General features: G+C 46.8%; 104 protein-coding genes, 2 tRNA genes and 2 riboswitches (2 of these 108 running past the window's edge). Of the genes, 63 read left to right on the top strand and 43 right to left on the bottom strand.

Features of this window, described 5'->3' with window-relative positions:
* The 15 genes from ACT6NU_RS02990 to ACT6NU_RS02920 form a co-directional block, all read right to left on the bottom strand.
* A protein-coding gene (locus ACT6NU_RS02990; protein ID WP_445382976.1) for a DUF6090 family protein crosses the window boundary here: on the bottom strand, window positions 1–276 show its start. Its footprint begins 462 nt before the window's first position; the window shows 276 of its 738 coding nt (coding positions 1–276); it begins with the start codon at window positions 274–276; the stop codon falls past the left edge of the window.
* Between the two features lie 234 nt (window positions 277–510).
* Entirely contained in the window at window positions 511–1,062 is a 552-nt protein-coding gene (locus tag ACT6NU_RS02985) for a hypothetical protein (protein ID WP_445382975.1), read from the bottom strand.
* Window positions 1,063–1,214: 152 nt separating this feature from the next.
* Window positions 1,215–2,411, bottom strand: coding sequence for a serine hydrolase domain-containing protein (locus ACT6NU_RS02980; RefSeq protein ID WP_445382974.1), 1,197 nt, complete (start codon window positions 2,409–2,411; stop codon window positions 1,215–1,217).
* A 154-nt stretch (window positions 2,412–2,565) separates the two neighbouring features.
* Window positions 2,566–2,988, bottom strand: a complete 423-nt coding sequence (locus ACT6NU_RS02975) for an SRPBCC family protein (protein ID WP_445382973.1) — start codon at window positions 2,986–2,988, stop codon at window positions 2,566–2,568.
* 154 nt (window positions 2,989–3,142) lie between these two features.
* Window positions 3,143–3,859 carry a DUF6090 family protein gene (locus tag ACT6NU_RS02970; protein WP_445382972.1) on the bottom strand — a complete coding sequence of 239 codons (717 nt, stop codon included), beginning with the start codon at window positions 3,857–3,859 and terminating at the stop codon, window positions 3,143–3,145.
* Window positions 3,860–4,027: 168 nt separating this feature from the next.
* Entirely contained in the window at window positions 4,028–4,384 is a 357-nt protein-coding gene (locus ACT6NU_RS02965) for a DUF7670 domain-containing protein (RefSeq protein ID WP_445382971.1), read from the bottom strand.
* A 65-nt stretch (window positions 4,385–4,449) separates the two neighbouring features.
* Window positions 4,450–5,031 (bottom strand): Crp/Fnr family transcriptional regulator, encoded by a 582-nt coding sequence (locus tag ACT6NU_RS02960; RefSeq protein ID WP_445382970.1) that lies wholly within the window; start codon window positions 5,029–5,031, stop codon window positions 4,450–4,452.
* Window positions 5,032–5,254: 223 nt separating this feature from the next.
* Complete coding sequence (locus tag ACT6NU_RS02955) at window positions 5,255–6,331, bottom strand: serine hydrolase domain-containing protein (RefSeq protein ID WP_445382969.1); 1,077 nt, start codon at window positions 6,329–6,331, stop codon at window positions 5,255–5,257.
* A 271-nt stretch (window positions 6,332–6,602) separates the two neighbouring features.
* Complete coding sequence (locus tag ACT6NU_RS02950; RefSeq protein ID WP_445382968.1) at window positions 6,603–7,784, bottom strand: serine hydrolase domain-containing protein; 1,182 nt, start codon at window positions 7,782–7,784, stop codon at window positions 6,603–6,605.
* A 164-nt stretch (window positions 7,785–7,948) separates the two neighbouring features.
* Window positions 7,949–8,395, bottom strand: a complete 447-nt coding sequence (locus ACT6NU_RS02945; RefSeq protein WP_445382967.1) for a YybH family protein — start codon at window positions 8,393–8,395, stop codon at window positions 7,949–7,951.
* Between the two features lie 2,442 nt (window positions 8,396–10,837).
* Window positions 10,838–11,602: a DUF6090 family protein gene (locus ACT6NU_RS02940; protein ID WP_445382966.1), complete on the bottom strand. Its 765-nt coding sequence runs from the start codon at window positions 11,600–11,602 to the stop codon at window positions 10,838–10,840.
* A 138-nt stretch (window positions 11,603–11,740) separates the two neighbouring features.
* The gene (locus ACT6NU_RS02935) at window positions 11,741–12,121 is read right to left on the bottom strand and encodes a helix-turn-helix domain-containing protein (RefSeq protein WP_445382965.1); all 381 of its coding nucleotides are present in this window, start codon (window positions 12,119–12,121) and stop codon (window positions 11,741–11,743) included.
* A gap of 12 nt (window positions 12,122–12,133) precedes the next feature.
* Window positions 12,134–12,319 (bottom strand): type II toxin-antitoxin system HicA family toxin, encoded by a 186-nt coding sequence (locus ACT6NU_RS02930; RefSeq protein WP_445382964.1) that lies wholly within the window; start codon window positions 12,317–12,319, stop codon window positions 12,134–12,136.
* Window positions 12,319–12,573 (bottom strand): hypothetical protein, encoded by a 255-nt coding sequence (locus ACT6NU_RS02925; RefSeq protein ID WP_445382963.1) that lies wholly within the window; start codon window positions 12,571–12,573, stop codon window positions 12,319–12,321. Before ACT6NU_RS02925 ends, ACT6NU_RS02930 begins: the two co-directional genes overlap by 1 nt.
* Window positions 12,504–12,704 carry a hypothetical protein gene (locus ACT6NU_RS02920; protein WP_445382962.1) on the bottom strand — a complete coding sequence of 67 codons (201 nt, stop codon included), beginning with the start codon at window positions 12,702–12,704 and terminating at the stop codon, window positions 12,504–12,506. Before ACT6NU_RS02920 ends, ACT6NU_RS02925 begins: the two co-directional genes overlap by 70 nt.
* A 223-nt stretch (window positions 12,705–12,927) precedes the next feature.
* On the opposite strand from ACT6NU_RS02920, the gene ACT6NU_RS02915 reads away from it, so the two are divergent.
* The 5 genes from ACT6NU_RS02915 to ACT6NU_RS02895 all read left to right on the top strand — a co-directional run bounded on the left by ACT6NU_RS02915 (window position 12,928) and on the right by ACT6NU_RS02895 (window position 23,137).
* On the top strand, window positions 12,928–15,813 hold the full coding sequence (locus ACT6NU_RS02915) for a TonB-dependent receptor (RefSeq protein ID WP_445382961.1): 2,886 nt from the start codon (window positions 12,928–12,930) through the stop codon (window positions 15,811–15,813).
* A 397-nt stretch (window positions 15,814–16,210) separates the two neighbouring features.
* Entirely contained in the window at window positions 16,211–19,063 is a 2,853-nt protein-coding gene (locus tag ACT6NU_RS02910; protein WP_445382960.1) for a ligand-binding sensor domain-containing protein, read from the top strand.
* The gene (locus tag ACT6NU_RS02905) at window positions 19,050–20,141 is read left to right on the top strand and encodes an ion channel (protein ID WP_445382959.1); all 1,092 of its coding nucleotides are present in this window, start codon (window positions 19,050–19,052) and stop codon (window positions 20,139–20,141) included. The genes ACT6NU_RS02910 and ACT6NU_RS02905 overlap by 14 nt, the downstream gene beginning before the upstream one ends.
* Window positions 20,142–20,476: 335 nt before the next feature.
* Entirely contained in the window at window positions 20,477–22,387 is a 1,911-nt protein-coding gene (locus ACT6NU_RS02900; RefSeq protein WP_445382958.1) for a fumarate reductase/succinate dehydrogenase flavoprotein subunit, read from the top strand.
* Window positions 22,388–22,393: 6 nt separating this feature from the next.
* The gene (locus ACT6NU_RS02895; RefSeq protein WP_445382957.1) at window positions 22,394–23,137 is read left to right on the top strand and encodes a succinate dehydrogenase/fumarate reductase iron-sulfur subunit; all 744 of its coding nucleotides are present in this window, start codon (window positions 22,394–22,396) and stop codon (window positions 23,135–23,137) included.
* 99 nt (window positions 23,138–23,236) lie between these two features.
* Here ACT6NU_RS02895 and ACT6NU_RS02890 read toward each other — a convergent pair whose 3' ends face one another.
* From ACT6NU_RS02890 to mutS, 6 genes are all read right to left on the bottom strand, one after another.
* The gene (locus ACT6NU_RS02890; protein ID WP_445382956.1) at window positions 23,237–25,036 is read right to left on the bottom strand and encodes an adenylate/guanylate cyclase domain-containing protein; all 1,800 of its coding nucleotides are present in this window, start codon (window positions 25,034–25,036) and stop codon (window positions 23,237–23,239) included.
* Window positions 25,037–25,067: 31 nt separating this feature from the next.
* Window positions 25,068–25,541, bottom strand: a complete 474-nt coding sequence (locus ACT6NU_RS02885) for a hypothetical protein (protein WP_445382955.1) — start codon at window positions 25,539–25,541, stop codon at window positions 25,068–25,070.
* Window positions 25,542–25,933: 392 nt separating this feature from the next.
* Window positions 25,934–26,446 carry a YfcE family phosphodiesterase gene (locus ACT6NU_RS02880; RefSeq protein WP_445382954.1) on the bottom strand — a complete coding sequence of 171 codons (513 nt, stop codon included), beginning with the start codon at window positions 26,444–26,446 and terminating at the stop codon, window positions 25,934–25,936.
* A 588-nt stretch (window positions 26,447–27,034) separates the two neighbouring features.
* Window positions 27,035–27,119 (bottom strand) — tRNA-Leu (locus tag ACT6NU_RS02875).
* A gap of 43 nt (window positions 27,120–27,162) precedes the next feature.
* Window positions 27,163–27,235: transfer RNA gene (locus ACT6NU_RS02870), tRNA-Gly, on the bottom strand.
* Window positions 27,236–27,344: 109 nt separating this feature from the next.
* Window positions 27,345–29,960, bottom strand: a complete 2,616-nt coding sequence (gene mutS, locus ACT6NU_RS02865) for a DNA mismatch repair protein MutS (protein ID WP_445382953.1) — start codon at window positions 29,958–29,960, stop codon at window positions 27,345–27,347.
* 157 nt (window positions 29,961–30,117) lie between these two features.
* On the opposite strand from mutS, the gene ACT6NU_RS02860 reads away from it, so the two are divergent.
* Window positions 30,118–30,657, top strand: coding sequence for an RNA methyltransferase (locus ACT6NU_RS02860; protein WP_445382952.1), 540 nt, complete (start codon window positions 30,118–30,120; stop codon window positions 30,655–30,657).
* 112 nt (window positions 30,658–30,769) lie between these two features.
* Here the strand turns inward: ACT6NU_RS02860 and folK are convergent, their stop codons facing one another.
* Entirely contained in the window at window positions 30,770–31,909 is a 1,140-nt protein-coding gene (gene folK, locus ACT6NU_RS02855) for a 2-amino-4-hydroxy-6-hydroxymethyldihydropteridine diphosphokinase (RefSeq protein ID WP_445383825.1), read from the bottom strand.
* A 119-nt stretch (window positions 31,910–32,028) separates the two neighbouring features.
* Here folK and sppA point away from each other — a divergent pair, with 119 nt between their 5' ends.
* From sppA to ACT6NU_RS02840, 3 genes are all read left to right on the top strand, one after another.
* The gene (gene sppA / locus ACT6NU_RS02850) at window positions 32,029–33,780 is read left to right on the top strand and encodes a signal peptide peptidase SppA (protein WP_445382951.1); all 1,752 of its coding nucleotides are present in this window, start codon (window positions 32,029–32,031) and stop codon (window positions 33,778–33,780) included.
* 3 nt (window positions 33,781–33,783) lie between these two features.
* Complete coding sequence (locus tag ACT6NU_RS02845; protein ID WP_445382950.1) at window positions 33,784–34,494, top strand: queuosine precursor transporter; 711 nt, start codon at window positions 33,784–33,786, stop codon at window positions 34,492–34,494.
* Window positions 34,495–34,565: 71 nt separating this feature from the next.
* Window positions 34,566–37,277: an AsmA family protein gene (locus ACT6NU_RS02840; protein WP_445382949.1), complete on the top strand. Its 2,712-nt coding sequence runs from the start codon at window positions 34,566–34,568 to the stop codon at window positions 37,275–37,277.
* 20 nt (window positions 37,278–37,297) lie between these two features.
* Here the strand turns inward: ACT6NU_RS02840 and ACT6NU_RS02835 are convergent, their stop codons facing one another.
* Window positions 37,298–38,092, bottom strand: coding sequence for a DUF2797 domain-containing protein (locus ACT6NU_RS02835; RefSeq protein ID WP_445382948.1), 795 nt, complete (start codon window positions 38,090–38,092; stop codon window positions 37,298–37,300).
* Between the two features lie 72 nt (window positions 38,093–38,164).
* Here ACT6NU_RS02835 and ACT6NU_RS02830 point away from each other — a divergent pair, with 72 nt between their 5' ends.
* The 4 genes from ACT6NU_RS02830 (at window position 38,165) to ACT6NU_RS02815 (ending at window position 42,202) form a co-directional block, all read left to right on the top strand.
* Entirely contained in the window at window positions 38,165–39,694 is a 1,530-nt protein-coding gene (locus tag ACT6NU_RS02830) for a GH3 auxin-responsive promoter family protein (RefSeq protein WP_445382947.1), read from the top strand.
* Window positions 39,695–39,711: 17 nt separating this feature from the next.
* Complete coding sequence (locus ACT6NU_RS02825) at window positions 39,712–40,860, top strand: helix-turn-helix domain-containing protein (RefSeq protein ID WP_445382946.1); 1,149 nt, start codon at window positions 39,712–39,714, stop codon at window positions 40,858–40,860.
* Window positions 40,861–40,945: 85 nt separating this feature from the next.
* Entirely contained in the window at window positions 40,946–41,461 is a 516-nt protein-coding gene (locus tag ACT6NU_RS02820; protein ID WP_445382945.1) for a hypothetical protein, read from the top strand.
* A gap of 153 nt (window positions 41,462–41,614) precedes the next feature.
* The gene (locus ACT6NU_RS02815; protein WP_445382944.1) at window positions 41,615–42,202 is read left to right on the top strand and encodes a hypothetical protein; all 588 of its coding nucleotides are present in this window, start codon (window positions 41,615–41,617) and stop codon (window positions 42,200–42,202) included.
* Here ACT6NU_RS02815 and clpX read toward each other — a convergent pair whose 3' ends face one another.
* The 7 genes from clpX to ACT6NU_RS02780 all read right to left on the bottom strand — a co-directional run bounded on the left by clpX (window position 42,203) and on the right by ACT6NU_RS02780 (window position 49,361).
* Window positions 42,203–43,438 (bottom strand): ATP-dependent Clp protease ATP-binding subunit ClpX, encoded by a 1,236-nt coding sequence (clpX, locus tag ACT6NU_RS02810; RefSeq protein ID WP_445382943.1) that lies wholly within the window; start codon window positions 43,436–43,438, stop codon window positions 42,203–42,205.
* Between the two features lie 96 nt (window positions 43,439–43,534).
* On the bottom strand, window positions 43,535–44,215 hold the full coding sequence (gene clpP, locus ACT6NU_RS02805) for an ATP-dependent Clp endopeptidase proteolytic subunit ClpP (protein ID WP_445382942.1): 681 nt from the start codon (window positions 44,213–44,215) through the stop codon (window positions 43,535–43,537).
* A 121-nt stretch (window positions 44,216–44,336) separates the two neighbouring features.
* Window positions 44,337–45,659, bottom strand: coding sequence for a trigger factor (tig, locus tag ACT6NU_RS02800; protein WP_445382941.1), 1,323 nt, complete (start codon window positions 45,657–45,659; stop codon window positions 44,337–44,339).
* 98 nt (window positions 45,660–45,757) lie between these two features.
* On the bottom strand, window positions 45,758–46,105 hold the full coding sequence (locus ACT6NU_RS02795) for a phage holin family protein (protein WP_445382940.1): 348 nt from the start codon (window positions 46,103–46,105) through the stop codon (window positions 45,758–45,760).
* A 66-nt stretch (window positions 46,106–46,171) separates the two neighbouring features.
* Window positions 46,172–47,752, bottom strand: a complete 1,581-nt coding sequence (locus ACT6NU_RS02790; protein WP_445382939.1) for a G-D-S-L family lipolytic protein — start codon at window positions 47,750–47,752, stop codon at window positions 46,172–46,174.
* Between the two features lie 128 nt (window positions 47,753–47,880).
* Window positions 47,881–48,648: an alpha/beta fold hydrolase gene (locus ACT6NU_RS02785; RefSeq protein WP_445382938.1), complete on the bottom strand. Its 768-nt coding sequence runs from the start codon at window positions 48,646–48,648 to the stop codon at window positions 47,881–47,883.
* Window positions 48,648–49,361, bottom strand: a complete 714-nt coding sequence (locus ACT6NU_RS02780; RefSeq protein WP_445382937.1) for a pyridoxine 5'-phosphate synthase — start codon at window positions 49,359–49,361, stop codon at window positions 48,648–48,650. The genes ACT6NU_RS02785 and ACT6NU_RS02780 overlap by 1 nt, the downstream gene beginning before the upstream one ends.
* A 102-nt stretch (window positions 49,362–49,463) precedes the next feature.
* Here ACT6NU_RS02780 and ACT6NU_RS02775 point away from each other — a divergent pair, with 102 nt between their 5' ends.
* From ACT6NU_RS02775 to murI, 8 genes are all read left to right on the top strand, one after another.
* Complete coding sequence (locus ACT6NU_RS02775) at window positions 49,464–50,114, top strand: CBS domain-containing protein (protein WP_445382936.1); 651 nt, start codon at window positions 49,464–49,466, stop codon at window positions 50,112–50,114.
* A 5-nt stretch (window positions 50,115–50,119) separates the two neighbouring features.
* Window positions 50,120–50,995, top strand: a complete 876-nt coding sequence (locus tag ACT6NU_RS02770; RefSeq protein ID WP_445382935.1) for an NAD kinase — start codon at window positions 50,120–50,122, stop codon at window positions 50,993–50,995.
* Window positions 50,996–51,113: 118 nt separating this feature from the next.
* Window positions 51,114–51,806, top strand: coding sequence for a type IX secretion system protein PorG (porG, locus tag ACT6NU_RS02765; RefSeq protein ID WP_445382934.1), 693 nt, complete (start codon window positions 51,114–51,116; stop codon window positions 51,804–51,806).
* A gap of 5 nt (window positions 51,807–51,811) precedes the next feature.
* Window positions 51,812–52,552, top strand: coding sequence for an isoprenyl transferase (locus tag ACT6NU_RS02760; RefSeq protein WP_445382933.1), 741 nt, complete (start codon window positions 51,812–51,814; stop codon window positions 52,550–52,552).
* Window positions 52,524–55,178, top strand: a complete 2,655-nt coding sequence (locus ACT6NU_RS02755; RefSeq protein WP_445382932.1) for a BamA/OMP85 family outer membrane protein — start codon at window positions 52,524–52,526, stop codon at window positions 55,176–55,178. The genes ACT6NU_RS02760 and ACT6NU_RS02755 overlap by 29 nt, the downstream gene beginning before the upstream one ends.
* A 104-nt stretch (window positions 55,179–55,282) precedes the next feature.
* Window positions 55,283–56,107, top strand: a complete 825-nt coding sequence (locus ACT6NU_RS02750; RefSeq protein ID WP_445382931.1) for an OmpH family outer membrane protein — start codon at window positions 55,283–55,285, stop codon at window positions 56,105–56,107.
* A 44-nt stretch (window positions 56,108–56,151) separates the two neighbouring features.
* Window positions 56,152–56,661 carry an OmpH family outer membrane protein gene (locus ACT6NU_RS02745; protein WP_445382930.1) on the top strand — a complete coding sequence of 170 codons (510 nt, stop codon included), beginning with the start codon at window positions 56,152–56,154 and terminating at the stop codon, window positions 56,659–56,661.
* Between the two features lie 83 nt (window positions 56,662–56,744).
* Window positions 56,745–57,539: a glutamate racemase gene (murI, locus tag ACT6NU_RS02740; protein WP_445382929.1), complete on the top strand. Its 795-nt coding sequence runs from the start codon at window positions 56,745–56,747 to the stop codon at window positions 57,537–57,539.
* Here murI and ACT6NU_RS02735 read toward each other — a convergent pair.
* Both ACT6NU_RS02735 and ACT6NU_RS02730 read right to left on the bottom strand, forming a co-directional pair.
* Window positions 57,536–58,033: a dihydrofolate reductase gene (locus ACT6NU_RS02735; protein WP_445382928.1), complete on the bottom strand. Its 498-nt coding sequence runs from the start codon at window positions 58,031–58,033 to the stop codon at window positions 57,536–57,538. The two genes, murI and ACT6NU_RS02735, sit on opposite strands and share 4 nt — an antisense overlap.
* Entirely contained in the window at window positions 58,030–58,419 is a 390-nt protein-coding gene (locus ACT6NU_RS02730; RefSeq protein ID WP_445382927.1) for a 2TM domain-containing protein, read from the bottom strand. Before ACT6NU_RS02730 ends, ACT6NU_RS02735 begins: the two co-directional genes overlap by 4 nt.
* A 50-nt stretch (window positions 58,420–58,469) precedes the next feature.
* Here ACT6NU_RS02730 and ACT6NU_RS02725 point away from each other — a divergent pair, with 50 nt between their 5' ends.
* Both ACT6NU_RS02725 and ACT6NU_RS02720 read left to right on the top strand, forming a co-directional pair.
* On the top strand, window positions 58,470–59,558 hold the full coding sequence (locus ACT6NU_RS02725; protein WP_445382926.1) for an aminotransferase class V-fold PLP-dependent enzyme: 1,089 nt from the start codon (window positions 58,470–58,472) through the stop codon (window positions 59,556–59,558).
* Window positions 59,559–59,712: 154 nt separating this feature from the next.
* Window positions 59,713–60,009: an isoamylase early set domain-containing protein gene (locus ACT6NU_RS02720; protein WP_445382925.1), complete on the top strand. Its 297-nt coding sequence runs from the start codon at window positions 59,713–59,715 to the stop codon at window positions 60,007–60,009.
* Between the two features lie 61 nt (window positions 60,010–60,070).
* Here ACT6NU_RS02720 and ACT6NU_RS02715 read toward each other — a convergent pair whose 3' ends face one another.
* The 8 genes from ACT6NU_RS02715 to ACT6NU_RS02680 all read right to left on the bottom strand — a co-directional run bounded on the left by ACT6NU_RS02715 (window position 60,071) and on the right by ACT6NU_RS02680 (window position 67,604).
* Window positions 60,071–60,352: a DUF427 domain-containing protein gene (locus tag ACT6NU_RS02715; protein ID WP_445382924.1), complete on the bottom strand. Its 282-nt coding sequence runs from the start codon at window positions 60,350–60,352 to the stop codon at window positions 60,071–60,073.
* Entirely contained in the window at window positions 60,349–61,323 is a 975-nt protein-coding gene (gene egtD / locus ACT6NU_RS02710; RefSeq protein WP_445382923.1) for an L-histidine N(alpha)-methyltransferase, read from the bottom strand. The genes ACT6NU_RS02715 and egtD overlap by 4 nt, the downstream gene beginning before the upstream one ends.
* Before the next feature lie 18 nt (window positions 61,324–61,341).
* The gene (egtB, locus tag ACT6NU_RS02705) at window positions 61,342–62,505 is read right to left on the bottom strand and encodes an ergothioneine biosynthesis protein EgtB (RefSeq protein WP_445382922.1); all 1,164 of its coding nucleotides are present in this window, start codon (window positions 62,503–62,505) and stop codon (window positions 61,342–61,344) included.
* Window positions 62,506–62,691: 186 nt separating this feature from the next.
* Window positions 62,692–63,516 carry a thymidylate synthase gene (locus tag ACT6NU_RS02700; protein ID WP_445382921.1) on the bottom strand — a complete coding sequence of 275 codons (825 nt, stop codon included), beginning with the start codon at window positions 63,514–63,516 and terminating at the stop codon, window positions 62,692–62,694.
* Window positions 63,517–63,649: 133 nt separating this feature from the next.
* Window positions 63,650–65,089: a NupC/NupG family nucleoside CNT transporter gene (locus tag ACT6NU_RS02695; protein ID WP_445383824.1), complete on the bottom strand. Its 1,440-nt coding sequence runs from the start codon at window positions 65,087–65,089 to the stop codon at window positions 63,650–63,652.
* Between the two features lie 43 nt (window positions 65,090–65,132).
* Complete coding sequence (locus ACT6NU_RS02690) at window positions 65,133–65,765, bottom strand: bifunctional nuclease domain-containing protein (protein WP_445382920.1); 633 nt, start codon at window positions 65,763–65,765, stop codon at window positions 65,133–65,135.
* An 85-nt stretch (window positions 65,766–65,850) separates the two neighbouring features.
* Window positions 65,851–66,819: an electron transfer flavoprotein subunit alpha/FixB family protein gene (locus tag ACT6NU_RS02685; RefSeq protein WP_445382919.1), complete on the bottom strand. Its 969-nt coding sequence runs from the start codon at window positions 66,817–66,819 to the stop codon at window positions 65,851–65,853.
* Between the two features lie 38 nt (window positions 66,820–66,857).
* Window positions 66,858–67,604, bottom strand: coding sequence for an electron transfer flavoprotein subunit beta/FixA family protein (locus ACT6NU_RS02680; RefSeq protein ID WP_445382918.1), 747 nt, complete (start codon window positions 67,602–67,604; stop codon window positions 66,858–66,860).
* Window positions 67,605–67,726: 122 nt separating this feature from the next.
* On the opposite strand from ACT6NU_RS02680, the gene ACT6NU_RS02675 reads away from it, so the two are divergent.
* The 4 genes from ACT6NU_RS02675 to ACT6NU_RS02660 all read left to right on the top strand — a co-directional run bounded on the left by ACT6NU_RS02675 (window position 67,727) and on the right by ACT6NU_RS02660 (window position 75,024).
* The gene (locus ACT6NU_RS02675) at window positions 67,727–68,764 is read left to right on the top strand and encodes a pyruvate dehydrogenase complex E1 component subunit beta (protein WP_445383823.1); all 1,038 of its coding nucleotides are present in this window, start codon (window positions 67,727–67,729) and stop codon (window positions 68,762–68,764) included.
* A 162-nt stretch (window positions 68,765–68,926) separates the two neighbouring features.
* The gene (locus tag ACT6NU_RS02670) at window positions 68,927–71,419 is read left to right on the top strand and encodes a DUF5686 family protein (RefSeq protein WP_445382917.1); all 2,493 of its coding nucleotides are present in this window, start codon (window positions 68,927–68,929) and stop codon (window positions 71,417–71,419) included.
* 119 nt (window positions 71,420–71,538) lie between these two features.
* The gene (locus ACT6NU_RS02665; protein WP_445383822.1) at window positions 71,539–73,923 is read left to right on the top strand and encodes a sodium-translocating pyrophosphatase; all 2,385 of its coding nucleotides are present in this window, start codon (window positions 71,539–71,541) and stop codon (window positions 73,921–73,923) included.
* A gap of 99 nt (window positions 73,924–74,022) precedes the next feature.
* Window positions 74,023–75,024, top strand: coding sequence for an App1 family protein (locus tag ACT6NU_RS02660; protein ID WP_445382916.1), 1,002 nt, complete (start codon window positions 74,023–74,025; stop codon window positions 75,022–75,024).
* Here ACT6NU_RS02660 and ACT6NU_RS02655 read toward each other — a convergent pair.
* Window positions 75,021–75,635 (bottom strand): deoxynucleoside kinase, encoded by a 615-nt coding sequence (locus tag ACT6NU_RS02655; RefSeq protein ID WP_445382915.1) that lies wholly within the window; start codon window positions 75,633–75,635, stop codon window positions 75,021–75,023. The two genes, ACT6NU_RS02660 and ACT6NU_RS02655, sit on opposite strands and share 4 nt — an antisense overlap.
* 447 nt (window positions 75,636–76,082) lie before the next feature.
* Here ACT6NU_RS02655 and metK point away from each other — a divergent pair, with 447 nt between their 5' ends.
* The 29 genes from metK to ACT6NU_RS02510 all read left to right on the top strand — a co-directional run bounded on the left by metK (window position 76,083) and on the right by ACT6NU_RS02510 (window position 107,505).
* A complete protein-coding gene (gene metK, locus ACT6NU_RS02650) occupies window positions 76,083–77,339 on the top strand; it encodes a methionine adenosyltransferase (RefSeq protein ID WP_445382914.1) in 1,257 nt (418 codons plus the stop codon).
* A 73-nt stretch (window positions 77,340–77,412) separates the two neighbouring features.
* A riboswitch (SAM riboswitch) is annotated at window positions 77,413–77,548 on the top strand.
* Between the two features lie 99 nt (window positions 77,549–77,647).
* On the top strand, window positions 77,648–81,055 hold the full coding sequence (thrA, locus tag ACT6NU_RS02645) for a bifunctional aspartate kinase/homoserine dehydrogenase I (protein WP_445382913.1): 3,408 nt from the start codon (window positions 77,648–77,650) through the stop codon (window positions 81,053–81,055).
* Window positions 81,056–81,072: 17 nt separating this feature from the next.
* Window positions 81,073–82,248 (top strand): trans-sulfuration enzyme family protein, encoded by a 1,176-nt coding sequence (locus ACT6NU_RS02640; protein ID WP_445382912.1) that lies wholly within the window; start codon window positions 81,073–81,075, stop codon window positions 82,246–82,248.
* A gap of 31 nt (window positions 82,249–82,279) precedes the next feature.
* A complete protein-coding gene (locus ACT6NU_RS02635; protein WP_445382911.1) occupies window positions 82,280–82,687 on the top strand; it encodes an RrF2 family transcriptional regulator in 408 nt (135 codons plus the stop codon).
* 181 nt (window positions 82,688–82,868) lie between these two features.
* Complete coding sequence (locus ACT6NU_RS02630) at window positions 82,869–83,138, top strand: DUF2061 domain-containing protein (RefSeq protein WP_445382910.1); 270 nt, start codon at window positions 82,869–82,871, stop codon at window positions 83,136–83,138.
* Window positions 83,139–83,158: 20 nt separating this feature from the next.
* On the top strand, window positions 83,159–83,782 hold the full coding sequence (locus tag ACT6NU_RS02625; RefSeq protein WP_445382909.1) for a phosphoadenosine phosphosulfate reductase domain-containing protein: 624 nt from the start codon (window positions 83,159–83,161) through the stop codon (window positions 83,780–83,782).
* 77 nt (window positions 83,783–83,859) lie between these two features.
* On the top strand, window positions 83,860–84,777 hold the full coding sequence (cysD, locus tag ACT6NU_RS02620; protein ID WP_445383821.1) for a sulfate adenylyltransferase subunit CysD: 918 nt from the start codon (window positions 83,860–83,862) through the stop codon (window positions 84,775–84,777).
* Between the two features lie 9 nt (window positions 84,778–84,786).
* Window positions 84,787–86,040: a sulfate adenylyltransferase subunit 1 gene (locus tag ACT6NU_RS02615; RefSeq protein WP_445382908.1), complete on the top strand. Its 1,254-nt coding sequence runs from the start codon at window positions 84,787–84,789 to the stop codon at window positions 86,038–86,040.
* 63 nt (window positions 86,041–86,103) lie between these two features.
* The gene (locus tag ACT6NU_RS02610) at window positions 86,104–88,194 is read left to right on the top strand and encodes a HEPN domain-containing protein (protein WP_445382907.1); all 2,091 of its coding nucleotides are present in this window, start codon (window positions 86,104–86,106) and stop codon (window positions 88,192–88,194) included.
* Window positions 88,184–88,981: a uroporphyrinogen-III C-methyltransferase gene (gene cobA / locus ACT6NU_RS02605; RefSeq protein WP_445382906.1), complete on the top strand. Its 798-nt coding sequence runs from the start codon at window positions 88,184–88,186 to the stop codon at window positions 88,979–88,981. The genes ACT6NU_RS02610 and cobA overlap by 11 nt, the downstream gene beginning before the upstream one ends.
* An 8-nt stretch (window positions 88,982–88,989) precedes the next feature.
* A complete protein-coding gene (locus ACT6NU_RS02600) occupies window positions 88,990–89,571 on the top strand; it encodes a precorrin-2 dehydrogenase/sirohydrochlorin ferrochelatase family protein (RefSeq protein ID WP_445382905.1) in 582 nt (193 codons plus the stop codon).
* 6 nt (window positions 89,572–89,577) lie between these two features.
* A complete protein-coding gene (locus ACT6NU_RS02595; protein ID WP_445382904.1) occupies window positions 89,578–90,639 on the top strand; it encodes an NAD(P)/FAD-dependent oxidoreductase in 1,062 nt (353 codons plus the stop codon).
* Between the two features lie 144 nt (window positions 90,640–90,783).
* Window positions 90,784–90,920: riboswitch (SAM riboswitch) on the top strand.
* 85 nt (window positions 90,921–91,005) lie between these two features.
* Window positions 91,006–92,013 carry a homocysteine S-methyltransferase family protein gene (locus ACT6NU_RS02590; protein WP_445382903.1) on the top strand — a complete coding sequence of 336 codons (1,008 nt, stop codon included), beginning with the start codon at window positions 91,006–91,008 and terminating at the stop codon, window positions 92,011–92,013.
* Between the two features lie 55 nt (window positions 92,014–92,068).
* A complete protein-coding gene (gene metH / locus ACT6NU_RS02585) occupies window positions 92,069–94,756 on the top strand; it encodes a methionine synthase (RefSeq protein WP_445382902.1) in 2,688 nt (895 codons plus the stop codon).
* A gap of 43 nt (window positions 94,757–94,799) precedes the next feature.
* Window positions 94,800–95,750 carry a methylenetetrahydrofolate reductase [NAD(P)H] gene (gene metF / locus ACT6NU_RS02580; RefSeq protein WP_445382901.1) on the top strand — a complete coding sequence of 317 codons (951 nt, stop codon included), beginning with the start codon at window positions 94,800–94,802 and terminating at the stop codon, window positions 95,748–95,750.
* Between the two features lie 54 nt (window positions 95,751–95,804).
* Window positions 95,805–96,902, top strand: a complete 1,098-nt coding sequence (locus tag ACT6NU_RS02575) for an acyloxyacyl hydrolase (protein WP_445382900.1) — start codon at window positions 95,805–95,807, stop codon at window positions 96,900–96,902.
* Between the two features lie 23 nt (window positions 96,903–96,925).
* Window positions 96,926–97,687: a head GIN domain-containing protein gene (locus tag ACT6NU_RS02570; protein WP_445382899.1), complete on the top strand. Its 762-nt coding sequence runs from the start codon at window positions 96,926–96,928 to the stop codon at window positions 97,685–97,687.
* A gap of 2 nt (window positions 97,688–97,689) precedes the next feature.
* The gene (locus ACT6NU_RS02565) at window positions 97,690–98,766 is read left to right on the top strand and encodes a serine hydrolase domain-containing protein (protein ID WP_445382898.1); all 1,077 of its coding nucleotides are present in this window, start codon (window positions 97,690–97,692) and stop codon (window positions 98,764–98,766) included.
* Between the two features lie 69 nt (window positions 98,767–98,835).
* Complete coding sequence (locus ACT6NU_RS02560; RefSeq protein ID WP_445382897.1) at window positions 98,836–100,350, top strand: S10 family peptidase; 1,515 nt, start codon at window positions 98,836–98,838, stop codon at window positions 100,348–100,350.
* Window positions 100,351–100,358: 8 nt separating this feature from the next.
* Complete coding sequence (locus ACT6NU_RS02555) at window positions 100,359–100,523, top strand: hypothetical protein (protein ID WP_445382896.1); 165 nt, start codon at window positions 100,359–100,361, stop codon at window positions 100,521–100,523.
* Window positions 100,524–100,532: 9 nt separating this feature from the next.
* On the top strand, window positions 100,533–101,318 hold the full coding sequence (gene speB / locus ACT6NU_RS02550) for an agmatinase (protein WP_445382895.1): 786 nt from the start codon (window positions 100,533–100,535) through the stop codon (window positions 101,316–101,318).
* A gap of 82 nt (window positions 101,319–101,400) precedes the next feature.
* Window positions 101,401–101,772: a VOC family protein gene (locus ACT6NU_RS02545; protein ID WP_445382894.1), complete on the top strand. Its 372-nt coding sequence runs from the start codon at window positions 101,401–101,403 to the stop codon at window positions 101,770–101,772.
* A 107-nt stretch (window positions 101,773–101,879) separates the two neighbouring features.
* On the top strand, window positions 101,880–102,809 hold the full coding sequence (locus ACT6NU_RS02540; protein WP_445382893.1) for a mechanosensitive ion channel family protein: 930 nt from the start codon (window positions 101,880–101,882) through the stop codon (window positions 102,807–102,809).
* A 161-nt stretch (window positions 102,810–102,970) separates the two neighbouring features.
* On the top strand, window positions 102,971–103,552 hold the full coding sequence (locus tag ACT6NU_RS02535; RefSeq protein WP_445382892.1) for a DUF1643 domain-containing protein: 582 nt from the start codon (window positions 102,971–102,973) through the stop codon (window positions 103,550–103,552).
* A gap of 45 nt (window positions 103,553–103,597) precedes the next feature.
* The gene (locus ACT6NU_RS02530) at window positions 103,598–104,437 is read left to right on the top strand and encodes a M23 family metallopeptidase (RefSeq protein WP_445382891.1); all 840 of its coding nucleotides are present in this window, start codon (window positions 103,598–103,600) and stop codon (window positions 104,435–104,437) included.
* Window positions 104,438–104,679: 242 nt separating this feature from the next.
* Window positions 104,680–105,381 (top strand): SIMPL domain-containing protein, encoded by a 702-nt coding sequence (locus tag ACT6NU_RS02525; protein ID WP_445382890.1) that lies wholly within the window; start codon window positions 104,680–104,682, stop codon window positions 105,379–105,381.
* Window positions 105,382–105,424: 43 nt separating this feature from the next.
* The gene (locus ACT6NU_RS02520) at window positions 105,425–105,799 is read left to right on the top strand and encodes a DUF4174 domain-containing protein (RefSeq protein WP_445382889.1); all 375 of its coding nucleotides are present in this window, start codon (window positions 105,425–105,427) and stop codon (window positions 105,797–105,799) included.
* A gap of 131 nt (window positions 105,800–105,930) precedes the next feature.
* The gene (locus tag ACT6NU_RS02515) at window positions 105,931–106,695 is read left to right on the top strand and encodes an SOS response-associated peptidase (protein ID WP_445382888.1); all 765 of its coding nucleotides are present in this window, start codon (window positions 105,931–105,933) and stop codon (window positions 106,693–106,695) included.
* Between the two features lie 99 nt (window positions 106,696–106,794).
* A complete protein-coding gene (locus tag ACT6NU_RS02510) occupies window positions 106,795–107,505 on the top strand; it encodes an SIMPL domain-containing protein (protein WP_445382887.1) in 711 nt (236 codons plus the stop codon).
* Between the two features lie 16 nt (window positions 107,506–107,521).
* On the opposite strand, the gene gldA is transcribed toward ACT6NU_RS02510, so the two are convergent.
* Window positions 107,522–108,418, bottom strand: a complete 897-nt coding sequence (gene gldA / locus ACT6NU_RS02505) for a gliding motility-associated ABC transporter ATP-binding subunit GldA (protein ID WP_445382886.1) — start codon at window positions 108,416–108,418, stop codon at window positions 107,522–107,524.
* Between the two features lie 394 nt (window positions 108,419–108,812).
* On the opposite strand from gldA, the gene ACT6NU_RS02500 reads away from it, so the two are divergent.
* The 5 genes from ACT6NU_RS02500 to ACT6NU_RS02480 all read left to right on the top strand — a co-directional run bounded on the left by ACT6NU_RS02500 (window position 108,813) and on the right by ACT6NU_RS02480 (window position 113,543).
* The gene (locus ACT6NU_RS02500; RefSeq protein ID WP_445382885.1) at window positions 108,813–109,643 is read left to right on the top strand and encodes a prephenate dehydratase; all 831 of its coding nucleotides are present in this window, start codon (window positions 108,813–108,815) and stop codon (window positions 109,641–109,643) included.
* Window positions 109,640–110,827 carry a pyridoxal phosphate-dependent aminotransferase gene (locus tag ACT6NU_RS02495; protein ID WP_445382884.1) on the top strand — a complete coding sequence of 396 codons (1,188 nt, stop codon included), beginning with the start codon at window positions 109,640–109,642 and terminating at the stop codon, window positions 110,825–110,827. The genes ACT6NU_RS02500 and ACT6NU_RS02495 overlap by 4 nt, the downstream gene beginning before the upstream one ends.
* Window positions 110,824–111,690: a prephenate dehydrogenase gene (locus tag ACT6NU_RS02490; RefSeq protein ID WP_445382883.1), complete on the top strand. Its 867-nt coding sequence runs from the start codon at window positions 110,824–110,826 to the stop codon at window positions 111,688–111,690. The genes ACT6NU_RS02495 and ACT6NU_RS02490 overlap by 4 nt, the downstream gene beginning before the upstream one ends.
* Before the next feature lie 3 nt (window positions 111,691–111,693).
* Window positions 111,694–112,776, top strand: coding sequence for a chorismate mutase (locus ACT6NU_RS02485; protein WP_445382882.1), 1,083 nt, complete (start codon window positions 111,694–111,696; stop codon window positions 112,774–112,776).
* Between the two features lie 92 nt (window positions 112,777–112,868).
* Window positions 112,869–113,543: a head GIN domain-containing protein gene (locus ACT6NU_RS02480; RefSeq protein ID WP_445382881.1), complete on the top strand. Its 675-nt coding sequence runs from the start codon at window positions 112,869–112,871 to the stop codon at window positions 113,541–113,543.
* A gap of 70 nt (window positions 113,544–113,613) precedes the next feature.
* On the opposite strand, the gene ACT6NU_RS02475 is transcribed toward ACT6NU_RS02480, so the two are convergent.
* Window positions 113,614–114,054: a hypothetical protein gene (locus ACT6NU_RS02475; RefSeq protein WP_445382880.1), complete on the bottom strand. Its 441-nt coding sequence runs from the start codon at window positions 114,052–114,054 to the stop codon at window positions 113,614–113,616.
* A gap of 98 nt (window positions 114,055–114,152) precedes the next feature.
* Between ACT6NU_RS02475 and rsgA the strand changes: the two genes are divergently transcribed.
* A complete protein-coding gene (gene rsgA, locus ACT6NU_RS02470) occupies window positions 114,153–115,103 on the top strand; it encodes a ribosome small subunit-dependent GTPase A (RefSeq protein ID WP_445382879.1) in 951 nt (316 codons plus the stop codon).
* Window positions 115,100–115,343, top strand: partial view of a D-aminoacyl-tRNA deacylase gene (gene dtd / locus ACT6NU_RS02465; RefSeq protein ID WP_445382878.1) — the 5' portion only. 209 nt of this gene lie beyond the right edge of the window; only the first 244 of its 453 coding nucleotides appear in the window; it begins with the start codon at window positions 115,100–115,102; the stop codon falls past the right edge of the window. The genes rsgA and dtd overlap by 4 nt, the downstream gene beginning before the upstream one ends.

Genomic DNA, 115,343 nt, shown 5'->3' with positions numbered 1-115,343 from the left:
CTTTTCAGAATAAGGATTTGTTTTGGTTTCAATAATTGAAAAAATAGTTTTTATACATGATAAAGAAGATTTTCTAATTTTATTTAATTCATCTAATTCTTTAATTGAAGCCTCAAAATCTGAACGAAGATTTTTAAGTATTTTAACTTCTTCAATTCTATTGTTTTTTTCAATGTTCCAATTATTTATAGAAAGTGCAATCAAAATTCCAATGACCACTAGAACAATTTCTCCAATGGCATATTTTAAATACTTTCCTGTTTTATTTTTTTCCATAAGGTCGTAGCGTATTTTTCTAAAGAATTTTATCATTTGCTAATTGTTGGTCCCGATAACTATCGGGAATGAAGGCTAACGGTCTCGGCTATGAGTAGTGCGGGATTTCAAGACACTTTACTTTTCGTTTGCCGAACAGTATATTTATTATAATTCATTTTATATCAGCACTTTAACCCGCGTTCGGTATAACCATTGTTGTAGCCAGTACACTATTTAAAAATTATTAATCATCTACACTACTTTCGTTTCATCTAAGACTCTTTTCATCAATAATGGTCCAATAACAACATAAATTAAAGCGCTATAAAGCCCTGAAAAATATCCACCTACATAAATTGCAATTAGAATATGAGCTATGGAATTTAATACTACTCCCGCAAGAATGAAAAATAATGGGATTATCATAAACTCTTTAATTCTCTTAAACAAGATGATACCACCAATTATAAAAACAGAATAAGCCAACATATTGAATACTACCCAATAATCCATTGGATATCCTTCCAGACCCAATAATTTAGGAACTTCTATTGTAAAATCAGTTAAATATTCTTCAGTAAAGTGTATAAATTGAATTCCTAATGCCAACAAGTAAAGAGGCAGTATTCTTTCTGGGCTTGGTGTTTTCCTATAAAAAGTATTTAAGTAAAATATATACGATACAATTACTGCGGGAATAAATGCTATTACCGAGTTTAGAGTTAAAGAAACAATCCAGAATATTGCAATCGCAATAGTTGCTATCCCTAATGGAATTAATATGTCTTTATTCAGCTTAATCATTTACCTATTATTAGGTTTCAATAATCAATTGTGAATTTCTTTGAATCGGCTACAACGGTCTCGTATAGGGCTCGTTGCGCGTAAAAAGGCACGGACATTTCGATTAAGAACCTGATTAGCAATGAGCTATATACATTGTTGTAAACAGTTATTTACGGATTATTGTTGTACGGAATATAATTTTCCCACTCCCAAGGTGTATAAGTATCCCCAATGCCTATTTCTAAAAGCTCCATAAATATACTTTCTCCATTATCGCTATTTGAAAGAATTACCATACCCATTTGCTTTTCGGGAAAAACAATTGAATAATGTTGAAATCCTTCTGAATGACCTTCTTTGAAAGCACCAAATCCATAAGGCGTTTCTAATAAACCCCAGCCTAATCCATATCCTAAACCGATGTCCTCATTTTCACTCGTTTCAACTAATGCATTTGGTCCAAACTGTTGTTTGCTGTTAATACTAACTTGTTTGTTAAACATTTCATCGAATGAGTGTTTACTTATCAGTTTATATTTCAAAAGGGCTTCGATAAATTTAGAATAGTCAGCTAAAGTCGTACATAAGGTTCCTGCGGCACCAGCTTCATCTGCTTCATCAAAAGGAATCATCTTTTGGTTTTTATCGTTTCCATACACGTATTGATTCTTAAACTTTTCCTGTTGAACATAAATATAACTCGTCCTTTTCATTTCAAGGGGTTGGAATATCTTTTCTTGTGCGATTGCCTCAAGTCCTTTTCCTGTTATTTTTTCCACGACGAATTGAAGTAGCGAGATTCCTTCTCCAGAATAACTGTAACGTGTTCCAGGTTCGTGACGAAAATGAAGTTTTCCATTGATATCAAATCCACTTTTCGTTAAAAATCTCCAATTTGGTAAACCTGTTGTATGGGACAAACACATTCTTGCGGTGATACACTCATATCTTTTATCATCTTTCAAATCGTCGTAACCTCTCCAATCACGATTAAATTCATATTCTGAAAGCGGTTTGTCCAGGTAATTCTGAAGGGGTGTATCCAGATTTATTTTGCCTTCTTCTACTAACTGCATCACTAATACAGCAAACACCGCTTTGCTCAAGGAAGCTCCGTAAAAAATGGAATTATTGTTTAAAGTATCTTTAGTACTCCAATTACTATAACCATAAGTCTTCTGATATACTGATTCATTATTATTAAGAATTGATACTGCCAACCCGTTTACGTCTGCTGATTCCATCAGGGATTTTATTTTTTCAGTCAGTTGTTCTTTTTCAATTTCTGAACCATCTATTCTCTCAATTTTTGATTCATTAGAACATCCGATCAGTATAAGGATAGAAAGTATCGCTACTATTCTCACGGTTTTGTTTTAGTTGTTTACAACGGTCTCGTGTATGGCCTGCGATGTTAAGTGCACATTGCTTTGTTACACGAAATTTTATTAATCTGAAAGTTAATGAAATCTTGTGTTTAGTCCACAGCGTCGGCTATACACGTTGTTGTTGTGCGTTTTTTTAATTATCCGCAAAACCTTGATCCCAAGTCTTTTTTGGGTCATGATTTCTCAAATCACATTGAAAGTCAGCTACTGCCTTAAGGTTCATTAGGACTGATATCCATCCGGCGTTTACCTCAGAAAAGTCACTTTCAGTTACATTTTCATTAACTAATGTAAGGTTAGTTCCACCATTTTCAGCAGGCTCTAAATGAAATTTTACCAAACTATTGAAATAGTCTAAATGGAATTCTTTGTTGGGAATCGTTTTTATTATCTGGCTATCATATGTTTGGCCATTGGGAAACAAGAAGTGAATTACACTACCTTTTTTAAATGCTTTTTCGGCCCAGAAATTGTTTCTTCCCTCGGAAGTAGTGAGTAAATCAAAGACTGTATTTGGATCAGATTTTAGATGTAATTTCCAAGTAATCGTCTTCATTTATCTATTTTGACATCAAATGCACTGCAACGGTTCCGGCTATGACACGGCGCTTGTGTGCGCACGCACCATCAGACAAGATTTGTTTTAACTAAGATAGGAAATAGGCACAGACCTCGGGGAGCTATGTGTAACAGCCGTTGTTATGCTTTCGTTATTTGGAGGTAATATTCTCTACTATTAATTGTTTCACCGAATCTGTTTGAAACATTGCACGCTCAATTAAAAATTTGTGATAAAATCTGAACTCATACCGTCGGTTAATAATTGAGAAAAAATATTTATCCTCTAATATTTGGTTATAATCAAAAGGAATTAAATTGATTCCATTCCTGTAAAAATTAGCCATTAGATAATTTTCAATAATCACATCAAAACCCGCATCTGTAGTGCTCGTTTCAAGAATGGGATAATCAACTTCAAACAACTCAATAATTGCATTTTTTAATTCCTCATTAACAATAATATCAAATCCGGTATTCTTTAAGGATTCATAACCAGGCTTTGGAATAGTTAGAAGTGCTGTACCTCTATTTTTGGCCCTGTCAAAATGATAACTTAAACTATCGTAATATGGTAATCTATTTTTTAGCACATCTAAAACGATTACCGATGACTTTGAAAGCTTATCATTGTATTGCAGAGTCTGCTTAAACCCAGACTCGATTGTTTCCAAGTTTTTAACTAATTGTTTTAGAATTCTTTTTTCAGTGGCTCTGTCCTTTTTGTTCTCATTCCAGTTGTTAATACTTAATGCAATCAAAATACCAATAACCACAAGTATAACTTCTCCTAGAGCATATTTGAGATACTTTCCAGTTTTTCCTGCTGAAAGCAGGTTTTGTCTAATTTTTCCAAAGAATTTTATCATTGGTTATTGGTTAGTACCGATAACTATCGGGAATGAAGCGCAACGGTCTCGTGTAAGGTGCGTGCCGCCTTACGAGAGACGTTTAGTTACAAAAAAAATTAATAGGTTAGAAGTTAGTAATTTTTTGTGTGTGCGGAAGGTATGCACTTTACACGTTGTTGTGTGCAGTTATTTATTTTTTGTCATTACCCAATATGCAGTGTACAAAGCTCCGGGAATAATTGGTATTGCCATATAAAAATTGCCAAGCAAATCTGGTCTTGTTATAAAGAGTCCAATCATGCCGATAACGGTAATAATTCCTCCAAGACCTTCCCATTTTAAAGCAAGACCTAAACCCAAAACAGTACTAATGGGAAAAAAAACGAATGAAATGATCTCAGCGGTATTTCTAAAACCATCACTTGATTCTTCCTCTCCGAAAGCATACGCAAGCACAAAGAATAGAAGAAATGCTAAAATTAATGAACCTGAAATTCGGGCGATCCATCTGATCGATGTTGTAAGATTGTTTCGATTAGCCATAATTTAAATTGTTTCATTTTGAATAACAATTTATACAGGTAATAATTAAATTTGGTTAACATGGGTTAAGAAATATTTTTGGCAAATCGTCTTCTTATCCGACTTAAAGATTGCGGTTTTACACCGACATATGAGGCTATTAAATACTGAGGTATTCTTTGGCTCAAATCTGAATAATTGCTAATAAAACTTTGATATCGCTGTTCATGGTTTTGCATGTAAACAGCCAGGAGCTGATTTACCATAACATCAAATCGATGTTCCACTATTAGGCGTCCAATTAAGTTTCCGTTTTTGGTTGTATTGAAAATTGTTTGAACATTATCAAAGTTGATAATCAATATTTCACAGGGTTCAATAGCTTGAATATTCTGAACCGAGATGCATTTGTTGTTAAAACTCTGATAGTCAGCAATAAATTCACCCTCTTTGGTAAATTCGAAAGTCGATTCCTCTCCATCTTTATAAACGAAATATCGAACCAGGCCTTTGTTAATAAATCCTACATGTCTGTTTATTTTACCCGCTTCTAAAAAGTAATCCCCCTTATTAATATTTAAAGGTTTAAAGCTACTTTTAATAAGTTCAATTTCATTGTTACCTAAGGTGGTGATTTGATTTATCAGATGTATTAAATTTGAATACATGATCTTATCTGCTTTGGACAGGGAGATTATTGCACACCGTGTTCGTGTACGGTTAGTTGCGTGGTTAAGCAACTAAATTAAATAAACATACATGAGCCAAAAGAATTTCCGAAATAAATTCTGAGTAGATCTGTACTAAGCAATTAATTATACACGGTGTTGGCCTTTCGTTTTTATAAATTATTTAGATCTTAGCTACCAAATTATATTTTGATTATTTAATTTATTCTTTTCGATCTAAACCAAATCCTATAAGCGTATTTGCAATTTCCCATATCGGGTCTAAAACAGCTTGATTGCTCAACAAAGCAACGGTTACATTTTTCTCGCGATAAGAGATCAATAGTGCACTTGTGCCAGATTGCCCTCCAATTCGATGGCATACCCATCCATGCTTATTATGCTTCCATATATTCCATCCCAATCCAGCATTTTCATCAAGAATCTGACCGTTGAATTCAATTGCATCCACCATTTTCTGAACATTTTCAAAAGAAATTAACTCTCCATTTCTCCAAGCTTCAAAAAAAAGAAGAAGGTCGGTGGCTGTTGAAACTAGCCCACCAGCAGGATAGATGTTGCTTAAATCATTATCAACATCTGAAATGATCTCATTCTCTTTCTTTTTGTAGAGTTTTGCTTGGTTTAACTTTATTCTATTATGATCCTCAACATGTGTGTTATACATTCCGGCCTTCTCCAATATTAATTCCTTTAGGTTGACTGCATACGATTTACCAGTTGCGGCCTCAATAACTGCTCCTAGGAGAGTATATCCGTAAGAAGTGTATCTGTACTTTGTTCCTGGTTCAAATTTTAATTTTCTTGTTTCAAATAACCTACTTGCATCTCGCAAATTATCATAATGCATAAATGAACGGGTTTCTTTCCCTTTGTAATGATCGATTCCTGAAGTATGACTTAACAAATGAAATACTTTTATCTGTCCTTTCTTATCTATTGGATAATCGGGTAAATATTTTTGAATCGGATCCTGTAAATCGAGTTTGTCCAATTCCACTAACTTTAATACTAATGCTGCAGTTAACACTTTACTTATCGAACCTATGCGGTAAAGCGTCTCAGTACTGGCTTCAACTTGTAGCTCTCTATTTGAGAATCCAGCGGCACCTGACCAAATAATTTTCCCATCAGCCAAAATGCCTGCTGATATTGAAGGTATGTTATACTCATTGACTACATTTTCAAGATATGTGGTTATTTGATTTTCAGATGTCTGAGCCCAACCTATATTTGAAAGACCTATGGATATAATCAGAAAAAAGAATGTTGGTTTCATAAAATACTTCTTTAATAATCTAAATTGATTTCATTTCGATAGCATTCGCCTATATGACCTAAAAAGGATGGGGATGTTATAAAAATATTTTGTTTATTTCTAGGGTTGTCATTCAAAAAAAGCACCTGGCTTAGAAGTTTATACCTAATGAAAGCCAACGTCCACGGCTATGACCCGGCGCATCAATGCGCAGACCACCCCAGGATTGATTAATAAACTCCAATGGAGGAAAATTTCCCAAGCCCTGGCCGGCGATGGGTTATAGCCGTTGTTAGCGGTTGTTTATTGAAATATAGTTTTGAAACAGCTCCGTCCAATCGTCATCATCATAATTATCGGACTCAAGTCCATGACGAATTATAATGGTATTATTTTCAGGAGATAGATACAAAAACTGACCAAAACGACCATTCCCAAAAATGTCATATTTTGAAGAATCTTTTAAAACAGACCACCACATATAAGAATAGCCCCATTTTTGACCACTGTTAAAAGTAAGAGTATCATAGGGCTTAGTTGATTCTTCAAGCCAGCTTTGCGAAAGCAAGGCTTGTCCGTTCCATATTCCTTCATTTAGCACAAGCCTGCCTAGTTTGGCCATATCAATTGGGCGAGCATTGTAGCCACTTTCCATTTTTTCAAATCCGTTCTCATCTGTACTCCAACTTGCATTATAGGAAGTTCCTATTTTCTTCCATATTTTCTTTTGCATAAAATCACTTACTGATTCTCCGGTTGAACGCTCTATTATCAATCCTAATAAAATAGCATTATAGTTATTATATTTAAATCTTTTGCCAGCTGCCGATTCAATTCTTACATTATTTAAGGCCATTCTTTGAAGATCAGTAAAGTAATAGGTAAGTGGATCATCACAATTTAACAAGGGAAATTTCACCTCACTATCATATGCTATACCGGACTTCATTTTCAGTAAATGAGCAATTGATATATCTTTAAACCTTACATCTTGGTCAATTAATTCAGGAATGAATTCTGTAATAGGAACGCGAGTACTTTCAATTTTTCCATCTTGGATGGCCAATCCTATCAATATTGAGAGAATTGATTTTGATACTGAGAAAGAGGTTTGTAATTGTTCTTTACTTTGGTTATTAAAATATTCTTCAAACAACAAAGTATCATTCCGTATAACCAAAAAAGCATAGGTCTGATTCCTCTCGAGGAATTCTTCAAATGAATTGATTCCATCAATTTCTTCAAATTCAGAAATCACTTTGGCTTTTTGCTGCAGAGTTCCATTGATAAAATCATACGGCACGTCCGCTTTTTCGATGAGGTTGAACTTAAACTTTTTAAAATCGTCATAACTGGCATCCTGCCAGACTAAAACCCGATAAACATATTTTGGTGGATAAAAAATGAAAATGACAATAAAAAAGAGGATAATACCTGATATAGAGGAGAATAATATTTTTTTAAGTGTTTTCATCAAATTACCGCCAACGGTCTCGTGTATGGCCTGCGATGTTAAGTGCACATTGCTTTGGTACACGAAATTTTATTAATCTGAAAGTTAATGAAATCTTGTGTTTAGTCCACAGCGTCGGCTATACACGTTGTTGTGCGTTGGCCATGCACTAAGAAAATTCTACATCAATTTTCAATGATACATTTCCATGTTCCATCTAACTGTTTTCGCCAAACACTTAGATATGGTTTAGTAGTTGAAATTATTTCACCTGAACTGCTTGTTCTTCGTACGTTACCTATTCCAAAAGTATAACCCATATCTGCTTTATCCGACAAATTTGCGCCTTGTACTTCCCAACTAATTTCAAAATTTGGATCTTTTCTTGCTTGAGTAGTAAATCTTTTAATTTGGTCAATTCCCGAAATAGTCATTTCTGCGGACATTAAAATGATCGCGTCATCAGCCCAAAAAGACCATAACCTTTCCATATCATTAGTATTTGCAGCAATTGACCAGGCCCTGTCCGCTTCAAGAAGTAATTCCTTTTCTAATTCGATATTACTTGACTGGCCAGTTCCAACTAAGGGTAAGAATGGAATCAACAAAATGAGTAGAATTTGAATTTTCATCAGATAATTATTTAAAGTTTCTAATGGGTGACGCACAGCGGCCCGGGGTATGCCATCGTGGCGATTCGCAGCGGTAGGTTTCGCCGTAAAAACGGCTTCGTAGCGAAACCCCGCTGTGGCCAGATAGTTTCCCGGGATTGATTAATGTTTTTTTAAAAGTAGGAATTTTCTAATAAGGAAGAACTAGCCATGTGGTATACCCGTTGTTAGGCACTGTTCTTCATCTTTTTAACTGAAAGTAGAATAACAAACAAGCTGGCCCCAAAAAGGGAAGGAAGATGAAAAGGACCGATCATCTTGATTAATATGTCTGGAAAAACAATGAATGAGATAAGAACTCCAATGCAACAGGAAACAACTAAAAATGCGCAATTCTTAAAGAAAATTGGCCACGAAAGAGCACTCTTAAACTTGAGTATAATTACTAAAATGATCAAAGTAGCTAGAAACGTAGGTAGACCTAGATAAAGAATTAAAAATAAGAGTTCCGATGTTGGAACTGGTAATTGATCTTCCAAATTAATAGTGCCTAACGGCCCCGGCTATGCAACGTTGCGTTTGTGCGGGTGTTTTGCCTTAAAACGGTTCACGGCAAAACAGCCAGCCAGGGGTTGCAGTTACCTGGGTTTGATTATTGATTAATTAAAAGTAGGAATTTTCTTTTTGGTAAAGTGAAGCGATGGGGCATAGCCGATGTTGTGGTACGTTATCATATATATCAATTAATCCACAAATAGATTTTTGAAAGGACAATGGATAAGGCCAAACAGGCTATGAAAGAGTAAAATATCCACTTCGTAGTTTTAAAAATCATTCTCACAGTGAACCAAATATTAAGAAAAGTAACTATGATTAAAAGAATGAATAAATAATAAAAGTCATTTACCATATTCAATTCATTATTGTATTCCACTAACCCAAGTGGTAAGATTGATACAATGGAGGTAAATCTTGTGATAACAGCAATTAGGGCCCAGAAATAAAGGAGTGCATATGTTTGACCAAGTTTAGTATAGATCTTAGATCTGATTCTTACGGGATTTAAATTTATTAACCAGATAGTGATAGAAACAGATAGGCCAAGTACTGCACTTATTGCTGCAAAAAAATAAGAGAAAAATTTTCTTTCTTGTATTCCTAGATAGATATCATTCCCCAAGGCCTTGGTCAAATATGCCATAAGTTCTTCGAACTGACTGAAGAAAACCGCTAGGAAGATGGAAATAATAAACCCAGATAAGATTCCGATCCAAAATTCGATTTTTCCAATTTCATTAATTGAAATATGAGGTCTTTGGATCTTATGTTTTATCATTCAATGAAGCTCTCTTTTAATGTACCACAACTGCCCGGGGTATGCCACGTTCCGTACTTGTTTTGCGCCACGGGCGGCGCCGGAAAAGACACCGCCCGAGTAAGAAGGCGCCCAATGGACGGTGAGCAAAACAAGTTTAGAAACGGGGTGTTTCCGGGAATTAATTTCAGTTCAATTTAGGGAAAATGTTTCAGTTTGGAAGATAACGGAATGTGGCATACCCGTTGTTAGCTTTACGTTGAAACTCCTTATTCATCTTCTTTCTTTTTCTTGTTTCCTATAAGCACTAATACCATGGCAATCATTAATAGAATATTAGAGATTATACCGTAGATGGAACCATCTTTTAGAATGTTCAAAATAAGAAGAACCAAACTGGCTAATAATAAAAGTCCAGGTAGCAATCCTTTTTTACCATACATATTTATAACAATTAAAGCTAACGGCCCGGGCTATGCAACGTTGCGATTGAACAGTTGTTATGCCATAAAAACGGTTCACGGCATAACAACTAGTTATGTGCAACATAAGCTAGGGTTAATTATTGATTAATTAAAAGTAGGAATTTTTTTTTTGAGTGAGTGTAGCAATGGGGCATAGCCGATGTTGTAGGTAGTTTCAATTAAAGCTCATTATCCAAATAATTGCGACAATTGACAGGAAGATGGCAAAACATCCTTTTTTGTTAATTGGTTCCTTCGTGGAATAGCGCAAAAACCAACCTCTTCCATTATAATCAACAGGATCTCTCAGCTTCCACTTTTCATTACAAGTTGTACATTTATATATGTATAGTCCATCATCCTTATCATGTACTCCGTCGTTTTTAAAATATAAGGGAACAAGCTTTTCCGCACCAAGTTTTTTGGACAGTTCAAGATCAAAACTTTCCCAATGTTTCCTATCCTTAAATTCGGTTTCATTAAGGAAACAATTCTCACACATATATAATTGGTAACTATTAAAATTACCTACAACGGTCTAGGCTATGAGTAGTTGCATGGGTTAGCACCCAACTTTGCAAGCCTGCCTGCCGGCAGGCAGGTACACACCAAGTTGGAAATTCCGCAGGAATTTCCAAAGTAGGCGAGAACAAGCAATTACTTATAGCCATTGTTGTGCTTTCGTTATTTACATTTTTTATTTTTTAATAATTCTATAGGTTCTTGCATTTCCTTCTTTAAATTAGACAAATGCTGTTTCTGTCTAATCAGCATAGCCATATACACAATAAGATTGTCCTGAAACTTTAAGAATATTGGATTATTAGGGTCATTTGTCCAGTTGTTTTTTGGTAAAAGGGTAATATGTTCTTTATCAAGTTCTCGTTTTAGATAATCAATATCTTGATATCCAAATTCACTTATTAATTCAAAATCACTCATCCTGGTAATAATGACATTCCGATTTTCTTGAAGTAGATTTAAAATATTATCCAAAAATGTGCTATGCTGAATAAGTCTGTTTTTAAGTTTTAAATCGGTTAATAGCTTTAACTGTCCAGAAGATGTTATATCTTCAAAAGCAATATTACTGGGAACAAAAACATCTTGTCTTACAGCAACTACAAATTTATTCAGTATTTCACTTCTGTCATTTGGTATTTTATTTAAATCTAATATTAGCTCTTTGCATAGCTTTATTTTGTTAGTAGTGTGTTTAGAAGTTTCATCAATTAATTTTTCATTTAACTCAAAGTCATCTAAAATTCTACAGTAGTAATCAGCTTCAGCGATTTTATTTTTTCGGTTTTCATTCCAATTATTTATTTGAAGTGCAATCAAAATTCCAATTACAACGAGCATAATCTCTCCTATGGCATATTTAAAATACTTTCCTGTTTTTCCTTCGGAAAGTAAATTTTGTCTAATTTTTCTAAAGAATTTTATCATTGGTTAGTGGTTGGTTAGTGGTTGGTTATAATGAAGCACAACTTGTTTTAAGTCACTAAATATAACGTTTATCCGAAACAAAACCCTTGGAAAGCGCAGGTTGGTATAAGGCTTTGCAGGTTGAGAATGTTTAGCAATTTAGGTAAACTTGATTTCAGATAATTCCCGTCCAATGGCTTGTATGCCCTCAAGGATCTTCCGGGTTTGCCGGGCGGAGGGTTTCTTTTTCCCACGAACATACTGGGAGAGCAGTGTAGGGTTCATCCCAATCCGTTCTGCCAGGAAGGAAGCGTTCAGCACCCGGTAGTATTTGAAAAATTGCTGCAGGTCCAGGTGTAGCCTTAGTGAATCAGCGTTTACTGAATAATTCTCGTCTTCATAATACTGGTTCAATGCCTCCAGCAGGGCCTCATAAAGACCTGAAATGCTGCTGGCGGTGGTAAAAACATTCACATCATCCGCATATGCGGAATATCCGGTCTTTGTCTTCTCTACGGTAATGTCGATTTTTTTCTTCAATCCATTTATTTTTCAATTAATCCCGGCTTGTTTGAATAATTTATTCAGCAAACCCTTTCCCAGCTCCCGGCTTCCATGATTGGGAAAGATGATCATTCCCTTCCGCTGCGGATGCCTCAGTTTGACATGGGATCCTTTTTGGCTCACAACCTCCCACCCATGCTTTTTTAAAATGGACAAAGCCTGTGAACACTTCATTACAAAGGTAAATAATTATTTACTTTATTGTCTGATGAATCTGGAGGTTTTGGTAAAGCTGCCTTGTTTTCCATCGTTTCGAAAATAAGGTCTAGCGGGCTTTTGATCTGCAGTAAATCCTGCCGGCTTACATGGGTATAGATCATGGTGGTTTCAGGTTTGGCATGGCCCAGCAGTTCCTGTATCAGCCGGCCTTCAGGTGCGAAATCAATTCCGCTATACAATCGCTGTCTGTCAGGTACCAGTACCCCCATTCCGGGCTCCATTTGGTGCCGGGAAAGGCCTTTACCCATTCTTTCAGGGCATAGGTATAGGGAAAGCTAATGCGGACATACTCCTGGCTGTTATAGGGGAATACAGCAATATGGACTTCAGGGCTGGCCATGGGCTGCCAAGATAGTTTTCTGCCTACAAGACGGTTGCAGTCTGTCCGTGCCGCAAATTCATATCAGTCCTTATTACTTGTTATTCAGGGGGTTGGGCTGATATTTATGAACTAAGTAAAAAGTTACAGCAGCCATCAGCTTGCTCTGAAAAAAATCGAGATGAAATGTTAAAACAACGCTTTTATTCCCTACTTTGTTAAAGAAATCTTAAAGAACACACTTATGGACAATGAAAAATTTAAAACAGCAAGGTCCGGGCTTCTGGCCTTGTTACTGTTCTGCCTGCCCCTTTGGGCCATTGGGCAGGAAGTAACCGGAACCGTTACCAGTAGTGCAGACAACCAGCCACTACCTGGAGTAAACATTGTAGAGAAAGGTACCACAAATGGTACCAGTACAGACTTTGATGGCAATTTCAGTATTGTGGTGAGCGGGTTTCCTGCTACTCTGATAGTTTCCTACATTGGCTTTGGTACCAAAGAAGTAGTGGTAAACCGTGCAGGAAATGTCAATATCCAGCTGGATGAAGGAATGGCACTGGACGAAGTGGTCATGACAGGATCCAGGGCTGTGGCCAGGTCCAGTACAGATACCCCCTTGCCGGTAGATATGGTAGGGGTGAAGGAACTGCAGAATACGGGGCAGGTTACTTTTGATAAATCCCTGCAGTATAAGATTCCTTCCTTTAACACAGTACAGACGCCGGTAAATGATGCTACTTCTTTACTGGATCCATATGAAATCCGGAACATGGGTCCCAGCCGTACGCTTATACTGATAAACGGCAAACGAAAAAACCTCAGTGCTCTGTTGTACACCCAAACCTCTCCGGGAAGGGGTGAAACGGGTGCAGACATTGCCGCAATCCCTACAGATGCGATCAAAAGGGTCGAGATCCTGCGGGATGGGGCTTCTGCCCAATACGGGTCAGATGCCATAGCCGGCGTAATGAACATAATCCTGAAGGACAACCCAAGTGGGGGCTATGCTTCCCTGCGTACGGGTATCTCCTCTGAGGGCGATGGGGAGGCCTTTGCCTTTGCCATCAATAATGGAACCTCTATTTTCGAAGACAAGGGCTTTATAAACTATACTATTGACTTGTCTTCAATAGGGCAGTATAACCGCCCGGGCACCGTTAATGCAGAAGGGGAAGTTGCCGACTTTACAGGAGGTACGGCTGCAGATATTGCCTTTGTGAATGAATTTCTTGGGCGCAAGCCGGATGCTGGAAATATCAATGGCTCTCCCGAGACCACTGCTGCCAAGTTTTTGATAAACGGGGGAGTGGAGCTCAGCGAAACGGCAGACCTGTATTTCAATGCCGCCTATGTATATAAGAAGGTCAATAGTTTCGCAAATTACCGGACGCCTTACTGGAGGACCATAGAGTCTTTTCCCTACCTGGGGAATTTCTTCCCGGGAAATAACCCGAATAACACAGGGCCTTTCACGGACGCCTATGGCAATACCTTCCAGGGGAACGGTTATGATGGCTACGTTCCAACCTTTGATGGTGACCTGAACGATTACAATGCCACGGTTGGTGTTAAGGCCAACAAGAATGGCTGGTTCTACGATGCCGGTATGACTGTGGGGGGCAACCGCCAGACCTACCGGGTGCGCAATTCGCATAACAGGAATGAAGTTTTCTCCCCGGCTGTCTTTAATGATGCGAACGGCAATGGGGTGGCAGACCCCGGCGAACTCATCCCCAGCTCTCGCCTCTATCAGGAGAACAGCCAGATCAGCTTTGATCCGGGGGGGACCCAGTTCAACCACGTGGTAGGAAACATAGACATCTCCCGCACGCTTTCAGACCAGATAAGTATTGGTTTTGGAGCGGAATTCAGGACCGAGAACTTTACCATTATCGAAGGAGAATTATCCTCCTATGACGGAGGCGGGGCAGATTCCTTTGCAGGGAACCGTCCGGAGAATTCCGGGAAATTCAACCGCTATAACTTCGGGGGCTATTTTGATCTGGCCTGGGATATAAACGAGGAATTTTTGATTAACGGAACCATCCGAACCGAGAATTATTCAGATTTCGGAAATGCTTTTGTCTGGAAGGTGAGCTCGCGATATAAACTACTGGATGACAAGTTTACCCTCAGGGGGTCGCTCTCAACCGGTTTCAGGGCGCCAACCCTCCACCAGATTTTCACACAAAAGGCCCAGTACAGCTTTGTGCCAGGGCAGGGGATTCAGGTGGGAGGCCTGGTTAGTAATGTATCCCCACAGGCGCGCTTATTGGGTATCCCGCAGCTGGATGCTGAGGAGTCTACCAACTTTACCGTAGGGGTAGGGGGTAAGATCTCCAATGACTTTAATTTTACCCTGGATTATTACAACATTGCAGTGAGGGACAGGATTGTTCTGGGAACGGAAATAGGACCTTCAGGTGATCCCGCTAACCCGCTTGATGTGCTGTTGGCGACCAATAGTCTAAGTGATGTAAGTTTCTTTTCCAATGCCCTGGATACCAAAACCTCCGGGATAGACCTGGTGGCCAATTACAGGAACGTTGGTTTGGGAGCCGGGACCCTGGATTTTAACCTGTCGGGTAACTATACCATTACCAACGAACGGGATGGGGCTGTAAAGAACATCCCCCTGGTGGAAAACGCCGGCCAGTCCGTAGTTAATGAGACACAGGAAGCCCTGTTCTTTACCTCCAGACCGCAGACCAAATGGATTCTGGGGGTCAATTATGATCTCAGGGATTTAGGGTTTACTCTAAACAATACTTATTTTGGGAAAACAACCTTTAACCAACAGGGTATGGATGCTGACCTGTTTACAGAATTTATCCCGAAGGTTGTTACCGACCTGAGCGTTAATTGGAATGCGACAGATAAGATTACGGTGCTTTTTAATGTCAACAACATCTTCAATGTATTGCCGGAATGGGAATTTAAAGCCGAAAATGCTGCCGGGCAGGCCATTATTGATGATACAACAACCAATGCCCTTGGCTTAACGCCCATTGAAGAGCAAAGCAACCTGATCACCTTTAATCAGCGGTACTCACAGATGACTTATGACGGCTACCATTTTAGCCAATTAGGTACTTTATTCAATCTGGCAATTACCTATAGATTCTGATCGGAATATTTATTTAATGTCAAAAAGAACCCAATAGCCTGGCTGTTGGGTTTCTTTTTTTTAGGCCAATAGTACTGTGCAAAGCGGATTAGCTTAATAAACCCCCGACCTGAAGGAATAACTTATCCAATTCTATCTTCATTAGCAGCAAATCGGCCCAACTTGAATAGGAGTTTCATTTGCTGGGAATAAAAGCCAGGTACCGGCCTGCTAATAATAATCATAAAATTTCCTCCGGGGGGTCCCCATATTTGGAGGCTACAGGCGATTACTCCAGGGTCTTCAGGCTCTCCACCCTGGCCATCGGCTGTAAAATAGCAGGCTGTCCTGCAGCAGGCTTGCAGGAAGCAGCGCAAATCCACAACTTTGGTTATCTTTAAGAGCAGTAGCCTTTCCAATGCGTTCTAAAATAATCCTCGGTTGTTGCATTGGCCTGATCTCGGCCTGGGCCCTGCAGGGGCAGAAGTACCGCTATGCCTATTATCAGGGAGAGGAGCTGCCCTTTACAGCTGTAAACGAAATGGTGGAAGGTCCTCAGGGCTATGTATGGCTGGGAACAGACCAGGGGCTTTACCGTTTTGACGGAAGCCGTTTTGAGGATTTCAATACGTTCCTCAGGAGCAGGACCATCCGCAGTTTTTCCCGGATTGGGGATTCTACCCTGCTTTTCACCAACGATACAGGCATTCACCAAATTAGCTTTTCAAAGGGGCAGCCGCAAATAAGCAACTTTGATGTACAAGCCCGGCTGCATTACCCAACCAACCTCTTTACGGACAGCCGTGGCCGGCTCTGGTCAGCCCAGATGGATGGTACCGTGGTGAGCTTTGAAAAGGGAGCCAGGGAGGGTGCTGTGTTTCCCCTGCAGCAAGGTGTAAAAACACCCCGGATGGCCTTTGCGGAAGATGCCCGCCAAACGCTCTGGGTATTGGTCCCTGGCAGTGGCCTCTTTTACTTTGAAGACATAACGCATCGCTTTAAGGAGGTGCCGGGTACTGACGGTTTCCAGGATCTGGCAATTGGACAGGGACGGCTATGGCTGGCAGGGGAAGTGTTGCAAAGCTTCAATATTACGGCAGAGAAGCAACTGGTCAACAGAAAAGTTTTCGGGGCTTCAGGGCCTTTTGACCGCCTGGGGGTAGACAGCAAAGGAACGGTTTATGCCAGTTCTGGTTCAGCCCTCTTCAGCCTGCAAGGAGGGGCAGGCCTTACCCGGGTTTTCGGGGCCAACGACCCCCACCGGGTTGAGGAGCTTTCGTACGGGGCCATTCGACACTTGCAGTTTTCAAAATCTGAATCACAGGACAGCGAATTGATTTGGGTGGCATCCGACCGTGGCCTTACCCTGATGTGGTCCGGTTATTTCCAGAGTGTCTCGGGGCTGGGGCATGATAATATCAGGGCCATAAACAGCAATCCCAAAGGGCCTCTAATCATCTCACAGGGAGATGCGGTTCGTATCCTGTTGGATCAGCAGGGGCGGGATATTGGTTTTGAAAGAATTCCCGGGCTAAATGGGGTAGTGGGCATTACCTCTGCCCAGGACAGGGTGTGGTATGGGACCGCAGAGGGCCAGATTCATTCCTATAGCGGAGACCGGCGATTGCAAACCCTGGATCTGAGCCAGCGTGGGAGTGGAGTCTTCTTTCTGATATCGGACCACCGCAATAACATCTGGTTTTGCCAGGCCGCTTCGGATAAGCCTGTGGTGGGGACTGCGCGCCTAAATCCCCAGGGAAGGCTTTTTGAATACGGTAAGGACAAAGGTTTTGAAAATCGGGTATTGGTAGTGCGCGAAGGGGGGAAGAACGAATTGTATGCGGCAGGGATTGGCCTCTCCACTTACCTGTATAAATACGATGCGGTTAATGACCGCTTTGAAAACAAAAGCCTCCCGCTACCCTTTAAGGCCAGTAGCACCTTCGAAGTGCACGATATGGTGGTAGACCGGCTCGGGCTGGTTTGGCTGGCTACTACCGATGGGTTGCTGAAGTACGACACGGAAGGGATTCACAAAATAGATCTGGGTCCGTATTCAGACCAGGAAATCCGATCCATAACCGCCCAGCCAGGCGGGGAACTCTGGTTGGCGACGGCCACGGACGGCCTGCTTTACCTGGATGCCGCAGGAAATTACGTGAATTTCGATGAGGCAAGCGGTACGCCTTCCAGGATCGCTTCCTACCGTTGTATGGTATTAAATCAAAATGGGCGGCTCTGGGTAGGGACCCCGGAAGGCGTGGTGTATTCCTCACAGCCTAACCCTGTGCCCCACCATACAAGCAGCCCGATAATCAGGCGTATTTTGGTAGATGGGTTGGATACGACCCCGTCCGATAGGCTTCGTTTCGGGGAGGGACAACAAGCCCGCCTGGAGCTGACGACCCTTACCTTTCCCGGCGACGGCCTGCTCTATCAATACAAATATTTTGAAGAGGGATTGCCCACAGAAGATATCGAAGACCTCCCCTGGGTAGCCCTGTCGGAAACGGCTTTAGAGTTGCAGGAGGTGACGGGCGGGATGTATCGCCTTTATGTAAGGGTTCAGGATTCCGGAGGCTATCGCTGGAGCCTGCCCCTGGAAATCTCTTTTGAAGTCACCAGGAAGTGGTACCGGACCCTCTGGGGGATGGGCTTTTTACTGGGGGCTGCCTTCTTTTTTTTCTGGTTTTTTGTAAGGCGTTGGTTGTTCAGGCGGCTGGGTCAGTTACAGTCTACCCTGAACAGGCAACAGAAGCAGCTCGCGGAAAAGGAGGCCCTGCTTAAAAGCACGGGGGTCAATACTTATCTGTTAAACCGGTTGATTGGGCAGTTACCCACAGGTGCTTCCTGGGAAACAACCTTGAAGGTGATGGCCCGGCTGGTGGAACTCCCAACGGGAATCGATCGTTTTGCCCTGGCTGCGAAATTCGGGGAGGTGTTGGTCTGCCGCGGCTATGCGAGGGGCAATGATACAGAGCAGCGATGGGAAGAACCCTTTAATGAAAAAGAAAACCTGCTCAGCTTTGTGATGGTCGCCGAAAAGCCACTACTGATCGGAGACTTCGAAAAGGAAGTAGGGAATTACGTCAGGCCACAGCAGGCAAAGGGCTATGCCTCCCGGATTTTAATGCCCTTTGAACATAAGGGAACCCCCCTGGTTTTTTGCCTTTATTCCCGGGAGCCCAAGGCCTTTTCAAAACAGACCCATGCGCTGTTGGGGATTTTGGTTAAATTCTTAACGATAAATACGGTTGATGGATTCAGGTAAAAGCAATAGAATACAATTTCAGCTGCTCTTTTGGATGGTCCTTTTTTCCGGGGCTGCAACCTGTGTTGCCCAGGCAGACACCCTGAAGGTTGGCCTGTACGAAGACCCACCCTTTGTGGTTAAGGAATCGGGAGGGTTTACGGGTGTGTCCATTGATCTTTGGGAGCAAATCGCCTCCGGGTTGCAGCTGCCTTACCGTTATGTGGAATTCAGTGATGCCGTTGCCGTGATCCGGTCTTTGGACTATGCAGAGCTGGATATTGCCATCAACCCCTTGAGCAATAACCCGGGACGTATTGAACGCTTCCAGGTCAGCCAGCCATTTTATATTTCCAGTGTAGGGGTGACCACCACCATTAGAAGCCGCAGCCAGTTCCAGGTCTTTATCAATAACTTCTTTTCACGGGATTTCCTCAGGATCGTACAGTTGTTACTGCTGGTGCTGCTGGTTTTTGGCACCCTGTTGTGGTTTGTGGAACGCAAGGCGAACAAGTACCAGTTTCGCCCGGGAATCCTTGGTTTATTTGACGGTTTGTGGTGGGCCGCCGTAACCATGACCACGGTAGGCTACGGGGATAAGGCCCCCAAGACCCACCTGGGGAAAACCATTGCCATCGTTTGGATGTTTACGGCCATAATCATTATTTCCGGCTTTACGGCTACCATCGCCTCTACCCTCACCGTAAACAGGCTGGAGGCCGATATAAGCGGGATGGAAGATTTGCAGGCCGTTGAGAAGATCGGGGTGGTCGGGGCCTCGGAAGCTGCATTTTTCCTCCAACAGCACGAGTTAAATCCTGCTGCGGTTTACCGTACTCCCCTGCAGGCGCTACGGGCCCTTTCCCGCAAGGAAATAGAAGTATTGGTATCCGATAAGACCAATACGGAATACCTGATCAAGACCTATGACATGGCAGAGCGGGTGCACTTGCTCCCGCTTTCCTTTCAGAAGCAGTACAGAAGTTTTATTATGGCCAGGAATCAGCCCTTTTTCAATTCGGTAAACAAAGAGCTCATTGGGCATATACAGTCTGTTTCCTGGGGGGAGACCTTGCGTAAATATGGCCTTGAAGAGTAATGTGCGGAGGATTTAAAAGATAAGGGTGGGTTAATTTACAGTTATCCGGCAGATATCCCCCAATTAAGTTAGAGTTATGCTTTTGCTCCAATTTTGGGGGTGCCCGGGGCTTGGGTTCGCACTTGGTGCATCACCCTGTTTTCAACTCTTGGGGAGTACCTGTTTAAAAGCAAACGAAGGGTGTGGTTGGCAATTTTTTTTAGAGTCGGTATTTCATTAAAATTTATCCTGCTGATAATTATCATAGAAATCAATCCGGTACTACTGCATATTTGGAGGCTATAGGGAATTCAGTTAATTTCAGGTTTCACAACCTGTAAACCAAAATCGATTACATGCGCTTAGATGCCAAGATCCCGGAAGGCCCGCTGCAGGAAAAGTGGCGGAATTACCAGCTTAAAAGCCGGCTGATTAACCCGGCCAACAAGAAAAAACTAAATGTAATAGTCGTGGGTTCCGGCCTGTCCGGGGCCGGCGCAGCTGCCACCCTGGCGGAACTGGGTTACGATGTGCAGTGTTTCTGCTATCAGGATTCTGCCCGCCGGGCGCATTCGGTAGCCGCACAGGGTGGGATCAACGCTGCCAAGAATTACCAGCACGACGGGGACAGCGTCTACCGCATGTTTTATGACACCCTCAAAGGGGGAGATTTCCGTTCCCGGGAGGCCAACACTTACCGTCTGGCCGAGTTGTCTGCTCCGCTTATAGACCACTTTACCCAGCAGGGGGTACCCTTTGCCCGTGAATATGGCGGGGTATTGGTTAACCGCAGTTTTGGCGGGGTACAGGTACAGCGCACCTTCTATGCACGAGGGCAGACCGGGCAGCAGCTCTTGCTGGCAGCTTACTCCCAGCTATATAAAATGATCCGCGCCAAAAAAGTAAGCATGTACCCCCGCACTGAAATGCTGGACCTGGTACTGGTGGATGGGAAGGCCAGGGGCATTATTGCCCGCAACCTGGCAACAGGGGAGATACAGCGCTACGCGGCCGATGCCGTGGTGCTGGCTACAGGCGGTTACTCCAGGGTATTCAGGCTATCCACCCTGGCCATCGGCTGTAATGGCTCGGCTATCTGGAAGGCACACAAGCGGGGAGCCCTCTTTGCGGCCCCCAGTTTTACGCAAATCCACCCAACGGCCCTGCCACAGTCCAGCGAGGCCCAGTCCAAACTTACCCTGATGTCCGAATCCCTGCGTAACGACGGCCGTATCTGGGTTCCCAAAGCTAAGGGAGACTCCCGCAAGGCCAATGATATCCCGGAGGAAGAACGGGATTATTACCTGGAGCGGCGCTACCCCAGTTTCGGCAACCTGGCCCCCCGGGACATCGCCTCGAGAGCCGCCAAAGAGCGCATCGATGCGGGCCATGGTGTGGGCCGGCTAAAAAATGCCGTCTACCTGGACTTTAAGCACGCTATTGAGCGGCAGGGGCTGCAGACCATAAAAGACCGCTACGGCAACCTCTTTAACATGTATAAAAAAATAACCGGGGTGGATGCCTATAAAGAACCCATGCAGATTTCCCCGGCTGCCCATTTCTCCATGGGAGGTTTGTGGGTAGATTACGAGCTGATGACCACCATCCCCGGTCTGTACGCGGTAGGGGAGTGCAATTTTTCGGACCATGGGGCCAACCGCCTGGGAGCAAATTCGCTCCTGCAGGCCAGTGTGGACGGATATTTCATCCTCCCCAATACGATCAACAATTACCTGGCTGCGGAATTAAAAAGCGAGGGGGTAAGCACGGCCCACCCGGCCTTTGAGGAGGCGGAAAAGGGCGTAAAAGACCATATAGCCCGGCTGCTCTCCATTAACGGGAATCAAACAGTAGATCATTATCACCGGGAGCTGGGCAAAGTAATGTGGCAGGAGTGTGCCATGAGTCGCAACAAGGCAGGCCTGGAGAAAGCCCTGTCGCGAATAGAGGAAATTAAAGCCTCCTTCTGGAAAGACGTTAAGGTAACCGGGCATGACCGGCAACTGAATACCGAGCTGGAAAAAGCGCTTCGCCTGGCCGATTTTATCGAACTGGCTTTGCTGATGTGTACCGATGCGCTGCAGCGGGAAGAGTCTTGCGGGGCCCACTTCAGGGAGGAATACCAGACGGCAGACGGAGAGGCGGTTCGCAAGGATGAGGCTTATTCCTATGTATCTGCCTGGCAGTATACTCCTGATGGCTTTAAACTGCATAAGGAGCCGCTGGAATTTGAATATGTACAACCAACCGTGAGAAGTTATAAATAAGGATAGATGAAAGTTACGTTCCGAATATGGAGACAAGAGGCCCCCGGCCAAAAAGGTCGTTTTCAGGAGTATGAAACCGATGGCCTGAATGAAGACATGTCTTTCCTGGAAGCCCTGGACCACCTTAATGAACAACTGGTGCTGAGAGGGGAGGAGGTAATTGCCTTTGAATATGATTGCCGCGAGGGCATATGCGGGCAGTGCGGGGTTTTTATAAATGGAAGGGCCCACGGCCCGCATCGCAACATGACCACCTGCCAGCTGCATATGCGTAGTTTTGAGGACGGCGATAGCATTACCGTGGAGCCCTTTCGGGCGACGGCCTTCCCGGTGCTGAAAGACCTGGTTGTAGACCGCTCTGCCATGGACCGCATTATTGAACAGGGGGGGTATATCACGGCCAAAACGGGGACGGCCCCTGAGGCCAATGCCATCCCCATTGGCAAGGAAATAGCAGACAAGGCCATGGATGCAGCGGCCTGTATTGGCTGCGGTGCCTGCGTGGCCACCTGTAAAAATGCCTCTGCGGCCTTATTTACAGCTGCCAAAATCAACCATCTCAATACATTGCCCCAGGGCAAGCCGGAAGCTTACAAGCGGGTCGTAGGGATGACCGAGCAGATGACCCTGGAAGGCTTCGGCAACTGTTCTTTGACCGGCGCCTGTGAAGTGGAGTGCCCGGAAGGGATTTCCATTAAAAACATCGCCGAGATGAACGGCTGGTACCTCAAGGCGAAATTGTTTGGGTAGATACGCACCCACTTTAGAAGAACGCGCAAGTATAACGCATAATGGCTTAGGTGTTAGTAAGCCATACGTAAGAAGTAAATAATTGGGTCAGAATCTTATTTAATTGTTTAAATCAGCCAGGGAAACAAAATACATCTCGATTTCACCTTTTCCCTTGGCCTGTATCTTTCCACGCCTTTCAAAACGAAATACGGGATCATCCTTAATAAGGTTAAAAGTCTGTTCCGATATGTTAACCTTACCAATGGACCCATGGCTTTCCAGGCGGCTTGAAGTATTTACTGCATCCCCCCAGATATCGTATTGGAACTTTTTGGTTCCCACAATCCCGGCTACCACGGGGCCTGTGTGAATACCTGCTCGCATCTGAAAGGCATGTTTCCCTTTGCCATCCATCGACATTTTACGCCTTAAAATGTAGTCTTGCATTTCAAGGGCTGCCAATACTGTGTTTCTTACCGAATCTTTGCTGGGCACCGGCAGGCCACCGGCAGCCATATAAGCATCTCCGATAGTCTTGATTTTTTCGATACCGTATTTGCTCATGATACTGTCAAACTCTTCAAAACAGGTATTGAGTTCGCTGACCAGATCTTGTGCACTAAGCTGGGATGAGGCTTCCGTAAACCCTTTGAAATCTGTAAACAAGATAGAGACATTTTTAAATTCACGGGCTTCGGCCTTTCCTTTTGCTTTGAGTTCTTCGGCTATTTCAGCCGGAAGGATATTTAACAGGAGCTTGTCCGAACGGTGTTTTTCGGCTTCAATAATACGGTTGGTTCGCCTTACAAAGGTATTCCGCCTGTATAACCCGAATGCCACAATCCCAATTAGCAGTACCACAGCGCTCCCTATAATACGCTGGTTTTTTTTCTGCTGGTTTAAAAGGTCTACCTCTACCTGCTTCTGGGAAACTTCAAAATCCGTTCGCAGGTTGGCAATCTGCTGAACGTTTTCAAGGTTTATGATACTGTCCCTATAAATAATATAATTCTTATAGTGCCGCAAGGCCGCCTGCTCATTCCCTAATTTTTCATACAGTTCAGATAATTTCAGACTTGCTTCACTTATTTGCTCCTTGAGGCCATAGGTGCTGGCCAGCTGAAGGCTCCTCTTTGCATATTCAAGGGCGAGTGGGAGATCATTTTTGCGCTCGTATATATCGGAAATGAAGGTTAAATAGACGGAGATGGGGTAATAATCCTCGAGCTTCTCCAGGATATCAATCGCTTTATTGATATTTTGTTCGGCCTGGATGTCCTGTTCTTTTTCGGCATAAATCATTCCCAGGTTTCCCAGGCTGTAGGCCCTGCCCAGCGGAAAGCCGATTCTCTCAAAAATCACTTCGGATTCCTGCGTAAACATAAAAGCAGAATCCAATTTGCCTGAATTGAAATAGTCGTCCCCGGCATTGAGTAGCGCAGTGCCAATTTTCACTGAATCCTTCCCCTTTCTCAGGATAACCAGGCCCCTGTTGAAATAGGTCTGGGCATTGCTGGAATTGCCCATTACTGTATAAGTACCTGCAATTGAGATCATTAAAGAGCCGATGGCTGTTTCATCTGAAGTCTGGTTTGCAAATTCAAGGCTTTTGAAGTAGGCCTGCAAAGCGGCGGCATTATCACCTTTATACTTCAGGGCGTTCCCCTTTTGTAGGTAGCCTATTTGAAGGTAATAAACCGCTGTATCCGGGGCTTTTGAGATCAATAGCTCCGAGAATTCCAGGTGTTTATCCGGATTGGTTTCCTCTTCTGCAATGACAGACAGGATATGCAGCTCGTTTCCCTCGTAGTTTCCGGATTTGTATTCCCGTACCAGGCTGTCAGCCAGGTGTTGGTCCTGGCCCATCACGATGCCCAAGGTCAGCAGGACAAAGGTGGTTGCGAGAAGGGTCTTCATATTACCACGGAGAGATACCAATTTCCTGAACCTATTTCATACGAAGTTGTGGATCTACATAAAAATCGCCCACAATCTGGTCGGCAACCCCAACAGAGAAGTTTATTTTATAGGAAGTGATTCCTTTGTTTCCACCGGAAACAAATCCATCAATATGGGTGTTTCCGGATCCCGTTTCCCGATTTCTTAGTGTAATGCCAATCGGGTCTTGGTTTGGATACATTTCAATACCGGTAATAAGCACGTAATGATCCTGGTTATTGGCAATATCCTGTGCAGCTCCCATCCAGGCCAGCTGGGAATTTCTCTGTATATCGGTTTGAAAAGTAGTCTTGCCCCCCTGCCCAGTAAGCGTTTGGTTGGGCGAATCGGAATCCGTCCAGTTACTTGAAATAAATACATGTTCCAACACTTTGGGGTCTGCAGGATTATCGATGTATTGCTGTATACCCACAGTATCTACATAAAGAACGATTAGGGCATCCGTGGTGTCTGGTCTTGGCATAATGGTTTATTTTTTCATTAAAAAGGATACTCTGCTTGGACCTTGAATGCATTAAAGCTTCAGGGATTTGAGTAGAATAGTAATGTACGAAAAAAAGGATGACGCCTGACATGAAATAACTGGAAAGCCTTGAATGGGAAAATGATATGGCACGGGAATTTCTTGCCCCTTACGGAAATATGCAAATTCTGCCAGGAAGGCATTTCCATCAAGAACATTGCCGAGATGAACGGCTGGTACCTCAAGGCGAAACTGTTTGGGTAAGTTTTTAATTAACAATATTTAGAATCTTTAGGAATAACCCTTTGATGACATAAACCTGCATGATATACCCGAAAAAACGTCTACACAGACCGCTAATCAATAATAGCTGTTATTCGTTTTGCAGGGCCTTAATTTATTCGGTGGATACTGGTTTGTAGGGTTTCAATGTCAAGAGTCAGGAAAGTAGCCGGAACATCTTCCAGGCTGCCTCCGTGAAAACCCATTACGGGCCCGGGGTTCAGCAGCAGGGTAGTCCCAATTTTCTCTTCTTTCAGGCTGTGGTTATGCCCATAGCAAACAAGGTCATAAATGCCCAGATCTGCCAATTCCCGGGCTTTGTCCGGATAGTGGCTCATCGCTACTGTTTTACCGTTAAATTCACCACGGAAATACTCCCCGTGTAATTGCATATGAGGATACTGGCTTATGATCTGGATAATTGAAGCCACATCCCCATCATTATTGCCTAAAACCAGGTGTGATGGTTTTGTGTAGGCCTGCCCCAGCATTTTTATAATAAAGGGGGCGCAGAGGTCTCCGCAAAACAAAAGGGCATCTGTGGTTTGTAATTCAGGCATCTCCAGTGCCTTTTTCAGGTTCCATACATGGTCATGGATGTCAGAGAGAATGGTGAGTTTCATGTCATTTCATTATAAATTCACAGATAAAGCGCACGAGCACTTGAAATGTAATGCAAATCCTTTTAATATAGTTATAAATTAAGATTATCTCGTGGCTGATGAGGGCTGGTTAAACATCTTGAACAAGAAAAAGCCGGGCCTGCTTTTTTCCATACTTGCTGACCTTTCTTTTCAAAACTAATTTATTGCTAGAGAAAGTCAACGTTCTATAATTATATAGAAGAGTTTTTATAATGAGGTTTCCTTTATCGTAAGCGAAAGAGATGAGCTCCGTCAAAAATTGGCAAAGCCCTGGAGGCAATTTAGGAGCTCGTCTCTGGTTTGAATGCAGCGCATTCAAATCGCCTATGATAAAGTGCCTTTTCTTTTGATTCGTTTTCTTTGGGCAAGCAAAGAAAATGAATAGAAAACGAGCGGGAATTACCTCCTGCTGCGCAGTCGGTGAGTCCCCGTTCGAACATCTTGAAGAAAGAAAAGCCAGGCCTTCGGCCTGCTTTTTTGTTTTCGGCCCATTCGCTCGAGCGAGCTCGGCTCTGCGCCTAAAAACAAAAAAGTCAGAGCAATTGCTCTGACTTTTCTTCCTATCTGTACTCGAGGCGGGACTTGAACCCGCACGGCCGCAATGGCCATTGGATTTTAAGTCCAACGTGTCTACCAATTCCACCACTCGAGCCCGTGGTGAACAAAAAAACGCTGCCCTGCAGCGTTTTTGGTCGAGCGAAAAACGGGATTCGAACCCGCGACCTCCACCTTGGCAAGGTGGCGCTCTACCAACTGAGCTATTTTCGCATTATTAAAGAACCCTGCATCGCTAAGATGCGGAGGCAAATTTAATACAATTCTGATAAATAGAAAGAACTTTTTCTCTAAAAACCAACTCCCGGCAAGCGGTAAATTTCTAAGAGGTGGCCCGTTTTTTGGCAGTGAGTAGCCGTTTGATCTCGTTGAGCTTCATCAGGGCCTCCACAGGGGTAAGTGTATCGATGTTGAGGTCCAGGATTTCCTCCTTGATCTCCTCCAACAGCGGGTCGTCCAGGTTGAAGAAACTCAATTGCAGGTCGTCCGGGCTGGCTTTAAGTTTCCCGGTCAGTTCATCGCTGGAGTGGCTTTTCTCCAGTTTCTTGAGGATTTTCTGGGCTTTCTGAACCACCTGTTGTGGCATCCCGGCCATTCGGGCTACATGAATCCCGAAGCTATGGTGGCTGCCGCCGGGTTCCAGCTTGCGTAAAAATAACACCTTGTCTTTAAGCTCCTTTACGGAAACATTGAAGTTGCGGATCCGCTCAAAAGTAGTGGCCATCTCATTGAGTTCGTGGTAGTGGGTGGCAAAGAGCGTTTTGGCCCGGGAGGGGTGTTCGTGCAGGTATTCGGCAATAGCCCAGGCAATGGAGATGCCGTCGTAGGTGCTGGTCCCCCGGCCAATTTCGTCCAGCAAAATCAGGCTGCGCTCCGAGAGGTTATTCAGGATGGAGGCGGCCTCGTTCATTTCGACCATAAAAGTGGATTCCCCCAAAGAGATATTGTCACTGGCACCCACCCGGGTAAAGATCTTGTCTACCACACCCATTTCGGCTGCCTCGGCCGGTACAAAGCTCCCTATTTGTGCCAGCATTACCAGCAGGGCCGTTTGCCGCAGGATGGCAGACTTTCCGCTCATATTGGGCCCGGTGATCATTATAATTTGCTGCTTTTCCCGATCCATTTCCAGGGAATTGGGGATAAAGGGTTCCCCGGCCGGCAGTTGCTTTTCAATAACCGGGTGGCGTCCGTTGGTAATTTTTAAGGCAGTGCCCTCATTCATTTCCGGGGCGGTATACTGGTTTTCCAATGCCAGGCGGGCAAAACTGCAGAGGCAATCCAGACGGGCGATCAGCTGCGCATTTTGCTGCACGGCCTGCACATATTCCTGCATCCAGACCAGCAACTGTGCAAACAATTGCTGTTCCAGGTCCAGGATGCGTTCTTCCGCCCCCAGGATTTTGGCCTCGTATTCCTTGAGTTCTTCGGTAATGTAGCGTTCGGCACTTACCAGGGTCTGCTTGCGGATCCATTCCGGCGGCACCTTGTCCTTATGGGTATTGCGCACCTCAATGTAGTAGCCAAAAACGTTGTTGGAGGCTATTTTAAGGGAAGTAATCCCCGTGCGCTCCGTTTCCCGCTCCAGCATCTGGTCCAGGTAGTCCTTGCCGGAGTGGGCCAGCTTGCGCAGCTCATCCAGCTCTTGAGAAAACCCCTCCGCAATGGTAGCGCCCTTGCCAATGCTAACCGGGGCCTCTTCCAACAGCATTTGTTTAATGCGATCCTGTAGCGGCTCACAGGGGTCCAGGGCTGTACCCAGTGCGGCCACTTCCGTTTCCGTGGCTGCAGATACCAGGGCTTTAACCGGCACCAGGGTTTCCAGCGCATTTTTAAGTTGCACGGTTTCCCTGGGGCTGATCTTTCCGGCAGCCACCTTGGCGATCAGGCGTTCCAGATCGCCGATCCGTTTGAGCAGCCCTTGCAGTTTCAGGGCTTCCTCGTCCTTTTGGACGTAGTGGGCAACCACACGGTGCCTTTTGCCGATAGCTTCTATTTCTTTCAGTGGCATGGCCAGCCAGCGTCTGAGCAGTCTTCCACCCATGGGAGTGGTGGTCTGGTCGATGACTTCCAGCAGGGAAACACCCTTGTCTTCCCGGGTATTGAAAATTTCCAGGTTCTGAATGGTAAAGCGGTCCATCCAGACATGCTCTTCCTCAGCTAGTCGCTTCAGGGTACAGATGTGCCCCAATTGCCGGTGCCGCGTTTCATTGATGTAGTGCAGCACCGTCCCGGCAGCGATAATACCTGCGGGCATGGTCTCGACCCCAAAGCCTTTCAGCCCGGCCGTTTTAAAATGGCCCATGAGGGTTTCACGGGCATAATCTTCCTGAAATACCCAGTCTTCCACAAAGAAATGGTGGAAGCGGTTGCCAAAGAGGGACTTGTATTCCTCCTTGTGTTTTTTGGAGACCAGGACTTCCTTGGGCCGGAAGTTCTGAAGCCATTTGTCAATCCCTTCCCGCCCCGCCTCGGCCAGGAAAAACTCCCCGGTGGAAATATCCAGGAAGGAAATCCCCATACGGGTATTCCCAAAATGCAGGGCGCATAAAAAGTTGTTGTCTTTAGCCTGCAGGAGTTCGTCGCTTAGTGAAACCCCGGGCGTCACCAGTTCTGTAACCCCACGCTTTACAATGGTCTTGGTCTGCTTGGGGTCTTCCAGCTGGTCACAGATGGCTACCCGTTGCCCCGCCTTTACCAGCTTGGGCAGGTAAGTGTTCAGCGCATGGTGCGGAAACCCGGCCAGGGCAGTCTGGTCGCCGCCGTTGTTGCGCTGGGTAAGCACAATATCCAGGATCTTTGCGGCCCGCTCGGCATCCTCTCCAAAAGTTTCATAAAAATCACCCACCCTGAAAAGCAAAAGCGCATCCGGGTATCGGGTTTTGATACCGTTATACTGCTTCATCAGCGGGGTTTCTTTTTTTCCTTTGGACGCCATATAGAGTAAAAGTGATTTTGAGTTGCAGACAAACGAAAATAAGGGATTCGCCGCCACTGTTCAACGGATGTTGATATTTTGGGATAACTTACCTCAATGATACGCCGGATGTCAAAATCTGCTTTTAGTGTATTTTTGTGAAAGCTAAGAGATACGGATGCGCAAATTAAAAAACGAGGAACTGGATCGCCTGGATGTAGAAGCCTTTAAGGAAGCCCCCAAAACCCCTGCTGTGCTTGTCCTGGATAATGTCAGGAGCCTGCACAATGTAGGTTCGGTTTTCCGTACGGCCGACGCCTTCCGTATAGAGAAAATATACCTCTGCGGCATTACGGCCCGCCCCCCGCATAAGGAAATCCGTAAAACCGCCCTGGGGGCCACCGAGAGTGTGGCCTGGGAATATGTCGAAAGCACCGAAGACCTGCTGGCATCTCTCAGGAAAAAGTACCAGTGCTATGCGGTAGAACAGACCGAACAATCGATTGCCCTGGATCGTTTTGAGCCGGATCCCGGCAAGCCCTATGCCTTTATTTTGGGCCATGAGGTCAAAGGGGTTTCACAGGCAGTGGTCAACTGCTGTCACGGGGTGCTGGAGATTCCGCAACTGGGCACCAAACATTCACTGAATATCTCTGTGGCAGCAGGAATAGTGGTCTGGGACTACTGGTCTAAGACAAAAAAAATCCCGGCTCCTTAGAACCGGGACAGGTATTAGTATTTGAGTTAGTCAGTTTGGTTATTTAAACCGGTGGACAAGAAATAAAAAAACCGGCATTTTTGCAAATTCTGCCCTGATAATTCGACTACTGCTACTTTCCGGCCGTAAATCGGACCATCTGGTCGATAATGATTTCGTAGTCTGCCCGACGGGAGACAAAATCCAGCTCGCTCACGTCTATGATCAGTGAATTCAGGTCCGGCGAATTCTTCATAAAGGCAAAATAGCCTCTCTGAATGTCTTCCAGGTAATCTGCAGGGATGCCCTGTTCGTAATCGCGCCCGCGGCGGGCAATCTGTTCCAAAAGGCGATCGGTTTGCTGGTAGAGGTAAATGTACAGTCGGGGCTTGCGTACCTCCTTGTACATAAAACCGAAAAGTTTGCGATAGAGTTCAAATTCTTCAGGCCCCAGGGTTACTTTTGCGAAGATCAGGCTCTTGTAAATATCGTAGTCGCTGATCATAAAACTGCTGAACAGGTCCAGCTGCCGGGTATCCTCAATAAACTGCTGGTAGCGGTCTGCCAGAAAGGACATTTCCAGCGGAAAGGCATAACGCGCCTGGTCCTGGTAAAATTTGGGCAGGAAGGGATTGTCTGCAAAGCGTTCCAGGATGAGTTTTCCGTTCAGCTCTTCGGCTATCTTGGTCGCCAGGGTGGTCTTTCCGGCCCCTATGTTCCCCTCAATGGCGATAAAGTCATGGCTGGCGAACAGGCTTTTCAGATTGGGATATAACTGCACGCCCGTTTTCTCTAAAGGGGTCTTGTCACGGCATTCCTGCAACAGGTTCCGGCTGTCTTTGTTCAGTACCGGGTGATAAAACTGAGGGGCAATGTCTGCGAGGGGTTTCAGGACAAAACGGCGCTTTTGCAATTGCGGATGCGGGACCTTGATGTGGTCTTCCGAAACTATTTCCCGATCGAAATACAGTATATCGATGTCCAGTGTTCGTGACTGGTAATTCCCATCTGCCGAGCGCAGTCTTCCCAATTCCGATTCAATGCGGAGTACTTCCCCTAACAGTTCTTCAGCAGTATGGCTGGTCTGCACTGCAATGCAGCAGTTTAAAAAGTCTTCTCCCTCGAAGCCCCAGGCCGGAGACTCGTAAACAGGGCTTATCTGCAAAACCTTTCCGACCCGCTTGTCAATTTCCAGCAGCGCTTTTTGCAAATGGTAGGCGCGGTTCCCCAGATTACTGCCCAGGGACAAATAAGATGTTGTAAGGCCATTCATATCCGGGAGCAAAGTAAGGAAAAGCTGCGGACTTTGCTTCGCTGTGGTGGCATAGTTCCGGGGAAGGGAAAATATCGCTGCTTTATAGTTATCTTTGCGCCTAAAATTGTAAGGTACACATGGCATTTTTACGCAACTTGCTGGCAGCAATCCTGGGAACACTGATGGCTTTCGGGATCATTTTCTTTATGTTCATCTTTTTTGCAAGCCTTCTGGATTCGGGCAGTAAAGTGGCCGTTCGTTCCGATTCTGTACTGCAGGTGAATTTCCCTTATCCCATTGCCGAATATTCAGATACCGATCCGGAAGACCCTTTTGCCGTGCTTTTTAACGGAACACAGGGTCTCAATGAGATTACCAAAGCTATCCACCTTGCTAAAGAAGACGACCGCATCAAAGGGATCAGCCTGAACGGGCCATATCTGCTTGCCGGGATTTCACAGACGCGGGCCATCCGCAATGCCCTGGAAGATTTCAGGGAATCCGGAAAGTTCGTTTACGCTTACGGAGATTTTTACATGCAGAAAGACTATTACCTCTCCAGTGTGGCAGACAGCATTTTTATGAACCCGGTAGGCAACCTGGATTTTAAGGGCCTGGGCGCAGAGGTGCTGTATTTTGCTGATTTTCAGGAAAAAACCGGGTTGAAGATGGAGGTGGTGCGCCATGGAAAATACAAGAGCGCTGTAGAACCCTTCCTTTCAGATCAGATGAGTGCTGAGAACCGGGAGCAGATCAGTGAACTGATCGAGTCGATCTGGCTGCAGATCCGGCAGGAAATCAGTGATAGCCGGGGCATAGGTGTAGAGCGGCTGGACGCTATTGCGGAAAACCTGGAAGCCCGTAATGCCCAGGGAGCCATTAATACCGGCCTTATTGACGCAACCCTTTACAAGGATGAGTACAATCGTAAGCTGGCCAAGGCCAGTGGCTCAGGGGAAGACAAGCCGGAGATCCTCAATCTGTCTGACTATCTGGTCTATACCAAAGCCAAAAGGCAGTATAGCGGAAAAGATAAAATAGCTGTTGTTTTTGCCCAGGGAGAAATCCTTTACGGCGAAGGCAGCCCTGAATTCATCGGGCAGGGGATGATGCAAAAGGCCCTGAAAAAAGCCCGTGAGGACGATCAGATCAAGGCGGTGGTCATCCGGATTAACTCCCCCGGGGGAAGTGCCCTGAGTTCTGAAATCATCTGGAGGGAGATCAGACAGACACAGGAAAAGAAACCGGTGGTGGTCTCTATAAGCGATGTAGCCGCTTCCGGGGGCTATTATATGGCTGTGGGTGCAGACCAGATCATTGCGGAGCCTACGACAATTACCGGATCTATCGGGGTCTTTATGACCATACCCAATATGGGAGGCCTTTCGGAGAAGATCGGCATCAATGCAGAGCAGGTGGGAACCAACCAGTACAGCATAGATTATTCCTTTTTTGAGCCCATGAGCGATGGTTTCCGGGAAGTCCTGACCGAAGGGGTTGAAGAAAGCTATCAAACCTTTCTCAAACGGGTGGCCGATGGCCGGGGCATTAGCTTGCAGCGCGCAGACAGCCTTGCACAGGGCAGGGTCTGGAGTGGTACCCAGGCACTGGAACTGGGCTTGATTGATGAGCTGGGTGGTCTTGATAGAGCCCTGGAAGTAGCGGCAGAACTTGCAGGCGTTTCTGAATTCCGGGTGCAGAACCTGCCGCGTTATAAATCGGGCCTGGAACGGCTGATGGATGATCTAGGGGCCACAGCAAAGGTGTCAGAGGCAAGCCTTGAGGCGCAACTGGGTTCCGAATGGGCCCAGATCCTTAAAGAAATCAGGACCCAACTGGGCCGGGAAGGGCTTCAGGCGCGGATGCCATACACCCTCAAGATCCAGTAATTTATGAATCTTAAAGACCAGAAAGCGGCTTATCGTATTTACCTGTATCTGGGAGCCCTTTTTATCACTTCCCTGGTAGTTTCCAACCTCATTTTCCAGAAATTTTTTTACTGGAGGCCTTTTGGGGATATAGAATTTCTGGGGGCGCCCCTTTTCGAAATTTCGGTTGGCGTATTGCCCTATCCGATTACCTTCCTCATTACCGACCTGATCTCCGAAATCTACGGGAAAAAGAAAGCCAACCAGGTGGTAACCGCCGGGATTTTTGCTTCCTTTTTTTCCATGGGGATTATTCTGCTGGCCAACTGGGCACCGGCCATTGAATCCTCCCCCATCGGGGATGATACCTTCAGTCAGGTATTTGCCCTTTCGCCAATAGCGGTTCTGGCTTCAATGCTGGCCTACCTGCTGGCACAGTATGTGGATATTGCCATCTACCATTTCTGGAAACGGGTAACCAATGGAAAAATGCTCTGGTTGCGGAATAACTTTTCCACTTTCTCCTCTCAATTCATAGACACCTTTACGGTGGTAAGCCTGCTGTGTATCTTCGGTGTTATTCCCTGGGAGCTGTATTATGGCCTGGTAATCAGCGGCTTCCTCTTCAAAGTTTTAATTGCCTTTATCGACACCCCTTTTCTCTATTTATTCGTATATATATTGAAACGGCGGTTTGGCCTGAAGCAAAACGAGGAAATCCAGCTAGACTTTTAAGAAGCAGCCGGAAAATCCGCACAGGCAGGACCGAATAAATACAAAAGCGAATACAAACTCCTGAATCACCCATGAAGACAAAGAAAATTTTAAAATGGCTGGCCATCTCCCTGCTGGTACTGCTGGGCTTGTTAGTGGCCATCCCACTGTTTTTGGAAGCCAAGATAGGCCCCATCCTGAAAAACAATGTCAATAAATCCATCGATGCCCGTTTCGATTTTGCGGATGCGGACCTGAGTCTGCTGCGCAGTTTTCCCAATGCCCGGGTCTCGCTTACCGACATGGTCATTATCAATAATGCACCTTTTGAAGAGGATACCCTCTTTAAAGCTTCTGAAGCTTACCTGGTGATGGGGATTTCTGAATTGTTCAAAGGCGAAGGGGAACCCATCGGCATTCGCGAACTATTTGTTGACGGGGCAGATTTACGCCTAATAGTTGACACTGAAGACCGGGCCAATTATTTAATTGCGCTTCCGGATGAGTCCCCGGAAACTGCTGAGGAGGATTCTGAAGGGTTCACCCTGGATCTGCAGGAATACCGCCTGCAAAATGCCCGGATACGGTATGAGGACATGAAGGGGGGAATAGAATTTGAACTCTCTGAAATCAACCATAATGGACGTGGCGACCTCTCTCTGGCGCAGTCGGAATTACAAACCCATACGGATGCCCGGATCAGTTTTTCCATGGACAGCCTGCAGTACCTCAATAAAAACAGCCTGCAACTGGATGCCCTTATAGGGATAGATCTGGAAACAGACACTTATACCTTTAAGGAGAATACGGGTACCATCAACCAGATGCCGCTGGTATTTGAGGGCAGCGTCCGCCTGACGGAAGAGGGGCAGGACCTGGACCTGCAATTCAAAACCCCGGATTCCGACTTTAAAAATTTCCTGGCCCTGGTACCCGAAGCCTATTCCGGTAACCTTGAGGGGGTTGCCACAACCGGGCAGTTTAACCTGGAAGGGACTATAAAGGGGCCAAATACAGAAACCCGTATCCCCGGTTTTGAAATCTTAATGCAGGCGGAAGGCGCGTCCTACAAATACCCCCAGTTACCCAAAGGGGTGAGCGATATTAACTTTAAAGCCGCCTTGCACAACCAGAGCGGACAGGCTGAAGATACCTGGCTCGAAATACCCGGCGCCAGTTTCCGAATTGATTCAGATGTTTTTGAATTCAGTTCCACCATTCGCGAGCTAACGGCAAACCCCCGTGTAAAGGCAGCCCTGAAAGGCAACCTGGACCTGGGGAAGATTGCCCAGACCTACCCGCTGGAAAGCGATCCCGGCCTGGCCGGCCGTTTGCAAATGGACCTGCAATCCGAATTTGATATGGAAGCCGTCGAAAAAAAGAACTATTCCAGGATTAAAACCTCAGGAACCCTTTCAGCAAAGGAACTCAGGTTTGAGTCGGCCTCGTTTAAGGATCCCGTAAGCATTCAGAATGCCGCCATAAGTTTTGACCCTGCCACAGCCCGCCTGCAACAACTCAGCGGTCGTCTGGGGCAAAGTGACTTCAGCCTTACCGGCAGCCTTCGGAATTATCTGGGGGCCCTGCTCAGTGACGGGCTGCTCCAGGGAAATTTTGATTTGAACTCCCAGAAGCTGGTAGTCAGTGATTTTCAGACCCCGGAGGCAACCAATCCTGGGCAGGGAGGGGAACCGGCTGCAGCGGCCTTCAAAATTCCCGCCAAGCTGGATTTGGTGATCAACGGCAGGGCAGGGGAGGTACTGTACGATCAACTCCCGCTCAAAGAGGTGAGCGGGGAATTGCGGATACACGATCAGAAAATCGAATTTAAGGAGGTGCGCAGCAGGGCCCTCGAAGGAAGCCTTTCCCTGAACGGGGAATTGAACACCCTGCAGGACAAACCCCGCTTCGATATGAACCTCGGTATCAGCGATTTTAAAATTTCAGAGACCTTCAGAGCCATAGAATTGTTCAAGACCCTGGCGCCTATTGCCTCCATACTGGAAGGCCGCCTGAATTCCACAGTAAACCTTTCCGGCGCGCTTACGGACGATTTTAGCCCGGACCTCATGAGCCTGGGTGGAAAGGTGGCAGCAGAGCTGTTAACCTCGGAAATCAACGGGCGTAAAGCCCAGGTTATGCAGGCCCTGGATTCACGCCTGGAGTTCCTGAATATGGAAAAACTCGATCTCAGGTCCCTTAAAACAGCATTGTCCTTTGAAAATGGACGGGTACAGGTTAAACCCTTTACGATAGCCTATCAGGATATTGCCATTGAAGTAAGCGGAGGCCACACCTTTGACCAGCAACTCAATTATAAAGCCGTCCTTAATGTGCCCTCAAAATATCTGGGCCCGGAAGTCAATAAACTGATTACCCAGCTGAACGACCCTTCCCTGCAGGGACTAACCATCCCCGTAACGGCTCAAATAGGAGGGAACTACAACTCCCCTGAGGTCAGCACCGATTTTAGCAGCGGGGTAAAGCAGCTGGGCGAACAGTTGGTGGCCTTGCAAAAACAGCGCCTTATTGACAAGGGCAGCGAGAAAGCCAAAAGCCTGCTGGGCAATATCCTGACCGGGCAGCAGTCGACCACTGACAGCACTGCAAGTGGTGGCGCAGCGGAAAAAGGAATCGGCGGGATCCTTAAAGAGGTAAGTGGTCCCGTAGCAAAAGACAGCACGGCTCCAAAAACCAGTACGGGAGAGCAGGCAGCCAAAAAAGCAGCTAAAGATCTGTTAGGCGGTTTGCTTGGGAAAAAGAAAAAAGACACGGTAAAAACCGCTAAAGATTCGGTTCAGTAAGCCTTGTTTGAGCAGTCTTTCTAAAGAAGGCTCAGGCCAATGTAGTACCCTTCACTCCCGCGGACGTTAAAGACGGTATTGTCTTCAAAAAGGAGGTACTGTCCTTTGATGCCTTTTAGGGTACCCTTGTATTCCGGGGTTTTATCGAGGTTCAGGCTTTTGACCTTTTCCGGGTACTGCAGCACCGGGAATTTCAGTACGGTTTCCTGGGTACTCCCTATAAAATAGGGGGCCGCTTCTTCCGGAATATAGGGTTTCAGGCGTTCCCGCCAGGCAAACAAATCCACATCTTCCAGGTGGTTACTCAGCATTTTGCGCCAATTGGTCTTATCACTCACATGTTCCTTCAGGGCTACTTCCGTGATCCCTGCCAGGTAGCGGTTGGGGGTTTCTACGATTTCGATAGCTTCATGTGCCCCCTGGTCTATCCAGCGGGTCGGGACCTGGGCCTTTCGGGTAACCCCTACTTTCACATTACTGGAGTTGGCCAGGTACACAATATGGGGTTGCAACTGCATTTTTTTTTCATATTCCAGGTCCCGGTCTTCTTTGTCCAGGTGGGCGGTGCTTTTTTCTGGATGCATGATCCAGTCCCCGGCAGCAGGGGTCTCAAAAAAACAGTTCCGACAATATCCCTGCCGGTAAATGGGGCGGTCTTCCCCGCAGTTGAGGCACTGGAATTTGATGAAATGAATCCGGATCTGCTGATCCAGCAGCAGGTTCATATGTATAAAATCTCCCGGGAAGACCAGATAATAGTCTATAGGGGAGTGGAATTCGGTCTGCATTTTTCGTAAAACACCCTCGTACTGCATGAATTCTTGGTTTAAGAAATAGAATTTTATAGTATATTTAAAAACTGTCCCCCGGCCGTAAAGATACCAAAAATGCCTATTCCGCTTTTCAATTCAATTGCCTCCTGGTTACTCAAAAAAAGGTATCATCAGATCGAATTATTCCTGAAGTACCCGGAAGAAGTGCAACAGGAAGTATTGCTGAACCTGCTCGATTTTGCGGACGAGACCGAAGTGGGCTTGCAGTATGGTTATGAAAGCATTACCAGCTACCAGCGCTTTGCGGAACGGGTACCCATCGTCACCTATGAAGAGATGGAGCCCATGATTGAAAGGGCCCGAAAAGGGGAACAGAATATTTTCTGGCCCACAGCCATCAAGTGGTTTGCCAAAAGCAGCGGTACCACCAATGCCAAGAGCAAATTTATCCCGGTGAGTACCGAGGCCCTGGAAGATTGCCATTACAAGTCCGGCAAAGACCTCTTGTGCCTTTACCTGAACAACAACCCGGATTCGCAATTATTTACAGGCAAAAGCCTGCGCCTGGGTGGCAGTAAGGAATTATACGAAGACAATGGCACCTTTTTCGGCGACCTCTCCGCCATCCTCATCGATAATATGCCCTTCTGGGCAGAACTGAGCAGTACCCCCAGCAACCGGGTTTCCCTTATGAGTGAATGGGAGCACAAACTGCAGGCTATCATTGAGGAGAGCATTCAGGAAAACGTTACCAGCCTGGCCGGGGTACCCTCCTGGATGCTGGTTTTGCTCAATCAGGTGATGGAGAAAACCGGAAAAAGGCACCTTTTTGAAATATGGGAGAACCTCGAGGTGTATTTTCACGGTGGGGTCAGCTTTAACCCCTACCGGGAGCAGTATCGCCAATTGTTGCCCCGGGAGCGCTTCCGTTATTACGAGATCTACAATGCATCTGAAGGTTTTTTTGCCATTCAGGACCAGAATAACAGCCAGGACCTGCTGCTGATGCTGGACTACGGGATTTTCTATGAATTCATCCCAATGGACACTTTCGGCAAGCCCGAACAAAAGGTCATTCCGCTCTGGGAAGTGCAGCAGGGCGTAAACTATGCGATCATCATCACCACAAATGCCGGGCTCTGGCGCTACCAGATTGGGGATACGGTGCGCTTTACCAGTACCAGCCCCTATCGCATCCGGATTACGGGCCGTACCAAACACCATATCAATGTCTTTGGAGAGGAGCTTATTATAGAGAACTCCGAAGAGGCCCTCAAAAGGGTTTGCGCCCAAACCGGGGCTAGTATTAAAGAATATACAGTTGCGCCAATTTTTATGTCGGGCGGAGAAAAGGGTGCCCACGAATGGTTGGTGGAATTCAGAAATCCTCCCAAAGACCTGGGTCAATTCTCAGAACAACTGGACAAGGCCCTGCAGCAGCTTAACTCAGATTACGAGGCCAAGCGCTATAAAAATATCACCCTGAACCCCATACAGCTCAATGTAGCAAGGGATAACCTGTTTTACGACTGGCTGAAAGCCAAGGGGAAACTGGGAGGCCAGCATAAAATACCCCGCCTCTCCAATAGCCGGGAATACATGGATGAGCTACTTAAAGATAACCAACCCATAAGTCAGGTTTAAGACTATATTAATCGAAAATGGACTGGACTGCAATTTTTAATTTTCTGATGATTGCAGGGGCTGTCCAGGGCTTTATCTTTAATATCGCTACCTTCCTGACCCGACGAAGGCTGGAAAAGCCGGTTGTTTTCCTGAATCTCTTTGTGCTTTTTATATCCCTGAACAACCTGCAATCCTGGTGTGTGGATAAAGGCCTGTTATCTTTCAATTATTATGTGGAGCATTTTGTGTTTCCCTGGTATGTGCTCATAGTTCCCTTCTTCTACACCTTCCTGGTGTATTATCTGCAGATTGAAAAACGGAAATTGCCCTTTATCCGGCTTACCCTGACCATTTTTTTCCTGGAGGTCAGCTGCAGGATCATAATGCTTTATCTGATCTCACGGGGCATTATGAACCGGGAGGACATCAATATGTACGACTATCTGGAAGACCTGGTTACGCTGGTTTATTCCCTTGCCCTCTTTGTGAAATGCATCCGCATTATCTATAAATACGATTCCCTTTACCGGCCTATACTAACCTTTGACAACCTGAACTGGGTGAAGACTTTCATGAAGCTGGGCGGGGTGGTCATTGCACTTTGGCTGGTAGCCATCCTTTTGAATATCTTTTCCGAAAACATAAAGCCACCTTATAGCTATTACCCGTTGAGAATCGGTTCCTCCCTGTTGATTTACTGGGTGGGTTACCAGGCTTTTTTTCAGTATGTACTGCTTAAAGACCGTCTGGCACTCAGGGAATTCGTCAGGGTAGGGCAAGGGGGATCCGGTCCGCTTATACAGCCCGCCCAATCGGGGCAGTCCAATGCGAAGCACCATCGGGATTTTGAAAAATTTGATGCCTTTATACGCGAGGAAAAAAAATATCTCGACCCCTATTTAAGCCTGGACGGCGTGGCGGAAGAACTCAACATGGGCAGCAGTACGCTCTCCAGGCTTGTAAACCAGCATTCCGACAAGAACTTTTCAGATTATATCAATTCCTATAGGGTTGAGGAAGCCTGCAGACTGCTTTCTATGAAAGAATTTGCTCCCTACACCATTGTTTCCATTGGCCTGGAATGCGGCTTTAATTCCAAATCCACCTTCTATAACGCTTTTAAGAAATTTGCCGGGATGACCCCTACGCAGTATCGCCGGAACGCGCCCACTGTTTTGCAATAATTGTCCGGATTTTTGCCTGCTACAGGATATGGGATAGCCACAAGCTGCACACTCATAGCTTTGCGGTGAACCAAAATCCAAAGTTATGAAACCCTTGATGTACGTATGGCTTTGTCTTTCCCTTGGGATGGCAAGTGCCCAACAGCCCACCGATCCGGCTTCGGGCTCTAACGAACTATCGCTGAACCTTTTGTATTCCGTATTGGAAATTCCCGAAATAACGTATGAACGTATCCTTTCAGACGAAATGGGCATAGGCTTTTCCCTGGCGATCGCCCTGGATAATGAAATCGAGATTCAGCAGGGTCTGGCTCCTTTTTTCAGGTATTATTTTGGGAATAACCGGGCGGATGGATTTTTTGTGGAGGCTAATGCGGCAATTTATAATTACAATGATGTATTGGTCTTTACTCCAAGCGGTAGTTCTTATGATAAGAAGATTTCCTTTGGTCTTGGGTTTGCTGCCGGGGTCAAGCTGATCAGTGTTAAAGGCTGGATGGGAAAGGCCTACATAGGACTCGGAAGGCGCTTAGATGAAGGGGGAGATTTTTTGAACTGGGGCTACCCCAGGGCGGGAATTAGTTTCGGAAAGAGGTTCTAATATGCTGATAAATAGTTTCTTAACTAAATGTATTGTTTTATGGTAAATAAATGCCTTATATCCTTGTAAAATGTGCCTTACAGGGATGTACGTCGATAATTTACCTCTGCTGAACTAAAAAATGGCTGGTTTCCGTAAATAATACCCAAATTCATGTCCCGAATTAACCTGCTTATTCTTATCAATACTACAACTATGGCGGAAAGGCTTGTGATTTTATCTGACATGTGGGGCTCCAAAAAAGGGCTGTGGATTACCTCTTACCTGGGATATCTGCAGCAGTATTTTGATATCGTGTTTTACGATAGCCAACAATTAAGCGGAATTGAATCTGCCGGAAGTACCCCTGAAAATATTTGTGAAGCCCTGGCCGCGGGTGGAGTGGAAAGAGCAGCCCGGCAATTAATGCGAAAAGAGAAAACCCCCAGCCACTACCTGACCTTTTGTGCCGGGGGCACCATCGCCTGGCAGGCTGCCCTTATGGGCCTTCCTGTAAAATCTTTATATTCTGTCTCCCCAGTTTTGCTCAGCGAGCAGCTTGAAAAACCTTCCTGCCCGGTAAAACTGATGTTCGGAGAGTACCAGGAAGATGCGCCTTCAGCCTCCTGGGCTGTATCCCGGGGCATCGAATATAAAAAAGTTCCGCGCTTTGGCCGTGAACTGTATTCGGATGAGAAAATTATCCGGGAAGTGTGTATGAACCTTCTGGACGATGTATTGAAAAAGCAATATCAGGGATAATCAGGAAACAGCCTTCAGTTTCTTGATCGTTTCAAAAGACAATTTCTCCTCAGCATAGGGCTTGGTTACCTTAAACTCGTCTTCATCAGAGCTCGGCAATTCAAACATGGCATCTGTAAAGACCGCCTCGCATAACGAACGCAACCCGCGCGCCCCCAGTTTATACTCTATTGCCTTGTCCACAATGTAGTCTAAGGCCTGTTCGGTTATCTTAAAACTGATGCCGTCCATCTGGAATAACTTTTCGTATTGTTTGATGATGGCATTCTTGGGTTCGGTAAGGATGGCCCGTAAGGTCTTGCGATCCAGGGGGTTCATATGGGTGAGTACCGGCAACCTGCCGATGATTTCAGGAATCAGTCCAAACTCCTTTAAGTCTTTGGGGATAATATACTGCAGTACATTTTCGGCATCCAGGGTTTCTTCGCGCTTGGTGGCACTATAGCCAATGGCCTGCATATTGAGCCGCTTGGTAATAATGCGTTCGATACCGTCAAAGGCCCCGCCGGCAATAAAGAGTATATTTTCAGTATTGACCTCAATAAATTTCTGGTCCGGATGCTTCCGCCCGCCTTTTGGCGGTACATTTACGGAAGTACCTTCCAGTAACTTTAAAAGTCCCTGTTGTACGCCCTCCCCGGAAACATCCCTGGTAATAGAGGGGTTATCGCTCTTGCGCGCAATCTTGTCTATTTCATCTATAAAGACGATCCCTCTCTCTGCTTTTTCGAGGTTGTAGTCAGCCGCTTGTAATAATCGGGTAAGGATACTTTCCACATCTTCTCCCACATACCCGGCCTCCGTAAGTACGGTTGCATCCACAATGGCCAGGGGAACATTCAGCATGCGTGCAATGGTCTTAGCCATAAGGGTTTTTCCGGTCCCGGTTTGCCCGACCATGACAATGTTACTTTTCTGTATTTCGATTTCGTCTTCCTTGGAAGAGGGCTGCAAAAGGCGCTTGTAATGGTTGTATACAGCTACGGATAGAACTTTTTTGGTGCGTTCCTGCCCAATAATGTAGGTGTCCAGGAAGCCCTTTATTTCCATGGGTTTTTTCAGGACCAGTTCAGAAGACAGGTCATCGCTTTTGGCTTGCCGGGACTCCTCTGCCACAATCCCATGAGCCTGTTCGATGCAGCGGTCGCAAATGTGCGCGTCCAGCCCTGCAATCAGCAGATTGGTTTCGGGTTTCTTCCTCCCGCAAAAGGAACATTCTAAATTCTCCTTAGCCATAATTGAGCGCGTCTATAAGATAAAAACGTTTTTTGTCCGTAAAATTGTCTTCAGGCCCCGGTTTTCGGGCTTCAGTCCAGAAGGTCCGACCAACGGTTATTCGCTGTCCCGCTCCAGGATTTCATCGATCATTCCGTATTTCTTGGCTTCTTTTGCATTCATCCAGTAATCCCGGTCGCTGTCTTCATAAACTTTGTCAAAAGATTGCCCGCTGTGCTTGGCAATGATCTGATAGAGTTCATCCTTTATTTTCAGGACTTCTTTGGCTGCAATTTCGATATCGCTCGCCTGTCCCTGAGCTCCCGACATGGGTTGGTGGATCATCACCCGGGAATGCTTCAGCCCGCTGCGTTTTCCTTTTTCACCTGCACAAAGCAGTACGGCAGCCATGGAGGCGGCCATTCCCGTACAGATGGTAGCCACATCCGGCTTAATAAACTGCATGGTATCGTAAATACCCAGCCCGGCGTATACACTTCCGCCCGGGGAGTTGATATAAATCTGAATGTCTTTGGAAGAATCCGCACTGGCCAGGAATAATAGCTGGGCCTGTACAATATTGGCTACCTGGTCATTGATCCCTGTTCCCAGAAAAATAATCCGGTCCATCATCAGCCGTGAGAACACGTCCATGGCGATGGCGTTGAGCTGCCGTTCTTCAATAATATTAGGGGTCATACTGACCGGGTACATGCTCTGTAGCCCGCTTTCCAGATACAGGCTGCTCAGCCCCTGGTCCTTAATGGCGAAATCTTTAAATTCCTTTGTATAGTTCATCAATTGCCTTCACTAGTGGTTAAAAAAAAGGTGCCGAAAGAAATTTCTCCGGCACCGTAAAGATACTATTTTTAATAATTCCCGCTGAAATTCGCGCTAATTTGTGCCAGCCGGGTCTTCCCTAGCCGTACACTTCTTTTACGAACTCCTCGTAAGTAACCTCTTTGTTCTTTAAATTGGCCTTTTCCTTGTACAACTTCAGTAGCTTCTGGCTCATCAGCTGTTCAGAAAGCCTTTTGACTTCTTCCTGGTTGCTCATAACCCGGGATGCGATATTTTCAAGGTCTTCTTCCCTGGGGTTGAGCTGGCCGTATTGGGCCATCTGGGTTTTGATAAAACCTTTGGCGAATCCCTTTAATTCATCGTATTGAATATCCAGCTGGTGATCCTTAATGAGCTTCCCTTCAATCAGCTGGTACCGCAGCCCTTTTTCGGAACGTTCAAATTCATCGCTGGCTTGTTCCTCAGTTAATGGGTTTTCCCCTGTGGTTTGCATCCACTTTTTCAGGAATTCGGTAGGGAGATCAAATTTTACGATCTCAATCAGGCGTTCGGTCACGTCATTGAGAAGCTTCTGGTCTGATTGCTGCTGGAACTGCCCTTCTGAATCTTCTTTGATCTTTGCACGCATTTCCTTTTCAGAGCTTACCTTGCCTTCTCCGAATAACTTGTCGAATAATTCCTGGTTTAACTCTGCAGGCTCCCTCTCATTGATTTCAGCAATGGTGAAATCAACTTCAATATGGAGTCCTTCGGCCTTTTCTTTTTCAATTCCCAGGGTGCTGGGCAGTAAATAGGCTTCCTTGAACAGGCCTTTTGTTTTTAAGGATACCGTCTCGCCAACCTTACTACCTTTCAAGGCGTCAATAGCTTTCTTGCTCTTGATCTTGGAAAGTTCTATGGTGCTTTTCTGATCGATCCCTTCTGCTTCATTGGTAAAGGTTCCATTCACTTCATCCTTTGGGCCAACTTCCTTTTTGGAAACCAGCTTCCCGTATTGCTTACGGATCCTTAAGACCTGGTCATCGATCATTTTCTTGTCTGCAACAATCTTGTAATGCGGAATAGCTTTTTTGGTTTTCAGTGAAACCTCAAATTCCGGCGCCAGGCCCAGTTCAAATTCGAATGCAAATTCATCGGCATCCCAATTGAAATTATCCTGTTGTTTCGGCAGGGGGTTCCCCAGCACATCCAGTTTTTCTTCTACCAAGTAGTTGTTCAGGTTATCCTGGATTAATTTGTTTACCTCATCTACCAAAACCGCCCGGCCGTACTGCTTTTTGATCAGCCCCATTGGGACCTGACCTTTGCGAAAGCCCGGAATATTGGCATTCTTTCGGTAATCTTTGAGTATTTTATCGACCTTCTCCTGATAGTCTTCTTTGGTAATAGCAACTTTCAGAACGGCATTCAGCTCATCTATTTGCTCTTTGGTAATATTCATTTAGCGATTTTTTAAGCATATAAAAATGGGATGCAAAAATAGCTTATTTTATATCGCCGGGCAAGTTTTTAACCGACTGTCTTTCAATAAGTAGTTTGCTATTTGGAATCCTGCTTTAGGAAGGAAAAAAGAATGGATTGCAGCAGCGACAAAAGCAGGGAAAAAAGCAATGCCCACCAGATTCCGGCAACATCAAAGCCATCCACCAGCCAGTCTGCCAAGAGGATAATGATCGCATTGATGATCAGCAGGAAGAGCCCCAGTGTCAGGATGGTAACCGGCAGGGTAAAGATCACCAACAGTGGTTTAACCACAAAATTAAGCAGGCTCAGGACCACAGCCACCAGGATGGCTACCCAATAGGAGGCAACACTTACCCCCGGAAGAATGTTGGCCAATAATACAACTGCCAGGGCGCTCAGTAATAATCGAATGACAAAGTTCATAACGGTCAGGATTAAAAAAGGGTACCACCCTTTAAGCAGTACCCTTAAATATAATATTAAATTTTTCTAATTGATATACAGGCCGGTGAAATTCAAAGGGTTTACCCTTGGCAGTTCAGCACCGTAGGTATTTTCAATCACCTCAATAAACTCATTCGCAATCAAGGAATAGCCGCGCGGGGAGGGATGCACCCCGTCCAATGAAAACCCTCCACCTGTAGCGTAGGTTGCTGTAACAACGCTTCCGTCACTCAGTTGAACCCCTGCGGTGGCCACCGTATTCACATAGGCATTGGCATCCACAAGACCCAGATTGTAGGTATCCGCCAGGGCCTCGATGGTAGCATTGAAATTTGCAGTAGCATTGGCCACCATATCCTGTTCCTCAGGCGTCAGTACCCACTGGTCTTCCAGGGGGTAAGTGATTCCATTTATGGATAACTGCCCGGCTGTTTCTGCAGGAAGCCCCAGTCCCTGCAACATGGCGAAAGCATCTGTATTGAGTTCTGCAATTACCGTCTGGCTGGTAAATACAATTAAATCGTCAGCCGTTGCCTGGCGGGCTTGTCCGTAGAGCATTCCCAACAGGCCTGCTGTGGGAGCATCCAGGCCACCCCCTATTAGTGTGGCTGTTATCTGAGCAGAAAGATCAGGGAGATCCTCATCCTTTATCAAAAGAGCGCTTGCACCAGTGGTACTGAAGGTTATGGAGCGCTCCGGTACTCCTAAAAAGGCAAAGACATTGTTAAGGTCTTCAAACTGAGCATTAAGCAGCGGTATCTGCGGCCCGAAATCCGGATTGGTCGGATCCAGGGGAGCAAAAGGGACCGTAGTAAAAAACGGAATGGTCGTTACATCAGGTATGTTGGCAACTACCCCTTTGGCTCCGTTAGCCGTCAGACTCTGTAACAAGGTATTGTAAACGCTTCCAAAAACCTGAGGGTCAGTAAGGTCGTTCCCGCCGTAGGTGGTAGGGTCCAGGTTGCCGGTTTGATCTACCCCGGCGCCCCCTGAGGTGGCAAAGCTGAGTACATCGTTGTTTCCAATCCAAAGCGTGAAAAAAGTTGGGTTCTGGGCAACGGCATCCGCCAGGATGGTAGTGCCCGGATCACTTGCAAAGCGCACAAAATAAGGATTGGCAAGACCAGCGGATACCCCTGCGACATTTCCATAGCCCGGGGCTACCAGGTGAAAACTTTTGGCACCGGGTACGCCCATGTTGTTAAAGGGCCCTGCGAGTATATTTGCCGCATCAGTGGTTCCCTGTCCGGGAACCGGGGTAGGTAAGGGGTCTCCTGTTGAAAAATCCAGGAATAAGCGGTTTCCGAAAATTGGATTGCCCCCAAGTGATAAGGCCCCCAGGTTGTCGGCCATAAAAGGGATGGTAAAATCCCCACCCCCCGCCAGGGCAAATGAACCTGCCAGCATATTAGGATAGGAGGCAGTTTGTCCATCTATAAAAAGGGCTGCATCGGAGTAACCGGCAGTGAGTGAATTTCCCACGGCAACATAGTTGCTGAAGTCAGCAGAGCCACTGGTATAATTGACAGGATCAGGATCCGGTCCGGGATCTGTTATAACATCATCGTCGCTACAGGACACGAAAAAAAGGCCTAGAGCAGCCAGTAAAGCCAAAAGCTTTTTCATAAGATCAAATTTGAGTTAGTTGATAGTACCGCCCCTCGGACAGGCATTCTCAAAATTAACTAAAATTATGACACTCGCAATATGACCCCTAAAAAAATTATGCATGCATAATATAAGGGCCAATTGATTCAGGATTTGATAAATGTGATCGTTTTTTCAAAGAAAACATCTGGCTTTTCAGCATGCAGCCAGTGCCCCGTTTCGGGGATGGTTACCAGCTGATAGTCGGGGAAATGCTTTTTCATCAGAGGGGCATCTGAATCCTTGATGTAGTCAGAATTCCCGCCGCGCAGAAACAAAACAGGCCCGTTGTAGGCAGCGTTTGATTCCAGGGTCGCGCCGATCGCTTCCATGGAGTTGCTCAGCACTTCCAGGTTAAAACGGAATCCCAGCTTTTTAGGGCTTTCCCAATACAGGTTTTTGAGCAGAAACTGCCTTACGCCCCATTCGGGGATGCTTTCGGCCAGATAATCATCGGCCTCGGTCCGGGACTGCATTTTTTCCAGGGGGATGGTATTGAGTGCATCCAGAATTTGTTTATGGTGAGGGGGGTAATATTTAGGGGCGATATCTGCTACCAATAAGGTTGACACCCGGGAAGGGTAGCGGCAGGCAAATTCCATTGCGGTTTTCCCGCCCATAGAATGCCCCAGCACATTCGCAGTGGAAAGGCCCTTGTTATCCATATATTCCAGGAGGTCAGCTGCCATCGTAGGATAGTCAAATTGCACTTCCCAGCCGCTTCTGCCGTGATTGCGCTGGTCCAGCAGATGTACTTCCAGCCCGCTGTCTGCATATTTCTTTCCAAGGGTTTTCCAGTTGTCAGACATGCCCAGAAAACCGTGGAGGATTATCAGCGGCTGTCCTGCTCCGAGTACTTTAGAATATAACTCCATCAGGACAGGCGATGTTTATACATGTTTATAGTGTTTTCAAGACCCAGGTATAATGCCTCACAGATGAGCGCGTGGCCGATGGATACTTCCAGCAAACCCGGGATTTGCTCCTTAAAGAAGCGGATATTCTCAAGATTCAGGTCATGGCCTGCATTGAGGCCCAGCCCTGCTTCGAGGGCAGCTTCTGCAGCTCTGCGGAAGGGCGCAACGGCCTTTTCCGGATTTTCCGGGAAGCCTTTGGCATAGCTTTCCGTGTACAATTCTATCCGATCTGTTCCGGTATCTTTTGCAGCCCGAACCATTTCGGGGTCCGGATCTACAAAAATAGAGGTACGTATCCCTGCTTTTTTGAACCTTTCAATTACTTCCCTTAGGTATTTCTGATTTTTGACGGTGTCCCAGCCGGCGTTGGAGGTAATGGCGTCAGGGGCATCCGGTACCAGAGTAACCTGTTCAGGAAGCACTTCAAGTACCAGCTTTTCGAAAGAATCAATCGGATTTCCTTCTATGTTGAACTCTGTCCGGACTACGGATTTAAGGTCCCGGGCATCCTGGTAACGGATGTGCCTTTCGTCAGGACGGGGGTGAATCGTAATGCCCTCGGCTCCAAAGGATTCTATGTCTTTAGCTGTTTTCAGCAGGTCTGGGAGGTTTCCGCCCCTGGCGTTTCTGAGCGTCGCTATTTTGTTGATATTTACACTGAGTCTAGTCATCAATTCCATGGGTATTATTGAAAATCCCCGCAAAAATACAAATTAGGCATGCCTTTTGCTCTTTAAAATTAGTAATTTGCAGCAGGATTTGCCCTTATGGATATGCAGGAGCACATAATCAGTACTATTCCCGTCTTTGAACTGGAGGATTCCCTGAAGGAGGTAATCCACTTTTTCACGCACAGCACCTATTCCCATGTGGCCATTGTGCATGAAGGGCGTTTTGCAGGATTATTGGGGGAAGCAGATCTGGATAGTTTCCAGGAAACCAGTTTGGTGGAAGAGTTTCGCTACCAACTGGAATCCTTTTCGGTTCGGGAGGATGCATCCTGGCTGGATATCCTTGAGGGATTCACACAAAATGAAGCGAACCTGATGCCGGTGATCGATGCCCAGGAACAGGTGCTGGGGTACTACGACCTGAGCGATATTGTGGGTATTTTTACGGAAATGCCATTTTTTTCAGAGCCGGGAGCCGTTCTGGTAATCGCGAAAGCCATACAAGACTACAGTTTCAGTGAGATTGCACAAATTGTGGAAGGTAATAATACGAAGCTGCTGGGGGCTTTTATTACCAAAATGACCAATGAAACGGTGCAGATTACCCTGAAAATGAACGGACAGAATATTAACGAGGTCATTCAGACCTTCAGGCGGTATCGCTACAACATCCTGTTCGGGAACATGGAAGACCGTTTTCTTGAAGAACTCAAACAGCGCTCCAATTACTTGGACAAATATCTAAATGTATAAACCTCATGAAGGTTGCACTCTACGGGCAAACCTACAACGAGGAGGTTGCCGGCCCGGTCTCGGAATTACTTTCTGCACTGGAATCGGTACAGGCATCGATAGCCATTGAAACCGAATTTTCTGATTTTTTAGGATATGGTGCGGATCGCTATCCGGGTTTCACACTTTCTGAAGGCCTGGATTCCAGTTTTGATCTGATGGTCAGCTTTGGTGGTGACGGGACCATTCTCAGGGCTATCACCTACATCAGGGATATGGGAATCCCCATAGTAGGGGTCAATACAGGACGGCTGGGATTTCTTTCAACCTTTCGAAAGGAAGAAGTTGACCGCCTGGTACGGGAATTTGTGGCAGGAAATTACCATCTGGTAGACCGTAGTCTGGTAGCTGCCAGTTTTGATGGACAGACCCCAGGCGGGGCGCAGCTTAACTTTGCACTTAATGAAATCTCTGTAAGCCGCAAGGATACAACCTCCATGATCACGGTAGACACCTACCTGAATGACGAATATCTGACTTCTTACTGGGCAGATGGTCTTATCATAGCAACACCTACAGGGTCTACCGGATACAGTCTTAGCTGCGGGGGGCCTGTAATCACGCCAACCGCCCGCTCCCTGGTGATTACCCCCATTGCGCCGCACAACCTGAATGCACGCCCTATGGTCATTTCAGATGATACCGAAATTCGGCTGGTGGTGTCCGGGCGTGAAGAACAGCACTTACTCTCTATGGATTCTCGTATTGCCAGTTTGGACAATGGTACCGAAATACGGGTCAGAAAGGCAGACTTTAGTATTAAAATGGTGGAATACGCCTCCGAAAGTTTCCTGAAGACGATTCGCAATAAGCTGCTTTGGGGGGAAGACCGCAGGAATTGAAAGGGCCCTGCGGGCAATAAATACCTACAAAAGTTGTTTATCAAATGAAACATAAATATGGTGTTTTTACTGCTGTCGTAGGGCGTTAAATTGCTATATTTGCAAACTTTTGGATTAGATGAGGATCGTTTTTGCCGTATTGTGCATGTTGATTTTCAGTTCGCTTCAGGGGCAAACCTACGAAGTGGGCTTATTTGCCGGAGGCGCCAATAATATTGGCGATATTGGCCGGATGAATTTCATACTGCCCAGCGGGCCTGCTTTTGGAGCCATCTTCAAATGGAACAAGAGCAAGCGTTACGCCTGGAGGGCTAGTGTGATTCAGGGAAGTTTTACGGCAGACGACAGCAAATCATCGCTCCAATCGAGAAGTCGGCGCGGCCTGAGAATGGATAACAGCATTCTGGAGGCATCAGCCGGTTTGGAAGTAAATTTTGTGGAGTACAACCTTCATAAAACTGGTCCGGCATTTACCCCATATTTGTATACGGGGATTACCTATTTCAGGTACGATTTTAATTATTTCGATGCCGGCCTGTTAATTGATGTGAATCAGCGAGAGGGATCATTTGCCATTCCGATGACGGTTGGGGCCAAATTGCGGCTCAACCAGCAATTAATCCTTGGGGCTGAAATTGGCGCCAGGTATACCTTTACGGATAACCTGGATGCAAGTAATCCGGAGGGTTCGAATTTCGAAGCCTTTCGGTTGGGGAATATTTTCAGTGATGACTGGTATGTTTTTTCAGGAATTACCCTGACGTATACCTTTGGAAGGAAGCCCTGCTCGGATTGCTTTGAGTATAATTAGGTTTGATGAACACTATAGAAGACTTAAAAGAGGGGCGTATACCTGCGCATCTGGCCATCATTATGGATGGCAATGGCCGCTGGGCCAAACAGCGGGGTAAACTCCGTGTCTTCGGTCATGAAAATGGAGTGCAGTCTGTGCGGGATGCCGTGGAGACCTCCGGAAAACTGGGAATAAAATACCTCACCCTATACGCCTTTAGCACAGAAAACTGGAATCGCCCCAAACTGGAGATAGACAGCCTGATGAGCCTTTTGGTGGCTTCCTTAAGGAAAGAAGTAAAGACGCTTCACAAGAATAATATCCGCCTCAATGCCATAGGTCGAATAGACAGCCTCCCAAGAAAGGTGCTGAGGCAGCTTAATGAAGTGATGGAACAGACCCGTCAGAACACTGCAATGACCCTTACACTTGCCCTTAGTTATGGTTCCAGGGAGGAGCTAACATCGGCTTTTAAGGCTATTGCATCCAAAGTTAAAAATAATATAATTTCACCCGATAATATTGATGAAACCATTATTAATGATCATCTTTACACGCACAATTTGCCGGACGTGGACTTGCTTATCCGAACCAGTGGGGAACATCGGATCAGCAATTTTTTATTATGGCAGATAGCCTATGCGGAATTGTATTTTACGGAAACATTCTGGCCGGATTTCAGAGAGGAGCACCTCCTAGAGGCTATTAAAAGTTATCAGAACAGAGAACGAAGATTTGGAAAAACAAGCGAACAAATTCATTAGTGGCAGTTCTGCAACCCTTCCACTAAAGCGGCTACTCCTAACCATAGCATTTCTTCTTACCGCCCTTGCCAACGCTCAGGATATATCCTATGAGAACGGGAAGACCTATATTCTCGGGGGTATTGAAGTTACTGGCTTACAGAGCTATAACGAACAAACCGTTAAAACCTATACCGGCCTAAGGGAAGGTCAGCCGATAACCATCCCGGGAGATGAGATAAGTGAAGTCATCAATAAGCTCTGGGGCCTGGAACTATTCAGCGATGTCTCCTTTTACATTACCCGAATAGAGGGGGAAGAGATATTCCTTGAATTGAATATCCTGGAACGCCCCTCGCTTTCCAAGGTGACATTTTACGGAGTTAAAAAGCGTAAGGTAGATGATCTGGTAAATGATACAGACCTCAAAAAGGGAAAGAAAATTACGGAAAGCCTGATTTCCAACACCCGAAACTATCTCGAAAACAAGTACAAAAAGCAGGGGTTCCTGAATGCCAGGGTCACCATTGCCACTTCCGCAGATACTTCGCAGACTAACGCACGCAACATGGTGATAAACGTCAATAAAGGCGACCGTGTTAAGGTGAAGGATATCGTTTTTGAGGGCAATGAGAAGCTCTCTGGTGGCAAACTACGGGGCGCCATGAAAAACACCAAGGAAAAAAAATTGGGTCGTTTCTGGAAGAAATCAAAATACATTGAGGCAGATTATCAGGAAGACCTCAAATCCCTGATCGACAAATATGCCGAAAATGGTTACAGGGATGCCCGTGTACTCTCCGATTCCATCGAGCGCATTGGCGATAACAAGATCAATATTCGCATTGCCGTGGAGGAAGGCAATAAATACTACTTTGGCGATATTGATTTTGTAGGTAATAGCGTTTACACAGACCGGCAGCTCAGCCAGGTCCTTGGGATTAAAAAAGGGGATACCTATAACGGGGTCTTATTGCGCAAAAGGATCGCAGACGACACCAAACCAGACGGCGAGGATATCACCAACCTCTATCAGAATAACGGCTATTTATTTTCACGGATTAACCCGGTAGAAGTTTCAGCCGAAAAGGATACCATCGATTTTGAAATTCGCATTATTGAAGGGAAGGAGACCTTTATCAACCGCGTAACAATCGGTGGAAACGAGGTAACCAATGACCATGTGATCTATCGGGAGATAAGGACACGGCCCGGCCAGCGATACAGCAAGGAAGACATTATCCGAACGGTGCGGGAACTGGGACAGCTGGGCTTTTTTGATCCGGAACAGATCAAGCCCACCATTGACAACCCAAACCCCAATGAGGGAACGGTGGACCTGAAACTGGATCTTGTAAAATCAGGCTCCAGCCAGGTAGAGTTGCAGGGAGGTTACGGCGGCGGCGGCTTTATAGGTACCCTTGGCCTGTCTTTTAACAACTTTTCAATTCAGAACCTATTTAATGGGGAAGCTTACAAGCCGGTACCCATGGGAGACGGCCAGACCTTTGCCCTGCGTTTACAGGCAAGCCGTACCTTCCGTGTCTACAGCCTGAATTTCTCGGAACCCTGGCTGGGTGGGCGTAAGCCGGTACGCTTTAACTTGTCGCTTTCCCGTACCCAGCAGTTCCTGGCGTCCTTTAACAATAGCGGAAGGGTACAGGTAGATAAAAACCAACAGTTCTCTATTACGGGTATTTCGGCCGGGTTGGCCAAGCGGGTGCAGTGGCCGGATGACTTTTTTACCATCTCGCATGCCCTGAGTTACCAGCTGTATAATTTCCAGAACTACAGGACCGGGCTGTTTAACTTTGGTAATGGCCAGTCCAATTCCTTTGCCTACACCTTTGGTATTTCCAGGAGTTCTGCAGGCCCGGGATTCATCTTCCCGCTTACAGGAAGTATTTTCGAAATTACAGCCAAGTTTACCCCGCCCTATTCGCTGTTTAGCAATAAGGATTTTTCGGGTCTGAAAGAGCGCAGTGAAGAACTGAACGAATTGCAGGTAGAACGGGCAAGGCTGGGGCAATCCCTGACCCCCGAAGAGCAAAGAGAACTGGAACAGGTAGACCAGGAGCGTTTCCGCTGGCTGGAATACTATAAGATCAAGTTTAAAGGAGACTGGTATTCCAGAATTGTAGGGAAACTGGTTTTACGGACCAATGCCGAATTTGGGTTTTTGGGAGCTTACAACAGTGAGGTTGGAAAAGTTCCTTTTGAGCGTTTCTTCCTTGGGGGAGACGGATTGGGGAGAAACTTTACCCTGGATGGCCGCGAAGTTATTCAGCTAAGGGGATACGAAAACAACTCCCTAACCCCGGTTGATCCGATTACCCAGCAACAGGAGGGCGGGATTGTATACAATAAGTATTCCCTGGAACTGCGCTACCCGCTTACCCTGAAGCCCACGGCCTCTATTTATGCCCTGACTTTTATGGAAGCCGGTAATTCATTCAACAATTTTACTGACTTTAATCCGTTTGCATTAAGAAGATCGGCCGGGGTAGGGCTCCGAATTTTTATGCCAGCCTTCGGACTGTTGGGAATTGACTTTGGATACGGTTTTGATGAAGATCTTAGGCCACAATCTGCTGGCCAGGGACCAAGCGGGTGGCAAACGCACTTTATTATTGGGCAACAATTCTGATCCCATGTCTGTTTTTAGATACAGTCCTTTTTTGTTAAATCGTTCATTTTAAAAGATTTAGTAATTTTGGCACGATATTTTCTATCATACAAAACAGTTCTGGAATGAAACACAAAATAATTATCCTTCTGGGCGTTCTTGGAATGTCATTAGTGGCTACGGCGCAGCGCGGAGTACGGATCGGTTACGTTGATATGGAATATATCCTTGAAAATGTTGAGGAATACCGGGAAGCAACTGAGCAGTTAGACAAGAGGGTTAACCAGTGGAAATCTGAAATTGAGGCCAAACAGCGCCTCATTGAACAGGAGAAAAAGGATTTGCTCGCAGAACGCGTATTGCTAACAGACGAGCTCATCCTTGAAAGGGAAGAGGAAATTCAGATTATGGAAAAGGAATTGCTGGATTATCAGCAGGCCCGTTTTGGACCCAGGGGGGACCTGGTGTTGCAAAAACAGCGCCTGATCCAGCCCATACAGGACCAGGTTTTTAATGAAGTACAGAAAATAGGAGCGAATAAAAAGTATGATTTTATTTTCGATAAATCGGCGGATGTCGTAATGTTGTACTCCGAAAAAAGGCATGATATCAGTGACCTGATTTTAAGGGGAATAGCCAGGACCAGAAGGGTCAGTAAGCCCCAGAAGAAAGCAGATGATCGCCTGGAACAGTTTGAAGGGGATGATGAGATTGAGGAATCTGTTTCAGAGGCCTTGCTCGAGCGGCAGACCCGGGCGGCAGAGGCCGAGGCAGCACGCCAGAAAGCTGCAACCGACAAAAGGTCTGAGGCACTGAAATTGAGAGAAGAGCGCAAGAAAGCATACGAAGCGAGAAGAAAGAAATTATTGGAAGAAAGGGAAGCCCGCAGGAAAGCCAAAGAGGAAGAACGCAAAGAGGCCACCGGAAAAGAAAAGGATTCAATAAACTAACATAGGATCAATTAGTAATAACTCAAATTAGCAAATTAAACATCATGAAACATTTAAAAAAGGTAGCTGTAGCGGTCGTTTTGTTTGTAGCTGCTACTGGCTTTATGCAAGCCCAGAGCAAGGTAGCTCATATTAACGTGACCGAGTTGTTAGCGCAAATGCCGGAGATGAAGGCTGCCCAGGCGGAACTCAAGAAATTGGAAGAAACCTACAAGGCAGACATTCAAAGTTCCGTAACTGAACTGAGAAACAAATACACTCAGTACAATAACGAAGCGAGTGCAAAAACCGATGAAGAGAACCAGAAAAGAGCACTGGAGCTTCAGGGGTTTGAAAAGAATATTGGAGAGGCCCAACAGGCCGCCCAGCAGGAACTCGGCAAGAAGCAGCAGGAATTGTACCAGCCTATATTGGAAAAAGCCAACAACGCTATCCAGAAAGTGGCTGCAGCCCAGGGGTATGACTACGTTGTTGATGCCAGTCCTGGCCTCGGATTGCTCGTCGCCAAAGGGAAGGACCTGATGCCTGAAGTTAAAAAGGAATTGGGATTCTAATAAAAAGAAAACCTGTTTAGTGAAACCGCCCATGTGATGGGCGGTTTTTTTATTTTTACAGATGCCTATGAGCATACGAGCAAATGAATAAGGAAAGAGCAGCAATTGGTATTTTTGATTCGGGGGTAGGGGGCTTGACGGTCTGGCGGGAACTCCTGCGGCTGCTTCCTGAAGAAAATACGATTTACCTTTCTGACGCTGCCAATGCCCCCTACGGAGAGAAATCCGTAGAAGAAATTTACCAGCTGAGCCGCAAAAACACCCAGTGGTTACTGGAAAAGGGCTGCAAGTTAATTGTAGTTGCCTGCAACACCGCTACCACCAATGCCATTTCCCGGCTGCGAAAGGAATTCGATGTACCTTTTATCGGAATCGAACCCGCCATCAAACCGGCTGCACTACAATCCAGGAGCAAGCGGATAGGGGTGCTAGCCACCAGGGGTACCCTGGCCAGCAATCTGTTTTCTTCCACTTCGGCATCCTATACAGCGGGGATTGAGGTAATCGGGCAGGAGGGTACCGGCCTGGTCGGGCTAATCGAAAAGGGCTTGCAGGATTCTGAAAATGCCCGGGAGCACCTGACAGGGCTACTCAGTCCGATGCTGGACAGGGGCATTGATCATCTGGTGCTGGGCTGTACGCATTATCCACTGCTCATACCCCAGCTCAGGGAAATATTACCCGAATCGGTGCAAATCGTGGACTGCGGCCCTGCCGTTGCCCGTCAAACCCGTGCTGTATTAAAAGCTGAGGCATTGCTGAATCCATCCGGGGAACCGGGTACCCATCAGGTGTACACCAATGCAGATCCGGCAGTGATGAACCGGGTACTCAATGAAATGGAAAGGCCCGAAAAGGCAAATGCGGCAGAATTTTAAGATCTCGGCACATAAGACAAATAGGTAAAGGCATACTTATGCCGCTCGTCTGCCGGATGGTGTTCTTCCGCTATGAGTTTCCAATTTGCTTCCTCGATTTTGGGGAACCAGGTATCTGCTGCAAAGCTGGCATGTACCCGGGTGAGTTCAATTGAGGTGGCGTAGGGCAGGAACTGATGGTATATTTCACCTCCCCCGATAATAAAGGCTTTGTCCAGTTTTGATACAACTGAAAGGGCGGCCTTTACAGAATGCACAACCGTACAATCCGCGTGGGATACAGTATACTGGGTGTCCCTGGTAATGATCAGGTGCTTCCGGTTAGGCAGCGGCCTGGGAAAACTCTCAAAAGTTTTCCGACCCATAATGATGGTATGTCCCGAAGTAATTCGCTTAAATCTTTTGAAATCATCCGGAAGGTGCCAGGGCAGGTCGTTATCCTTCCCCAATTCATTGTGCTCGCCTGCGGCTGCAATTAAAATCAGTTGCGTCAAAGGTCTTTTTTTTTAGGTGGTTCGGGAAGCGGATGGGAAGCTTCCACTTCTTTCTGAAGCGCACGGATACGCTCCTGCTGTTTCTGGAGCAATTGTTCCCGCTGTCTGCGTTCCCATTGTTGTCCCATAAAGGGGTCCATAATGAAAACCTGCACCAGGTGGACCAGTAGAAAAAAACTCCACACCAAAATTACCCAGAGATACCAGTCATAGGTTTCGCCGTACTTCAGGATCTTGTTCAGGAAAACAATGAAAACTGATCCGATCAGAAAAAATACGAAATGGCGATAGAGGTTTTTTTTCTGCCGGATACGCCTCTGGGCGTATTCAACTTGTTCGTGCTGTTCAAGGTCCAGTGTAGTTCCCTTTTTGTTTTTAGATAACATCCGAATATGTATCTTTAAAAGCAAAGATAACGGAAATTCAACTCAGTCTTATGGATGCTTTTAAGAGCTTCAGAAAACATTTTCCAGCCCTGGAGGTGCATACCTATCTCAACACAGCAGCCTGGGGCCTGTTGCATGACGGCTTACTGGAGTGGCGGCAGGAAGACGATCTGGATTATCTGACGGGAGGAAGTGAAATGAAAATCCCGGCGCTGAAGATCCTGGACCAGACCCGTAACCGGATCTCGGACTGCTTTAATTGCGTTTCTGACCGAATAGCATTGATTCCCAATTTTTCACTGGGCCTCAACCTGCTTCTGGAAGGCCTGCCCAAAGACAAAAAGGTTCTGTTGCTGGAGGGAGACTATCCTTCTGTAAACTGGCCCTTTGAAACCCGTGGGTTTCAACTGCAGCATATTCGGGTTTCCAATGAGCTGTTGCAGGATATCCGGGAGGCAGTCAGCACCCATCAAATTGAGGTCCTTGCCCTGAGTATGGTTCAGTGGATAGGGGGAGAAATGATCTCCCCTGAGAAGCTTTCACAACTGAAAACGGAATTCCCAAACCTGCTGATCATTGCCGATGGCACCCAGTATCTCGGCGCTTTTGAAATGGATTTTGAGAAATCCGGAATAGATGTTCTCGGGGCCAGTGGTTATAAGTGGCTTTTGGGGGGGAATGGGAATGGTTTTATGTGTTTCCGTGAGGGAATAGAGGCAATTTTTGATATCCCAACTTCAGGCTTTAATTCGGTGGAGGCCGATCTCAGCCGGAAGGATGCAATTCCCTTCGCAAAGAAATTAGAGCCCGGACACCTGGATACCCATAATTTCGGCAGCCTGTATTTTTCCCTGGGATTGTTGCAGGATTTGGGGCTGTCTGAAATTGACCATTACAATCGCCTACTGAGCCAAAAAATTCAAGTTGAATTACAGTCCCTGGGTTTGTGGACCAATGGTTTGCCTACAAAACAACACAGTACCATTTTTAATATTCCCGATACAAACCATCGCTATTCAAAGCTTCGCAAAAACGATATTGTCTGTTCGCGAAGAGGGGAGGGGATACGCTTAAGCTTTCATTGCTATAATTCTGAAAACGACCTGGACAGGCTTCTCGAAGTGATAAAAACCACCTGAGCCCGGTTTCAGCTTAATAATTTAACCCCCAATATTTTAAGAAGATTAAGGCAATCTATTTTCTATTTTACGAAAATGATAAATCTATTTGGCCAAATTGTGTTTTAAACCTTTTATGCGTTGCTTTGCACTAAAATTTGAAAAACAACAAATCATGGCAATAAAGAAACAATATCTGAAATCCAAGCCGGTATGCAAGGTAACTTTTACCGTACCTGCTGAAGAAGCTAAAAAAGTAGCTGTAGTGGGAGACTTCAATAACTGGAATCCCAAGGGCAGCCTTTTAAAGAAATTGAAAAACGGAACCTTCAAGGGTACTTTTGACCTTCCAAAAGAGAATTCTTATGAATTCCGTTACCTGGTAGACGGCTCCTACATCAATGAGACTGAAGCAGACCGCTACCAGTGGAATGACTATGCCGGAGCTGAGAACGCAGTTCTGGAAGTGTAAACAACGAGCTTATTGCAAAGCGCTAAACGGGTCTTCCTCAGGGAAGGTCCGTTTTTATTTTTCAGGAAATCACCTGAACACCTTTCCAGAAAGCTATTCGCCCTTCAATTTCCCTGGCCGCATGGCTGGCTTCAGGATAATACCAGGCGGCATCCGGGTTCAGTTGCCCTTTAACCAGAAGGCTGTAATACGATGCCTTTCCTTTCCAGGGGCAGTGCGTATGGGTATCACTTGGGATAAAATATTCTTTACGAAGGCTTGATTCGGGAAAGTAATGATTGTTTTCCACTACTACAGTATCCTCGCTTTCGGCGATTACCTCGCCCTGCCATATTGCTTTCATACGTTTCTTTTTTTAAAGAGATAGTTTTTATAGTATCCCCGGCTGTCTGAAAATTCCTCCAGGACTTCCAGCCCGGCCTCCCTGGCCAGCCATTGAACCGTGGTGTTGTCGTATTTTTGGGATAATTCAACGTGTATGCTTTCCCAGGGGTAAAAGGATACGCTTAAATCCAGAGCCTCGATACGTACCTCCATGGCCTCTGTAGCCAGCAAATAGCTTTTGGCCGAACCGCTTTGCGGGTCGTAAACCTCCCAGTGTGTGAATTTATCCAGATCAAAAGCTCCCCCGAACTCCTGGTTGATGCGCCTCAGTATGTTCTTATTAAATGCCGCGGTTACCCCTGTAGCATCATTATAGGCATCCAGTATTTTCTGTGGGTCCTTTTTCTGGTCAAAGCCCACCAGCAAAAAGTCCCCCTCCCGCATTGCCTGCTGCAGGCCCCTTAAAAATTGAACCGCCTCCGGATGCAGCATATTGCCGATATTGGATCCGAGAAACAGGATTACCTTACGATCTTCGTTGAGGGTATTGATTTGCTCCAGCATTTGAAAGTAAGTGCCCTTCCAGGGGTCTATGGCCAGCCCGGGAAATTCGCTATTCAGACGGTTTTCCAATTCCTCCAGGGCATTTTCACTGATATCAATAGGCATAAAGGTGAAAGAGGCCCCACGGGTTCTAAGGGATTGCAATAATAGCCTGGTTTTGGTCCCGTCCCCGGCACCCAGTTCAATAAGGTTAAAGTGATTTTGGTCAGGGGAAAAGATTTCTGCCAGTGCCGTTTTATTTTCCGCCAGGATCTCCATCTCACAGCGGGTGAGGTAATACTCCGGCAATTGCATAATTTGCTGGAACAATTTATCTCCCTGCTGATCGTAAATATAGCGTGAAGGCAGGTGTTTCGGATTGTCGCTAAGGCCGTTCACCACGTCTTGAGCAAAATCTGATAGTAATTGGTTTTTCTTTTTATGCATATAAATCTTTAGTCGGAATTAGCGCGCAAACCTTAAGCCCGTATACTGCCAGCGCAAATGCGGATGAAAAAAATTGCGGTAAGTAGCCCTTGAATGCCCCGGAGGGGTGGCTACGGATGCCCCCCTTAAGACTTTCTGGTTAACCATAAATTTTCCGTTGTACTCCCCCAGGGCTCCGGGAGCTTTTGAAAAGCCAGGGTAAGGGCTATAGGCGCTTTCTGTCCATTCCCATCGCAGCCCCCAGTCAAACATACTTTGGGCTGCTTCCCATTCAAATTCCGTAGGCAGGCGAAAGCCTTTCCACTGGGCTAGGGCAAAGGCTTCGTAATAGGATATGTGCGCCAGCGGGGCTTCCGGTTTAACCGGTATCAGCCCTTGTAGTGTATAATAATGCCAGACCCCGTCTATACAATGCCAGTATAGCGGTGCCTGAATATTTTCCGCATTTACCCAGTCCCAGCCCTCGGCATGCCATAGTTCAAATCGTTTATAACCTCCATCAGCAATAAAGTCCAGCATTAACTGATTGGTTGCAGGCTGGGAGGCAATGTCAAAGTCCTGCAACAGCACCTGGTGGCACCCCAGTTCATTGTCAAAACAAAAGCCCGCTCCCTGATGTCCTATGGTATAAGTGCCAGCCGGGATGGAAATCCAATGGGAAGCTTCCGCAGGCTCGGGGTACTCCTGTGGGGGCTTGTCTGAATAAGCGGGTAGCAAGGGGTTATGGCCAAGGATGTATTTGATGTCGGTTAGCAGTAACTCCTGATGTTGTTGTTCGTGATGTATACCAATCTCCAGCAATGACAGTAAGTCATCGGATACTTCCCGGTTTAGCAATTCCAACAGATGGTCCGTTACATAGTTGCGGTAGGCATATACCTCAGATACCGGGGGGCGGGATAAATTTCCACGCTCTCCGCGAATGACCCGTTTCCCCATGGCCTCGTAGTAGCTGTTGAAGACAAAAGCAAAGTCTTCGTGGAAATTACGGTAGCCGGGATACTTTCGTTCCAGGATAAAGGCCTCAAAAAACCAGCTGCTATGCCCCAAATGCCATTTGGGCGGAGACACAAAGTCTACCGGTTGCACTACATAATCTTCTGTCTGGAGGGGGGTACAGATTTTTTCTGTGAGCGATCGGGTGGTTAAAAACTGTTCGGCCCGGTTTAAGGTAAGCGGCATGGCATCTTTTCCCTAAAGATAGAAAAATATCACGTCGGGGCCCAAAGTTACTGGGGTTACCCTCCCGAACTCAGTTGACCGGATTCAATAATTTATGATTTTAGTTATTCCTAAAAGGGCTTTAAGTGATGCCTTTAAGGGATAGACAATTAGCAGAGAAAGGGTTGGCGGCTGTTACTTAAAACCTTAAACAGCTACAGCTCCTTTGATATGTGGGTGCGGGTCGTAATTTTCCAGTTGGAAATCTTCAAAGCGGAAGGCAAACAGATCCTTGATTTCCGGATTCAGTTTCATGCTGGGTAAGGGGCGGAGTTCTCTGCTCAGTTGTAACTGAATCTGTTCCATATGGTTGTTATAAATATGGGCATCTCCGAAGGTATGTATAAAATCTCCTGGCTGCAGATCGCAGACCTGAGCAATCATCAGGGTTAACAGCGCATAGGACGCGATATTGAAAGGAACGCCCAGAAAGATATCGGCAGAGCGCTGATAGAGCTGGCAGGACAATTTACCGTCTGCCACGTAAAACTGAAAAAAGGCATGACAGGGAGGTAGGGCCGCTTTACCGGCTGCTACATTTTCGGCAAAGGAAAGCGAGGTGTCCGGTAATACGGACGGATTCCAGGCGGCAACCAGCATCCGGCGGCTGTCCGGGTTATTTTTCAAGGTGCTGAGCAGATGTTGGATCTGGTCGATATTTTCAGAATTCCAGTTGCGCCACTGATGCCCGTAAACCGGCCCCAGGTCACCGTTTTCGTCGGCCCATTCATTCCAGATCCGCACGCCGTTTTCCTGCAGGTATTCCACGTTGGTATCTCCTTTGAGGAACCAAAGCAGCTCATGGATTACCGATTTAACATGGATTTTCTTGGTGGTCACCAAGGGAAAGCCTTCAGACAGGTCAAACCGCATTTGGTAACCAAAAACACTTAGTGTTCCGGTTCCGGTTCGGTCTGTTTTGGATTGTCCGTTTTCCAGTACGTGGTTCAGCAGGTCGTGGTATTGTTTCATAAGGGCCTGATTATTTTTCGCTCTTGATCTTTTCCAATAGGCGCAGACTAAAATAAACAATGCGGAGGTGGTTCATACTGATGGTGCGGGCTTTTTTTCCACTACTTATCAACCCCTGAGGACAACTAACAGATCAGCCCAGTATCATTCCGGCCAGGGTGGCCGAGAGCAGGGAGGCCAGGGTACCTCCGAGAACTGCTTTTAAGCCGAATTCGGATAGGGTCTTTCGCTGTCCGGGAGCGAGGGAACCGATACCACCGATCTGAATGCCAATGGAGGCGAAATTTGCAAATCCGCACAGCATATAGGTGGCCATCAGTACAGACTTCTGGTAGTTCAGATGGGTGTCATTGGTAAAGTCTTTTAATTCGGCCAATTGAATGTAGCCTACAAATTCACTGGCCGCCAGTTTGATCCCCAGCAGCTGCCCCATCATCATGATATCCTGGGAATTTACCCCGATCAGCCACATAAGCGGGGCAAAAATTGCCCCGAGAATGGCTTCAAGCGAGAGGGAGTCATAGGGGGTGTTAGCAGCAATCCAATCATTGAGACTGCTGAGGTCTCCCACCCAGCCTAAAATGCCGTTGAGCATGGCAATGAAGGCCACAAATACCAGTAACATAGCCCCGACATTGACCGCCAATTTCAGGCCTTCGGTTGTTCCGTTGGCAATGGCATCCAGGATATTGCTCCCAATTTTTTCATTGGAAATACGAATAACGCTGTCTACCGCTTCGGTTTGCGGATAGAGCATTTTGGAGATTACAATCGCTCCAGGGGCTGCCATTACTGAGGCGGCAATCAGGTGGCGCGCGAATTCCAGACGCAATTCCGGGTTGTTGCCCCCCAGAAAACCGATATAAGCTGCTAAAACGCCACCGGCAACCGTGGCCATCCCGCCAATCATAACCAGCAGGATTTCAGAGCGGTTCATCTTCTCCAGATAAGCCTTTATCAGCAGCGGTGCCTCAGTCTGGCCAAGGAAAATATTACCTGCCACACTAAGGCTTTCAGGACCAGAAATCCCCAGGGAGCGGCTTAGCAGCCAGGCCAGGCCTTTTACAATTTTTTGAATGATCCCCAGATAATACAGTACCGAGGTTAGGGCTGAAAAGAAGATGATGGTAGGGAGGATCTGGAAGGCAAAAACATAACCGATGTTGGCATTATCCAAATCCATCAGGTTCCCAAACAAGAAGGTGCTACCGGCGATGGTGAAATTGAGGATACTGTTGAAAAACTGTCCCAACAGGTTAAAGAACCATTGTACGGCCGGCACTTTCAGCACCCCTATGGCCAGTAAAAGCTGTATGGCCAGCCCGATTCCCACCGTCCGCCACTGTATACGCCTGCGGTTGGCGCTAAACAGGTAAGCCACCGCCAGCAAGACCAACATTCCCAGGATACCCCTTAGCAGCGAATCTGTCCCGAACCCCTCATTGGGGATAATCTCCCGCAGCACTGGTTCGTTTATATCATTTAGGACACTTGTATCTGCCTGTTGGACTATGCTATCGGTAACGGGAGTTTGGGCCTGCAGGGCTGATGTCCCAATAATGGCGTGACCCATTAGTACAAGACACCAAAAAATAAAGGTCCGCGGGGCTTTCAAATCAGCTTTTTCGTTTAGAAATTTCGTCCCGTAAATGGGCCGCTTTTTCGTAGTCTTCACTGGCAACGGCCTTTTCCAGTTCTTTGTGTAATTCGTCCAGGCTCATTTCTTTATAGGCGGAGGTGGCGGCAGAGTCAATCTCGACAGCCTCGCTTTCCTGCAGAATTTCGTCCACTACAATACTGTCGTCCTTATCTTCTTTTTCCTTGTCTTTACTCGAAAATTTCAGGAAGATTCCCGCCTTGTCAAGAATGGTCTTGTAGGTAAAAATAGGCGCGTCAAACCTTAGCGCCAGGGCAATGGCATCGCTGGTTCGGGCATCGATTATCTCTTCTATCTTGTCCCTTTCGCAAATAATACTGGAATAGAACACCCCGTCTACCAGTTTATGGATGATTACCTGCTTGATCACTATGTCGAAACGGTCCGCAAAATTTTTAAAAAGATCGTGGGTAAGCGGCCGGGGGGGCTTGATTTCTTTTTCGAGTGCTATAGCTATAGACTGGGCTTCAAAGGCTCCTATCACGATAGGTAATTTTCGGTCACCTTCCACTTCATTAAGAATCAGGGCGTAGGCGCCATTTTGTGTCTGGCTGTACGAGATTCCTTTTATTTTCAACCTTACTAGGCTCATAAATATCTGTAAATAAAGAAGGGCTGTTAAATAACAGGGTTGTCCGGTCATTTAACAGCCCTTTAAAGGGACAAATTAACAAAAATTAGCCGTTTTGAGCTTTAAATTCCTTTAATTTTTCGACCAGTTCGGGTACCACATCAAAGGCATCACCCACCACTCCGTAGTCTGCCGCTTTAAAGAAAGGTGCTTCTGGATCGGTATTGATGACCACTTTGGTTTTTGAGGCATTTACCCCGGCCAGGTGCTGGATGGCACCCGAAATTCCAATAGCGATATAAAGGTTGCTGGCAACTGGTTTTCCCGTTTGCCCCACGTGCTCCCCGTGTGGCCTCCAGCCGAGGTCGGAAACCGGCTTGGAACAAGCGGTGGCTGCCCCGAGTACCTCTGCCAGTTCTTCAATCATCCCCCAGTTTTCAGGACCCTTAAGGCCCCTTCCCCCGGAGACGACAATTTCTGCATCTGCAATAGTTACTTTGTCTGTGGCCTTGTCAACCGATACCGACTGGGTACTGAAGGCTTCTTCGGGCAGGTTGGCCTCAAAAGTTTCAATGACGGCATCTCCTGCTTTCTCAATTAGTCCGAAGGCATTGTTGGAGACTCCTATAATGGCTTTATCGCTCTTGATTTCAGTAATGGCAAAACCTTTGTTGCTGAATGCGGTACGTTTTACCGTTAGGGGAGAGGTGCTTTCCGGCAGAGCTACTACATTTGGGGTATAACCGGCTCCGAGCATACCTCCCAGCAGGGAAGCGGCGAATTTAGAGTCCGTACTGGAGCTCACTATTACAATACTGGAACCTGTTTGGTCTGCCGCCTGTTTTAAAGCCATGGCAATTGCCTTGGCGTTAAATACGGACAAGCGGTCTTCTGACAGGTTCAAAACCTTTGAAATGCCATAGGCCCCCAGGGCTTCCGGTTGGGACGCATTAACAGCCAGGGCAATGGCATCTGTTCCCAGCTCTGAAGCCAGGGCAGTGGCATAACTGGCCACCTCAAAGGCAGATTTTTTAAAATTTCCTTTTTCTGTTTCGGTATATACGAGTACTGACATGTTGTGTAAGACTATTTTTTTATTTGGTTTTGGGATCTTTAAATGACCTTAGCTTCGTTATGGAGCAATGAGATCAATTCATCCAGCTTATCGGGATCAACCAGTTTAACGGGGCCTTTGGGAGCCGGTTTTTCATATCGGACCTCCTCGGTACCCTTTGCGGCATCGGTGGCAGGTATAACTTCCAGTTTTTTCTGCCTTGCCATCATAATTCCGCGCATGTTTGGAATTCGCAGGTCGCTTTCCTCCACCAGGCCTTTCTGACCCCCTATAATCAGTGGGAGGCTGGTTTCCAGGGTTTCCTTTCCTCCGTCAATTTCCCGGACCGCCTTGGCCTTGTCCCCTTCAATTTCCAGTTGTATACAGGTGTTGACAAAATTCATACCCAGCATGGACGCAATCATTCCGGGCACCATCCCGCCGTTATAGTCAATGGATTCCCTTCCTGCAATTACCAGGTCGTAGCCCCCGTCTTTAATGATTGCTGCCAATTGGTTGGCAACAAAAAGGCCATCGGTGGGCGCTGCGTCAACCCGGATGGCTTCGTCAGCTCCTATTGCCAGTGCCTTGCGCATAACGGGCTCCACGGTGGCCAGGCCAACGGTTGCAATATGGACAGTAGCCCCTTGCTTTTCTTTGAACCACATGGCACGGGTAAGGCCGAACTCGTCATTCGGATTAATTACAAATTGTACCCCATTGGTGTCGAAGGCCGTATTGTCGGCAGTAAAGTTAATTTTTGAAGTAGTATCCGGAACGCTGCTGATACAGACTAAAATCTTCATATGACCGTTATTTTCAATTTTTTTTACGGCTGCTAAGATAGCCAATATTTTTCAAAAATACTATGCATGCATAATAAAATTCTTCCAAATTTTACTTTTCCCGAATCTGGTTTTGCCGTATTATTTTCTATTTTTACGGGCATTTTAATGATAAAAGCCCGGAGGGGCAGAATTTAAACGGAATGAAGACATTACAATTCAGAGAAGCCATTGCCGAAGCCATGTCGGAGGAGATGCGCCGGGACGATTCCATTTACCTGATGGGAGAAGAAGTTGCAGAATACAACGGGGCCTATAAAGCTTCAAAAGGAATGCTGGATGAATTTGGTCCGGAGCGGGTAATAGACACTCCTATTTCAGAACTGGGTTTTGCCGGGATCGGGGTAGGTTCTGCCATGATCGGAAACCGTCCGATAATCGAATTCATGACTTTTAATTTCTCCCTGGTAGGGATAGACCAGATAATCAATAATGCCGCAAAAATGAGGCAGATGTCCGGAGGGCAATTCAATATCCCTATCGTTTTCAGGGGCCCCACCGCTTCTGCAGGACAACTTGCCGCCACGCATTCACAGGCCTTTGAAAGCTGGTTTGCCAATTGCCCGGGTCTGAAGGTGGTGGTACCTTCCAATCCAAAGGACGCCAAGGGGTTGCTCAAGTCTGCCATCCGCGACGATGACCCTGTTATTTTTATGGAGTCCGAACAGATGTACGGAGACAAGGGGGAGGTTCCCGAAGGAGAATTTACCATCCCGCTAGGAGTGGCCGAAATAGGCCGGGAAGGAACAGACGTGACCATTGTTTCCTTTGGCAAGATTATCAAGGATGCCTACAAAGCGGCTGAAAAGTTACAGGAAGAGGGCATTTCGTGTGAAATAATTGATTTGCGCACTGTAAGGCCGCTGGATATAGAGTCTGTATTGCAATCTGTACGCAAAACCAATCGTCTGGTGATACTTGAAGAGGCCTGGCCTTTCGGAAATGTAGCCACAGAAATAACCTATCAGGTTCAGGATAAAGCTTTTGACTACCTGGATGCGCCTATTGTCAAAATAAACACAGCCGATACCCCGGCTCCTTATTCCCCGGTGCTCCTGGAGGAATGGCTTCCCAACCATGAGGACGTTATCAAGGCGGTAAAGAAGGTGATGTACAAATAGAAACAGCTTGCGCAAGCTGTGTAAACTTCGCAGACGAATGATAAGTATGCGAAGTTTTTTAATTAAAACCATAAGCTATCCGGACAGTACTTTACTCTTATAATAAAGAATTTTCGGCACTGTTTTTGACCGATTTCATAAGCTGAACAAAGTCTAAAGTACATGCGTATATCCTTTTGTTTGCTATTCCTGCTAACGGGTTTTCTGGCTTTAGGCCAAACCAAGGCCGGTGGGCTGGTTACCGACAGCAACGGAGAGGAGGTTGCCTTCGCCAATGTCTTGTTCAAGAATTCAACAGAAGGCACTATCACCAACGATAATGGCCGTTTTTACCTGGAATCAGAATCGGATTACGACACGCTGGTCGTTTCCTTTGTGGGATATGCCACCCGCGAAATAGTTCTGGAAAGGCGCGTCAATCTGCAGATGGAAATTGTTTTAGATGAGGGGGAACAACTGGATGAGGTAATCCTTTACGTGGGGAGGCAGTCCAAAAAGAACAATCCCGCTATCGATATCCTCAGAAAAATATGGGCCAAAAAGCGTATCAACGGCCTGAAAATGTTTGATCAGTATCAGTACGACGAATACGAAAAGGTTGAATTTGATCTTAATACCATAGACAGTGCCCTGATGCAGAGCAAGGTCTTCAAAGGGCTCGAATTTGTGTTTAAAGACCTGGATACCTCCCGAATTACCGGAAAGACCTACCTGCCCATCTTTATCAATGAAAAAATCACCAAGGTGCAGGGAGACAACAAAATGGCCGTGGAACGACGGGACGTACTGGGGAATAAAAATTCCGGCTTCAGCAATAACCAGGCAATTATCGCCTTCGTGCAGGACCTCTATTCCGAATACGACATATATAGCAACTACCTCAAGTTCTTTGACAAAAGCTTTACCAGCCCTTTATCACGAACGGGGATAGATACCTATAATTATGTGCTTTCAGACAGCGCCTACATCAACGATAAATGGTGTTACAACATTATTTATTACCCCAGGCGGAAAAACGAGCTCACTTTCAAGGGAGATTTCTGGGTAAACGATACCACTTTTGCGATTGCAAAAATAAACCTGGAAGTAACCAAGAGTGCCAATATCAATTGGGTCAAGGAGATTTACATCGAACAGGATTTTGAGGTCCTTTCCGATTCGGTATTCCTGCTCAAAAGGGATTATATGCTTTCTGATTTTGCCTTTAGCAAAAAGGAATCCTCCAGGGGGGTCTATGGAAAACGGACCACGGTGTATGACAACTACTTTTTTAACAGGGAGTTGCCCAGGAGTTTTTACAAAAACGAATCCGACCCCTTTGATCCCAGGGTGTTTGAGCGGGATTCAATTTTCTGGGAGCAAAACCGGCTGGAGGCTTTAAATAAAGATGAAGCGGGAATCTATAAACTGCTGGACACCCTGCGGACCGTACCCAAATTCAGGACCTATTACAATATTGCCAGTATCCTGGGTTCCGGTTATATCGAAATTGACAAATGGAATCTGGATATAGGGGATATCTACAGCATTTTCGGGTACAATGACGCCGAGGGCATCCGCCTCAGGGGTGGAGCCCGCACCTATTTTGGCCAGAACGACCCCTGGCGGCTGGAAGGATATATGGCCTACGGTTTCATGGACAGGCGGTTTAAATACGGGATCTCAGGGAAATGGTTGCTGGATCGGAAAAACCGCCTGATTATTTCAGGGGGTAACCGGCGCGATGTGGAACAACTGGGCCTCAGCCTTACCTCCACTACAGATGTGCTGGGAAGGAGTATAGCTTCCAGTGCGGTATTTACCGTGGGGCAGAATAACCGCCTGACCAATATCAACCTGAGTACGCTGAACATAGAAGCGGAGCCCCTTGCCAATTTCAGGTTGCGCTTTGGAGGTAGTTTCAGGACACTTCGCTCCGCCCTGCCGGATGCTTTCAGCCTGGATTATATTGACCCGGATGCCCCGGGAGGGATTTCTTCGAAGATCAAGCAATTCGAACTGTCCACTACCCTGATTTATACCCCCGGGAAACGCACCATCGGTTACGGGGTTGAAAGACGCGATATCAACAATGATTACAGTACCCTGTTTTTGCAATATACCCAGGGGCTGCAGGGATTTCTGGAAAGTGATTTTGATTATCAGCGATTGCAGTTTTCCTATAGCCAACCCTGGCAGGTTGGGGGATTCGGTCGCCTGTACAGCACCGTGGAAGTCGGGAAGACGTTTGGGGAGGTACCTCTGGGGCTGCTCAATGTGATCCCGGGAAACCAAACATTTTTCTCCATTTACAATACTTTTCCGAACCTTGATTTTTATGAATTCGTTACAGATACCTATGCTTCGGTGCATCTGGAACACAATTTTAACGGACGCTTGTTTTCACGTCTGCCCCTGATCCGGAAATGGAATCTGCGAGAGATTGTCGGGATAAGGGGGGCATGGGGATCCCTTTCCGATGCCAACATCGCTCTGAGTGCTCCGGCCAATATACCGTTGCAGGCTCCTGATGAGCAGATTTACTGGGAGTATTCTTTTGGAGTGGGCAATATTTTTAAAATTTTCAGGATAGACTTCAATTTCAGGGGAAATTACCTCGACAATCCTGACGCCCGGGCCTTCAGTATTACGGGTGCCTTTGGGATACATTTCTGAAATAGATTCAGAGGCTTGTCCAGATTTCAGGAAGCATTTCGCGATGGAAAAATAGCTTTTATATTCTAAACCCTTTTACTACTTTTGCAGCCGCTTTAAATAACTAAATAACTGACATGATGGAACAAATCGTGAATTATTTATGGGTCTTCGGACTTTTGGGACTCCTCTTTGTATTTGTTAAAAATGCATGGGTATCCAAACAGGAAGAAGGAGATCCTAAAATGGCTCGAATCGCCAAAAACATTGCCGACGGTGCGATGTCCTTCCTCAAGGCTGAATACAAAGTTTTGATGGTATTTGTCGCCGCCGTTGCTGTCCTTCTTTTCTTTAAAGGACAAAATGAGGCAGGATCAAACGGAATGGTTGCCGTATCCTTTATTGTAGGGGCAATCTGTTCTGCACTTGCCGGGTTTATTGGAATGAAAGTGGCTACCAAAGCCAACGTGCGAACCACGCATGCCGCCCGTACCTCTCTTGGAAAAGCCCTTGAGGTTGCTTTTGCAGGAGGTTCCGTTATGGGGATGGGTGTTGTAGGCCTCGGCGTTCTCGGATTGAGCGGGCTGTTCACGTTTTACAGCGGACAAGGCTGGGCCATTGGGGAAGTACTGAATGTACTCTCCGGCTTTTCACTTGGCGCTTCGTCCATCGCCCTTTTTGCCCGTGTGGGCGGGGGGATTTATACCAAGGCTGCTGATGTGGGAGCCGACCTGGTAGGAAAAGTGGAGGCCGGGATTCCGGAAGACCACCCGCTTAATCCTGCCACCATTGCTGATAACGTTGGGGATAATGTTGGGGACGTAGCCGGAATGGGTGCCGACCTTTTTGAATCTTATGTAGGGTCCATCATCGGAACTATGGTATTGGGAGCCTCCTTTGTAGTGCTGCCCGAATTCCAGGAAGCTTTTGACGGCCTGGGGGCTGTATACCTTCCATTGGTTCTGGCCGGTGTCGGGATAGTAATGTCCATTCTGGGAACTTTTTTCGTTCGTGTAAAGGATGGAGGATCTCCGCACAGAGCCCTCAATACTGGAGAGATCGTATCAGCAGTCTTTATGCTGGTAGCCTCTTACTTCCTGATCGACCTGATGCTGCCTTCCAGCTGGGTTGAAGGTGGGAAGGAATTCTCTTCACTAGGCGTATTCTGGGCAACTATCGCAGGATTGGTTGCCGGCTTACTGGTTGGAAAAGTAACTGAGTATTATACCGGAACCGGAACCAAACCCGTAAAATCAATAGTTCGGCAGTCAGAAACAGGGGCGGCTACCAATATTATTGCAGGATTGGGCGTGGGGATGATGTCTACCGCTATTCCTATCATTTTGATTGCAGCAGCCATCCTGGTATCCCATTATTTTGCCGGGCTCTACGGAATTGCTATTGCAGCCGTTGGAATGCTGGCCAATACCGGAATTCAGCTGGCGGTAGATGCATATGGTCCTATTTCGGACAACGCAGGAGGTATCGCAGAGATGTCTGAACTTCCGCCTGAAGTAAGGGAGCGTACCGACAAACTGGATGCGGTTGGTAATACCACTGCAGCCATTGGAAAGGGATTTGCAATTGCCTCTGCAGCTCTAACAGCCTTGGCGCTGTTTGCTGCCTTTATGAAAACAGCCAATGTAACCGCTATTGACGTATCCCGTCCGGATATCATGGCAGGCTTACTGTTAGGAGGGATGCTTCCCTTTGTATTCTCAGCACTGTCAATGAACGCTGTTGGACGCGCTGCCATGGCTATGATCGAAGAGGTGAGGCGTCAATTCCGTGATATTCCACAGCTCAAAGCAGCTCTGGAAGTCATGCGGAAGTATGATTCGGATATGTCTAAAGCATCAGAGGCAGACCGCAAGATATTTGACGAGGCGGATGGAGTGGCTGAATACGAGAAATGTGTTGCTATTTCCACCCAGGCTTCTATTAAGGAAATGGTGTTACCAGGATTGCTGGCTATTGCCGTGCCTGTTGCTATCGGGTTTATCGGCGGAGCCGAAATGCTCGGAGGCCTGCTGGCAGGAGTTACCACTGCCGGGGTGCTGATGGCTATATTCCAGTCCAATGCCGGAGGTGCATGGGACAACGCCAAGAAAATGATAGAGGAGCAGGGGCGTAAGGGAACAGACGCCCATAAAGCTGCTGTTGTTGGGGATACCGTTGGAGATCCATTCAAGGATACTTCCGGGCCTTCCCTTAACATTCTTTTGAAGCTCATTTCGGTTGTGGCCCTGGTAATAGCACCCAGTATTGCCCTTTCAGCAGATGCTATTACGGCCTATGCTGAAAAATCGGAAACCAGCACCCGTGTGGAAGTGAAAATGGAAAGTGACGAGGCAGGCATGTATACCGCCCTGGTTACGACAACCACCACTGAGAACGGGGAAGCTTCTGTTACTGAAGAAACCATTAAGGGAACCAAAGAAGATGTTCAGGCCCAACTGGACAAGCTGGCACCTGTAGGAGCTTCAAAAAAGGTAGAAAAGGAAATAAAGGTCATAACGGAGTAAACAGACTGTTATTCATACCTATTGAAAGCCCCGGGAGTTCTTCCGGGGCTTTTTTTTGACAACCGTTTGGGAAGGGGTGTTCTTTTGTACATTTAAGGCATGTTTATCCGTGGTAAAAACGACCCCCTTCAACTAATCTCCTTTCTGAGTTATGGAACGGACACCCAATTGTTCGCACGTGGCAGGGCTCTGGAAGATCCTGAAATAGACCTGGGGCAGAAGGGCTTGTTCCGGCTTATTTTTAACAGCTGGGAACGCTTTGATACGGACCAGATACGGAACTGCCCGCTGCAACTTCGCCTGCCGGATGGCAGAAGCCTGGAAGCACAAACCGACTCCCAGGGTTATTTCCTGGTCGATACCAGGGTCGAAAACCTGAAGGCTTTGGCAAATTCTGAAGGATGGGTCCCCTATGAGGTCTCCTTTTCAGCCCCGGATGGCAAGCGCAGCGTGCTGCGCGATAACCGCTTCCCCGGAACTTTCCTGATCCCTTCACCTTCAGCCCGCTTTGGGATTATAAGCGATATAGATGATACCATCCTGCACACGGGGGTGACCTCATATATGAAATGGCAGGTAATCATCAATACCCTTTTTAAACATGCGGAAAGCCGGATCCCCCTTCATGGCGCGGCAGAGCTCTATCAGAAACTGCATGCCGGAACCGACGGAAAACAGGCGAACCCGGTTTTTTATGTAAGCCACAGCCCCTGGAACCTATACCGTTACCTGGAATATTTCCTTAAGAAAAACCATTTTCCAAAAGGACCCATCCTGCTCAGAAGTATGGCCAGCTTGTTAGGACGGAAAAAAACACCCGGGCCCCACAAACAGCTCGCCATTGAAAACATCCTTCAGACCTATAAGGAGCTGCCTTTTATCCTGATTGGAGACAGCGGGGAACGGGATGCCGATATCTATCTTGAAATTTCCCGGAAATTTCCCGGTCGGATCAAAGCAATATTCCTGCGCACAGTCCGTCACCGGGGGCGGATGAGACGGGTAAGGGCACTTATAAAACAAGAGCAGCAGACCCCGGTATTTTTGGTAGATGATAGTTGGGAGTTTCAGGCGTATGCCCGAAAATTAGGATTGGTTTAAAACAGACCGTGGATTTCGGCATCAATTTTATTGATTACCTCTCCAAGGTGTTCAGGGTTGTCCACAAAATCGAGCCGGTCTACGTCAATGACCAGCAACTTGCCCTTTTCATAACTCTGAACCCAGGCCTCATACCGCTCATTGAGCCTGCTCAGGTAATCGATAGAGATGGAATTTTCGTAATCCCGCCCTCTTTTATGAATCTGATTGACCAGGTTCGGGATGGAAGACCTCAGGTAAATTAACAGGTCAGGAGGGAGGACCAGGCTTTCCATCAGCTCAAACAGGCTGGAGTAATTGGTGAAGTCCCGATTGGTCATCAGCCCCATGGCGTGGAGGTTAGGGGCAAAAATATGAGCATCTTCATAGATGGTGCGATCCTGAATCACATTTTTCCCGCTTTCGCGGATTTTCAGGATCTGCCGGTACCGGCTGTTCAGGAAATAGATCTGCAGGTTAAAACTCCAGCGTTCCATCTGGGTGTAGAAGTCGTCCAGATACGGATTGTCCACCACGTCCTCAAAATGGGCTTCCCATCTGTAGTGTTTGGAAAGGAGCTTCGTTAGGGTTGTTTTACCGGCGCCAATGTTGCCGGCAACTGCAATATGCATGCTGATCTTATTTGTGTTTAGTTGTCTGGAATAGGGTTGAGCAATATACGAAGTATCTCCTGCTATGGGAAAAAAATTAGATGAAATAAGGGAGAAATCTCAACAGATCAGTTTGTATCACGCATCTCTTTCATTGCCAGGAGATAAAACGGGCCTTTACTATTTAAAACGGAACTTCTAAACTTTATCATCCAAAGAATTGTAATAAATCTGGTTGGGATATGCTGGGGGTTTAAAAAAGTAGCTTTTTTAATTTCCAATTTTGCCGACAATAAGAATTGGGTTATTTTTGCGTTCCATTACAGAGGATAGATTTGACTGATTGCAACCTCGGGGCTTAGTTGCTCCATAAAAATGCTAAAGCAGTTTGCATCGTTTTAAAAGCGAATGCAATCTACCTTTCAGGCATTATCTCAGTTTTATCGGTCCCTTAAACACAAGATAAAAATGCCTTATTTATTTACCTCAGAATCCGTAAGCGAAGGACATCCCGATAAAATAGCCGACCAGATCAGTGATGCCCTGCTCGACAATTTCCTGGCTTTTGACCCGGAGAGCAAGGTAGCCTGTGAAACCCTGGTAACTACCGGGCAGGTTGTATTGGCCGGGGAAGTAAAAAGCCATACCTATGTGGACCTGCAGCAAATTACCCGGGAGGTGATCAACAATATTGGCTATACCAAAGGGGCCTATCAGTTTAGCGGGGATTCCTGCGGCATCATATCCCTGATACATGAGCAGTCCCAGGATATCAACCAGGGGGTAGACCGGGGTGAAAAAGAACAACAGGGGGCCGGAGACCAGGGGATGATGTTTGGCTATGCCACGCGGGAGACAGATAATTTTATGCCCCTGGCCCAGGATATTGCCCACAGGATCCTCTTTGAACTGGCCCTGCTGCGGAAAGAAGGGGAGGCTATAAAGTACCTTCGCCCGGATGCCAAGGCGCAGGTCACCATCGAATATTCAGATCAGAACGAACCCATCCGTATAGACACCGTGGTAATTTCCACCCAGCACGATCCTTTTGACAAGGATGATGCCGTAATGTTAGGGCAAATAAAAAAAGACCTGCTATCCATCCTCATACCCCGGGTCATTGCCAAATTGCCCGAACGTATTGCGGCCCTGTTCAATAAGGACATCACCTATCACATAAACCCCACGGGTAAATTTGTAATCGGGGGGCCGCATGGGGATACCGGCCTGACGGGAAGAAAAATAATCGTAGACACCTACGGGGGGAAGGGTGCCCACGGGGGCGGGGCTTTTAGTGGCAAAGACCCGAGCAAGGTAGACCGTTCGGCTGCCTATGCAGCGCGGCATGCAGCCAAGAACCTGGTGGCTGCCGGGGTGGCCGATGAAATTCTGGTACAGCTCAGTTATGCTATTGGCCTGGTAGAACCCACTTCTGTTTATGTCAATACATACGGGACTTCCAAAACCGGCCTTACTGACGGGCAGATCGCTTCCCGGGTCGCCAAGCTTTTTGACATGCGCCCATTTGCAATAGAGCAACGCCTTAAATTGCGCAACCCGATTTACCTGGAAACAGCGGCTTACGGACATATGGGAAAAGAACCACGAAAGGTTTCCAAAGTCTTTGAATCCCCTTATAATGGAAAGGTGGAACTGGAAGTGGAGTTGTTTACCTGGGAAAAACTGGATATGGTGGATGCCGTAAAAGAGGCATTCGGCATTTAAAATATTTGGCGGATATTGTGAATTTGCCCGATGGCATCCCTATATTTGCCCTAACGTTCAATAGTATTTTGACAAGTTATCAAGAAAGGCGGAGGGAATAGACCCTGTGAAGCCTTAGCAACCCTTCAGCCCGCCTGAAGAAGGTGCTACGTTCTATCCCGGAAGGAAAGACCGCAATGTGGCGGTATACTACCCGGGGGAGATAACATCAGCGTTCACTGCACTGACCTACCTTTCTTCTTAACTTTTACATCTTGCTTTTTTCGAATCTATCTTGAAGATAGACCGTGGCAATTTTATAACAAACTATGGAAGATTTACAGTTGCAAACCCTTCACCTGGACAGCTATACAACCCTTAGCGGGCATGAGCAGCCTGTTTCGCTCTCCTACCATATTTTCGGGCAGGATTTGCACACCGCTCCGGTAGTACTTGTAAACCACGCCCTTACCGGAAACTCACTGGTGGCTGGTCCGGATGGCTGGTGGGCTTCGCTTGTGGGGCCAGATAAATGCATAGATACCAACAGGTATACAGTGCTCTGCTTTAATATTCCGGGTAATGGTTACGACGGGTTTTTGATAGACCTTTATAAGGAATTTGTAGCAGCCGATATTGCACGAATCTTTTTGATGGGGCTGGAATCCCTTCAGATTCAAAAGCTATTTGCCCTGATAGGCGGTTCCCTTGGCGGTGGGATTGCCTGGGAAATGGCAGCCCTAAGGCCCGGTTTGTGTACCCATCTGATCCCGGTTGCCTCAGACTGGAAATCCACAGACTGGCTGATTGCCAATTGCCAGATACAGGAACAGTTCCTGGTCAATTCCAGACAACCGGTTCACGATGCCCGTATGCATGCCATGCTGTGCTACAGGACCCCTGAATCCTTCAAACAGCGATTTCAGCGATCTACCGACCAGCTCCTTCAGCGATTCAATGTGGAAAGCTGGCTGTTGCACCATGGAAAGAAATTACAGGAACGCTTTCAGCTGGCCGCATACAAATTAACCAACCAGCTCCTGAAGACCATTGACATAACCCGAAACGGGGATGCGGCCTTTGAGGCCTTGCAGCAAAGCGATACCATAATCCATATTATTGGGGTAGATTCGGATTTATTTTTTACAGCCACTGAAAACAAGGAAACCTATAGACAGCTTGCACAGGCAAACAACAATGTGACCTATGGCGAAATCCAGTCTGTTCATGGCCATGACGCCTTTTTGATCGAATTCGAACAAATGGAGCAGTTGCTGCGCCCCATCTTCAGGGAACCCGAAAAGGAGGGTCGTCTGAAAGTACTCAAATTCGGGGGTAAATCCCTGGCAAACGGAGAGGGTATGGAACGCGTGCTGCAGATTATCAAAAAACAGACGGCGGCCGGGGATCGCCTGGTGGTAGTGCTTTCTGCCCGACAGAAAGCCACAGACCAGTTAATTGAATTGCTCAATACAGCGGCTTCGGGAGAAGATTTCTCAGAGGGGTACCAGGCTTTTGTAAACTACCAGCAGTATACCTATTCGGAAATTGACCTGCGCGAATCCTTTGAGGCACTTTATAGTTTGCTGCAAGGTATCCGCCTGGTTGGAGATTTCAGTGCGAAAACAAAAGACCAGGTCCTGGCTTTTGGGGAGCTTATATCGGCACGCGTTTTAACGGAGCTGTTGCTTAAGGATGGCCTGCAGGCCATCCGGGTAGATGCCCGTGAGCTAATCAAGACCGATACCCGGTTTGGGGATGCCCAGGTGGATTATCCGCTATCCGAAGAAAATGTGATCCGCTTTTACCATGCCCTGAAACCTGGAGACATCCCGGTGATTACCGGTTTTATCGCCTCCAACCAAAAAAACGAAACTACTACCCTGGGCAGGAATGGAAGCAATTACACCGCTTCCCTGCTGGCCAATTTTCTCAATGCAGATGAATTGCAAAACTATACCCATGTAGATGGGATATTCACTGCAGACCCGGGCCTTGTCCCCGAGGCGCAGAAAATCAGCCGGCTATCGTATAGCGAGGCCAATGAACTGGCAAATTTCGGGGCAAATATTTTACATGCAAAAACCATTATCCCCCTTTTGGAAAAGAATATCCCCCTTCGTATCCTCAATACTTTTAAGGAAGATAGCGAGGGCACACTTATCAGTGCAGAGCCCAGTAAGGAAGGTATAAGGTCTCTCTCCGTAATCGAAAATGAAGCCCTTATAAACCTGGAAGGCCGCGGTCTCTTGGGCAGGGTAGGGATAGATGCGCGGATCTTCAGGTCATTGGGGCAAAGCGATATCAGCGTAGGGATTATTTCCCAGGGCTCCTCCGAAAGAGGGATAGGCCTGGTGGTGAAGGCAGAGCAGGCCGGACAGGCCAAAGCCGCGCTCGAAAGGGAGTTTGAAGATGACCTGAAGCGACAGGATATAAACAGAATACAGATTGTTTCAGATGTCTCCGTTATTTCCATTGTGGGACAGGATCTCAGTAGTTTTCACAAACCCTATACGGCCCTGATCCGCAATCAGATTGTACCGCTGCTTTTCAACAATACGGTTACCGGAAAAAATGTAAGCCTTGTGGTCAAAAAAGCGGATATGCTCAAGGCTGTCAATGTTATTCACGGTCAGATATTTGGTATTAGCCAGAAAATAAACCTGGCACTTTTTGGTGTCGGAAATGTGGGGGCAACCCTGATTGAACAACTTCTGGATTCGGCAGAGAATATTGAATCCCGCAAAAGCATCCGCTTTAATATTTTTGCCATTGCCAATTCCAGCAGGTTGTTACTGGATCACAAGGGAGTCGGGAAGGACTGGCAAAAGCGGCTCCAGGCTCTGGAACCGGGATATTCCCTCCAACAGTTATTCGACTTTGCCCGGAAACACCATCTGGAAAACCTGATAGCTGTGGATAATACGGCCAGTTCGGCATTTGTGGGGCATTATCCGGAATTGATCCGGAACAGCTTTGATCTGGTCTCCTCAAACAAGATTGCCAATACCCTCGAATTTGAAGCATATCATGAATTGCGCGAAGTACTCAAACGCAATCAGAAAAATTATTTGTACGAAACCAATGTAGGTGCCGGGCTGCCGCTGATAGACACAATCAAATTGCTGCATTTGTCCGGGGAAAATATAACCGGTATAAGGGGTGTGTTTTCAGGTTCCCTCAGCTATATTTTTAATACCTTCTCTGCAGAAAACCTGTCTTTTTCCGAGGTCTTGCAGCAAGCGAGGGAAAAGGGGTATACCGAACCGGACCCGCGTGAAGACCTGTCGGGTAATGATGTGGGCCGGAAATTGCTCATCCTGGCCCGGGAGCTGGACCTTAAAAATGAGTTTGAAGATATTCAGATTGAAAACCTGATCCCGGAGGTCCTTCTTACTGAATCTGAGAAAGATCTGGCAGAATTCTCGGCAATACTGGACGAACACTACAGTTCAAAAAAGGCAGAATTGCCCCGGGGATTTGTGTTGCGCTATGTGGGGGAACTCTCCGGTGATTTACAGCAGGAAAAAGGCGTACTGCAGGTTAAGCTGGTTGCGGTTCCTAAAGAAAGTACACTGGGGCAGGTTGAGGGGGCAGACTCCCTTATAGAAATTTTCACTGAATCATATGGGGATAAACCCCTGGTTATTCAGGGTGCAGGAGCCGGGGCAGCCGTCACTGCTCGCGGGGTATTAGGGGATATCCTCAGGATAGCGGAAAAGGGCTATGCGGATTAATTATTAAATATCAGGAAATGGAAAAGAACCAATTCGAAACAGATGCCATCAGGATACAGGCAAAACGCAGTGATTTTCAGGAGCACTCAGCCCCTGTGTATCTGACTTCCAGTTTTGTTTTTGATGATGCGGAAGACATGCGGGCATCCTTTGCGGAAGAGAAGGACCGCATCATTTACTCCCGTTACTCAAACCCCAACACTTCTGAGTTGATCGAAAAAGTTTGCCGGATGGAAGGGGCGGAAGCTGGTTTTGCTTTTGCCTCGGGGATGTCAGCGGTATTCTCGACTTTTGCAGCCTTATTGCAGAGCGGGGACCATATAATAGCCTCCCGTTCCGTTTTCGGTTCTACCCATACCCTTTTCAATCAGTTTTTCCCTCGCTGGAACATTGAGCATTCCTATTTTCCGTTTGATAAACCCGAGGAAATAGCAGCATTAATACGGCCAGAAACCCGCATTTTGTACGCAGAATCCCCCACTAATCCCGGGGTGGACATCCTGGACTTGGAACAGCTTTCTCAAATTGCCCGGCAACATGGCATCTTACTGATTATAGACAATTGTTTTGCCACGCCTTACCTGCAGCAGCCCATCCGTTTTGGGGCCGACCTGGTCATCCATTCCGGAACCAAACTCATGGACGGGCAGGGCAGGGTACTGGGGGGCATTACCGTCGGAAGCCGGGAATTAATAGATAAGGTATACCGATTTTCACGCATTACGGGCCCGGCCCTTTCTCCCTTTAATGCCTGGTTGCTATCCAAAAGCCTGGAAACCCTGGCTGTCCGGGTAGACCGCCACTGCGAAAATGCCCTGGCCGTTGCGAGGTTTCTGGAGCAACACCCCAGGGTGAATTGGGTGAAGTACCCCTTCCTGCCTTCACACCCACAATATGCACTGGCCAAAAAGCAAATGAAGGCAGGCGGTTGTGTTGTGGCTTTTGAAGTGCAGGGAGGGGTAGCGGCAGGACGGAAATTTTTTGACCAGATCCAATTGTTGTCACTGTCTGCCAACCTCGGGGATACCAGGAGTATCGTAACCCACCCGGCCTCAACCACCCACAGTAAACTCAGCCCGGAGGAGCGTGCCAAATCCGGGATTACTGATGGGATGGTACGCATTTCTGTTGGGTTGGAGCATCCGGAAGATATCATAAAGGATCTGGGGCAGGCCCTTGGAAAACTGGGCTAGGGCATCTGCCTATTTTTCCTATCTTAGTACTATGCTTTCCAAGAAAACCAAGTATGGGCTCAAGGCCCTGACTTATCTGGCCGCACGGGAGGACCGCAAACCGGTTCAGATAGCCGAGATTGCCCGTCATGAGAATATCTCACAGAAATTTCTGGAAAGTATTCTGCTTACCCTGAGGAAAAACGGATTCCTGGGCTCCAAAAAAGGAAAGGGGGGAGGTTACTACCTGATCAAGGATCCCGCTGCTATTCCTTTAACAACTGTTATGCGTGTACTGGAAGGACCGATCGCCATGGTTCCCTGCGTAAGCCTCAATTTTTATGAGGCCTGTGAGGATTGCCCGGATGAACAAAAGTGCTCCGTACATAAATTAATGTTATGGGTACGCGACAGTGCCCTGGAGGTGTACCGGAATAATTCCCTTGCCGATATCCTGTAAAATTTCCTGATTGTAATTTGCCTCATCCGGGGTCCGGTATGTGAAATCCTTAAAAATGAGGACTTATTTTTATTAATCTATTAAAACTATAGGGTAATAGGATAAATTTTCCTTTTAGTTTAGGCTCACTTGCCAAAAGAGTGCTATGTTTGCTTACTCTACTAAAACTATAGGATAATAAATGATAGCTGACCAGTTACTCTTTAATAAATCAAACAAGAGCCATAATCAGTACGAGGCTGACCGAAAATCAGATCACCCCAAGCGTAGTATTGCCAAGACGTTGAGCTGGCGGGTAGTGGGTACCCTGGATACCATTCTGATTTCCTGGATCATTACGGGGACCCTTTCTGTTGCTTTTTCTATAGGCCTGGTAGAATTGATCACAAAAATGTTGCTTTATTTTTTCCACGAACGGATTTGGAACGCCATCTCCTGGGGGAAACAATGATAAATCCCATTATCAGATTTATGAAATATTCGGCAAAACAAATAGAACATCTGAATCAGCAGTTCAAGGGGATCCCACCTTCCGAAATCATCGGCTGGGCACTGGATCTTAGACAAAAGGCGGTGGTAACGACCAATTTCAGGCCCTATGAGGCTGCCATCCTGCATGCCGTAACCGAGGTTGACCCTGGCATTGAGATAATCTGGTGCGACACGGGATACAATACTCCACAAACCTACAGACATGCTGAGGAGCTTATTAAGAGCCTTGATCTGAACCTTCGTTTATACGTGCCCTTAAAAACCAGGGCGCACCGGGATGTGATTATGGGCATTCCGGAAATTAACGATTCCCGGCATGCAGCTTTTACCGAGGAAGTAAAATTAGAGCCCTTCCGTAGGGCCATGCGGACACACCAGCCCAAAATTTGGTTTACGAACCTCCGCAAAGGGCAGACGGCCCATCGCGATTCGTTGGATATCCTCAGTTATTCATCCGAGGGGATACTCAAAGTGAGTCCTTTTTACCATTATTCCGATGCAGAACTGGATGCCTATCTCAAAATGCACGGATTACCAAATGAGCAGAAGTACTTTGACCCAACCAAGGTACTGGCCAACAGGGAGTGTGGCCTGCATCAGTAAAATGCCCTCATAAAATATTTATCAATTAAATCCTATTCATTTTGAATACACTAACAGAAACCTTAAGCCGGCAAGCCCTGGATTCATTCCAATTTTCCGGGAAGTACCCTGCAAATGCACTGGAACACGAGGCAATCTTTATCATTCGCGAAGTGGTTGCACAGTTTGAACGACCAGTGTTGCTGTTTTCGGGGGGCAAGGATTCAATTACCCTTGTAAGGCTGGCACAGAAGGCATTTTACCCGGCGCGCATCCCGTTTCCGCTCTTGCACATTGATACGGGTCACAACTTTCCGGAAACGATTGCATTTCGCGATTCACTGGTTGAAGAACTGGGGCTGGAACTTATTGTGAGGCACGTACAGGATTCTATAGACCAGGGCAAGGTAGTAGAGGAAACCGGAAAATACGCCAGCCGAAACCAACTGCAGACCACCACTCTGCTGGATGCCATTGAAGAGTTCAAATTTGATGCCTGTATTGGCGGGGCCCGCAGGGATGAAGAAAAGGCCAGGGCCAAGGAGCGGATTTTTTCGGTTCGGGATGATTTCGGTCAATGGGATGAGAAAAACCAGCGCCCGGAATTATTTGATTATCTGAATGGGGAGATTGACCATGGCCAGAATGTCCGGGTTTTTCCGATCAGTAACTGGACGGAACTGGATGTTTGGTCTTATATCCGGGAAGAGCAGATAGACCTGCCCAGTATCTATTTTGCACACGAACGCGAGACCTTTATTCGGGACGGGCTAATCTGGTCTGCCGAGGATGAGGTAGTATTCCGGGCGCCTGAGGAAGAGGTGGAAAAGCGTAAAGTCCGCTTCCGAACGGTTGGCGATATGTCCTGTACGGCGGCAGTATTGTCCGAGGCAGACACACTGGATAAAGTGGTATCGGAGATCAGGGACTCAAAGATTTCAGAACGCGGGGCACGTATAGATGACAAGCGGTCCGAAGCGGCCATGGAAAAAAGAAAACAACAGGGATATTTTTAAGAGGCAGATATGAACGTATTAAAAATTGCAACGGCAGGCAGCGTAGACGACGGAAAAAGTACACTTATCGGGAGGCTGTTATACGACACCAACTCTCTTACGGAGGATAAATTGCAGGCCATAGCCGAAAGCAGCAGGAAAAAGGGGTTTGATTACCTGGATTTTTCACTGGCCACCGATGGATTGGTAGCCGAGCGGGAGCAGGGTATTACCATTGACGTGGCCCATATTTATTTTTCCACTCCAGCCAGGAGTTATATTGTGGCGGATACTCCGGGGCACGTGGAATATACCCGAAACATGGTAACGGGCGCCTCCACTTCTCAGGCTGCAATTATCCTGATAGACGCCCGTAAGGGCGTGGTGGAGCAAACCTACCGGCACTTCTTTATAAACAACCTGCTACGGGTAAAGGAAGTGATCGTTGCCGTGAATAAAATGGACCTGGTTGATTATAAGCAGGGAGTCTTTGATGGCATACGGGAAGCTTTTGAAGCTCTTAATGAAAACAGTACCTACGATCAGCAGCGGATTACCTATATCCCGGTAAGCGCTCTGCAGGGGGATAATGTGGTGCGTAAATCAGGGAAAATGTCCTGGTATACCGGCCCGAGCCTGTTGCAGTATCTGGAAGGTCTGGATTTGGCTCAGTTGCGTGAAGATTCCGGTACCGCTCGCTTTCCGGTACAACTGGTCATTCGCCCGAAAACTAATGATTTCCATGACTTTCGCGCCTATGCTGGGAAATTGTACGGGGGAACCCTGAAGCCTGATGATGAAGTCACCATCCTGCCTTCCGGTACCCGCAGCAGGATAAAGGAGGTGTTTTTCTTTGACCGACCCCTGTCTGAAGCTGCACCCGGGAGTAGCATTACCATCACTCTGGAAGACGATGTAAACGTGGTACGAGGGGATATGATCGTGAAAAGTGGTGAAAAGCCGGTAGTCGAAAAGGATCTGCGGGCAACCATCTGCTGGATGGACCAGAAACCACTCAGGGCAGGAGCCCGGTACACCCTGCAGCATCACTCTAACAAGGTTGCCTCTAAAATTATCAGCCTGGACAATACCGTGGCTACGGATTATTCCGGTCATGTGGATTCGCCTGAGGCATTAGGATTAAATGAAATAGGGGAGGTGCAAATCAAGCTGGCAAAACCGATCTATTTTGACGATTATACACAGAATAAAGAAAACGGGACCTTTATCCTTATCGATCCGCAAACCCATCATACGGCAGCTGTGGGCTTTCTGAACATTTAAATAATTGAATAAACAAACAGGTTTTTTTAATTTTTAAAAACCTACTAAAACCATAGGAATAATATGGAAAGTTTTAGGAGCGAAATTGAGAATCCGGTCGTAGCTCAGGATATTATTGATTTGGAGCGCAAAATTCGCGCGTTCAAAGCAGGTGAGTTAGATGCCGAGAAATTCCGCAGCCTGCGCCTGGCACGCGGCGTATACGGACAGCGACAGCAGGGGGTGCAAATGATCCGCATTAAGCTGCCTTATGGAAAAGTAAGTGCAGCCCAATTGCGGAGGATAGCTGAGGTATCCGATACCTATTCTACCGGGAAGCTTCATATCACCACCAGGCAGGATATACAAATCCACTATGTGGATTTAAACGATACCCCACAATTGTGGGCAGAACTGGAAAAGGATGCCGTAACACTGCGGGAAGCCTGCGGCAATACGGTTCGCAACGTGACTGCCAGTGAAACTACCGGGATTGACCCTGAAGAAGCTTTCGATGTCTCCCCTTACGCACAGGCCGTTTTCGAATATTTCCTTAGAAACCCCGTGGGGCAGGAAATGGGACGAAAATTCAAGGTATCCTTCTCCTCCAGCGACAGGGATACAGGGCTATCCTATATGCATGATCTCGGTTTTATCGCGAAAGTTTCGCAAGGTGATAAGGGATTTAAGGTAATGCTGGGAGGGGGCCTGGGATCCCAGCCACGGCATGCCGACTGCCTTTATGAATTCCTGCCACAGGAAATGATAATTCCCCTGATGGAATCTGTGTTAAGGGTCTTTGACCGTTACGGAGAACGCAAAAGCCGGTCAAAGGCTCGCTTGAAGTTTCTGATAAAGGATCTGGGCCTTGAGGTTTTCAGGCAGTTGGTTAGCGAAGAAAAAAAGGCGCTCCCCCGGCAGCAATATCCAATTAAGGCAGAAACCTATCCCTCCCCGGAGATATCGGACAGAATAGTCCCAAAAGTTCAGGTATACGGAAAAGACTATGAGCTCTGGAAGGCCAGCAATCTGATCCCCCAGAAACAAAAAGGCTATGTCGCCATTGGCTTAAAGGTCTTTTTGGGGAATTTCAGTACCGATCAGGCCCGGCAACTGGCAGAGCTCACAGAAAACTATGCGGCATCGGAAATTCGCCTGAGCCTGCGCCAGAATATCCTGATCCCTTTTGTGAAAACGGAAAACGTCCCTTATTTCTTCAAGCGGCTTAAAGAGATCGGGCTTGCAGAGCCCGGCTACAACAGTGCCCTGGATATTACGGCCTGCCCGGGTACCGATACGTGCAACCTGGGGATTGCCAGCAGCACCGGGATTGCCACTGAACTGGAACGGCTAATCCGCTCGGAATACCCTCAATTTATAGGAAATAAGGATGTGGTGATCAAGATCAGCGGGTGTATGAATGCCTGCGGGCAGCACACCATGGCCCATATCGGCTTTCAGGGGATGTCTGTCCGAACGGCAGACAAGCGGGTAGCTCCTGCCTTACAGGTACTCCTGGGAGGGAGTAACCTCGGGAATGGGCAGGGGGTTTTTGCAGACAAGGTGATTAAAATTCCTTCCAAAAAAGGCCCGGATGCACTGCGGTTGATCCTGGACGATTACCTTGAGTTTGCCAGCGGGGCCCAATATCAGGAATACTATGCCAAAAGAGGGCAAATGTATTTTTATAATCTACTAAAACCCCTGGCGGATATCTCATCCCTTACTCCGGAAGATTTTATTGACTGGGGCTCGCGGGAACGATATAAAAAAGCCATTGGAGTAGGAGAGTGTGCCGGGGTAGTTATCGATTTGGTGGTCACACTCTTTTATGAAGCCGATGAAAAACTGGCAGAGGCTGAGGTTTCCTTTGAAAAGGAAAAATGGGCAGCAGCCGTTTATTACGCCTATTCGGCCTTTATCCATGCGGCAAAAGCGCTATTGACAGCAGAGGATCACAAAACCAACACCCATGCGGGAATCCTGAGGGATTTCCAGGCGCTGGCGGGCAGGCAGGAAGGGTGGGCACAATACGCAGAATTTGAAAGCCTGGTATTGGAGCTCAACAAACAGGCCCCTGATAAGGACTTTGCCTTCTATTATCTTAATCAGGCCAAAGAATTTCTTCAGTGGGCCCGGGAGACACGTAAAAAAGAACTGAATTATGTACACTAAGGGAAAATTAAGTCTTATCGGTGCGGGGCCCGGGGATGTTGAACTGATCAGCCTTAAGGCCGTCAGGATCCTCAAGACCGCAGATGTAGTCCTTTACGACGCTTTGATCTCGGAGGAACTGCTGGGTTTTGCGACAAAAGCAGAGCATATTTTCGTTGGCAAGCGAAAGGGTTGTGCGGCCTACATACAGCAACAGATCAATGAATTGATTGTTGCGCTGGCGGCCGGAGGAAAACACGTGGTTCGTTTAAAAGGGGGGGATCCCTTTGTGTTTGGCCGCGGGGGAGAAGAAATGCAATATGCAGCCAGTCATGGCCTCGAAGTTCAGATGGTCCCGGGAATATCCTCCGCACTGGCGGTCCCGGCAACCCAGTTTATTCCGCTTACCCACAGGGGGAGTTCAGAAAGTTTCTGGGTCATAACAGGTACTACAAAGAACCACCAACTGAGTGAAGATATCCGGCTCGCATCCAGATCTTCGGCCACGGTTGTCATTCTGATGGGAATGTCCAAATTAGCTGAAATAATGGCTGTATTCCAGGCCTCCGGAAAAGGACGGACGCCTGTGGCTGTCATACAGGAGGGCACAACCCCCAATGAAAAGGTTGCGATAGCTACTGTTGATTCCATCGAAAGGGCGGTCAATGATAAGGGGCTTTCCAACCCAGCTATTATTCTGATTGGAGAAGTAGTTCGCCTGAGGGAGAAGGTGATTTCAGTTTTGTCTTCTGAACATTTGCTTTCAGGTCATAATCAAAAGAGTGCTTCAGTATTTAATAATCACTAGTAAAGACTATGGAAAAAAATAATCTGTATCCGGTTTTCTTAAAAACCGCACAACTGGAAATCCTGATTGTTGGAGGGGGCTTTGTAGCCGAGGAAAAATTACATTTCCTTACAAAATCCAGTCCGGACGCCCAGATAACCCTGGTAGCACCCCTAATACGGGAGGGTACGGCAGAGAAGGCGAAGGCATTTCAGGTACATTTAGTACGGGCTTCATATCATGCAGGGTATCTGCAGGGCAAGCACCTGGTTATCGCCTGTACGGACAAACCCCAGGTCAATGAAAAGATATACCAGGACTGCCGCCTGCGGAATATTCTGGTAAATGTGGCCGATAATCCGCCCCTCTGCGATTTTTACATGGGAGGAATTGTTACCAAAGGCCATGTTAAGATAGCCATCAGTACCAATGGCAAGTCACCCACTACGGCCAAAAGGCTGCGGCAGTTTTTTGAAGAGATACTTCCTGAGGATATAAGCTGGATGGTCGAAAACCTGAACCGTTTTCGAAAAACCCTGAAAGGGGATTTTGAGTCCAAGGTTCACAAAATGAACGAAGTTACCCAGCATTTAATTACCAATAAAAATTAGATACTAATGATATATTCTGATATACTCATCATCGGAGCGGGGCCCACGGGCTTGTTTACTGTCTTTGAGGCAGGACTGCTTAAGATGAAATGCCACCTGATAGATGCGCTCCCGCAACCAGGCGGGCAGTGCGCCGAGATCTATCCCAAAAAGCCCATCTTTGACATTCCCGCATATCCTGAAATACTGGCAGGCGATCTGGTAGACCGGCTTATGGAACAGATTGCTCCTTTCGAGCCTGGGTTTACACTTGGCGAAAGAGCGGAGCATCTGGAAAAACAGGATGACGGGCGCTTTCTGGTGACAACCAATATGGGCACACGCCATTGTGCTCCGGTTGTTGTTATCGCCGGCGGTCTGGGATCCTTCGAGCCCAGAAAACCTCCTTTAGAGAATATCGCGAATTTTGAAAACAAGGGAGTACAGTATATGATTCGCGATCCTGAACGGTTTAGAAATAAAAATGTAGTGCTGGCAGGAGGTGGCGATTCTGCATTGGACTGGTCCATATTCCTGGCGGAAATTGCATCGGAAGTGAGCCTGGTGCATCGGCGGAATGAATTCCGTGGAGCGCTGGATTCGGTAGAAAAGGCCACTGCCCTTTCAAAGGCAGGCAAAATAAAACTCTACACGGAAGCTGAGGTCAGTCGTTTATATGGGGATGATCATCTTGAAGCCGTAGCCGTTCGCTTTAACCATCCGGAAAAAGGAGAATCTTATGTGGAAACGGATTTCTTTATTCCCTTGTTCGGGCTCTCCCCTAAGCTGGGTCCAATCGGAAATTGGGGCCTTGACATTGAAAAGAATGCCATCAAGGTTAACAACGCCTACGATTATCAGACAAATATCCCCGGGGTTTATGCCATAGGGGATGTCAATACCTATCCGGGAAAATTAAAATTGATCCTCTCAGGATTCCATGAAGCAGCAGTTATGTGTCAAAGTGCCTATCAGCGGGTTAATCCCGGGAAACGGTACCTACTGAAATATACAACCGTAGGGGGTGTTACCGGATTTGACGGAAGTAAGAAAGAGGCAAAAAAAGAGGTGATTCAGGCTATTGGCTGAGCCTTGAGAAAGTTGGTTGGTAAGGCCGGGTCAATAACCCTTAAGGGTTTCCCGGCTTTATTTTTTAATAGTAAAAAGCAGTTATATTGTTTGCTTTTGACATTGTACTGCCGTTACTTTGTTACAGTTCATTGCCACTTTGCGAAGTTATCAAGAAAGGTGGAGGGAATAGACCCTTTGATACCTTAGCAACCCTTTGCCGCTCCTTGCCGGCAAAGAAGGTGCTACATTCTATCCCGAGGGGAACACTGAAGCGGTTCACTACCCGGGGCAGATAACAAATTTCTATCCGGGCCTCTAATAACCTTTTCTTTTCTTGATTTCATTTCCCTAAGGGAATTGCGCAACAGGCCTGATACATTACACATGTCAGAAATAGAATCAATATTAGAGAAAAGGATCCTGGTACTCGATGGTGCCATGGGGACCATGCTGCAGCAGTATTCTTTTAAGGAAGCAGATTTCCGGGGAAAGCGATTTGCGGATTGGGGGCAGCCCTTGCAAGGCAATAACGACCTCCTTTCCCTTACCCAACCAGAGGCTATCCTTGAAATTCACTCCAAGTACCTGGAGGCGGGAGCAGATATAATTGAAACCAATACGTTCTCGTCTACCTCAATTGCTATGGCGGATTACGGAATGCAGGAGCAGGTTTATGAAATCAATAAGGCGGCTGCCGGGATTGCCCGGGATGCTGCTGATCGATTTAGCCGCATGCAGCCCGAGAAACCCCGTTTTGTTGCCGGAAGTATAGGACCTACCAACAAAACGGCGAGTATGTCTCCGGATGTAAACGACCCCGGGTATCGCGCCATCAGCTTTGACCAGCTGAGGGAATCTTATAAAGAACAGGTGATCGGTCTTCTGGATGGAGGTGTTGATATACTGCTGGTGGAAACCGTATTTGACACCCTCAATGCGAAGGCAGCCCTTTTTGCAATTGAAGAGGTTCGGGAAGAACGTGCCATCGATATTCCGGTTATGATAAGCGGAACCATAACGGATGCCTCCGGCAGGACCTTATCCGGGCAGACGGCTGAAGCTTTCCTAATTTCCATATCACATATTCCCCTGTTATCCGTTGGGTTCAACTGTGCCCTTGGAGCCAGCCAGTTGGTACCGCACCTGGAAGTCCTTGCTGCCAAATGGGAGGGCGGGGTATCGGCCCACCCCAACGCCGGCCTGCCGAATGCTTTCGGGGAATACGACCAAAGCCCGCAGCAGATGGCACGGCAGATCAGGGAATATCTTGACAAGGGCCTGGTGAACATAGTAGGGGGTTGCTGCGGCACCAATCCGGAACATATCGCTGCTATTGCCAGGCTGTGCGCAGATTACAATCCGCGGCCTGTTCATGTAAAGCAGCCTTTTTAAAACAATCGCCTGAAGTACTTCCCACCCTAAATGATAGAATGAAAATTGATTTGTGTTGAATAACGGACAAAAGAAATATTTAAAATTAGCGGGACTGGAACCCCTTGTGATTACTCCGGAGAGTAATTTTATCAATGTAGGGGAGCGTACCAATGTTGCCGGTTCCCGTAAATTTCTCAGGTTGATCAAGGAAGATCGCTTCGAGGAAGCCGTCGAAATAGCCCGCGATCAGGTTGAGGGCGGGGCACAGATCATCGATGTGAATATGGATGATGGCCTGATAGATGGTAAAAGGGCCATGGTAACTTTCCTGAACCTGCTGATGGCGGAACCAGACATTGCGCGCCTTCCCATCATGATCGACAGCTCCAAATGGGAAATAATTGAAGCCGGGCTGCAGGTGGTACAGGGGAAGTGTGTGGTCAATTCCATAAGCCTGAAGGAAGGGGAGGAAACCTTCCTCAGGCAGGCGAGGCTGATACGCAGATACGGGGCAGCCGTAATTGTGATGGCCTTTGACGAAAAGGGGCAGGCAGATACACTGCAGCGGCGGATAGAAATTGCGAGCCGTTCTTATGACTTACTGATAAACCAGGCCCGTTTTCCGGCTGAAGACATCATCTTTGACCTGAATATCTTTCCGGTGGCAACCGGGATGGAAGAGCACAGGCGCAATGCCCTGGATTTTATAGAGGCTACCCGCTGGGTTCGGGAAAACCTTCCGCATTGTAGCGTAAGTGGTGGGGTGAGCAATGTTTCCTTTAGTTTCAGGGGGAATAATCCGGTACGGGAGGCTATGCATTCTGCCTTTCTGTACCACGCCATAAAGGCCGGCATGAATATGGGTATTGTGAATCCATCTCTTTTGGAGGTATACGACGATATTCCCGGGGAGTTGCTGGAACATGTTGAGGACGTGCTGCTCAACAGGAGGGAAGATGCAACCGAGCGCCTGCTGGAATATGCCGAAGGGGTTTCAGGCAGCCAGAAAACCCGTAAAGTAGATCTCAGCTGGCGGGAAGATTCCCTGCAGGAACGGATAACCCGTGCCCTGGTCAAAGGCATAGACGAATACATAGAGCGGGATGTTGAGGAGGCCCGGCAGACCTATAAGCAGCCCATCGAGGTTATTGAGGGCCCGCTGATGCACGGGATGAACGTGGTAGGAGATCTTTTTGGCAGCGGGAAGATGTTCCTGCCTCAGGTAGTGAAGTCGGCAAGGGTCATGAAAAAGGCTGTTGCCTACCTTACGCCCTTTATAGAAGAGGCCAATGCCAAAGGCGGGGAATCCCCCAAAGCAGCTGGTAAGATCCTCATGGCTACCGTAAAGGGAGACGTTCACGATATAGGGAAAAATATAGTCAGTGTTGTATTGGCCTGCAATAATTACGAGATCATTGACCTGGGGGTTATGGTTCCTCCCGAGAAAATAATACAGGCCGCAAGGGAGCATCAGGTAGATATCATAGGCTTGAGCGGGCTTATTACCCCCTCCCTGGACGAGATGGTTTTCCTGGCAAAGGAAATGCAGCGGCAGGGTCTGGAACTCCCCTTGCTGATTGGGGGTGCCACTACCAGCAAGGCCCATACAGCTGTAAAAATTGACCCGGAATACCAGGCTGCGGTGGTACATGTAAATGATGCCAGCCGTGCGGTTACGGTGGTTGGTGATCTACTGCAAAAAGATCAGGGAACCGGCTATAAAAAAGCGGTAAAGCTGGATTATGAGTCCTTCCGTGAAAAGTTCCTGCAGCGAAAAAAACAGAAAACCTACCTCTCTTTGGAGGAAGCCCGCCAAAATGCGGCCGACATTAGCTGGCGTAAGGAAGATATTACGGTTCCCAGACAATTGGGGATTCAACAGATCGATCAGTTTGAACTCCATAAACTTGTGCCGTTTATAGACTGGTCACCTTTTTTCAGGGCCTGGGACTTGCATGGAAAGTTCCCGGAAATCCTGGAAGATGAACTGGTTGGGAAACAGGCCAGTGCCCTTTACAACGATGCCGGAAAAATGCTTCGGGAACTGATTAGTAAAAAAAAGCTGGTAGCCAAAGCGGTGTTCGGGCTGTTTCCAGCCAGGCGACAGGGGGCTGATGATATTGAAATCAAAGCCGGGGAAAAGGAAACTTTCGTCTTTCGGACCCTTCGGCAACAGGGAAAGAAGCGGCAAGGTGTTCCCAATCTGGCCCTTGCTGATTATATAGCCCCTGCTTCCAGCGGGTTGCAGGATTACATGGGCTGTTTTTGTGTTACAGCGGGTTGGGGAGCCGAGGAGCTGGCTACAGACTATCAGGCGAAGCTGGATGATTATAACAGCATTATGGTGAAAGCCCTGGCAGACCGGCTGGCAGAGGCCTTTGCGGAATACCTCCACCGGGAAGTACGGATCCGGCACTGGGGCTATGCCCTGGGTGAACAGCTGGACAATGATGCCCTCATCCGTGAATCCTATACGGGAATCAGGCCTGCACCCGGGTACCCGGCCTGTCCGGACCACCTTGAAAAGCTTACTATTTGGGAGCTACTGGAAGTGGAAGAGCGCATAGGGGTGAAACTAACGGAAAGCCTGGCCATGTGGCCGGCAGCCAGTGTTAGTGGCTATTATTTTGCACATCCGGAGGCCCGTTATTTCGGCCTGGGAAAAATAGGGCAAGACCAATTAGAAGATTATGCAGTACGTAAGGGAATTTCCATGGAGGAGGCTACACGATGGCTGAATCCGAATCTGGCAGAAGACTGAAAGAAGTGATGAAGGGCGCAGCAATTTTATTTATACCGATAAAATGAAAGTAACAGAACATATTAAAAAGGCAGAAGAAACCCTGTTCTCTTTTGAAATTATCCCTCCGGTAAAGGGGAAGAATATAGAGGAGCTCTACAGGAATATAGATCCTCTGATGGAATTCAAACCTCCGTTTATAGATGTTACCACTTCCCGTGAGGAATATGTGTATATAGACCGCGATGGCCTTTATGACAAACGGGTTACCCGTATGCGGCCGGGAACCCTCGGTATTTGTGCGGCAATCAAACACAAATACAATGTAGATGCTATCCCGCACGTACTTTGTGGCGGTTTTACCAAAGAGGAAACCGAATACCTGCTTGTAGATTGTCACTACCTGGGCCTGGACAACGTCATGGCCTTAAGGGGGGATGCCATGAAGGAGGAGAAATATTTTGAGCCCACAACAGGTGGTCATAATTATGCCTCGGATTTGGTGGCGCAGATTGTCAAACTCAACAAAGGCAGGTATCTGCACGAAGTAATCGAAACCGACAATTGCCCGGATTTTTGTATTGGGGTGGCAGGCTATCCGGAAAAGCACCTGGAATCCCCTTCACTTAAAACCGATTTAAAATGGCTGAAACACAAGGTGGATCTGGGTGCAGACTATGTGGTAACCCAGATGTTTTTTGACAACCGCAGGTATTTTGAGTTTGTGGAACTGGCCAGGGAAATGGGGATAAAAGTTCCGATTATTCCGGGGATCAAGCCCATTGCAATAAAGCGCCACCTGCAGCTCTTACCCCAGGTTTTTCGAACGGAGCTCCCGGACCTGCTTATAGAGGCTGTGGAGGGTTGCAGAGATAACAAGGCAGTAAGGCAGGTGGGGATTGAATGGGCTATCGAACAGTCCCGGGAATTGAAAGATGCAGGGGTGCCCGTCCTCCATTATTATTCTATGGGTAAGTCCGATAATATCAAAGCAATTGCAGAAGCAGTCTTTTAATCTCAACCCCTCCTTGCCCTGAGACTTGATGCAAAAATACTACCTTTGGCCCCCATGAGGGTATGGATTTGGTTCTTAGTCGGAAGCCTGTTATGTATAAGTGAAGCGTCTGCTCAGGCCCGGGAGACCTCCAGATACCTTGATTTTAGTCCTTTCTATGGTTCGGTGCTCCTGCATAATACCGATATTTCTCACCTGATTGCTTCACATCCTTCCGGATTTATCTTCGGCCTGAACAAAAAGACTTTTGGGGAGGAAAGCTGGGAGTCCCTCTTTAATTATCCCGATACGGGTATTTCCTTCGTTTACCAGGACATGCGCAATGCATCCCTGGGGGTCAACTTAGGGATTTACGTCCATTACAACTTTTATTTTCTAAGTCGAAAGCTTCAATTCAGGATTGGTCAGGGAATTGCCTATAACACCAATCCGTACGATGCCCGTGAGAATTTCCGCAATAATGCCTATGGCAGTCATTTGCTGAGTTCTACCTATTTGATGTTACAGTATCAGCGCGAGCGACTGTTCGGACGCCTTGGTATTCAGGCCGGAATCAGCCTGATTCACTATTCAAATGCCAATTTCCGGGCCCCGAATACCTCAACCAATACCATCGGAATTGGAGCAGGATTGCTTTACGATCTCGATCCGGAAATTTCCCCGGACTATATAGAATACGAAGCCAAAAAAGTGACGGAACCCATACGGTTTAACGGGGTTTTTCGCTCGGGTATCAATGAAAGTGACGTGGTGGGATCCGGACAGTTTCCTTTCTATATATTTTCTGCATATGCAGATAAGCGCCTGGGCAGGGTCAGTGCCATTCAACTGGGGAGCGATGTATTTTTCTCCAACTTTCTCAAAGAACTCATCCGTTTCCAGAGCAATTCTTTTCCGGAGTTAGGTGTGGATCCCGGAGCAGATTTTAAGAGGGTGGGCCTGTTTTTGGGCCATGAATTGTTTATAAATTCCCTGAGCGTTGTGACGCAATTGGGATACTATGTTTACTATCCCTTCGATTTTGAAGGAAGGGTGTATAATCGTATTGGGCTGAAGCGTTATTTTGGGTCGCGGTGGTTTGCCGCAGTAAGCCTGAAGTCGCACGCAGCCAAGGCTGAGGCCCTTGAATTTGGAATAGGGGTTCGATTGTAATGCAGACAATGATAACAAATACAATGCAGAGAAAGATCACCTGGCTTATTCCGGCTTTTATATCCCTCTTCTTTCTGAGTTGCGGTGAAAACGGCCCGGACTGTTTCCAAACGACCGGTGACCGTATTAGTGAAGAACTGGTATTGCCTGCATTCAGGCGCATCATCGTTTTTGAGAATGTGAGGCTTGTAATACGTCAGGGCCCGGAACAGCTTGTGCGTCTGGAAACTGGCAGCAACCTTAGGGCAGATGTTAGCGCAGCTGTTAATTCGGGAGTCCTTGAACTCCGAAACACCAATAGTTGTAACCTGTTCAGGGAATACGGACAGACAACTTTTTATGTTACCAGCCCAGATTTGACTGAGATCCGCAGTAGCTCGGGCTTGCCGATACGCTCAGATGGAACACTCGGGTTTACCGACCTCAGGCTGATTTCGGAAAGTTTTAATTTACCAGAGGCTGAGACCACTGACGGCTCCTTTGAGCTAAGCCTGGATACCCAGGCCGTAAGCATAGTGGCCAATGGCATTTCCTATTACAACTTATCGGGCCAAACCGCCTCTCTGGACGTAACCATCGCAGCCGGAGACTCCAGGGTGGAGGCTGAAAACCTTGAGGCGGGCAGTGTAAGTATAAACCATCGGGGCAGCAATGAGATACTGGTAAATCCGCAAAACCAGATTTCCGGGATTATAAGGGGGTACGGGGACGTCCTTAGTTATTCCCGCCCTCCAGAAATCTCAGTTGAAGAAACCTTCAGGGGAAGGCTCATTTTTGTCGATTAAACATGAACTTCATTCAGAAACTGCTTAAACGACTTTTTAAACATGGAAAGGCCACAACTAGCAGCCCCAATACCTTTGGGCCGGAAGAGGCCAGGGAAATTTTAGAACAATTATATCTGCAGCAGAAAATACCCGGCCTGGCCATACAGGTAAACCGGGAGGGATCCCCTGTTCTGAATTTTGGGATCGGGATGGCCAACCTGGAAGAAACAATCCCTGTTGAGGCAGAAAAGACTGTTTTCCGGATTGCGAGTGTATCCAAGCCCGTTACGGCTACTGCCCTGGCCCGACTGGTGGCCAGTGGTTTGATCGATCTGGAAGACCCTTTGCAAAAATATGTACCCGAATATCCCCAGAATGACATCAGGATCCGCCACCTTGCGGCACATACGGCCGGCATACGGGGGTATAAAGGAAAGGAATACGCACTGAATAACCCCCTGGATATAGAAGGAGGCATGAAATTGTTCCTGAATGATCCGCTGGTATTCAAGCCGGGAAAAGGGTATCTCTATAACAGTTTTGACTCGGTACTTCTCTCCCTGGCTATGCAACGGGCAGCCCGTATACCCTTTGCCGATATAGTTGAAACGGAAGTTTTAAAGCCCCTCGGAATGGATAATACTTTTGTTGAGGTCCCCGGGCAGCCCGTTCCCGGGCAGGCCATTAGCTACACTCGTTTTGCCGGGGGGTTTCGACAGGCTATTTCTGTGGACAATCGGTATAAACTGGCAGGAGGCGGATACCTCTCCACCGTTGGAGATTTGTGTCTTTTTGGCGAGGCATGTCTGAATGGGCAGATTGTACCGCAGGCGCTGCAAAGCCAGTTTACTTCAGCCCAAATGATAAAAGGAAAATCTACCTGGTACGGCCTGGGTTGGCAATTGGGAGAAGATATCCCTGGGGCTCCCTATTATGGTCATATTGGCAATGGGGTAGGGGGCTACAGCAATTTTTTTGTTTATCCGGAACAAAAAATGGTGGTGAGTATTCTGATCAATTGTACGGATCCCAAAGTGCAACCGGAGCTCAATGAAGCAATCGGGGCCTTACACGATTTTTATTCTTTTCAGCCTTAATTGATTACGGTTTAAGGGCATTGTACTAAATTAAGGCTTTGAATCTTTTTCTCTATAAACCAGCCCATGATGAAAGCCAGCAGATCAAGCAATTTTTTAGTAGTCTTTCTTTTTATGTCTTTCCTGCTACAAGCCCAGGAATCCGAAAAGGAAATTGCACCGGTCCCGGACCCCAGTTCCTTTATTACGGAACACCAGATTGTAAATGGCGGAAAAACCATCCGATACAAGGCAACGGCTGCAGAGACCTACCTGAAGGATGACAAGGGGGAGGCGGTTGCCTCCATATGGTCTGTGGCCTATACCAAAACAGGTGTGACCGATCCTTCCACCCGCCCGGTAACCTTTGTTTTTAACGGAGGGCCGGGCTCTGCCTCGGTCTGGTTGCATATGGGCCTATTCGGGCCAAAACTTGTTAAGGTAGCTTCAGACGCTTCCGAAGATGACGGGGCTGCACCCTATCCGGTAGTTGAGAATACCATGGGGATCCTGGACGTGACAGACCTGGTCTTTGTAGATCCCGTGGGTACCGGATACAGCCGGGTAATCGGAAAAGGAAAGGTTGAGGATTACTGGGGCCTGATGGAAGATGCGCGTTCCATTGCCTCTTTTATGCGGCAGTGGATCACCACCCATAAAAGGTGGTTCTCCCGCAAGTATATTGCAGGTGAAAGTTTTGGTACTACCCGGGCGGCGGCAGTTGCCAATGTCCTGGAAGGCGGTGGCCAGAATATGGCACTAAACGGACTTGTTTTGATTTCCCAGGCCCTGGACTACGGTGGCTCTACCTCCATCCATTATAATATTACATCCTATATCACCTACCTGCCCAGTATGGCCGCTACGGCCTGGTATCACAAAAAGGCAGGTTCGGGCAAAAGCCTTGAGGAATTTATTTCAGAATGCCGGGACTTTACCTATAACGCTTATATCCCGGCACTGTACAAAGGAGCCCTGCTCTCCCGGACAGAGTCCAGGGCTATTTCGGAAAAACTGGCTTATTTCACCGGTCTGGACGCCGGCTATATCGAAAAAGGAAACCTCCGTATCCTGATGCCGCGTTTCCAGAAAGCCCTGCTGGCCGAACAGAACCTGGCAGTTGGCCGGCTGGATGGTCGCTTTATGGGCCCGGAAATAGACCCCTATTCAGACGGTCCGCATCTGGGAGACCCGGCGAGTTACCAGATTGGAGCCGCCTATACGGCTTCCCTGAACCATTACCTGGCAAAAGAGTTGGGAGTGGAAATGGACCGGCCCTATCTTACCTCCAATGGGGCTATCGGGCAGAAGTGGAAATGGCGGCCGGTACCGGAAGGGCGCTACTGGGAACCTTCTATGGTTAATGTGGCCCCGCAATTGGGGGAGACCATGCGTCGCAATCCTGAAATGAAGATTATGGTAGCCAATGGGTATTATGATCTGATCTGTCCCTTTTTCGACGCGGAGTATACCTTTTCGCGTAATGGGATTGAGCCGGAAAAAGTAGAGATGCGGTATTATGAAGCCGGGCATATGATGTACACCCACCAGCCCGATTTCGAAAAACTCATAAAGGATATCCGGGACTTCCTGACGGCAGAATAAGCTCATAAATGAGGCCGCTCAAAAATGTATTTTTGCTTCCCGGGCAACGGTTTAATATCCTGATTTTGAATATCGACAATTGTTACGGGAGTTTAACGTATATGGCAGATGGGGTAGAACTAATCAACGAAATCAACGGTATTATTGACCAGAAAACAGGACAAGAAAAATAGCTTTAGCGTATGGATAAAATTGGAATACAGGGAGTTTGTTATGATGAAGGTTCTTCCTTTAAGCAAGGGCCTGCCAAAGCACCGCCGCTGATCAGGGAAGCCCTGCAATCTGGTGCAATGAACCATTACTCAGAAAAAGGATTTGAGTTTGGTTCAAACAGCATAGAGGAACTCGGAGATCTGCACCCAAAAAACTACATGGATATTTACATACGAACGGCGGAACACCTCAAAAAGATGAAGAGGCTGATCACTCTGGGAGGAGACCATTCCATAACTTATCCCATCATTAAGGCTTACGCAGAAAAATATCCTAAACTGGCCATTTTGCAAATAGATGCGCACCCGGACCTCTATGAGGATTACGAGGGAGACCCGCATTCCCATGCCTGCCCTTTTGCCCGGATAATGGAAAATAAACTCTGTGCCCGTCTGGTGCAGGTAGGCCTGCGCTGTTTTAACCCGCATCAATGGAATCAGGCAGTAAAATACGGTACAGAAGTCATAGAGATGAAAGACTGGATGCAGGGAAAATTAGGCCCTTTTAATTACCCGCTCTATATTTCCCTGGATCTGGATGCCCTGGACCCGGCCTATGCCCCCGGGGTTTCCCACCAGGAGCCCGGCGGATTCTCCTCACGACAGCTTATTAATCTGATTCAGGGCCTGGATGCCGAAGTAGTGGGAGCCGATATTGTGGAATACAATCCGGACCGGGACAACGGAATGCAAACAGCTTATGTAGCCGTTAAGCTACTCAAGGAACTGGCCTGGAAAATTCACAGGGGGTATTGAGTCTCGGGTATTGGTTGCGATAAGAACGTCCATAAGTTGTAAGAATTACCTACATTTAATAGGAATCGTAAATTAAATCAAAATGAAACTGGGAGCATTTTCAATCAGCCTGGCGGTAAAGGACCTGCAGGCCTCAAAAGCCTTTTATGAACAACTGGGTTTTTCCGTATTTGCGGGGCAGGCAGCACACCATTACCTGATCATGAAGAACGGACAGACGCTAATAGGCTTGTTTGAGGGCATGTTTGAGCAAAATATCCTGACCTTTAACCCTGGCTGGGACCAGGATGCGTCCCCCTTAAAACAATTTGAGGATGTTAGGGAAATTCACGGGCATCTTCAAAAGGCCCGTATCCCTACCCAACAGGAAAAACTGGAAAACCCACAAGGCCCGGGTAGTTTTGCAATCCAGGACCCCGATGGCAATACAATTCTCATAGACCAGCATGTTTGAGGACAGGCTTTTATGCGGCCGCCTCCCAACTAACATTAATCAGTTTTTCTAAGTCGGGGATTGACTAATTTAGAGAGTTGCTAAACACGCAGAGCAACCCCTTCATAATGGAAAACCTGGAGTACCTCTCTCAATGGATGGAAGCGCATCCTACAGCTGCAGCCCTGATCAAGTACCTTTTTTGGGCTGTTGTAGTACTCGGTATAATCCAGTATTTACGGAGGTTACTCAGGAAAAATATAACCGATTCCAATGTCCGCTATAAATCCCAGAAGGGTGTTGAGGTTTTCGGGTACCTCTTGCTCCTGATTCTGACAGTATCCTATTTTACGGGAAATATTAAGGATGTTGCCCTGGCGATAGGGCTTTTTACAGCTGGCATTACTATCACCCTGCAGGAATTGATCCTGAGTATTGCCGGATCGGTTTACATCTTCCTGGTAAAGGTATACCAGCCGGGAGACCGGATTGAGATAAACAAGATAAAGGGAGATGTGATTGATATCGACAGCATTTACACTACCATGATGGAAATTGGGGAGTGGGTAAGCAGTGACAATTACAGTGGGAGGATTGTTAAACTCAGCAACGCCTTTGTTTTCCGTGGCCCTGTTTACAACTATTCCCGGGATTTTCCCTTTATCTGGGACGAATTCAACTTGCCCATCCGATACGGTTCGGACCGGGAACTGGCCAAAGAACTGATCCTCAAAATAGCTTCAGAGGAATTGTCTTCATATGTACATCAGTCAGAAGAACAATGGAAAGCGGTGGTTGGACGCTATTATATTGAAGATGCACAAGTGGCCCCCAGCCTGGCCATAACCCTTACGGATAACTGGATTCAGTTTAACCTTCGTTATATTGTGGATTATAAAAAGCGCCGTATTACCAAACACCGCCTGAATGAGTTGATCGCAAAAGCCATTGAACAGACCGGCGGCAAAGTGGTCCTTGCTTCGGCTACCTTTGAAATTGTTCGCGTTCCGGTACTGCAGCTGGACTCTGAAGAGGACAATAAAAAGGGGATCAATTAGCTTTCTATACCACAATAGGTTTCTCACGATAGAACAAAAAAATACTTATAATCAGATAATCAAGCGTTTAAATTAAGGGATTGTGCTTCCTAATACCTGGAGCATGCATAGGCCATTTTTATAAGAAGTGGTATATTAAAAGGGCTAAAACCCAAGGCTGCATGCCCTATACCTATCCTGATTTTGTGACTCGCATCCAAATTGATGAGGTGCCCAATAAACGCCTTGCACTGCAAATTGGATTAAAGGGAACGGGAAAGAAAAAGCTCCTGGTGATACAGAAAAACCCCAGCAGGGCCAACAGCCATATTTCTGACCATACCGTTAACCGCGTCCTTAATTATTGCAATCGAAACAGAGACTTATACCCACAGCTCAAGGAGGTTGGAAATTTGGAATTCCTGAACCTGATCCCTTACTATCTCACTGATTCCAGGAAATTGCGCAAGCTGCCTTTTAAAATTGTGGATGAAGAAAACTTGAAAAGGGTGGAACTTGCCATAAAGACCTCCGATTATGGTATTCTGGCCTGGGGAAATCCTCCACTCGGCCTCAGACAGGACTACGAGCTGTTAAAACAAAAAGTATTTGCCTATCTGCATCATTACCTGTTGCATACCTACTATGTGGGATCCCTCTCTGCCTCGGGAAATCCCAAACACGGTCAGATTTGGGGCTATTCAGACCCGCTACTGCCTTTTGATTTAGGCGCCTCTCTGAGCTTAGAAAAGAATATTTTATAATTGCATAGATCTTAATAGATTTAGTTCTTACTAAGTTATATCCATATGTTAACAAGAGCTGCCTGTATCCTGATCGCTGGTATCCTTTTGACTGGGCTTTCCTGTTCTCCCTTACCAAGTGAACGATATTACCAATTTAAAATGGGCTTTGATTATGAAGTTCAAGGAGATACCCTGAATGTTAATATTTCGAATCCATTGAAGGCCCCCATTACTTTTAGGATTATTCCCAAAGATTCACTGCTGGCCCTGCAGCCGGGGGCACTGGAACCCATGCGTTTGGAAGCAGAGAAAGATACCTTGTTGCAGTATGCTGGTTTTACCGGTAAAAAGAAACCAGAAATTGGACTAAACCTCCAAATGGGAGATCCTGGCAGGCCTTATAAAGTTGATTCCCTGGTATTTCCATTCCCTGTGGATAAAACCTACAGGGTGATGCAGGGGTACAATGGCAGATTTTCGCATAATTCCGATTATTCCAGATATGCCCTCGATTTTCAGATGGCTGAAGGCGATACCGTTTGTGCGGCGGCCGATGGCTTTGTTGTTGGGGTGATTTCCGGATATAAAAACGGAGGTGATGACCGAAAATGGCGGGACTATGCCAATTTTATAACTCTTTACCATCCGAAGGGGAATTATTTTACCCAATACGTGCACCTCTTTCACGAGGGAAGTTTTGTGAAGGTAGGAGACAAGGTAACCGCTGGCACACCCATAGGGCTTTCAGGTGCTACTGGTTTTGTTTCCGGGGCACATTTGCATTTCAATGTACTTGCGGCGGGCGCCGATAATCTCCAATCCAGCAAAGCGGTATTTAAAGGCGGGATCGGGGGGGATTCCCTGAAAAAGGGTAGCATTATACGAAAACATATGCTGCACTAGCGCAGCACCCTTTCTCATAACTATCCAAAGGGGTTTTATAAAGATAATATCTTACCGAAAAGTAGGGAGTCCTGTTATTCGGTAAAGACCTGTAGCTTAAAGGAACTCAATTAATTTCCCCCAGTCTTTTAGGGTTCTTACTCACCCGGACTAAACCTTCCCTCATTTGCAGAATAAATAGCCTAACAGCCTTTTTATCATCCGTTTATTTCTTGTTAGCTTTGTTTAAAAAATAACGGTAAATGAAACGATTCATAATAGTATTTGCGCTGCTTTTGGTAGGTAACCAAATCCTTGCCCAGCAGAAGAATTTCCTGGACCAGCCCTATCTGGAAACATCGGCCCGAAAAGACAGCCTGGTCACCCCGGACCGCCTCTATTTTTCCATCCTCCTTCAGGAAAGCGATACCAAGGGACGGGTCAGCCTGGAAGAACTGGAACAAAAAATGGCACAACGCTTAACGACTATTGGTATTGATTTGCAAAAACAACTGGAGGTGGCAGATCTCTCCAGTGATTTCAGGAAGTATTTTTTGCGCAAGCAGGACATACTAAAGGAAAAGGCCTTTCAGTTGGTAGTCTATACGGCCGCCCAGGCAGGGCAGGCCTTATACGAGCTGGAGCAAATCGGGATATCGAACGTGAATTTATTCAAGACAGAATATTCCAAAATGGAAGAACTGAAGCTCAGCCTGAAGGCCTTGGCGGTCAGCCGGGCTCGTCAGCAGGCGGTTGTGATGACAACTGCCCTGGGTCAAACCCTGGGAAAGGCTATTTATATTTCAGACAATGAGCCCATGGTTTATGGTAATATGCAGAGGGATCTGCAGGAAGTAGTCATGACGGGAATGGCCAGTACCAAAGACGCCTACACGCCTATCACTTCGGAGTTCAAGAAGATCCGGGTGGAGGCTAGTGTGCAGGTGAAATTCAGCCTCGAATAAACGGAAGCAAATGCATAAGGTGATATTAATCTGGTTGTGTCTGATGTCAATGAAAGCAATGGCCCAGGATTTGGATCGCCACCGCTGGAAGGAACGGCTGCTTATCCTGTACAGCCCGGGTCCAGAGGATAAGAGCTACCTGCAGCAATTGGAGGTAGTCCGAAAGGCAGCGAAAGGACTTGCAGAGCGAAAGGTAGTGGTATATTCCTTGTTGCCCGATTGTTATGTAAAAGGTATGCAGTCAAACAAAAAACAGGATGGGCCCTCCCGACCAATAACTTCCTTCGCCATTGAACTGCTCGGACTGGAAGGAGGCCGGAAACTGTATTCTGAAAAAATAGTCACCGCACAGGAGTTATTTGCCCTTATAGATAGTATGCCGATGCGCAGGAGGGAAATGGAAAAAGGACATAAGTAACAGGTAGCTGTTATAGCTGGTTTATACGCCTGGTGAATTAAACTGCTTGCTTTTTACAGGGAGCGTTTGTAATTTGTTTGACGGGGAAAAGATGGGGGTATTTCCCCTAAAAATGTGCTTAAGATCAAAATATGTGCTACGACATCAAAGCCAGCCTGGAAACCCAGTTAAAGAGGGCGCTTCGGCGGGGTGATGCTGAGGCTGCAGAACAGATTGAACAGCAATTGATTCCCTTTACGGACCTGCCCTTACATCATGCATCCGGCTTCAGCCACCCCAGGCTGCTGATCTATCCGGACTTTGATCCGGATTTCCCAATGGTGGCTACCTGGGGTCTGGTACCACATTGGGTAAAAGACCAGAAGCAGCAGCGGAAATTATGGAACCAGACCCTTAACGCCCGGGGGGAGACTATCTTTGAGAAACCTTCTTTCAGGCGGGCTGCGCGCTCCAATCGCTGCCTTCTATATATTGATGGTTTCTACGAGCACCACCATCATAAAGGCAAGACCTATCCTTACTTTATCTATAGAAAAGACCGTAAGCCTATAGCCCTGGCCTGTTTGTATAGTGAATGGAGGGATCCCGAGTCCGGGCAGTCCCTTACCACTTTTTCTATTGTGACCACTGAAGGCAACCCCATGATGGCTGAAATTCACAATAACCCGAAACTAAAGGGGCCGAGAATGCCACTGATCCTTCCCGAGGCCCTGGAAGATAAATGGCTTCGGCCCATTGAGGATGAACTGGATCAGCAGCAATTGCAGGAGCTGATACACGCTTTTCCGGAAGACTTGCTTCAGGCCCATACCGTTTCCAGACTCAGGGGAAAGGAATATAGCGGGAACCATCCCGGAATCAGTGAAGAGGTGGTTTACCCAGAGCTGGCCTCTTAAATAAAATATAAATGATCAAAACAGCCCATCTGCAGCCCGCTTCTTAACCGTAAATAGTATACCCCGTGTTGAGAGAAGTTTACACATAAACAATAGGATATGAAAAACAATAATTTACTCCCTTTTTTAATAATCGCATTTGCCCTTGCCCTTGCCGGTTATTTTATTGGTAATACCTATTTGAAGGGAAGGAGTTTTGATCGGTTTGTAAGTGTAAAGGGCTTGTCTGAGCGGGAAGTACCTGCAGACCTGGCTGTATGGCCTATCAACATTATGCTGACCGGGAATGACCTGGCAGAACTACAGCGTAAAATTGCAGATCAGAACCAGGAGGTTTATAATTTTTTTACAGCACAGGGCTTTGAAGCGGCAGAGATTACCCAGGGTACTGTTAATATTAGCGATGCGAGGGCAAATATTTACAACAGCAACGCCCAATATGCGGCATTCCGTTATGTGGCTAAATCTGAATTTACTGTTAGGACCTCGGATATACCCAAACTGCAAAGAGCTTTAGGAGCTTCTCTGGAATTACTTTCCAAAGGGATTTTGCTGGGTTCAAAAAATGAGTGGCAACCTGTAGAATACATCTTCACCGGATTGAACGAAATCAAACCGGAGATGGTAGAGGAGGCCACCCGAAATGCCAGGGAAGTAGCAGAAAAATTCGCCAGGGACTCAGAAGCCCGCGTGGGTGCTATCAGGACCGCCCGTCAGGGGCTGTTTTCCGTTGCGGACCGGGATGCAAATACGCCGCAAATTAAACGGGTTCGCGTAGTATCTACCCTTGAATTTCAATTGCTGGAATAGGAAGGTAGTGTGCAGCTCAGGGAGCGGTTAACTCTGTGAAGAGGCTCTCCAGGTTTTTGGTTTTCCGACTCAGTTGCAGCGTTTTCAATTGATTGTCGTGAGCGAAGTCAAAAACGGCTGGCCGCATGTCTTTGGAGGTGCTAAATTGCAGTTCATAGACAAAGCCTCCTGTGTTGCGAACAGTTTCCAGGTTGGGCAGCCTCTGCAGCAGAACTTCTTCCACACGGTAATCGAATTCCACCTCAATGATCTGAACATCGTCCTTTCTCAGGCGTTCGAGGGAAGTATCAGCTACCAGTTTCCCTTTGTTGATAATCAGGACCCGGTCGCATACAGCCTCTACTTCCTTCATGATATGGGTAGATAAGAGGATGGTCTTTTCTTCCCCTATCTGCCTTATCAGCCTTCTTATTTCCATCAGCTGATTGGGATCCAGCCCCGTGGTAGGCTCATCGAGGATCAATACGGGCGGATCGTGGATAAGGGCGGCTGCCAGGCCCACCCGTTGTCTGTACCCTTTTGAGAGTTGCCCTATCTTTTTACCTGACTCGGGTCCCAGGCCAGTCTGTTCTATAACCACATCCATCCTTTCTTTTGGCATTCCGTATACAGATGTACAAAAGGAGAGGTACTCCTTAACATAAAGTTCTAAATAAAGCGGATTGTGTTCCGGCAGGTAACCCAGGCTGCGTTGTACCCGGGAAGCTTGCTGAACCACATCAAAGCCATTTACCGCTGCAGAGCCCGAATCTGCCCTGTAATAGGTAGTCAGGATTTTCATAAGGGTGGATTTCCCAGCCCCATTCGGCCCTAAAAACCCGACAATTTCCCCTTTCTTGATAGTGAAGCTAACAGCATCAAGTGCCTTTTGACTGCCAAATGTTTTTGTGATATCCTGAACCAGAATGGACATACTACAGGTTTTTGCGTAAAAATACACAAAGCCGGGAGATTTGCTGCAGACAATATAGCAGCTGATAAAAGAAGCCGGTTGGTATAAACTGTAGTGTATTCGCAAAAAAAAATAATAATTCGTATCGATCTTACAGCAACTCCGGCGAATTGTTGGATAAAACAAAAAAATATACTGATTTTTAAGGCATTCAAAAATGAATGGCTACATTAGCCGATATATTTGAAATTATGCAGACTTATTTCTGGAATGGTTTTTATTTCTACTTCTTTTTTAAAAGGGGTAAGGGACCATTTTAGGCATACGTCAATGTACAAAACAGGTCCCGTTCTAAACGGGACTTTTTTTTTAACCAGTGTTTATCCTGGTCTTAACTCCGGGATATCAGTTGTATATGAAAGCATTAAAAATAGCTATTCAGGGAATTAAAGGAAGCAACCACCATGCCGTGGCCCGGGAATATTTCGGGGAGGGGATTGATATGATCGAATGTATGTCCTTTCATGGCCTCGTAGACCGGCTAACCGAGGGAGTAGCAGATAAGGGTGTAATGGCTATAGAAAATTCCATAGCCGGTTCTATTATTCCGAATTATGCCCTGGTTTGTGAAAGCGGCCTGCATATAATCGGGGAACATTATCTGAATATACACCATCATTTAATGGCATTGCCCGGGCAGCAAATAGCCGAAATAACGGAAGTCCACAGTCATCCAATGGCGCTTTTACAATGCAGGGAATACCTTAAGACCCAACCCCATATCAAAATGGTGGAGGATGTAGATACAGCTGAAACCGCGAGGAGGATACAGAATGGGAAAATAAAAGGGCTTGCAGCCATTGCCCCGGCTATGGCTGCCGAACTATACGGCCTGGATATCCTGGCAAGCGAAATACAAACTATAAAAAATAACGCCACCCGTTTTATCATTGTAAAAACCAAAAACAAAGCAATTCCCAGGGAAGCAATTAACAAGGCCTCCATTCGGTTTTTGACAGACCATAAAAGGGGCAGTCTTGCCACAGTACTCAACGTTATGAGCGATTGCAATTTAAACCTTACAAAGATTCAGTCGCTACCTGTTATTGAGACCCCCTGGAAGTATTCTTTTTTTGTAGACGTTACCTTTGAACAGTACGGGCATTTTGAAAAGGCCAAGGCCTTACTGGAGATAATGACCGAAGATTTCAGGGTGTTGGGGGAATATAAAAACGCAAGATTATGATACCGGAAGCAGATCGGTTAGGGCAAGTACAGGAATATTATTTTTCCAGGAAACTGAGGGAAGTTCGGGGCCTGGTGGCACAGGGCCATCCGGTAATCAATCTGGGGATTGGCAGTCCGGATCTCGCTCCTTCTGAGGCGGTATTGGAAATGCTTACCGAGGCCGTTCGGGATTCAGGTGCGCACCAGTACCAAAGTTACCAGGGCTTGCCCGAACTTCGCGCAACAATTGCAGACTTTTATCTGAAGAAATTCGGAGTGGAGCTGAAACCGGAATCTGAAGTGCTGCCCCTGATGGGTTCAAAGGAGGGCATTATGCACATCAGCATGGCTTTTCTAAATGAGGGCGATGAGGTATTGATTCCCAATCCGGGCTATCCTACCTATGCCTCAGTGACCCGCCTTGTGGGGGCCATCCCCAGGTTTTATGAGCTTGAAGGCAAAGCAAACTGGTTCCCTGACCTGGAAGCGCTTGCCAATTCTGATCTGAGCCGCGTTAAGCTGATGTGGGTGAGCTATCCGCATATGCCAACCGGCGCCATGGCCTCTCTTGAGCAGTTCGAGGAACTACTGGCATTCGCCAGTGACCACCAAATTCTGGTGGTAAATGATAATCCCTATAGTTTTGTGCTCAGTAAGGAGCCCCTCAGCATCCTCAGTGCCCCGAGTGCGGCAGGAAATGCCCTGGAATTGAATTCCCTGAGCAAAACTTTTAATATGGCAGGATGGCGCGTAGGGATGTTATTGGGAGCTGCCCCTTTGCTGAATGCAGTACTAAAAGTCAAAAGCAATATGGATTCCGGAATGTTCTATGGTATTCAAAAGGGTGCAATTGCCGCCCTTAAAAGCGGACAGCAGTGGTTTGATACCCTGGATGCCACGTATCGTAAAAGGCGGCAGGCGGTGTTTGAACTGGCCGGGCTGCTGGGCTGTTCTTTCGACCGGGAGGCCGTGGGAATGTTCGTCTGGGCCAAATTACCGGAAGGGAGTGTGGATTCAGAAACCTTTATTGACGAACTGTTGTATAAAAAACACCTTTTTGTGGCCCCGGGAACCATTTTTGGCTCCCAGGGGGCGGGCTACATCCGCTTTTCGCTATGCGTTCCCGAAGAGAAGATACGGGAAGCCATTGAACGCGTTGGGGAATATGTGCCCGGCGGGAACCAAATAACCAGATCAGAATGAGAGTAATTGTAGTGGGAATAGGCCTGATCGGAGGATCTTTTGCAAGGGATATTAAGGCACACTATCCCGAAGCGGAAGTGCTGGGGATGGACAAAAATCCGGATCATATTAAACAAGCCCTGGAACTGGGGCTGATCTCGGCTCAGGCGGGTGATTCCGACCTGAAAAAGGCCGATATAATTATGGTAAGCATCCCGGTTAATGCACTGATCACTGAGCTCCCTGCCATCCTGGACCAGGTGGCCGATGAGGCCCTGGTGCTGGATGCAGGATCCACTAAATCCCTGATCTGCAAAAGCGTTGAAACCCATCCGAAGCGTCGGAATTTCCTGGCCTGTCATCCTATTGCCGGGACCGAGTTCACAGGGCCTGCGGCAGCTGTAAGCGGGCTGTATCAGGGTAAGACCAATATCATATGCGAAGTAGAACAAACGGCTTTTAAAATTCAGGAGCGCGCTTTGGAGGTGTTCCGGACCCTGGGGATGCGTATTCGCTATATGAACCCTGTAGCCCACGATAAACACATCGCCTATGTATCCCATTTGTCGCATATCAGTTCCTTTATGCTGGGTAAAACCGTAATTGAAAAGGAAAAAAATGAACGGGATATTTTTGACATGGCCGGCAGTGGTTTTGAAAGTACGGTACGTCTCGCCAAAAGCTCTCCGGATATGTGGACACCCATTTTCGAACAGAATAAAGAGAATGTGCTGGAAACCCTGGATGAATATATCAATAACCTGAAGGACTTCAGGGATAAGTTACAGAATGATGCCTATTCGGAACTATATGCCGAGATGGATCATACCAATAGAATAAAAGAAATCTTAAAAGGAATACAACCCAATAAAATCTCAGAATAGACTATGGAAAATTCAAGACAGATGCGTAAATGGCTGGATGATATGGCACTGCCACACCCGCTGGTAATTGCCGGCCCGTGTAGCGCCGAAACAGAGCAGCAGGTATTGAAAATAGCACATGAGCTGAAAGATACGGATGTAAATTATTACCGGGCGGGCATCTGGAAACCCAGGACACGACCCGGAAATTTTGAGGGAGTAGGAGCCATCGGGCTGAAGTGGTTGCAAAAAGTAAAATCTGAGACCGGGTTGAAAACCGCAACCGAGGTGGCAAACCGAGCCCACGTAGATCTGGCCCTGGAGCACGATATAGATTTACTCTGGATCGGAGCCCGCTCCACGGTAAGTCCCTTTATTGTTCAGGAAATTGCAGATGCCCTGGAAGGAACGGATAAGATCGTACTGGTTAAAAACCCTGTCAATCCGGACTTATCCTTATGGCTGGGGGCTGTAGAGCGCTTGTACTCTGCCAATATTGAAAAACTTGGCGTAATCCACCGCGGGTTTTCCACCTATGAAAAGACGAAATACCGTAACATTCCGGAGTGGCAGTTAGCTATCGAATTACAAACCCGTTTTCCGGACCTTCCACTTATCAATGACCCTTCCCATATCAGTGGTCGCAGGGATTTGATTTTCGATGTATCCCAAACCGCCCTGGATTTGAATTTTGACGGATTGATGATCGAAACCCACTGGGATCCGGACAATGCCTGGTCTGACGCCGCGCAGCAGGTTACCCCTGCGCGCCTGATAAAAATCATGGAAGACCTGAAGATTCGGAAAGAGACAGACGAGGAGGCCGAATACACCTCTAAATTGAATAATCTGAGGGCACAGATCGATATTATTGATAACCAATTGATCGATACCCTCGGCAAACGGATGAAGGTTGCAGATTCGATCGGAACTCTGAAAAAACAAAAGAACGTAGCCGTATTGCAGACCAATCGCTGGAACGCCATCCTCGGCAAAATGATTCTGGAAGGGGAAGCCCATGGTTTGAGCGAGGAATTTGTGCTGAAAATGTTCAAGGCTATCCACCAGGAATCCATCAACCATCAGGAAAAAATCATCAATGCCTGATTTGATATTGCGATTTCTTTAAAAACATAGGGGTTTACTGTAACAATTCCGTCCGGGTCTTGTCTTTTAGTTATTCAATTAAACAAGACACTATGAGAACATTTTTGATTGCTATCCTGGCAATTTGCTCTGCCCAGGCCTGGGCGCAGCGTATGGTAGACCGGGAAGTAGGTGAATTTCACGAGTTAAAAGTATTTGACCTGATTGAGGTAAACCTGATTAAATCCGACCAGAATCGGATCCTTATAAAGGGGGATCATGTAGATGATATCCTCTTTGTAAACCGGGATGGGGTTTTGAAACTTCGTATTGCCCTTGAGAAAAAATTTCAGGGCGAAGACACATTTATAGAAGTATATTATACCGATATCCACACCATAGATGCCAATGAAGGCGCCAGGATCGTGGGTAATGAATTAATTTCCCAGGACCGTATTGTACTCAAGGCCCAGGAAGGGGCCCATATAGAGGTGGGCCTGCAGGTAACCGATGCGGATATACGGGCGGTGACCGGGGGTATAGTCAGGGCTTCCGGCCTGGCCAGTAACCAGGTAGTTGTATTGAATACCGGTGGTATTTTCGAAGGGAGAGACTTGAAAACAGGGTACAGCAGTGTAAAGATTTCGGCCGGGGGAGAAGCTGAGTTATTTGCATCAGACGAAGTGGATATACAGATCCGCGCCGGGGGGGATGTATATGTTTACGGCAATCCGCAGCGGGTCAACAGAAAGAAAATGATGGGGGGACGCATTTATATTCAGGATTAACCCCAAATAATTCTACAATAAAAAAACCCCTGAAACTTCAGGGGTTTTCTGTATCCGTTAAGGAATCGTACTATTTTTTGAAAATATAGCGGGTGATGAAAATCCCCTGTCCGTCTCCTTTTCCGCCTTCGCTTTCAACAGCACTGCTCACAAATGTCAGTTCCCAGCCATTTGCGGTCATGTCATTGATCATAGAGGTAATCAGGGCATCGTTTGCAGCGATATTCTGAAAACGAATTCCTCCGATGTTGTAGAAGTTCAGCAGTTTGGTTTCTTCGAAATTCTTTACGCGGATCTCGCCTCGGTCAGACTTATTGCGTGTGTTGTCGTCTTCGCTCTGTACACTGGTGAATTCCTTGTAGTCTTTTTCTTCCAAAGCGTTGATGATTCTGGACCTTCCCAGTCCGTTGGGCACGATGGATTCAACGCTGGTTACAACCCGATACTGCTGGGCACTGAGTTCTAGCTGGAAAACCAGCAGGCAAAAGGCGATCAATAAAATGTTTTTCATAAGATACTGTTATAAGGTTATTTGCATGTGAAAGTAATCATTTGCTTACAATACAACGTTGCACTTTAATTGTTATTTTGCAGCGCATAGATGTTTAAATGAAAGGAACGGTTTACAAATCCACAGGAAGCTGGTATACGGTAAAGGATGAGGCAGGGCATTTTCACGAATGCCGTATCAAAGGCAAATTCCGAATACAGGGTATCAAAAGCACCAATCCCATTGCGGTGGGGGACCAGGTGCTTTTTGATCTGGAAACCCTTGGGGACGAAACGGTGGGTTCGATACATGAAATCCTGGAACGCAGGAATTATGTGGTTCGCAAATCGGTAAACCTCTCCAAGCAGACCCATATAATCGCGGCAAACATCGATTTGGTTTTTCTGATGATCACCATGGAGAACCCCAAGACCTACACCACTTTTATAGACCGGTTCCTGGCCACTACCGAGGCCTATGAAGTACCCTGTGTGTTACTCTTCAATAAAACAGACCTTTACGGTCCTGATATGCTGGATGAAACCAAATACCTGGCGGCCCTTTACCGGGAAATCGGGTATACCTGCCTGGGCATTTCAGCGAAAAAAGGGAAAAACGTGGAAAAAGTAAGGGATTTAATGAAGGGTAAAACCTGTATGTTTGCTGGCCATTCCGGGGTTGGCAAGTCTACCCTTATCAACCGTATCGCCCCGGAACTGGATTTAAAAACAGCTGAAATTTCCGAGCAGCACGGGCAGGGCCAGCATACTACTACTTTCGCACAGATGTATGACCTGTCCTTTGGCGCCAGTATCATCGATACTCCGGGGATTAAGGGATTTGGCCTGGTGGATATGGAAAAAGAAGAGATCGGAGATTATTTCCCGGAATTTTTCGCCCTGAAATCAGGATGTAAATTCAACAACTGCCTGCACCTGGATGAGCCTAACTGTGCTATTAAAGGGGCTTTGGAAGAAGACCGTATTTCCTGGAGCCGATATCGTTCTTATCTGCAGATGGTCACCGGGGAAGAAGACACGTATCGCATGGACCCATATCAGGAATCATGAGGGCACTCGTTCAAAGGGTTTCGGAGTCTTCCGTCACGGTGGAAGGAGAAGTTGTGGCCCATATCGGGGCCGGGCTGCTGGTGTTTTTAGGGGTGGAAACGGAAGATTCCCCTTCCGATGTAGCCTGGCTAGCCCCGAAGATTGCCAACCTGAGGATATTCAATGACGACAAGGGCGTAATGAACCGCTCCCTGCAGGATGTTCAGGGCGGCCTTATTGTAGTGAGCCAGTTTACGCTGC

The organism is Robiginitalea rubriflava, assembly GCF_052540725.1.
The sequence above is the reverse complement of the archived record's forward strand: the minus strand, read 5'-3'. Positions and strand labels throughout refer to the sequence as shown.

What these genes read in the sequence shown, in the direction of transcription:
- ACT6NU_RS02680 (WP_445382918.1), bottom strand. Translation starts at nt 67,604, where the DNA reads ATGAAGATTTTAGTCTGTATCAGCAGCGTTCCGGATACTACTTCAAAA.
- rsgA (WP_445382879.1), top strand. Translation starts at nt 114,153, where the DNA reads ATGAAAGGAACGGTTTACAAATCCACAGGAAGCTGGTATACGGTAAAG.
- ACT6NU_RS02535 (WP_445382892.1), top strand. Translation starts at nt 102,971, where the DNA reads ATGCCCTATACCTATCCTGATTTTGTGACTCGCATCCAAATTGATGAG.
- ACT6NU_RS02930 (WP_445382964.1), bottom strand. Translation starts at nt 12,319, where the DNA reads ATGAAGTGTTCACAGGCTTTGTCCATTTTAAAAAAGCATGGGTGGGAG.
- ACT6NU_RS02670 (WP_445382917.1), top strand. Translation starts at nt 68,927, where the DNA reads ATGCGTATATCCTTTTGTTTGCTATTCCTGCTAACGGGTTTTCTGGCT.
- ACT6NU_RS02530 (WP_445382891.1), top strand. Translation starts at nt 103,598, where the DNA reads ATGTTAACAAGAGCTGCCTGTATCCTGATCGCTGGTATCCTTTTGACT.
- ACT6NU_RS02600 (WP_445382905.1), top strand. Translation starts at nt 88,990, where the DNA reads ATGGAAAAAAATAATCTGTATCCGGTTTTCTTAAAAACCGCACAACTG.
- ACT6NU_RS02540 (WP_445382893.1), top strand. Translation starts at nt 101,880, where the DNA reads ATGGAAAACCTGGAGTACCTCTCTCAATGGATGGAAGCGCATCCTACA.
- egtD (WP_445382923.1), bottom strand. Translation starts at nt 61,323, where the DNA reads ATGCATAAAAAGAAAAACCAATTACTATCAGATTTTGCTCAAGACGTG.
- ACT6NU_RS02760 (WP_445382933.1), top strand. Translation starts at nt 51,812, where the DNA reads ATGAACACTATAGAAGACTTAAAAGAGGGGCGTATACCTGCGCATCTG.
- ACT6NU_RS02655 (WP_445382915.1), bottom strand. Translation starts at nt 75,635, where the DNA reads ATGCATATTGCAGTTGCCGGCAACATTGGCGCCGGTAAAACAACCCTA.
- ACT6NU_RS02715 (WP_445382924.1), bottom strand. Translation starts at nt 60,352, where the DNA reads ATGAAAGCAATATGGCAGGGCGAGGTAATCGCCGAAAGCGAGGATACT.
- ACT6NU_RS02920 (WP_445382962.1), bottom strand. Translation starts at nt 12,704, where the DNA reads ATGGCCAGCCCTGAAGTCCATATTGCTGTATTCCCCTATAACAGCCAG.
- tig (WP_445382941.1), bottom strand. Translation starts at nt 45,659, where the DNA reads ATGAATATTACCAAAGAGCAAATAGATGAGCTGAATGCCGTTCTGAAA.
- ACT6NU_RS02640 (WP_445382912.1), top strand. Translation starts at nt 81,073, where the DNA reads ATGGAAAAGAACCAATTCGAAACAGATGCCATCAGGATACAGGCAAAA.
- ACT6NU_RS02695 (WP_445383824.1), bottom strand. Translation starts at nt 65,089, where the DNA reads ATGGGTCACGCCATTATTGGGACATCAGCCCTGCAGGCCCAAACTCCC.
- ACT6NU_RS02915 (WP_445382961.1), top strand. Translation starts at nt 12,928, where the DNA reads ATGGACAATGAAAAATTTAAAACAGCAAGGTCCGGGCTTCTGGCCTTG.
- ACT6NU_RS02965 (WP_445382971.1), bottom strand. Translation starts at nt 4,384, where the DNA reads ATGGCTAATCGAAACAATCTTACAACATCGATCAGATGGATCGCCCGA.
- ACT6NU_RS02955 (WP_445382969.1), bottom strand. Translation starts at nt 6,331, where the DNA reads ATGAAACCAACATTCTTTTTTCTGATTATATCCATAGGTCTTTCAAAT.
- ACT6NU_RS02880 (WP_445382954.1), bottom strand. Translation starts at nt 26,446, where the DNA reads ATGAAACTCACCATTCTCTCTGACATCCATGACCATGTATGGAACCTG.
- ACT6NU_RS02490 (WP_445382883.1), top strand. Translation starts at nt 110,824, where the DNA reads ATGAGAGTAATTGTAGTGGGAATAGGCCTGATCGGAGGATCTTTTGCA.
- ACT6NU_RS02815 (WP_445382944.1), top strand. Translation starts at nt 41,615, where the DNA reads ATGTCCCGAATTAACCTGCTTATTCTTATCAATACTACAACTATGGCG.
- ACT6NU_RS02690 (WP_445382920.1), bottom strand. Translation starts at nt 65,765, where the DNA reads ATGAGCCTAGTAAGGTTGAAAATAAAAGGAATCTCGTACAGCCAGACA.
- ACT6NU_RS02885 (WP_445382955.1), bottom strand. Translation starts at nt 25,541, where the DNA reads ATGCCAAGACCAGACACCACGGATGCCCTAATCGTTCTTTATGTAGAT.
- ACT6NU_RS02555 (WP_445382896.1), top strand. Translation starts at nt 100,359, where the DNA reads ATGAGGCCGCTCAAAAATGTATTTTTGCTTCCCGGGCAACGGTTTAAT.
- porG (WP_445382934.1), top strand. Translation starts at nt 51,114, where the DNA reads ATGAGGATCGTTTTTGCCGTATTGTGCATGTTGATTTTCAGTTCGCTT.
- speB (WP_445382895.1), top strand. Translation starts at nt 100,533, where the DNA reads ATGGATAAAATTGGAATACAGGGAGTTTGTTATGATGAAGGTTCTTCC.
- ACT6NU_RS02825 (WP_445382946.1), top strand. Translation starts at nt 39,712, where the DNA reads ATGGACTGGACTGCAATTTTTAATTTTCTGATGATTGCAGGGGCTGTC.
- ACT6NU_RS02665 (WP_445383822.1), top strand. Translation starts at nt 71,539, where the DNA reads ATGGAACAAATCGTGAATTATTTATGGGTCTTCGGACTTTTGGGACTC.
- ACT6NU_RS02960 (WP_445382970.1), bottom strand. Translation starts at nt 5,031, where the DNA reads ATGTATTCAAATTTAATACATCTGATAAATCAAATCACCACCTTAGGT.
- ACT6NU_RS02730 (WP_445382927.1), bottom strand. Translation starts at nt 58,419, where the DNA reads ATGTTATCTAAAAACAAAAAGGGAACTACACTGGACCTTGAACAGCAC.
- gldA (WP_445382886.1), bottom strand. Translation starts at nt 108,418, where the DNA reads ATGTCCATTCTGGTTCAGGATATCACAAAAACATTTGGCAGTCAAAAG.
- ACT6NU_RS02750 (WP_445382931.1), top strand. Translation starts at nt 55,283, where the DNA reads ATGAAACACAAAATAATTATCCTTCTGGGCGTTCTTGGAATGTCATTA.
- ACT6NU_RS02770 (WP_445382935.1), top strand. Translation starts at nt 50,120, where the DNA reads ATGAAGGTTGCACTCTACGGGCAAACCTACAACGAGGAGGTTGCCGGC.
- ACT6NU_RS02720 (WP_445382925.1), top strand. Translation starts at nt 59,713, where the DNA reads ATGGCAATAAAGAAACAATATCTGAAATCCAAGCCGGTATGCAAGGTA.
- ACT6NU_RS02700 (WP_445382921.1), bottom strand. Translation starts at nt 63,516, where the DNA reads ATGAAACAATACCACGACCTGCTGAACCACGTACTGGAAAACGGACAA.
- ACT6NU_RS02780 (WP_445382937.1), bottom strand. Translation starts at nt 49,361, where the DNA reads ATGACTAGACTCAGTGTAAATATCAACAAAATAGCGACGCTCAGAAAC.
- ACT6NU_RS02790 (WP_445382939.1), bottom strand. Translation starts at nt 47,752, where the DNA reads ATGAAAAAGCTTTTGGCTTTACTGGCTGCTCTAGGCCTTTTTTTCGTG.
- ACT6NU_RS02560 (WP_445382897.1), top strand. Translation starts at nt 98,836, where the DNA reads ATGAAAGCCAGCAGATCAAGCAATTTTTTAGTAGTCTTTCTTTTTATG.
- ACT6NU_RS02830 (WP_445382947.1), top strand. Translation starts at nt 38,165, where the DNA reads ATGCCTATTCCGCTTTTCAATTCAATTGCCTCCTGGTTACTCAAAAAA.
- ACT6NU_RS02480 (WP_445382881.1), top strand. Translation starts at nt 112,869, where the DNA reads ATGAGAACATTTTTGATTGCTATCCTGGCAATTTGCTCTGCCCAGGCC.
- egtB (WP_445382922.1), bottom strand. Translation starts at nt 62,505, where the DNA reads ATGCCGCTTACCTTAAACCGGGCCGAACAGTTTTTAACCACCCGATCG.
- ACT6NU_RS02840 (WP_445382949.1), top strand. Translation starts at nt 34,566, where the DNA reads ATGAAGACAAAGAAAATTTTAAAATGGCTGGCCATCTCCCTGCTGGTA.
- ACT6NU_RS02565 (WP_445382898.1), top strand. Translation starts at nt 97,690, where the DNA reads ATGAACTTCATTCAGAAACTGCTTAAACGACTTTTTAAACATGGAAAG.
- ACT6NU_RS02890 (WP_445382956.1), bottom strand. Translation starts at nt 25,036, where the DNA reads ATGAAGACCCTTCTCGCAACCACCTTTGTCCTGCTGACCTTGGGCATC.
- ACT6NU_RS02685 (WP_445382919.1), bottom strand. Translation starts at nt 66,819, where the DNA reads ATGTCAGTACTCGTATATACCGAAACAGAAAAAGGAAATTTTAAAAAA.
- ACT6NU_RS02575 (WP_445382900.1), top strand. Translation starts at nt 95,805, where the DNA reads ATGAGGGTATGGATTTGGTTCTTAGTCGGAAGCCTGTTATGTATAAGT.
- ACT6NU_RS02910 (WP_445382960.1), top strand. Translation starts at nt 16,211, where the DNA reads ATGCGTTCTAAAATAATCCTCGGTTGTTGCATTGGCCTGATCTCGGCC.
- ACT6NU_RS02970 (WP_445382972.1), bottom strand. Translation starts at nt 3,859, where the DNA reads ATGATAAAATTCTTTGGAAAAATTAGACAAAACCTGCTTTCAGCAGGA.
- ACT6NU_RS02905 (WP_445382959.1), top strand. Translation starts at nt 19,050, where the DNA reads ATGGATTCAGGTAAAAGCAATAGAATACAATTTCAGCTGCTCTTTTGG.
- ACT6NU_RS02485 (WP_445382882.1), top strand. Translation starts at nt 111,694, where the DNA reads ATGGAAAATTCAAGACAGATGCGTAAATGGCTGGATGATATGGCACTG.
- ACT6NU_RS02945 (WP_445382967.1), bottom strand. Translation starts at nt 8,395, where the DNA reads ATGAAAATTCAAATTCTACTCATTTTGTTGATTCCATTCTTACCCTTA.
- metK (WP_445382914.1), top strand. Translation starts at nt 76,083, where the DNA reads ATGCCTTATTTATTTACCTCAGAATCCGTAAGCGAAGGACATCCCGAT.
- ACT6NU_RS02950 (WP_445382968.1), bottom strand. Translation starts at nt 7,784, where the DNA reads ATGAAAACACTTAAAAAAATATTATTCTCCTCTATATCAGGTATTATC.
- ACT6NU_RS02510 (WP_445382887.1), top strand. Translation starts at nt 106,795, where the DNA reads ATGAAAAACAATAATTTACTCCCTTTTTTAATAATCGCATTTGCCCTT.
- metF (WP_445382901.1), top strand. Translation starts at nt 94,800, where the DNA reads ATGAAAGTAACAGAACATATTAAAAAGGCAGAAGAAACCCTGTTCTCT.
- folK (WP_445383825.1), bottom strand. Translation starts at nt 31,909, where the DNA reads ATGAATGGCCTTACAACATCTTATTTGTCCCTGGGCAGTAATCTGGGG.
- ACT6NU_RS02475 (WP_445382880.1), bottom strand. Translation starts at nt 114,054, where the DNA reads ATGAAAAACATTTTATTGATCGCCTTTTGCCTGCTGGTTTTCCAGCTA.
- ACT6NU_RS02820 (WP_445382945.1), top strand. Translation starts at nt 40,946, where the DNA reads ATGAAACCCTTGATGTACGTATGGCTTTGTCTTTCCCTTGGGATGGCA.
- ACT6NU_RS02860 (WP_445382952.1), top strand. Translation starts at nt 30,118, where the DNA reads ATGCGCAAATTAAAAAACGAGGAACTGGATCGCCTGGATGTAGAAGCC.
- ACT6NU_RS02520 (WP_445382889.1), top strand. Translation starts at nt 105,425, where the DNA reads ATGTCAATGAAAGCAATGGCCCAGGATTTGGATCGCCACCGCTGGAAG.
- thrA (WP_445382913.1), top strand. Translation starts at nt 77,648, where the DNA reads ATGGAAGATTTACAGTTGCAAACCCTTCACCTGGACAGCTATACAACC.
- ACT6NU_RS02895 (WP_445382957.1), top strand. Translation starts at nt 22,394, where the DNA reads ATGAAAGTTACGTTCCGAATATGGAGACAAGAGGCCCCCGGCCAAAAA.
- ACT6NU_RS02660 (WP_445382916.1), top strand. Translation starts at nt 74,023, where the DNA reads ATGTTTATCCGTGGTAAAAACGACCCCCTTCAACTAATCTCCTTTCTG.
- ACT6NU_RS02985 (WP_445382975.1), bottom strand. Translation starts at nt 1,062, where the DNA reads ATGATTAAGCTGAATAAAGACATATTAATTCCATTAGGGATAGCAACT.
- ACT6NU_RS02500 (WP_445382885.1), top strand. Translation starts at nt 108,813, where the DNA reads ATGAAAGCATTAAAAATAGCTATTCAGGGAATTAAAGGAAGCAACCAC.
- mutS (WP_445382953.1), bottom strand. Translation starts at nt 29,960, where the DNA reads ATGGCGTCCAAAGGAAAAAAAGAAACCCCGCTGATGAAGCAGTATAAC.
- ACT6NU_RS02845 (WP_445382950.1), top strand. Translation starts at nt 33,784, where the DNA reads ATGAATCTTAAAGACCAGAAAGCGGCTTATCGTATTTACCTGTATCTG.
- ACT6NU_RS02940 (WP_445382966.1), bottom strand. Translation starts at nt 11,602, where the DNA reads ATGATAAAATTCTTTAGAAAAATTAGACAAAATTTACTTTCCGAAGGA.
- clpX (WP_445382943.1), bottom strand. Translation starts at nt 43,438, where the DNA reads ATGGCTAAGGAGAATTTAGAATGTTCCTTTTGCGGGAGGAAGAAACCC.
- ACT6NU_RS02595 (WP_445382904.1), top strand. Translation starts at nt 89,578, where the DNA reads ATGATATATTCTGATATACTCATCATCGGAGCGGGGCCCACGGGCTTG.
- ACT6NU_RS02900 (WP_445382958.1), top strand. Translation starts at nt 20,477, where the DNA reads ATGCGCTTAGATGCCAAGATCCCGGAAGGCCCGCTGCAGGAAAAGTGG.
- ACT6NU_RS02775 (WP_445382936.1), top strand. Translation starts at nt 49,464, where the DNA reads ATGCAGGAGCACATAATCAGTACTATTCCCGTCTTTGAACTGGAGGAT.
- ACT6NU_RS02795 (WP_445382940.1), bottom strand. Translation starts at nt 46,105, where the DNA reads ATGAACTTTGTCATTCGATTATTACTGAGCGCCCTGGCAGTTGTATTA.
- ACT6NU_RS02590 (WP_445382903.1), top strand. Translation starts at nt 91,006, where the DNA reads ATGTCAGAAATAGAATCAATATTAGAGAAAAGGATCCTGGTACTCGAT.
- ACT6NU_RS02610 (WP_445382907.1), top strand. Translation starts at nt 86,104, where the DNA reads ATGGAAAGTTTTAGGAGCGAAATTGAGAATCCGGTCGTAGCTCAGGAT.
- ACT6NU_RS02635 (WP_445382911.1), top strand. Translation starts at nt 82,280, where the DNA reads ATGCTTTCCAAGAAAACCAAGTATGGGCTCAAGGCCCTGACTTATCTG.
- ACT6NU_RS02975 (WP_445382973.1), bottom strand. Translation starts at nt 2,988, where the DNA reads ATGAAGACGATTACTTGGAAATTACATCTAAAATCTGATCCAAATACA.
- ACT6NU_RS02745 (WP_445382930.1), top strand. Translation starts at nt 56,152, where the DNA reads ATGAAACATTTAAAAAAGGTAGCTGTAGCGGTCGTTTTGTTTGTAGCT.
- ACT6NU_RS02525 (WP_445382890.1), top strand. Translation starts at nt 104,680, where the DNA reads ATGAAACGATTCATAATAGTATTTGCGCTGCTTTTGGTAGGTAACCAA.
- ACT6NU_RS02545 (WP_445382894.1), top strand. Translation starts at nt 101,401, where the DNA reads ATGAAACTGGGAGCATTTTCAATCAGCCTGGCGGTAAAGGACCTGCAG.
- ACT6NU_RS02835 (WP_445382948.1), bottom strand. Translation starts at nt 38,092, where the DNA reads ATGCAGTACGAGGGTGTTTTACGAAAAATGCAGACCGAATTCCACTCC.
- ACT6NU_RS02495 (WP_445382884.1), top strand. Translation starts at nt 109,640, where the DNA reads ATGATACCGGAAGCAGATCGGTTAGGGCAAGTACAGGAATATTATTTT.
- ACT6NU_RS02725 (WP_445382926.1), top strand. Translation starts at nt 58,470, where the DNA reads ATGGATGCTTTTAAGAGCTTCAGAAAACATTTTCCAGCCCTGGAGGTG.
- clpP (WP_445382942.1), bottom strand. Translation starts at nt 44,215, where the DNA reads ATGAACTATACAAAGGAATTTAAAGATTTCGCCATTAAGGACCAGGGG.
- ACT6NU_RS02785 (WP_445382938.1), bottom strand. Translation starts at nt 48,648, where the DNA reads ATGGAGTTATATTCTAAAGTACTCGGAGCAGGACAGCCGCTGATAATC.
- ACT6NU_RS02515 (WP_445382888.1), top strand. Translation starts at nt 105,931, where the DNA reads ATGTGCTACGACATCAAAGCCAGCCTGGAAACCCAGTTAAAGAGGGCG.
- cobA (WP_445382906.1), top strand. Translation starts at nt 88,184, where the DNA reads ATGTACACTAAGGGAAAATTAAGTCTTATCGGTGCGGGGCCCGGGGAT.
- sppA (WP_445382951.1), top strand. Translation starts at nt 32,029, where the DNA reads ATGGCATTTTTACGCAACTTGCTGGCAGCAATCCTGGGAACACTGATG.
- murI (WP_445382929.1), top strand. Translation starts at nt 56,745, where the DNA reads ATGAATAAGGAAAGAGCAGCAATTGGTATTTTTGATTCGGGGGTAGGG.
- ACT6NU_RS02615 (WP_445382908.1), top strand. Translation starts at nt 84,787, where the DNA reads ATGAACGTATTAAAAATTGCAACGGCAGGCAGCGTAGACGACGGAAAA.
- ACT6NU_RS02570 (WP_445382899.1), top strand. Translation starts at nt 96,926, where the DNA reads ATGCAGAGAAAGATCACCTGGCTTATTCCGGCTTTTATATCCCTCTTC.
- ACT6NU_RS02925 (WP_445382963.1), bottom strand. Translation starts at nt 12,573, where the DNA reads ATGGGGGTACTGGTACCTGACAGACAGCGATTGTATAGCGGAATTGAT.
- ACT6NU_RS02625 (WP_445382909.1), top strand. Translation starts at nt 83,159, where the DNA reads ATGAAATATTCGGCAAAACAAATAGAACATCTGAATCAGCAGTTCAAG.
- ACT6NU_RS02630 (WP_445382910.1), top strand. Translation starts at nt 82,869, where the DNA reads ATGATAGCTGACCAGTTACTCTTTAATAAATCAAACAAGAGCCATAAT.